Source organism: Flavisolibacter ginsengisoli DSM 18119, from assembly GCF_900129295.1.
GTDB lineage: Bacteria > Bacteroidota > Bacteroidia > Chitinophagales > Chitinophagaceae > Flavisolibacter > Flavisolibacter ginsengisoli.
This window is the reverse complement of record NZ_FQUU01000014.1, coordinates 1-115,343: the sequence shown is the minus strand read 5'-3', so window position 1 is coordinate 115,343 and position 115,343 is coordinate 1. Positions and strand designations below refer to the sequence as shown.

Sequence of the window (115,343 nt, the reverse complement as noted above, 5' to 3'; positions counted from 1 at the left end):
TAAGAACTAAAGGACTATAAAAGTTATACTATCAAAAAAGCTCCCATTTCCGGGGAGCTTTTTTTCATAGTATTAATGCCCGTAATGAAATTATTCACCAGGATGATAAGTTCTTACTGCATTTTTTAAGATATCTGGCTGGTAAAAATTAATCTCCTTAAACATTCCTTGTATAAATCCTTCTGCCTGGTCGGTAAAATGTTCTGATCCCGGAACAAATGATTCCCCTCCGGTCATGATGGTTCTTGCTTTTAACTTATTTCCAAATTCTATTGCAGCTATAAAACTATTACCTGATACACCATACCTTTTATTGGTATTAGAGAATTTCCTGCTGTTAAAAGAAGGCAGGGAACCCCAGGTTGCTGAAGCAAGACCCACTGGCAGACTCCATTTAGCATCATCAAAATTATTATTAGTACTGTTTTCGTTTCTCTGGAAACGGTTGATATCACCCCATGCCACATGCCAGTTCCCAAACCTGTTTTCCAGGTCTACCAATGTCTTTTTCAATAGTTCCAGTTTCTTATCCGCAGGAACTTCCCTGGCCAACCAGTTAAATATGGCGATAGCATTAGTGGCATCTGCATCTGTAGCAGGCGCAGGGACAAATGAACTTAAATTAGTAGCCCATTCTATTGCCAGTGTTGTTGCTACAGAACTGGCAGATGAATTTCTATCCCAATGTTTTAAGAGAGATATGGCTTCATTTAAACCCTGTTTAGTAGTATCCTGGTTGGGTAAATTATCATAGGCCGTAAGTAAAGAAGGTAATAATATATCAAAGGCAGTAAGATAATGGCTGTACCCAATATTTATGATCTTATCTAGAGTAATATTATTTGTTTCACTCAATAACCTGGCGGCATTTATAGCCCTGGCGTTTTGTCCATCCGGAGCCATATACGCGGGGTAATTTTGTTTCTTTGGACTACTTGTACCTGAAGAAGTAAAGGGTGTAGAATTGCAATTCTGTATCCATCCGCTTGATGGGTTTATTACATGCACAATTTCGTCTAGTTTATGTACCCCTTTCCATTCAGTAGCGGATGTGGTTCCATCAACAGGAAGTTGCCAGTCAAGTTTAGGGTCCCGGACAGGCACAAAGTTGCCATGCCAGTAAGCAATATTCTTTTGATCATCGGCATAGACAGTGTTATTAGAATTATTTGAACGCAGCTCCATGATCTTTTTGAAAGCACTAAAGCTATTAGCTTTCGTTCGCAACCACGACTGCTCCAGTGCTTCCAATGAGCGGTTTCTTTCCTTCAGGCTCAACCAGTTGTTATCGCGGCTTCCCAGTACAGGCCCATGATGGGTAAAGTAGGCTGTAAAGTGTTTCGCTTCAATGTTGTTTCCCTTTTTGTATTGTACAGTGATGGATTTTGATTGTACCGGTTTTAATTGCCCATTGTATTCATAAAAAAGCGCATTGTTCTTACGGACTATTTTTTCTTTATACAGGTCAGCGACGTCAGCATAGCTGGAGGTGTGCATCCAGCCACAATGCTCATTGAAACCCTGGTAAATAAAAAAGTTTCCCCAGGTAGCAGCCCCATATACATTAAGCCCTTCATCGCTGATCATGTGGGCTTCCGTTCTGAAATAAAAAGTTACATGAGGATTGATATAAAGTATAGAGTTTTTAGAAGCTGTTTTAGAAGGGGCAACAGCAAAACCATTCGAACCCGTGAGACGCAGTTGGGAAAAATCATTATAGACAGGAACATCACCTAATGACTTGTCGCCCGAAGAATCATAAAGGTTTCGTGTGTCGCGCATATTTATACCCCCCATTTGAGTAGCAGATATACTTCCATCAGTGTACATTAATGGAAACCAGGGTTGAAATCTTTGAAAGACAGCCGGCTTGGTTTCCGGGTGCAATGCCAGGTAATAGTTTACCCCGTCTGCAAAAGCCTGCAATAACTTTTTTAACCATTGAGGACTACGGGCATAATCTGTTTTGGCAGCTACCGTGTCATAGATCATTTGCATCTGCAAATCACCAAACAGTTGCTGTTCCCCATCCACTTCAGCCAATCTACCAAATACTTCAAGGTAGTTTCTTTCTACCCTGGCAAAGTTTTGTTCGCATTGTGTATACATAAGACCGAATACTGCATCTGCATCAGTATGTCCATGAATATGAGGGATTCCCCAATTGTCTATTGTAATGGTAACTTTTTGCGCCTGCTTTTTAAAATGGCTGATCTCGTCAGATGAAAATGTTTGTGAAGAGCCCGCGATCGGCAGAAGCAAAAACAGCAACAGGTATTTCATTAGCACAATTTAATGAATGGGTACCTATGAAAGAAGATTAAAAGCTCACAAATTTCTTAGCCGTATGGAAAGAAAAAGAGAATCCTTATTATTTAAGACAAAACTATTAGGTTCATAAGCAGGTGCGGCAGCAAAAGGCAATTTGTTGAGGGATGCCCCGTATCCTTCTTTTGGTATTCCCAACCAATTCTTATCCAGCTTATTGTTCTCGTTTACATCATGAAAAACAAATAAGGCATACTTGCCTTTTGGAATACCAGTGAACGTGAACAAAGCTTTTTGATTTACTATGGGAACAGTTAAACATTGAAGTGCGGCCATTTTTTGAAAATCGGAGGCATTGGCAAAAATGCAAGCCCTGCAAACGCCTTTATTACTGGCAAGCTGTGTAACACTGGCAATTACCTTACCCTGGGCATTGGTAGCAAGGGTGTAAGTAAGAAATGATATGATAAATAGAATTTGCTTCACCTGGTAATAGTGGTTCAAAGAAAGGCTTTATCAGGTAAAGTCAGTTAATAGTACAGGTACAAAAATGTTAAAGAAGATGGTGTTTCAGATAGTCTTCCATTGAAATACTACCACTACCCTTCTTTAATATATAAATGAGTAAACCAAGAACAATTAAAGAAAGTATCAGGTCGGAGCCCATATCATTTACTTCGTGAACTGGTAATATAAAGAATAAAGCGCCCAGCAAGACAGGGATTTGAAGGAGAGCAGCTATACGGGTGAATAACCCTATAATTATAAATACACCACCAAAAAGGTGGGCAAAAGTTACGTAGGCGGTTAAAATTCCAACCCAACCTGAAAAACGGCTAGCCAGGATCATATCTTTCAATTGCTGTGCATGGCTGATAAAAAAGATACCTTTTACTATTAAAATAATCCCAAGGATGATCCTTGCTATCAATAATAAGAAAGATGGATAAGAATGTCTCCACCTTGAAATTCTAGTGGTAATATTCATGATCCCGGATTTGTATTCAAAGTTATTAAATACCATTGAATCTATTGTCCCTGCTACAATGCATGAGATTGAAAGGAAGAGATTATAATCCCAGCTGTGTGCATATAATTATCTCAACAATAGGAAGTGTAGGTTTAAAATATAATTACCGTTACTGAGTATTGTCAGTGCTATTTATGATGGGCCTCATTCTGTATTATTCAATAATTAATCATATTAGTTAAAAGAATTCATATGATTCCTGCCTATAAGAGATCTTCGATTTTTTTGCTCATGTTCCTTGTTATGGCAGGCCATGCCATTTCACAGGAACGGGAAGAAGGCAGCTTTCATTTTCAAATGCCGGTAGGTATTCATATCATGAACTCCAGCTTTAGACCGTATACCGTTAATTATATGGCAGGTCTTTCCATGATGCACAAACTGAATGGAAGTAAACTATCATTTGACTGGGGATTCACTGCGGCTTTATGCCCTGCGAAAGATTATATGGAAGATGGCCAGGGAGGTAACCTTTATCAGCCACCTAATACAGGCTCGGAAATAGTAACGATATATGCCGGCCTGGGCCAAAAAAAGTTAATTGGAAGTAACAGGTATGAATATGCAGCAGGAGCCAGTTTTATATATACAGGATTTACTCCATGGTATACACCGGGGCCAATGATAAAAAGGAATACTGTTGGTGGCTACATTCGTTGTGGTTTTCAGCACAAATTCTCTGATTATTTTTCCTTGGGACCGTTCATGGCCTATTCGCTTTACCCTTCAGGAACACGTAGAAACATCAAGCTTGACCCTTCCAATTTCTCTATTGGTATTATTTTGGGACCATAGACTACAAGATAAAAAAACCGTCCCCAAACCTGGAGACGGCGCTTTGTAAGAGACTAGTTATTGCATAGCTATTTAACGTGTTCGTGAATCACTGTCAGATGATCTTCTTCCTTTTCCAGTGCTGGTATCCTTACGGTTTACCTGGGTAGACTTTCCTATTTGATCTTTCACTCGCTGCACTGGTTCTTTTTGTACCGGCGCTTCGTTGTGGTGAAGAAGATAGCCTGGTAACCTCTTTTTTTTGCGGCCCCTCTGTTCCCACTGATCTCTTCCTCGTGTTTGTCCCACTACTACTTTTGTTATTAGATACCATTTCCATTTCTGCTTCAGGCACTTTAGTGTTTTGTGCTGTTTCCTGTTTTTGCGTTCCGCCTACATGGCTTCTTTTTTGGGACCTGGGTTTACCTTCTGCTTCTCTATTAATACCCGTCACTGCCAGTTTTGTCAACAAGTCATCTGCTTCATACTCTTCATTTAAGGTTGTTTCAAGGAGCTGGCCTACTTCATTCAATCCAAGTTCCCTGGCATATGTACGTGCTGTACCATAGCCGCATATTTCATAGTGTTCAATTTTCTGTGCACTGGCAATAATGGCTGCATCCAAAACATCCTGATTCATATCTTCCTTCATCACCTTGTTGCCTTCTTCAATTATACCTTGCATGCCTTTACAAACCTGCCGGCTTTTAAAAAGACGGCTAAACAAGCCTTTCTTTTCATCATTTTCCTGCTCAATTCCCATCATATTCTGCACTTGTTCCAGCCTGGAAAATTGCTTTTGAGTTACCTTTAGATGGGTTTGTAATGCTTTTTTCAACTCCCAGTTGTTTGCTTTTTCTATCATTAAAGGCATAGCTGCAATGATCTGTTCTTCCACTGAATACAGATCTTGCACTTCGTGTTTTAACAGATCAAGGAGATCTTTCATTTTATCCATAAAAGGGGATTTATCTTAACAACTATAAATTCTATGCCGCAGCTAAGCAGGCAGACTTTTCGTAAGAAACATTTTCCACCACCGTGTTTTGAGAATGATGAACGAACTTTGATGCAAAAATAAAATTGAACTATACGATGCTAACAGTGAAAAATGTACTTGAGAGTAAAGCAAAGCCCTTTAATACCGTTACACCAGACACCCTTGTTATTGACGCCCTTAATCTTTTAAGTTCAGTGAATTTAAGCTACCTGGTGGTGATGCAAGACCAAAATTACCAGGGGGTTTTCAGCGAAAGAGATTACAGCCGGAATGTTATACTGAAAGGCAGGGCAAGTAATTCTACAAAAGTTAAAGAGGTTATGACAACCGATTTGCCTATTGTAGGATTTAATGATACCGTGGAATATTGCATGCAATTAATGAATAGCCATAAGATACGTTACCTGCTGGCTTATGACGAAAACAAAAGCTTTGCCGGTATCATTACCATTCACGATCTACTTCGCCAGGTGATAAACAACCGTGAGGGTATCTTTAATTCCTCCGTTGCCCAGGAATTGATCAATAATGATGAAAGTGGGAAGATCTATTAAAAACTACGCATCTTTCACTAACCCCGAACACTAATGGAAACCTTTGTTTTTATTAATGATGATTTTGTAACAGAAGATAAAGGCTTGATTCATTATCGTGACCTTTCCATTCAAAGAGGTTATGGCTTCTTTGATTTCTTCCGGGTAAAGGACAAAGTACCGCTTTTAGTAGAAGAGCACCTGGACCGCTTGTTTCGTTCGGCAGAAATAATGCACCTCTCCATTCCACTTTCCCGGGAAACAATCAAATCAGTTATCTACTCTCTGATCAGTAAAAATGGGATCTCCGATTCCGGCATAAGGATCACTGTTACCGGGGGATATTCCGGCAATGGATATTCTTTGACAAATCCCAATATTATTATTTCAGAAAACCAGTTCACCCTACCAAAAGAAGTACAGTATAAAGAAGGGATCAGGCTGGCACTGTATCCGTACCAGCGGCAACTTCCGGAAGCCAAAACCATTGATTATCTTATGGAGATATGGTTGCAACCGTATATTCATTTGCACGCTGCAGATGATATTTTGTATTTCAGGGATGGTGCGATAACAGAATGTCCTCGGTCAAACTTTTTCATTGTAACAACAGGCGGAGAGATCCATACAGCGGGGGAAAATATATTAAAGGGTGTTACCAGGAGCCGGATCATAAAGGCCGCAATGGGCCATTTTGAACTTAAAGAAAGAAACATATCACCGGATGAAGCCTTACAGGCAAGCGAAGCCTTTATTTGCAGCACCACAAAAGGGATTTTGCCCGTTACTATAATAAATGGAAAGCCTATAGGAAACGGGAAACCCGGACCTGTCACCGAGCTACTTGGCCGCCTGTTACATACAGCCCATATGACAGGTTCTGAAGTATAGTGAGGCATTACCCTCATTTGTAAATAATTAGGTGAAAAAACGGGTTTATTTATGGTGTTTTGCGCATTTCACGCAATGTTATGTTTTCTAACTTGCTGGCATGAGAAATAATACCCTGCTTTCAGAAATAGACCTTTGGGAAGCCTGGATCGAATTCGATCATGAAGGCACAGAAAGTTTCGGAACCCTTTATATTTTGGGTGAAGTACCTGTTTCTAAAACATCACAACATCCATTCTTTATAAAATGCATACAGGAGAACGATCCTCAAACGCTGGTGTTAAGCGTTGAATTAAGCGATTCAGTAAGTACCTCAGGCGAGGAAGAGGTGGTTTTCTCAGAAAAACTCCCGGGTTTGCATAAGTATGACACTATAAAAATATACCGCGGCAAAGACCTTATTAAAGAAATAAATGAGATCGAGGTCCTGATTTGACCCTAAACTACCTACTGCCTTAACCATACCAGATTTGAATGGCCAGTCTTAGACTGGCCATTGTCTTGTCACGGCATAAAATTTTCAAGTATCCTGTAAACTAAAGATATGGATAGCAAAGAAAATAATATACCCCGTGGTGAAAGGGAGCCCGGCAATAGCAGGATTGAAAGGCGCTCCTCAATTCCGGGAGATCTTCCGGATTCACAAAAAGACAGAGAGGAAATGAGAACACAGGAAGAATTTATTGACCTGCCTGATGTGAAAGATATACCTGGGCAGGAGTTTGTAAATGCACCTCCGGTGGGCGCACTTGGTGACACTACCATTGCCTCAGATGATGAAGAAGGCGTAGGTGTTTTTGACCTTGATGATAGTGAAGATTTTACACCCGGAACTGAAGGCGATGTGTCAAGGGGTGAAAAACAAGCACTTGAGCAAATAGATTACCTGCCCACACGTGATGAAAATAACCTCATAGAGGCAAGAATGGACAATACCGACTTCCAGAATGAACCATTAAATGAACGAAGCTTTGGGGAAGTGAGGACCGCAAGCGACCTTGATGTTCCCGGGTCGGAGAATGATGATGCAAATGAAAGAATTGGGGAAGAGGACGAAGAAAACAATGATTACAGCCTGGGCAGTGCAGATAATGATAATATTACAGAAGGTACTCCCTGATAAGGGACAAGTTTTCAGGAATTCTGCAAAAACTTCAGTTGTTGCTGGTAATGGCATTTAGGTTGATGGAAAGCTATTGTTGCTTTTAGCATGTATTAACCAATAAAACGGAGGTTATTATGTCAATAATTAAAAGAAACAATTCTTTCCAGGGAATGAACAGCATCTTTGATGATCTGTTTAACAGGGACCTTTTAAACTGGGGCCTTGTCAATAACTCAGCCACAAATACCACCTTACCATCGGTGAACATCAGGGAAACCAATGATAACTTTATAGTTGAGATGGCCGCTCCCGGTATGACAAAAGATGACTTCAAGATTGAGCTGGATGGTAACTTGTTGACTATTAGCAGTGAAAAAGAAGATCGCAATGAGATGAAGGATGGTGAAAAGTATACACGGCAGGAATTTAGTTACCAATCTTTCCAACGCAGTTTCCAGCTTCCTAAAGATGTGGTGGATTCTGATAAGATCCAGGCAAAGTATGAGAATGGTGTTTTAAATCTTGTGGTACCTAAAAAGGAGCATGCGAAACAGAAACCCCCAAGAATGATCGAAATAGCTTAATGACAGTCCGCTTCGGCGGACTTTTCTTTTATCATTTATCCTCTAATAGTACCAGGTACCCACTTGAGTGATATAAATTTGAAAACTGATATCATATAGCATGCCTTCAATAGACATATTGTTACTTCAGCTTTTAATGGTGATCGTGGTAGGCGGGTTGATTGGTGCCGAAAGAGAATACCATAGCAAGAGCGCTGGGTTTAGAACCATGATCCTGATCTGCCTGGGGTCTTTTCTATTCACCACATTTTCTATTCATATCTCAGGCTCCAGTTCTGACAGGATAGCTTCGAATATTGTAACAGGAATTGGCTTTTTAGGCGCGGGAGTCATTTTTAAGTCTGATAACAGGATCAATGGAATCACCACTGCGGCTACCATATGGGCTGTGGCAGCACTGGGAATGGGCATTGCCGATAATGCGTATGTATTAGTAGGCATCAGCACTGTGGTCATTATGTCGGCTTTGATGTTATTGACAAAACTTGAGCGTATTATAGACAGGATCAACCAATCGCACACTTATAAAATTGTCAGCATTTACCAGGAAGACCTGCTTAAACAATACGAGAACATGTTCAAAGAATGCCAGCTTCATTACAAACGATTGAAGCGCACAAAAAATGGAGAATACCTGGTAGGAACATGGATCGTGCATGGTTCGGAAAAAAATCATAACAGGTTCACCAAGATGATACTGCATGATCCAACAGTAAAGAAATTTGAATTTTGATCAATAGCGGGTGCTAACCACTGATAGTGGATCCGTTTATTGAGCTGATCTTCCCAGGCGGACATTTGCTTTCCTTATCAATTCATCAATATCCATCTTTTTCATGCATTTGAAATGCCCCTGCGGACAATGGTTCCTTCCCATTTTTGTACAGGGCCTGCACCAAAGCTTATGTACCTGTGCATCGTCATAAGGCCGCGCATGTGTAAGCAGGAAATTATCGCCATAATAAGGCACCATCCCAAACGATGGTGTAGTGCTACCCCAAACAGCAATGACAGGCTTTTTCAGTGCAGCGGCTATGTGCATCAGGCCTGTGTCGTGAGCAATCACCAGTTTTGATTTACGTACCAGGTCCGCACTTTCATTCAATGAAAACTTTCCACAAGCATTGTACACCTTTACCGGATCCACCTTTCTTATTTCCTCCCCTTCAGCAAATTCTTCTTTCGCCCCTAACAAGATAATAGGGTGATCCATCTTCTGACACAGTTCCTGCAACTTATATACAGGTAGCTTCTTGGTATAAAAAGAAGCACCAATAACGATGGCAACAAAGCCAAGCTGGTGCGATGCAGGAATATCATTTTGCTGAACTTCCTCTTCTTTTGGAATAAAATAATCCATGCCTGCCCCATCATTCCGCACGCCAAATGATTTCACGGTTTCCATATAGCGGTCAATGATATGCAGCTTAGGCATTACATTCCACTTAAGCTTAACGAAGATGAGCTTTTCAATATTGAGCTTATTGAAACTTACCGAAGGCACCTTCAGCGCTTTCTTAACTCTAAGGGTCCTTAAATTATGGTGCAGGTCAATAATGTGATCAAACTTTTCTTCATTTAAATCAGCGATCATTTGTTCCCAATCATCACTAAGTAAGTGCAGCTTATCCACGTAGGGATTGTGCGCCATAACAGTTTTGAACTGGGGCTTTATAAGGAAATGTATCTCCGCACCTGGCACCTGCTTTTTTAAACAGCGTACCACTGGTGTGGTAAGAACGATATCACCAATGGAAGAAAACCTGATTATCAAAAACTTCATAGTCTTTGGATTGGATTTTTATTTGGAATTGCAAAGTTGGAGATCCTTTATTATACCTATGTATTATTTGAGTTCATAAACATTTGATCCATTACTCTTCTACATACTTAAGATCCTTATGGTAGGTTTCTTCAGTAAAATAAGCCGATATAAGAGTAATGATCATTACTAATATGCCTGTAACAACAGCACTTTTCACAAGTGCCCAGCCCCAGCTATCCTGGAAAACATTTTTAAATAGCAGGTTTATCAGGGGCAACGATCCCCGCACCATATTGGGTATGGTGGTAGCAGCAGTTGCTCTTAAATTGGTTCCAAACTGCTCGGCGCCCATAGTTACAAAAATGGCCCAAAAGCCCGTGCTGAACCCCAAAGCCGTACATATAATGTACATACGTGTATCGTTGTTATTCCAGGGGCTGAAAAACAGGAAAGCTGAGATAATGCTTAAAGCATAAAAAAGATAGAGCGCCTTTTTCCTGCTTTTAAAATACTGGCTGATGAATCCAATCAATATATCACCAACAGCAATACCTATATATGCATACATAATGGCTTTGCCGCTATTCACTGCATTTTCGCCATACAGACTTAGGGCAAACCGGTTGCTAAGGTTTACCAATACGCCAATTACAAACCATGTGGGTAATCCAATCAAAATAGCCAGTACATATTTCCGGAACCGTACTGCATTATTGAAGAACATTAATATATTACCCCGTATCACATTTTGCTGTTTCACCTCGTGAAACATACCACTCTCCGCCACGCTAATTCTAAGCAGAAGCAATATAACTCCAAGTCCCCCTCCTATTTTATAACACAATCGCCAGTCCTGGGTGTATTCGTAGGTAAAAAATGCAAATACAGCCCCAAATAAACCAATACCTGCTACAAGGGAAGTACCTATACCACGTTTATCCTTTGGTAACAGCTCACTTACCAGTGTGATGCCTGCTCCCAATTCTCCTGCAAGCCCAATGCCTGCCACAAACCTGGCATAGGCATAGTGGTCAATGGTAGTAACATATCCCGTAATAAAATTGGCTATTGAATATAATAGTATGGATCCAAATAAAACACTGAGTCTTCCTCGCTTATCACCCATGATACCCCAAATGATGCCACCAATCAGCAGGCCAATCATTTGCCAGTTAATAATCCTTGTGCTTGCAGCCAATACCTGCTTTGTATTAGCCAGGTCTATGCCTACTCCCTGTAATGAGGGTTCCCTGACGATGGTAAAAAGCAGCAGGTCATAGATATCAACAAAATAACCCAGAGCTGCCACCACTACAGCCAGGCTAAAAACAGAAGAATGATTCTTTTGTTTCATTTATCATTTTGAATTATGATCGGTTGTAGTTGCAGGCTGCTTTTTGGTAAAGAATAATTTGTAAATGACAGGCAGGGTTGTCACCAATATTATGGCAATAGTGATCGCCTCTATATGATCCTTCAAACTGAAATTAAATTCACGCTCCACCCAGGACTGCAGGAAATATCCACCCAGCATCATACTGCATACCCAGGCAATACTTCCTAAAAGGTTATAGAAAATAAAAGTAGGTCTTTCCATTTTTACAACACCCGCAACAATAGGAGCAAAAGTCCGGATGATGGGAAGAAACTTTGCCAAAAAGATAGTAGCCTTTCCATATTGGTGATAAAATTCAGTTGCTCTCAGCAAATGTTTTTTTCTAAACAACCATGTCTCTTTGCGTTCATATAATAAGGGGCCCGTCTTTCTGCCGAACCAATAACCAGCTATATTGCCTAAAAAAGAGGCGATGATCACCAATATAATTACAACGTAGGGAAGACCGAAAAACTCCTTACCCAGGTTTTCAAGATAAATGCCTGCAGCAAATAATAATGAGTCCCCAGGTAAAAAGAAGCCAACGAATAACCCTGTTTCAGCAAAAACCACAAACAACAGGAAATATAGCCCCCCGTTTGTTATGATCCATTCTATAAACTGTTGAATAAATCCTCCCTGGAGCATTGTTATATGTAGTAAGCTAAACATCTGGTTGTTTCTGATTTAAAGGTTTGTACGCTGCTTTTTTACTGTACTTAAAATGATCGCTATTCAGTTAATTCTCCCTCCCATTTACTTACCACACTGGTTGCCAATGCATTTCCAACCACATTGGTTGCTGTTCTGAACATATCACAAAAATGATCAATTGGCAATATTAAAGCTACTCCTTCAGGTGGAATGTTAAACATGGAGCAGGTGGCTAAAACCACAACAAGCGACGCTCTTGGCACTCCAGCTATACCTTTACTAGTTAACATGAGCACTAACAGCATCATCAACTGGGTCTCAATTGGCATATGCATACCATAAGCCTGCGCTATGGCCAGGCTGGCAAAGGTCATATACATCATACTGCCATCCAGGTTGAATGAATAGCCAAGTGGTAAAACAAATGCCACGATCTTATCCCTGCAGCCAAAACGCTCCAGTTCCTCTGTAAGCTTTGGAAAAACAGCTTCGCTGCTGGTGGTGCTGAAGGCAATCAGCAAAGGACTTCCAATCCTGCGCAACAATTCCCTGATCCTTCCTTTTAAAATGATAGTACCTACTGTTAAAAGCAGTATCCAAAGAATGGCTATACCAATTAAAAAGAAAGAAAAGTATTTAAGGTAAAAAACAAATATTCCTAAGCCTTTTGAAGCCACAACTGCTGCTATGGCACCAAATACTCCTATAGGTGCAAAGTTCATTACATAGTTCACCATCTTTAATATGACATGTGAAGCCACATCCAGTGCTTTGATCAGTGGTTTTGTATAGTCTCCAATAGCGGCAGCAGCTACGCCAAAGAAAATAGAGAACACAACCAGTTGCAATATTTCATTATTGGCCATGGCCTCCACAAAACTTTTAGGGATAACATGTTCTACAAAGTTTTGAAGGGAAAAGCTTTTCTGTTTGGTAACAAGGTCTGTCAATCCTTCCACGTCTTTTTGGGATAGATCGATGTATTGGCCAGGTTTAAAGTAATTAACCAATGCCAGCCCAATGAGCAGGGAAGCCAATGATGCTGTTATAAACCAAAGTATGGCCTTACCACCCACTCGTCCCACTGTTTTCAGGTCTCCCAGTTTGGCAATACCCACAACCAGCGTAGTAAAAACCAAAGGGGCAATGATCATCTGCACCAACCTGATAAAAATGGTGCTTAGTATTTTAATATTGTTTGAAAAGCTTTTTTGAAAGCCAGGACCGGTACTGGTAAAAATAAAATATCCAACAAGGATACCCAGTATCATGGACAGAATGATATATAGAGTAAGACGGTTCCCTTTATTCATACGGTGCGCTTGTTAACAGCGCGCCGAAAATCGGAAAAAAAAGGGATATCAAAGATTTTCAATTCTTTTTGAGCAGCCATATATCATAAAAGAAAAGTAGTGTTAATGAATTATTATTTATTTTACGAGCTTAAACGAACCATAATCAACAATTTCACATGAGTTTATTTGTTAAGAAACCTCTTGCAGGACTTTTAGCTGAGGCCCAGGACAGTAGTGGGCATACCCTAAAGAAAACCCTTGGTGCTGGCGGATTGATAGCCCTTGGTATTGGGGCAATTATTGGTGCGGGATTATTTTCCATTACAGGTGGTGCCGCCGCTAACCAGGCAGGGCCAGCCATCACCATTTCATTTGTTGTTGCAGCTCTCGGTTGTTTATTTGCCGGTTTATGCTATGCAGAATTTGCCTCTATGATCCCCGTTGCAGGTAGTGCATATACCTACAGCTATGCTACCATGGGAGAATTCATTGCCTGGATCATAGGTTGGGACCTTGTACTGGAATATGCTGTTGGTGCCGCTACAGTAAGTATTAGCTGGAGCCGTTACCTGGTCAAGTTCCTGGAAGGATTTGATGTGCACCTCCCCGTCTGGATGGCCACAGGGCCTTTTGATGGAGGTATGATCAATGTTCCAGCAGTATTCATTGTTGTCTTAATGAGCCTGTTGCTTATTAAGGGCACACAGGAAAGTGCATTTGTCAATTCAATTATCGTTGCCTTAAAAGTTGCAGTGGTATTGGTGTTCATTTTCCTTGGATGGAAGTATATCAACAATGACAACTACAACCCATATATCCCTACGAATACAGGTACTTTCGGCGAATATGGTTTCAGTGGAATCATCAGGGCAGCCGCTATTGTGTTCTTTGCCTATATAGGCTTTGATGCCGTGAGTACCGCTGCACAGGAAGCTAAAAATCCTAAAAGGGATATGCCCTGGGGTATCCTGGGATCCCTTGCCATCTGTACTGTTCTCTATATACTTTTTGCCCACGTAATGACCGGTGTTACCAGTTATACTTCCTTCAAAGGACAGGATGGTATCGCACCAGTTGCTGTGGCTATTGAACATATGGGTAAGGCTGATGCTGCTGGTGTCATTCACCCGGATTATCCATGGTTGAACAGGGCTATTATCGTAGCCATCCTTGCCGGTTATTCATCTGTGATATTAGTGATGCTGATGGGGCAAAGCCGTGTATTCTATAGTATGAGCCGTGATGGATTATTGCCTAAGGTATTTTCTGACGTACATCCCAAATTCAGAACACCTTCAAAAAGCAACTTCCTATTCATGCTTTTTGTAAGCCTTTTTGCAGCCTTTGTACCTGCAAGAGTGGTGGGAGAAATGACAAGTATAGGTACCCTGTTTGCTTTCATCCTTGTATGTATTGGTGTAATGGTATTAAGGAAAAACGAACCGGATGCACCAAGAGCTTTTAAAACTCCATGGGTTCCGCTTGTTCCTGTCCTGGGTATCGCCACCTGCTTATTTATGATGGTCTTCCTACCACTTGACACCTGGATCCGTTTGATAGTATGGATGATGATAGGATTTGATGTGTACATATGGTATGGCATGAAAAACAGCCATTTATCAAGTGGTGATACACAATCAACAGGTAGAAGCAACCGTATTATCGGATGGACCGGCCTTTCCCTTGTTGTGCTTTTGGCAATTGTAGCCTTTATACATCATGGGGTAATGGACGTTGAAAATCCAGATACAGGATTGTTTTATTTCGCCCTGGTCTTTGCAGCCATTCATGCAGTATTATATGGCAATAGGCTAAGAAGAAAATAAATAGTAATTTTATTAAATAAGGCAGCTATGGTTATACATAGCTGCTTTTTTTATTTGTAAATAGTACTTTTGCGGCGCTTCCCAATTCATATATATTATTACGTATTGATGGAATGAGAAGTTCGTAAAACCTGAAATAATAAATATCAAACTTTTATGGGTCGCATATTTGAAGTTAGAAAGTCCACCATGTTTGCCCGTTGGGACCGTATGGCTAAGCAATTTACCCGGGTAGGGAAGGAAATTGCCATTGCTGTAAAAGCCGGAGGCCCTGATCCTGCCACCAATCCAGCTTTACGCCGCTGCATGCAAAATGCTAAGGCAGTGAATATGCCCAAGGACAGGGTTGAAGCAGCTATCAAAAGAGCACAGGGCAAGGAGATGGAGAATTATGAGGAGATCCTGTATGAAGGATATGCCCCTCATGGTGTGGCAGTGTTGGTTGAAACAGCCACTGATAACCACATACGCACAGTGGCCAATGTAAAATCTATTTTCAATAAAGGCAATGGTGCCTTAGGTAACAGTGGCAGTGTAAGCTTCCAGTTTAAAAAGGTCGGCACTTTCAAATTAGCTCCCCAGGGTCTGAACATGGATGACCTGGAACTGGAACTGATTGACCATGGCCTTGAAGAACTGGGTGAAGGAACCGGTGAAAATGGAGAGGATGTAATAGTGCTGCGCTGTGCCTTCAGTGATTTCGGAAACCTTCAAAAGGCTCTTGAAGAAAAAGGTATAACGCCCTTAAGTGCCGAACTAGAATGGATCCCTACCACCACTGTTGAATTATCAGAAGAGCAGGCACAGGATGTGCTGAAACTGGTAGATAAGCTCGAACAGGATGAAGATGTTCAAAAAGTCTTTCATAACCTCCAATAACTTATTAAAAAAGGCTGTCTAATAAAAAGACAGCCTTTTTAAATTCCCCATTACCTGGTAAGGAACCTAACATTGGCCAACTGCCAAAATCACAGTATTACTGGCTGTGAGCTTCCTTTTATTTACTACAACTACATTTTGATCACTACTAATCCCTGTAAACTCATTTGAAGCCCTGTAAAACCCACGAATGAGGGGTTTTCTGTTTACTTACCACTTAGCTCCTCCCTATCTGAGGTATAGCTACGGTATAGCAACGGTATAGATACTCCGTGCCGGCACGGAGTATCTATATCGTAGATAGGGAGTAGATAGGGCTAAGCCCGGAAGAAGCTATAGGGTTACTGCCCTTATGTTTTATCCTATCTGCCATTTCAGCAGGGCTAAACCGTTAATAAAGTTTGTATATAAAGAAGCACTTCATTTGAGCCTGGGCCTTCTATAATCATAATGAAGCTAATTTTGATAAGCTATGGATAACCCGGTGATATTATTTGATGGGGTCTGCAATCTTTGTAATGGTGCCATCAACTTTGTATTGCGCCATGATAAAAAAGGCATATTCAGGTTTGCTTCCATACAATCTGAAGCAGGTCAGCGATTATTGGCAGCCCATGACCTGGATGCAAGGGAGTTGAATTCTTTTTTCCTGGTTGATAAGGGAAAGGTCTATCAGAAATCAGCAGCTGCTTTAAGAGTGGCAAATTATTTTGCCTGGTATTGGAAGGAATTGCAAATACTAAGGATAGTGCCCTATTTCCTGCGTGATGCGATATATGATTTCATCGCCACTAACCGCTATAAATGGTTTGGCAAACGAGACGAATGCATGGTACCAACACCGGATGTGCAAAAAAGGTTTCTGCAATAATGCAATACTATATATCAATTTCTCCCTGGAGGAACAGCACACATTTTCCTGATAATAAAACCCTGTCTCCTGACAGTTCACATTCAAGGGTACCACCTCTTTTTGATAATTGCTTACATTGAAGTTTGGTCTTTCCTAGCTTTTCGGACCAGTAGGGTACAATGTTGCAATGCGCTGAACCTGTGACAGGATCTTCATTGATGCCTGCACTTGGGTAAAAACAGCGAGACACCACATCTGCAGATTGCCCTTTAGCGGTAACGATCACCCCAAAGCTGTCCAACTGCTGCATTAATATGAAGTCAGGTTCTATATTTTTTACAGCTTCTTCATCAGGCAGTACAACAAAGTAATCTCTTGATTTCAATATTTCAACGGCGATAGCAGTGCCAAGGCTTTTCAACAAGCCTGCAGGGGCAGTACATGGGTCAGGAATACGGGCCGGAAAATCAAGTGTATACACTCCCTCTTTGGCAGAAGCCTTTAACATGCCGGCTCTTTGCGTTCTGAATTGGATCTCTGCTATATGAGGTTCTATAAAATTCTTGATAACATAAGCAGAAGCCAGTGTGGCGTGTCCACACAGATCTACCTCATTCTCCGGGGTAAACCACCGTATTTGGTAAACCTCGTCTTCTTTTACAATGAATGCCGTTTCACTCAAGTTATTCTCCATCGCTATCTTTTGCATAATGTCTTCATCTATCCAATGTTCTAATGGAATGACGGCTGCGGGATTACCAGAAAATACATTTTCCGCAAAAGCATCAACCTGGTAAATAGAAAACTTCATCTTATTATTTTAATTGAATTTGAGGTAATGAAAGATTATAACGAACCGCGATAAAACGTATCACAAATATCATGAGTATACAAATCACTTTTGCTACATCATCATTCAAATGTGTTTGCTTGAGCAGGTAATAGGCAATGCCACCAATGATACAGGCAAGTGCATATATCTCTTTCCGAAATATCAATGGTACTTTATTTAATAACACATCCCTGATCACACCCCCAAAACAGGCGGAAATAGTACCCAATGCAATACATATTCCGGCGCTGAATCCCTGTTTCAAACCAACTTCAATGCCTATGATTGTAAATAATCCCAGGCCAAGGGCATCAAAAATAAAGAGCGCCGTATTTAAATGTTTCAGGTAACTACCAAAGATCATTGTAAGGATTGCAGATACAAAAATGATCAATATTGTATTGCCATTATGCAGCCAGTTGACAGGAAAATTTCCTACCAGAACATCACGTACGGTGCCTCCACCAATAGCCGTAACAAAAGCAATGATAAGTACTCCAAAAGGATCAAGCTTTCTTTCCATAGCGGAGAATCCTCCAGCTACCGCAAAAGCAAATGTTCCTAATATATCAATCAGGTTTAAGAAGCTTGAGTACATTATTCTAAAGATAAGTGCAACAGGATTGATCAAAAAAAGAATCCCGGTTTTGTTACCGGGATCTTACATAATATTTAGAGTGTTTATTCAGCCATCATAGCACGCAGAACAGTTTCAATCTCTTCTGCATTTGGCTTACTGAAATAATCACCGTCGCTGCCATACGAAGGCCTGTGGGCTTTGGCTGTAATAGTTCGGGGTGCCACATCAAGCCAGCGGTATCCTTTCTGCTCTTCCATTACTTTATTGAACATATAGGCTGAAGCTCCACCTGGAACATCTTCATCAACAAAAACGATCCTGTTGGTTTTTTGTAATGATGTTAGAATCATGTGGCCGGTATCAAATGGCAAAAGGGTTTGCACATCTATTACTTCACAACTGATACCTTGCTTTTGCAGGCGTTGCGCTACTTCCATAATGATGCGCAATGTGGAACCATAAGACACAATGGTGATATCAGTTCCTTCTTTTAATATTTCCGGCACACCCAGTGGCACAGCATACTCCAAAAGATTGGAAGGAAGTTTTTCTTTAAGACGATAGCCGTTCAAACATTCAATTACGATGGCAGGATCATTACCCTGCAATAATGTATTATAGAAACCTGCGGCCTGGGTCATGTTCCTTGGCACACATACATACATGCCACGAAGCGCATTAATAACAACACCCAATGGAGAGCCGCTATGCCAGATGCCTTCCAGGCGATGTCCCCTGGTACGCACTATGATAGGGCAACTTTGTTGACCCTTTGTTCTGAAATGCAGGGTTGATACATCATCACTCAAAGGCTGTAATCCGTACAGTAAATAATCAAGGTATTGAATTTCAGCTATCGGTCTTAATCCCCTCATCGCTAATCCAATACCCTGGCCCATAATGGTAAGCTCGCGTATACCCGTATCAAAAATGCGCTGATCACCATACTTTGCCTGCAAACCGGAAAACCCCTGGTTCACATCGCCTATATAACCAAGATCTTCACCAAAAGCTACAACTTTTGGATTGCTGGCGAATAGCTGGTCAAAATAATGATTCAGGATCTCGAAGCCATTTACAGTTGGGGCATCGGCGTTGTACTTTACAGGAGATGCTTTGATGTTTAGCGTACTTTTTGGCCCCTGGTTGTATAAATGAGAGTTGTATAATGCATCACTTTCCTTTTGCAACTCCTTATAGTAATCCTTTAACCAATAAGCTTCATCACGTTCCCCAATGAGGTTTAGGGAAGCATAAATGTTTTTCATCACATCCCGTCTCAATGGTTCCTTTATAGATGAAAGCTCCCTGGCAATAACTTCCAGTTCGTGTTGGTGTTCATTGATCTTTGAAGCAACATCCTGTATTAATTCAACAGCGCGGGCCACTTGTTTTTTAATGGGTTGCAGGTAGGCTTCCCAGGCATGGGCTTTACTTGAGCGCACATGATCTTTAGCTTCTTTTTCAATATCATCAAGCTCCTCTTCAGAAGCAAGGAGATTCGCCAGGATCCATTCACGCATTTTTTTCATAGCATCCCAATCCCGCTCCCATTGCAATCTTTCGTTTGATTTATACCTTTCATGGCTCCCGGAAGTCGAATGCCCCTGGGGTTGTGTTAACTCCTCTACATGGAATAAGGCTGGTGTATGTGTTTCCCTTGCCAGGCGGATACCTTCTTCAAAAGCTTCACACATACCTGCATAATCCCAGCCTTTAACTTTATATATATTGAATCCATTAGAATATTCCTCTTTCTGCATACCACTCAAAGCCTCTGAAATGGATCCCTTTGTTGTTTGATATTTTTTGGGAACAGATATGCCATAACCATCATCCCATACAAACACTGCAAGGGGAACCTGCATAACACCTGCGGCATTGATGGTTTCCCAAAATTGACCTTCGGAAGTTGAGGCATCACCTATAGTACAGAAACAAACTTCATTACCTTTTTCGGATAGATGGGAAAACTGTTGTAATTCGGGCACATTCCTGAAAGTTTTGGAAGCAAAGGCCAATCCGAGGCCCCTGACCATCTGGCCGGCTGTAGGAGCAATATCAGCAGAAACGTTCTTTTGTTCTATAAGATTCAGCCACTCGCCATTACTATCAACAAAAGGAGTAGCAAAATGGGAAACCATTTGCCTGCCGGCACTAAAAGGATCATTGTTGACATCAGGATCGGCATACAACTGGGCAAAGAACTGCTCTACAGTAGCGATCTCACTGGCAAAGGCAAATGTTTGATCACGGTAATAACCAGATCTGAAATCACCGGGTTGGAAAAACTTGGCCATGGCCACCTGGGCTACTTCCTTGCCATCGCCAAAGATGCCAAACTTTGCCTTACCTGTCAGCACCTCTTTACGGCCTATCAGGCTAGCTTCCCGGCTTATGCAAACCCATTGATAATCCTGGAGAACCTCTGCTTTAAAACTATCAAAGGAAAGTTTTTCAAGGGATTGTTCCTGGGTTTCAAATGTATTTTCCATCTGACAAAAATAGGGGAAACCCTACATCGTTAAAAAATCACAAATTGTTGGTTTTACTATACTTTCACCTTAGATTATATTATTTTTGGGTTCAATAGCTTTCTTATGAAGAAAATGTTGGTATTATTCTTAACCATGGTGGGTTTCACGGCCCTGAAAGCCCAGACACCAGCAGATGCCATAAATCTGAAAGAAACAGAATATGACTTTGGCAAAATACCCCAGGGCAAGCCTGTTTATCATTTTTTTGATGTAACTAATAAAACCGAATCTCCCTTAAAACTGGAGAATGTAACTGCCAGTTGTGGCTGTACCACGCCTGAATGGAATAAAGAACCAATTGCTGCCGGGGCTACAGATAAGATAAAAGTGGGATATAATGCTGCAGCTGAAGGACATTTTGAAAAATTTATTACGGTTACATACAACGGAAATCAAACAAAACAAATCAAGATAAAGGGAACTGTCTGGAAAGCACCGGCAGGATCTGCTCCATCTAATGCATCGGTAAACTTTTTAAAACAACAAATACAATAAGAACATGAAAAGAATTCTTCTACTTGCTGCCGTATTCGCCACAGGATTTACTGCTATGGCACAACAAAAAGCTGAGGAAGTAATGAAAGTGAATGTTGACAAATATGATTTTGGAAAAATCAAGCAAGGTCAGCCTGTTACTACTTACTTTACTATTACCAACACCAGCGACAAGCCTATTACCATTGAAAATGCATGGGCAGGCTGTGGCTGTACTACCCCGGAATTTTCTAAGGAGCCCATTGCGCCTAATGCAACTTCTAAATTGAAAGTTGGTTACAATGCAGCAGCTATGGGACATTTTGAAAAAGATGTAAACGTAAAGATCGCAGGCTACCAACAACAAAAGATCGTAAAGATCACAGGTGAAGTAGTTGATGCTAATGCTTATGATGCGCTGTCAAAAGCAGGTGCTCTTAAAGCTGATGATGTAAAGAAAGTAAAAGTAGAAGAGAAGAATGGTAAAGTTGAAACTAAAGTAAAGAAGGGATAATTACTTATAAGTATCCATAAATATTGAAACATCCCCTGCCTGCCAGGGGATGTTTCTTTTTAATACCTGTTCTAACTTTCCTGTTAAACATGAATTACCTGCGATAACTCTATTTACCAGTTGGTTACAAATTTTATCTTTGCCGGATGTTAGAAATCTCAGAAAGGGGAAAGCAGATGCCCCCCTCCCCCATAAGAAAATTAGTTCCGTATGCTGAAACAGCTAAGAAAAAGGGAATTAAAGTTTACCATCTTAATATAGGGCAACCTGATATTGAAACTCCGCCTGCCATATTAGATGCAGTGAGAGATGCTGATATCCGTGTATTGGAATATAGTCATAGTGCGGGAAATGAGAGCTATAGAAAAAAGCTGGTTCAATACTATAAAACGGTTGGTATAGATATTACCAAGGACCAGATATTGATCACAACAGGTGGATCTGAAGCTATTCTTTTTGGTTTTTTAACCTGTCTCAATCCTAGAGATGAAGTGATCATCCCTGAACCGTTCTATGCGAATTATAATGGATTTGCAGTAGCCGCCGGAGTTAAAGTGGTGCCCATTACTTCAAATATTGAAAATGGTTTTGCCCTTCCTCCTATTTCAGATTTTGAAACAGTGATCACTGCAAACACAAAGGCTATCGTTGTTTGTAATCCCAACAATCCTACCGGCTATTTATATAGCCGCCAGGAGATGGAAGCACTTAAAACCATTTGTTTGAAACATAACCTGTACCTGTTTTCTGATGAGGCATACAGGGAGTTTGCCTACTCTGGTGAATATGTAAGTGCGCTTCATTTAACGGGCATGGATGACAATGTGGTGCTTATGGATACGGTAAGTAAGAGGTACAGTGCCTGTGGCGCTCGTTTAGGCGCTTTCGTTACCCGCAACAAAGCAGTTTATGATGCGGCTATGAAATTTGCCCAGGCAAGGCTTAGTCCTCCAGGCCTTGCACAGATCATGGGTGAAGCTGCGGTAGATCTGCCTGCCTCTTACTTTGATGCTCCCAAAGCTGAATATATTGCCAGGAGAAATTTGCTGGTGAAAAGGTTGAATAATATGCCCGGGGTATTTTGTCCCAACCCTGGAGGTGCATTTTATGCCATGGCTCAATTGCCTATTGACGATTCGGATAAGTTTTGCCAATGGCTGCTTGAAGAATTTTCAGTAAATAACCGTACAGTAATGCTCGCACCTGCCACAGGATTTTATGGTACGCCGGGCCTGGGAAAAAAAGAAGTGCGCCTGGCGTATGTACTTAATTTAAAAGACCTTGACGACGCAATGGATTGTTTAGAGAAAGCATTACAGGTGTACCCTGGCCGTACTGAAGTGAAGAGCGTGAAAAATGAGGAAGCTATTCTATAGGTTTCAGAATGACTACTGAATAGGCTATCTATAAGATAGACTAGCCATTATCTTCGCTACCAGCTGATGGGTAAAATGCTACTCAGTAAATGATATATTAAGATTTAGCCTCAACAAAGTTGGGGCTTTTTTTATGCGCAGAAATTGACATCCGGAGGCATAATAATTGCAAAATATTGGGAGAACGATCAATTTCAACTATTTCATAAAAAATACAGTTTATGGCAAATGAACAATATGGAAGCTGGCATGCCGATAATGAGTTTCAACCTCAGGCAGGAAGCGGAGTAATTAATGTAGGACAAGGAGAACGGATAGCAAGCGCAGCTGTAGGAGCATGGTTATTGTCCTCCGGTCTGAATAGCTTGATCAAACACCCTATGAATAGCCTGGTGAAACTGGCTGTTGGTGGTGTATTGCTTTACAGGGGTGCATCAGGTCACTGTCCTGTATATGCGAGCATGGGAAAAACAAAAGGTGTTTCCAACACTGATGCCGTAAACATCCGTACGAGCATGATAGTGAATAAATCAAAAGAAGAAGTGTATGCTTTCTGGAGAAAACTGGAAAATCTTCCTTTATTCATGAAGCACCTGGCTTCTGTTACGGAAATAGATTCCAAGCATTCTCATTGGGAAGCCGTGATCCCTGGAAACATAGGAAGAATAAAATGGAATGCTGAAATAGTAAAAGAAGAGCCTAATTATATGATAGGCTGGCAGTCTATTCCTAATTCAACTATCAATAATGCCGGCAAGGTTACCTTTCAGGATGCAGCTGGCGGACAGGGTACAGAGTTAGAAGTGGTGATAAGTTACCATCCACCTGCAGGAGAAATAGGTTCAGGACTGGCGAAAGCTTTGAACCCGGTATTTGAAAAACTGATACGCCAGGATGTGATGAATTTCAAAGAGTATATAGAAACAAAACATAAAGGTTCTACTGAAAACACAAATGACAATCCAAACATTTTACGCAGCGAAGCTGAAAGTGTGCAGGACGGTTCTGGTACCAACCAGTATGTAAATCAGTAAACCAGCTTCTTTGAGATGCGATCCGCTGCAGTGATGAAAATTTCATTAAACTGGATTGGGTCCATCTCACCAAATGCAATGGGTGGTGAAGGCTTGCGATCATAATGATTGACAGAAAGTTTCCACCACCCTACATTTTTCCATTCTCCCAATTTATAGCCGATATTATCATATGTAGCAAAATGTGTGAACCCACATTTTTCGTGAAGCTTTATACTAGGTTCATTAGGTAGAGTTATTCCCGCATAAATATTCCTGTATCCCTGCATTTTAAGGATTTGAAACAGCACCTTGTATAATTCCCGCCCAATACCCATTCCCTGGAAATCTTTTTTTGTATATACAGAAGATTCACAACACCATTGGTAGGCTGCCCTTTCCCGGTGCCCTGAAGCATAAACATAGCAAATGACAGATCCATCAAGTGTACAAACCAGCCAGGGTCTTGCATGCAGGTATTTTTGCATTCTTTCTTTGAACTCAGCTTCTGAAGGAACTTCTGTTTCAAAAGTAAAAGCAGTGCCCAATATATAGGGAGTATATATTTCCAGTATTTGCCGGGCATCTGAGGCATTGGCCACCCGCACCTGTACCATTTCTTGGAGTTTTGCAGAAAGGTAATTATTACACCTTGTTAAAGAAGAAAAAATGATTTTCCATTAAAGGACTGAATACTTATTTTTGCACCCCCTTAACCAGGGGAACTTCATAATTATCTTTACAGGCATAAATGAAGTGGGATATAAGGCGAGGTAGCTCAGCTGGTTAGAGCATCGGATTCATAACCCGAAGGTCGGCAGTTCAAGTCTGCTCCTCGCTACTAAATAGCCTCCTTTTCTGGAGGCTTTCTTATTTCTATAATAAAATAGAGCATCGAATTCATATCCGCCTGAGGCGGACGCCAGTTTAGGTCTGCTCCTCGATACAGAGAAGATCCCATCCGAAGCTTTTGTTGTTTTATTTTCAAGGTCGGCAGTTTAAGGTCTTATACTTCCTGCAGAGAATCTATTATCTTCAGTATCGCCTTATGTGTTATACTGTTTATATACTTTATTCTTCCAAATACAATAAGACCTATGTAGGATTTACTTCAAATTTGATAGAAATGTTCAAAAGCCATAATGAATTAGGTCATAAAGGGTGGACATTGAACTACAGACCGTGGAAAGTAATTTATTGTGAGTATTTCCCAGATAAATCATCTGCCATGTTTCGCGAAAAACAATTAAAGGGTGGAAAAGGGAGAGAATGGATAAGGCGAAAAATATTTTCAGATTACGAAGCATTCGGATTCATATCCGCCTGAGGCGGACGGCAGTTCAAGTCTGCTCCTCGCTACTAAATAGCCTCCTTTTCAGGAGGCTTTCTTATTTCTAAAATAGAGCATCGGATTCATATCCGCCTGAGGCGGACGGCAGTTCAAGTCTGCTCCTCTGTACACTTTAGCCTCCTTTACTGGAGCTTTTTTATTACCCTTTAATACCTCTTGAAGGGTTATTATCAAAGTTTATTTGTAATGAGAAAATTACTATTTTAAATGGCTTTATGCCTTATACAGTTTACATACTCTATTCTACAAAGAACGAGAAAATATATATAGGCTTTACTTCTAACCTTATTGAGCGCTTTAAAAGCCACAACTATCTTTCCCGGGAAAGTTGGACTGTAAGATACAGACCATGGGAAGTAATTTATTGTGAGTATTTTATAGATAAGGCAGATGCTATGAAAAGAGAAAGAGCATTAAAAAGCGGGCAAGGAAGAAATTGGATACATCAAAAGATCATTATGGAATATCACTGCATCGAATTCATATCCGCCTGAGGCGGACGGCAGTTCAAGTCTGCTCCTCTGTACACTTTAGCCTCTTTTCTTAGGAGGCTTTTTTTATTTCTATGTATTAAAAAAGCTTTCCGTTTCCGAAAAGCTTAAGCATTGTTAGAATTCAAATCGAACTCTTCCCCGAATGCCCCATGTGGCTATATCGGGATGATTTAGATAAGTAAACCGCTTCACTACATCTACACGAAGCAATTTGAAAATGTTACTGATACCTACACTGCCTTCTATATATGGTTCTTTGTCCATTGCAAATGTGGTAGGGACACCATTATAATTAGGAAACTTATACAGATCTGGATTCTTTTCAGGGTCATTCTCACTTCGAACCCCACCATATAATACTTTGGCAGTAACAACTTCCCTGAGGTCAAGCTTTTTAATAAGTGGAAGCCTATTGAATATAAATCCATTAAAATGGTGATCTATATTCAGGCTAACATACCGGTCGCTTACAAACTCAAGAAAGTTCATTAGATTATATGAAGCAAGTTGGTAAGCATATGTTTGGTTGGCACGATGAACCGTAAGTAATGGATAAGGAACCTTACCAAATATATATCCCCCTTCAAGTATCATGTCACTATTGCCAAATTGAGACATATATACCCTTTTAGAAATAGAAAGATTCAGGTTATCATAATTATATTGACCATTGAAAGGGCCCTTAATACCCCTAATGTACCTGAATCGAAATATGGGATGTTTATTAATAATGGGAGTTCTAAATACAGTACCCTGGTAAAATTGCTCACCCGGGGCCCATCTTAACTCCAATGAAAGATCTGTTGTAGTAACAGAGGAGTCTTTCACGAATACACTATTATGCTCTTTTATGTATTCAATTGCTCCTGCAGGTTCCTGTCTCCAGTTCTTTATTCCAAGATCGTAGGAAAAATGGTTGGCTAACTCATGAACATAGTTCAAACGGTAAATAGTATTATACAACCATTTATCGTTCTTACCCCTTTTAAAGGACAAGAGGAAATTATCTTCCTGCACAAATTGCAGCTCTTGCCCTGGAATTCTTGTTTCTCTCTGGGCACTTGCCTTAATATAGTTTAAGGGAAAGGAATAAATAGACTTATTATTTAATGAATAGGTCAATGCCAGGAAGCCTTTCCATTTTTCATCTTTAAAGCCGTACGCACCATAAGTTTCAAGGTATACCCGCTTGCTTAATTTAGGAGTAGTCCTTCCACCAAAACGCAACCTAAAACCTTCTATAGGGTTGAAACTATAAAAAGCATTGGCAGGCCCAATCTCGAACTTTCCAAAATTCTTATATCCCGCCAGCAATATATTAGCTACATCCATGAACCTTCGATAAGGCTTCAGGGTTTTCAGGCTATCGATGTTTGTATATACCTTGGCTTCAGCAACTGTCAAGGTATCGTGCCTTCGCACTGCCCAAAAACTATCCCTGTTTTGTATAGGATTTTTAAGGGTAACTAATGAAGGGCCATCATAGAACTGAGGATCCCTGGGTTTATTGATTGTGTAATTTTTATAGGATACTGTACGTTCACCAAAAATTCCATTACCTCTTCTTTTGGTTAAACTGGCTTCTGCAAGGACATTACTTTTTATAACATGGTATTTACCATCGGCGGGGTATTGTTCAAATTCCTGGGTTATATACATTTCACGAACCAGGTTCAGGTTGATATTCGGGCTAACTGTCATGTTCAATTTTTGAACAGCATAGTTAGAATCAAGCGTAATGAACATGGTACCCCTGAACAGGAAGTCATTGGTATTTCGGGGAGTAAAGTACATTTTTACAAGTTTCTTACCTGCAGCATCAGTTACAGTATCCCGGATGAAGAACATGTAAAACGTAGGTGCCATGTCTGCAATCGGGCTAAGAAACTCGCGTGTGAAAAGAGATATATTGTTGTCGTAAATATTGACATCTTCATAAAGCCTGTTCAGGTAAGAACTTACGCCATTGCTGTCAACGAATTCCCCAAAATTTACTTTGCGGTCCGCTTCTACTATGGATTTCTTTTTCTCAGGGCTTTTCCTGAAATAATTGTCGGTAATCTTTTCTTCCAGGTATATAGGAATAAGCGTCTTACCTGGAATCTTGGTAGTATCCTTATTTTCAAAAAGGAATTGAAAAGGTTTTAATAGCTTATTATTAGCCACCTTTTCAGAAACCTTACTTAATGAAAGCTGTAACTTTTCATATTGCTCATATTCAACATAGTCATAAAACTCCGGCTTGTTTTTGTCCCTGTTGGCAATAACGCGGCGTATAAGTTCAACAGCTGGGTTATCCTTATTGTGATAATTGATTTTCTTTTTACTCTTGATGACCACTTTGCCCAGGTCCTTGGTATTATCAAGCCATAATTCAACATTCACTGTTTGTTCCACTCCATTCTTTATGGAAATCGTCCTGGTTTTATAGCCTATATATGAAACAACCAACTGGTTAACGACCCTGTTGGTTCTCATTTCAAAATGGCCTGTGGAATCTGCCGTCACTCCTTTCCCTTCCCTAAAATACACAGAAGCAAAAGGAATAGGGTCTTTTGTGCCTGCGTCCATCACAATTCCACTAACTACAGTTGTTTGAGAATAAGATGCATTCGCTACCAGAAGCAAAAAGACCATGGAGATCCATTTGACTAATTGGGAGTGATATGTGGAATGGTGCATTAGTTTTATTTATATCAGCTTTTTGGTGAATACTGGGTTACTAATAGAATTTACAAGTCTAGACAAATGCATTGATCTGTAAACCTCCAGGTTGAGCCAGATCTATTCGCTTAAAGAGCATCCAATGGTCTATCCAAAATCTATATAATTCTCTATAACCACATGTTTTCAGACTTCAGCCTGCAAATGTACAGGTTAGATCAATGTTGCGCTATTGATCAATCAACCGTTTAAATAATTTTACAATTCTAAAACGTAAGCTATAGGCACACAAGGTATTCATAGTTTATTGGGTTACAAATTTTAATGGGTGTAGTCCTATTGCTGAACAGCTAATTGGAAATAGATAATATATTATCAGCCAATATAAGAGCTATTTATTGGTAGAACTTGTAAAAAGTGATGTAGAAATAGTTCTACAAAGCGAAGCCAGGGTATTAAAAGAGCTAAGGATTATTTTTAATTTGTGAGGATGGGAGCGTTCTATAACAAGGCCTATTATTTGCGAACATGACTGAGCCTGATTACCTCACTAATGGAAGAAGAAAGCAAACAAATAAACTACCCTGCGAAGATTGCCAGGATCATTTTAAAGATCATCCTGTTCCTTTTCTTATTTATCATTGTAATTTTTTTACTGGTACTTACTCCTCCTGTTCAACGCTTTATGACCAGTAAGGCAGAAAATTACCTGCAGAACAAGTTAAAAACCAAGGTTAATATCGGTAGTATATCTTTTGGCCTTTCAGGGAAAGTTAATCTGCAGGACGTATACATAGAGGATAAAACAAAAGATACCCTCATATCTGGCGGTTCTATAAAATCACATATTAATTTCCTGAAGCTGTTCTCCAATGAGGTCCAGATAAAGGATATAGAATTGCAGAACATTACGGCGAAAATTAAAAGGATAGCTCCTGATACGCTATTTAACTACCAGTTTATTGTAGATGCTTTCGTAAGTGAAAAAACAAAAGTCCCTGACACTGCACAATCAGCCCCTCTTAAATTAAGTATAAGTGATGTTGCCCTGGATAATATCAGGCTAAAGTTTAGAGATGATATTACAGGAAATGACATGTTTGCCCATATCGGCAATCTATCAGCAACGATAGATACTTTAGATCCATATACCTACCATTTTGACATACCCTCAATTATTGCAAGGAATGTGCAGGCAACAGTTAAACAGTATAAGCCACTTGTTAAATCAGAACCCCTTTCAAAAGATCTTGCTGATGCCTCTCAACCTGTACCTTATAAATTGACATTAGGTACTATTGATCTTTCCAAGATCAATGTGCAATTTGATAATGACATATCAGCATTTTACAGTACAGTTTCAATAGGTCAATTAAAGGCGGACACACGTCTAGTTGATTTGCAGAACAACAAGATCTACCTGGATGAACTTAGCCTTAAAAATACAAAGTCTGTTGTACGGCTGGGTAAACAAGAAACTGCTAATGTGATAACAAAGGAGGTTTCACAGGAAGTGGTTGCCCAGAAAACACAGGGATGGGATTTCAAAATTGATAAACTTTCTATAGACAATAATACTGTTCGTTTTGATAATGATGCCCAGCAACCTATTTCGCATGGGATGGATTATGCACACATCCTCGCTAATGACATTACCCTACATGCCGAAAACCTTGTATTAAATCCAGATTCTGTAAGAGCTACCATTACAGCGGGTACTATGAAGGAAAAAAGCGGGTTTGACTTGCAGGAATTTAAAGGAGATCTTTTGTATGCTAATAATCAAACCTACTTCAAGGATCTTTATATAAAAACTCCTGGCACAGATATCCAAAAAAGCCTGGTACTTGAATATGCTTCCCTGGATGCCTTAAAGAAAAAACCAGCGGAAACAGTTTTCAACATTGAATTATTAAACAGCCATGTGCAGGTAAAAGATATTTTGGTATTTGCACCTCAATTACGGTCTAATCCAGCATTATCCAACCCAAATGAAATCTGGAATTTAAATGTGATTGGTAGTGGTACTTTAAACAGGTTGTATTTTGAAACACTGCAATTTTCTGGTTTAGGAAATACACAAATAGATGCAAAAGGTACGCTTGTGGGAGTAATGAACCCCGCGCAGGCAGGAGGCAATTTTATTATAAACAGATTTCACACTACCCAATCAGACATAGCCCTGTTTACAGGCCAAAGGCTTTCAAATGCGCAGGTAAATCTTCCTGAAGCATTTGATATAACAGGAACGATCAATGGCAATTCCGGCAAGTTAAATACCAATCTAAATGTTAACTCCACCGCAGGTTCTCTTGCCATTGTTGGCAGTTTTGCTAATCTTATGTCACCTTCATCCATAAGTTATAATGCGAATGTTCGTACAAATGGTTTAAGAATAGGTTCTATCCTGAGGCAACAAGCCACCATTGGAACGGTTTCCGGAGTTTTTAGTGTGAATGGAAAGGGTATAACTCCCAAAACCATGGATACTAAATTTAAAGCTGATCTAAACAGTCTTGGATATAATAATTATCAATACCATAATATTAATGTCTCGGGAACGCTTAAAGGCACAAGCTTCACGGCCGTTGCTGATATAAATGATCCTAATGCTGATATGAATCTTACCACCAGCGGCAACTTTGGCAGCACTACTTCATTTAAAGTTAATGGGATGGTGGATAGCATAAAATTACTTCCCTTGCATTTTGCTACGCAGCCAGTAATATTCCGTGGACAGATAGACGGAACTGTTGCCAACCTGAATCCAGATTACCTGGATGCCAATATATTGATCACAAGAGCATTATTGGTATCTGGCAACAGCAGGTTGCCCTTAGATAGTGTACAATTAATATCGGGCCGAAGTGATTCTGCAAACTACATGCGCTTTTCCAGTGGTATTGCCAATGCACAATTGAATGGTCAATACCGGTTTTCTGATCTCGGCAATATCATACAAAGCACCATACAACCCTATTTTTCCGTAGAAGCTCCAGCCCAGGTGGCAACAGTAAAGCCGTATGATTTTACATTCTCTATCAATGTAAACTATGACCCTATACTGAGCACCTTTGTTCCAGGTTTAACGGCTATGGACACCATTTATGCAGAAGGGAGCTTTTCTAATGTAAGGGGAATGCAAGCTAAAATGACAACGAACCAAATCACTTATAATGGCAATCAAATGAGTGATCTCGTTGTTCAGGCGAATACTTCTGTCACTGGTTTAAGAATTACTGCAAACGTAGCACATTTAAAAAGCGGCAATGCTTTCGATGTGTACAACACGAGCATTGATGCCACTGCTCTTCATAATGTTATTGATTTTAAGCTGGGGATTAATGATATTTCTAACAAAAACAAATACTACCTAAGTGGTATATTCAATCAACCCGCGCCTGGAACTTATTCGCTCAAGCTCCGGCCTGATAGCCTATTATTGAATTATGATAAGTGGACAGTGCCACAAGACAACCTATTAACGTTCAGCACTACCAATATTTCAGCAACAAATTTTGTATTGCAAAAAGGCACTCAGCAATTGAGCATTGCCAGTTTGTCTGGGAACAGCCCATCCCCATTGCAGGTAAGTTTCAAAGATTTTCGATTAGCTACCATTACCGGCTTTATAAAATCAGATTCCCTGGTAGCAGATGGTGTAATAAATGGAAATGTTACTTTTAAAAACCTTCTTGAAGCTCCTGTTTTTACCAGTGACCTTACTATCAATGACCTTAGTATGAATAAGGATACGATAGGCAATGCACATTTTCTTGTCAATACAAGCGATGGCATAAGATATAATGCCAATGCAACTATAACAGGAAGAGGTAATGATATCAACCTGGTGGGAAGCATGACACAAAAAGGCAAAGAAGTGGTCCTTGATATGAATCTTGCCGTCAGGCAATTGCAGCTAAATACCATACAAGGTGCTATGGCCACTGTGTTTACCAACGCATCCGGGAGTGTAAATGGTGATATCAGGGTGATAGGTAACTTAAGTAATCCAGATATAAAAGGTGACCTTAATTTCAATAAGGCAAGCTTTGCACTTACCATGTTGGGCAGCCAGTTCAATATTGACAACGAAAAGCTTTCAGTAAGTGAAGACGGGTTTACCTTCCAAAGTTTCTCCATAAAAGATTCTGCAAATAATGCACTTACGTTGAATGGTTCTATTAACACGAATAATTTTATCAATTACCGTTTCAACCTTTATGTTAATGCAGATAACTTTTTATTGCTTAATAGTAAGAAACTTCCCAACAGTATTTATTACGGTCGGCTGAATATCAGTTCAGACCTTCACCTTTCAGGTACTGAACAAAGGCCTGTTTTAGATGGTGCCTTAAGTGTGAATGATGGAACAACGCTAAGCCTTGTGATTCCGCAGGCGGAGCCAGGCGTTGTGCAAAGAGAAGGTGTTGTAGAATTTGTGGATATGAAGGCACCTGAAAACGATTCACTTTTCAAACGTTATGACTCTTTGAATTACTCACGCTTACTGGGAATGGATATAGCAGTAAACCTTGAGATTAAAAAGGAGGCTGTTTTTAATATCATTGTTGATGAAGCCAATGGAGACTTTTTAAATGTAAGAGGTGAGGCATTACTATCTTCTGGAATAGATCCCAGTGGCAAAATAACCCTGGTAGGTACTTACACCCTTGAAGAAGGTGCGTATGAATTATCCTTCAACTTCCTGAAAAGGCGCTTTGATATTGAAAAAGGAAGTAAGATCATTTGGACTGGTGCCCCCACTACAGCAGAATTGGATGTAAGAGCAATTTATATTGCCAATACTTCACCTCTGGATCTTGTACAGGACCAGATAGCGGCTGCAACACCAGCTATAAGAAACACATACCTGCAAAAACTGCCTTTCGAGGTACACCTGACACTAACAGGGGAACTAATGTTACCTAAAGTAGCATTTGACATCGTCTTACCAGAGAATAAGAACTATGGTGTTTCCAATGATATAGTTACGCAGGTACAGTCAAGGTTGACCCAGATAAGAACAGACCAGGGCGAGGTCAATAAGCAAGTGTTCTCATTACTATTATTAGGTCGGTTTGTAGGAGAAGATCCTTTTCAGTCAAGCGGAGGTGGGTTTAGTGCAGGCACATATGCGCGTCAAAGTGTAAGTAAATTATTGACAGAACAGTTAAACAGCCTGGCAGGTGGACTCATTCAGGGGGTTGACCTCAACTTTGATGTTGCTTCTACTGAAGATTATACTACAGGAGAACGCCGAAACCGTACTGACCTCAATATAGGATTAAGTAAAAGACTTTTAAATGACCGCCTGCAGGTAACAGTAGGCAGCAACTTCGAGCTGGAAGGACCACAAAACAGCAATCAAAAAAATAACAATATAGCGGGCAATGTTGCAGTCAATTACCAGCTAAGCAAGGATGGCCGCTATATGATACGTTTCTATAGGAAAAATGAATATGTTGGCGTAGTAGATGGTTATATAATTGAAACCGGGCTAGGCTTTATATTCAATATGGATTATAATAAATTCTCGGAACTGTTACATAGGAAAAAAATAAAGGTTACAGAAGGGACACAACAAAACGCAGCTAATCAATGAAATCTCACTACCATCTTTTCCTGTTTATTTTTATAGGGTTTGTACTGGCAGCATGCAGTACTACAAGTCATATACCTGCCAATGATAAATTATATACCGGAGCAAGTGTCAGTGTTACCGGGCCTAAACTTACTTTGCGTGAAAAGAAGACTCTAAGAAGCGACCTGTCTGGATTAACACGCCCCAGGCCTAATTCAAAACTACTAGGTATAATACCCTTCAAGCTTTCCTTTTACAATCTTTTTTATAATAAGAAACCTAACTCCTTCTTTGGTAAACTTAGGGATAAGTGGGGAGAGCCACCTGTACTCTTAAGCCAGCTTGACTTAAATAAAAATGTCACTATACTTCAGAACCACCTGGAGAATAAAGGCTACTTCCATGCAAAGGTTACAGGCGATACTTCTATCAGGAGAAAAAAAGCCAGCGCATCATATAAAGCCGAAACAGGTGTCCAGTATTTAATTGCCTCAGTTCATTTCCCTTCAGATAGCAGCGACCTTTCTCAAACTATTCAGCAAAGCATTTCTAAAACATTACTCAAAACGGGTACTCCCTTTGATCTGGATGTTATTAAAGGAGAACGAATAAGGATAGATGCCTTCCTGAAAGAAAGAGGATTTTATTATTTCAGCCCTGAATTTCTATTGATCAAAGCTGACAGCACGATTGGCAACAATAAGGTGGATCTTTATGTAACTGCTAAACCTGAAATGCCTAAGGTAGCCGGACAGATCTATACCATTAATGATGTATTTATTTATAGCAATTATAGCCTTAATACTGCAAAAGAGGATACGGTACGCAGCGATGCGGAATTATTTAAAGGATATTACCTGGTCGATAAGAGTAAGCGGTTCCACCCGGGACTTTTCCAGGAATCAATGCAATTTTATCCGGGAGATGTATACAACCGGACGGACCATAACCTTACCCTTAACCGCCTTATCAATCTTGACCTATTCAAATTTGTCAAAAATCGTTTTCAGCCTCTTGCTGATACACCTAAGCTAGACGTCTTTTATTATCTCACCCCCTATCCTTCCAAATCATTAAGAGCTGAGGTCACCGTAACTTCCCGGTCAAATAATCTAAATGGTTCTGAGATAAGACTAAGCTGGCGCAACCGTAACTTTTTTAAAGGAGGTGAACACCTCAGTTTTAGTGCTTATGTAGGATCCGATTACCAGTTCAGTGGAGCCTTAAGCGGTTACAATACCTATCGAACAGGCGCCGAAGTTGCACTTGCCATTCCACATATTATAATTCCATTTAGAACGCTGAGGTATAAAGGTGGGTTTGCTCCCAGGACAACTATACGTTTGGGTTATGACATCCTAAACCGTAAATCGCTGTTTACACTTAATTCCTATAGGCTGGAATACGGATATGTGGCCAAGAGAAGCCTTAAGAAAACCCATGAGTTCAACCCTGTTGCAATTAGCTATGTCCAGGCTTTGAATGTCAGCAAGAAATTTGACTCGCTGGTTAAAACTGACCCTATTTTAAAGAAAACAATACAGAGTCAATTCATCTTAGGAACCAATTACCAGTATAACTACAATGAGGTGGTAAATGGACTTCAGAAGCTTAATTCCTACTACTTCAATGGCAGGGTTGATTTTTCAGGTAATATAGCTGGTTTGATCACTGGTGCCAATTACAAAGCAGGTAAAGAAAAACTAATTTACGGTGCTCCATTCGCTCAATATATGATGTTTGAAGCAGATGGACGTTATTATCGAAAGGTAGGCTTGGGATCTTCATGGGCCAACAGGGTGATACTGGGATTTGGGTATCCCTATGGCAACTCAGTGGAAGTGCCCTATGTAAAGCAATTTTTTGTAGGTGGTAACAATAGTCTCCGTGGATTCCGAAGCCGTGCAGTTGGTCCCGGCGTTTACAGGTCTCCAAACTCTGCCACTTTCATACCTGACCAGACAGGAGATATCAAAATGGAATTCAATACAGAATTCCGGCCAAAGATATCAGGTCCATTATATGGTGCTGTATTTTTCGATGCAGGAAATATATGGCTTGTAAATGACAGCAGTTTTACTAAAAGGCCCGGTGGCCAGTTTACATCCAAATTCTTAAGCCAACTGGCAATGGATGCGGGTGTAGGTCTCAGGCTTGACATCACACTATTTGTCATTCGACTGGACCTCGGTTTCCCCCTACGTAAACCATGGGAGAAAACTCCATGGGTAGCCAACCAGATCAGCCCGGGTGATAGATCATGGAGAAAGGATAACCTGATCTACAATTTAGCTATTGGATATCCTTTCTAGAATGTACACTTAATTAGGAACGCAACATTTTTGCTACCAGGGCAATAAGTTTTTCAGCATTAGGCAACATCGCAGCCTCAAGACCAATGTTCAAAGGTACTGCAGGTATATTCAAAGCACCCATTACTTCAACAGGCGCATCAAGGTAATGAAAGCAGGTTTTTGAGATCCGTCCAGCCAGTGCTTCAGCAAATGAATTGTTTTGTTGTTCTTCTGTAAGTACAAGGCATTTGCCATGTAGCCTGACCCGGGAGAATACCAATTCTTCATCTAAGGGAAACAATGTCCGGAGGTCAATTACTTCAATAGCTCCATTAAAGCTTTTGGCAGCCGCCTTAGCCCAATATACTCCCATCCCATAGGTTATAATACATACAGATTCTCCATTTTCCAAACGCTCCCTGGTAGCTTCCAACACAATAGCGCCTTTTCCAAAAGGGAGGATATAATCTCTGGAAGGTTCAATGGTCTTAGCATCCTCTGTTCCTGGCACTTTACTCCAGTATAATCCTTTATGTTCAAGCATTACCACAGGATTAGGATCATAGTAGGCAGCCTTCATAAGCCCCTTCATATCTGCAGCATTGGATGGATAAGCTATTTTAATTCCTTTGATACTTAAAAGAGTGGACTCCACGCATCCACTATGGTATGGTCCACCACCTCCATAGGCACCAACAGGCACCCGTATAATTGTTGATATTGGAAACTTACCCATGGAAAGATAACATGACTTGGAAATCTCTGTAACCAACTGGTTAAAACCAGGATAGATATAATCACCGAATTGCACTTCTACTATTGGTTTTAAACCAACTGCACTCATCCCTACAGTGGAACCAATAATATAGGCTTCCTGTATAGCTGTATTGAATACCCGGTTATCTCCAAATTGCTCACCAAGTGTAGCAGCTTCTCTAAAAACCCCACCCAGGCGCTTACCAACATCCTGGCCATATAGAACACAACGGGGATCATCCTCCATCAATTCTCTTATGGCAAATAATGCAGCATCCACCATGATCACTTTATTATTGCCGAAAGGTGCCCGTTCCCCGGTTTCTTCAATTATTGGTGTAGGAACAAATACATATTCCTCTATAGCTTTTGGATCTGGGTCCGCTGAAGCCACAGCCTTTTCAAACTGCCGGGCAATATCAGCTTCAACTTGTCTCTCCATGGCTTCAATATATTCCCTTCCAAAATCATTGACGATTGGTTGCCTGAATTTTGGTAAGGGATCGGATAAAGCATGTTTAGCCAGGTCTTCATCGCTCCTGTAAAACTCTTTTCTCACACCGCTTGTATGATGGTTCAACAGGCAAACCTTGGCATGCACCAGCCAGGGTCTCTGGTTTTGTCTTACATCCTCTATCACCCTTTGCATTACCTCATAACTTTCAAAGAAATCAGTTCCGTCTACCCTTATCCTGTTAAGTCCTTTAAAACCTGCTGCATATTCATAGGCATCCATGGCTCTCCCTTCCTCAGCGGTAACACTAATACCCCAATCATTATCCTGCACCAGGTATATTATTGGCAATTGCTTTAGCACAGCAAACTGGAGGGCTTCACTAACTTCACCCTCCGTTACCGATGCATCCCCAAGCGAACAAATAACAATGGAGCCATGCACATAGTTTTTATGTTTTGAACTAGCACCATTATCAGCATTACCAGTTGTCCCTTCTGAAACATATTCGCTGGCTGGCGAAGACATTACTCCCGTGTGCACCTTTTCAGAATCCGTTACCAGGGATAAGTATTTCAATCCCTGGGCTACCCCCGTGGTGGGTATTACCTGCATACCTGTAGCACTGCTTTGATGTATGATCCCGGGCTTATCTTTATCTTTTGAATTTGGATGCGAATAGTAACTTCTGCCACCTGTAAAAGGATCATCGCCTTTTGTCAATAATTGAAGCATTAATTCATAAGGTGTCCATCCCATTCCCAATAACATGCTCTCATCCCGGTAATAAGGACTTACCCAATCGGAAGGATTTAATTGAAAAGCTGTTGCCAGCTGGATAGCTTCATGTCCCCTGGATGTTGAATGCACATAACGTGTAATCTGCCTGTTTGCTTCATAAGTATCAGACATTACTTTAACGCTGTACATCAACCTGTATGCTCTCAATAATAAATTTCGGTCTATCATATAGCTTCAATCGAGCAAATTTAAGCTACAACCTCCATCATATAGACTTAATTAGAACCATTACCCTTATGATGCTTCTTTAATAAAAACACCCATGTTGCCATGGGTGCCAAAATTTATTATCAAATGATTGTTTGTACTAAGATTCTTTATTTCACATCAAGTGTCAGTAAGTTTTCCTGTTCAATAAAAGCTTCCACTTCATCCCCTACGACAATCTCCCCTACTCCTTTTGGTGTTCCTGTATACACAAGGTCACCTATGTTTACAGAGAAGAAATTTGAAATGTAGGAAACTATATAATCAAAGTCAAAGATCATCTCACTGGAATTGCCTTTCTGCACCAGTTCTTTGTTTTTATACAGACCAAAATTGATGTCCTTCTTATTCTTGATATTTGCAAGAGGTATCCATTTGCCAACGACAGCAGAATTATCCCATGCTTTTGCTTTTTCCCATGGCAGACCTTTAGCCTTTAGTTCGTTTTGAATGTCCCGGGCTGTAAAGTCAATGCCAACAGAAATGGCATCATAATATTTGCTGGCAAACTTTTCCTGTATATATTTTCCATTCTTAGAAATACGCAATACCAACTCACATTCATAATTCAATTCATTGGTAAACTCAGGATAGTAAAATGGAGTGTGAGGCTGTAATAAAGCGCTTTTGGGCTTCATGAAAATTACCGGCTCATCCGGTACCTCATTGTTCAATTCCTTAGCATGCTCAGAATAATTGCGACCTACACAAAATATCTTCATAAAAGAAGTTGTTTTTGGTTAAATACAAGGGGATACCCAATCATTGTGACCGTCATCCGATATATTTTATGGCTTTTACAAAGAAATAAGGATCTTAAAGAGAAAGTTATTCGTGGCGCTAAAATAATTAATTACTCTTAGTATTTACAATTGAATTTCCACATTATTGAATTTATTCATTGCATTTGTTAAACCAATTGTAGCAAAGGCTTCAATAACTTCCACACATTTTAAAATCTTCATTTGAACTACAGGTTCTTCAATTTTATCCCACTTGCCCAACACAAATTCAGACTGCATTCCTTTAGGAAATGAATTACCTATTCCAAAACGCAGTTTTGGATAATCCGTAGTCCCAAGGCTTTCCTGAATACTCTTCAATCCATTATGTCCAGCATCACTTCCTCCGGGCCGGATTCTTATTTTGCTTAACGGAAGAGCCAGGTCATCAACAACAACCAGCACATTTTCAATGGCTAACTTTTCCTTATCCATCCAATATTTTACTGCTTTACCGCTAAGGTTCATGTAGGTGGTTGGACAGATACAAACAAAAATTCTTCCTTTCCATTTCACCTCGGCCATATAGGCCAGCCGTTCCTGCTTTAACTGTGCGCCATGTTTTGTAAGAAATGCCATTACAACATCAAACCCAATATTGTGGCGCGTATGTGCATATTCATTACCTATATTGCCTAAACCAACGATCAAAAACTTCATATCAAATGCAAATATCGCTTTCGCTCTAAATAAAAATCCCTCCATTATGGGGAGGGATCTTTTCAAAAAGAAAGTACATTTATTTTTTAGCCGGAGCTGCCTTGGCAGGAGTAGCTGCTGCTGCACCTTTTGCAGGGGCAGTTGCTTCTTCCTGGCGAAGGGCCCGGGTAGTTACCACTGATACAATTGGTATACGTGGAGAGTTAAGGATCTCGAAATTCTCTTCCTTTACATCCTGAACACGCAGGTTACCACCGATCTCAAGGCTTTCAATATTTACCTCTATCTGCTCTTTCAGGTAACGTGGATAGGTTTTCACCTTCAATGATTTCATTTTTGCAACCATTCTTCCACCTGCTTTCACACCCTCAGAAACACCAACATATTTCAATGGAATAGTAGCGATAACTTTCTTATCTTCTACCAGTTCCAAAAGATCTACGTGGATCAATTCGTCTGATACCTTATCAAATTGCAAGTCTTTTAAAATGCAACGGTAAGTTTTGCCATCTACTGTTACATCTGCATACTGGAAACTTGGTGTATATACTAAAGGCTTAAATGCCTTTGCAGGAGCAGAAAAATTAATCTCCTGCGCACCCCCGTAAATTACACCAGGCACTAGATCCTGAGAGCGAAGCTGGCGGGTGGCTGACTTGCCATGTTCGGTCCTCAGTTGTCCTTCGATTGTAATTGTCTTCATTTTATGAATGTTTGTTTTTAACTAATTTGCTTGTAACCCCTATGGTTTACAATCATTTGTCCCTTCTCTGCGAATGAAAGAACAGGTTATTAATGCTCTTATTTTCAAAGGCATTTCGTATTGCCACTGCAAATAATTCAGCCACAGTAATAGCTTTGATCTTGGAAGTTTCCTTTCTTAATGGAATTGTATCGCATACCACCAACTCTTCCAAAGCACTGTTTTCAATATTTGCATAGGCGTTACCGCTTAATACAGGGTGCGTTATTAATGCCCTTACACTTCTGGCACCTTTTTCTTTTAAAAGAGCTGCACTTTTTGCCAGTGTGCCTCCTGTATCGCAGATATCGTCTATAATAACAATATCCCTCTCCGTCACATCTCCTATCACCACCATGCTGGCAATCTCATTGGCACGCTTACGGTGCTTATCACAGATTACCATTTCAGCCTCAAAATAGGAAGCAATTTCCCTTATACGGTTCGTTGCTCCCACATCGGGGGCGGCAAAGGTAAGGTTTTCGAGTTTGAGTTGTGTTATATAAGGTATAAAAACCGCTGAAGAATCAAGGTGGTCAACAGGTATATCAAAATATCCCTGGATCTGGGGCGCATGCAGATCCATGGTAATGATCCTGTCGGCGCCTGCTGCAACCAGCATATTGGCAACAAGCTTGGCGCCAATAGCGACCCTTGGCCGGTCCTTACGGTCCTGCCTGGCATATCCATAATAGGGCATTACCACTATGATCTTGCCTGCAGAAGCCCTGCGCGCAGCATCTATCATTAGCAAAAGCTCCATTATGTTTTCGGCCGGGGCATGTGTACTTTGTACCAGGAATACATAATCTCCCCTGATGCTTTCCAGGAAAATGGGCTGTATTTCCCCGTCGCTGAACTTTTGAATATTGATCTTGCCCAATTTGCATCCATAACTTTTACATATGGCTTCTGCAAGGGACTGAGAACCTGTGCCGGCAAAAATTTTAGCTGAAGAATTCATAGCTGAAAATGTGCGGCGAAGATAGGAAGGTCAAAGAAAACAGATAAAAAGAGTTTCCCCAATTTATTCCATCCTTAAAAATGTACAATAAGGCTTATATTTCTATACCCTGTATTTCTACCTTAAGGCAGTAGCATTGGGAGAAGTAATGAATTTAGCCTTTTGAGCGGAAGTCTCCTTTACAGGTACGTCATTCAGACTATAATACACTGTCCGGCAAACGAATATGGCCAGGAATAGTGAAATGCCATATACAAGCATAAAAAATAAAACAGGGTGAAAGGCACCAATTGTTGAAGTAGAATTACGTCTCATAGGAAGGATTTTAGGTTTTCTTTAAGGATATTGACAATCATAAAATTATTTTCTAATCTTGGCGCATGCAAGAGCAGAAATACTCAATTAAGCAATGGGCAATTGACGATAGACCACGCGAAAAACTACTTACAAAAGGTCCTTCCATTTTAAGTAACTCAGAGCTAATCGCCATATTGATCAATAATGGAAATAAGCAGAAAACCGCGGTTGAACTGGCGCAGGAAGTATTACGTCTGGGAAAAGATAACCTGAATGAGCTAGGAAAATTGAGTGTAAAGGAATTAATGAAGATCAAGGGTATTGGGGAGGCTAAGGCCATCAGTATTGCGGCCGCTATGGAACTGGGTCGCCGCCGGCAGGCAATGGCCTCAAGGGAAAAGCCAGTCATTACAAGCAGCGCGGATGTGGCTGGGTACTTACAAACTATTTTAAGAGATTATAAACACGAGGTTTTTGCTGTGCTCTTCTTAAATCGTTCCAATAAGATCAATCATTTCCAGATTATCAGTGAAGGTGGCATCACCGGCACAGTAGCGGATCCCCGTATCATTTTAAAAAGGGCACTTGAAGAAGATGCAGTAAGCCTTGTGCTATGTCACAACCATCCTTCAGGAAGCCTGAAACCCAGCCGCGCAGATGAGGATCTTACTTTTAAAATAAAAGAAGCCGCTAAATACTTTGATATCAAAATCCTCGACCACCTCATCGTCAGCGATGATGGGTATTATAGCTTTGCAGATGAGGGACTGCTTTGATGAGTCAAAAGGTAAGAGTTGATATGTTGAATGGTTGACAAGTTAACAAGGAAGAGAAGGCCTAAATTAATAACTATCTCCTATTACAATATTCCAACAATCCTCAATCCAATAAACCCTGGGTTCTTTCCCTCAATTGAAAATTGAAAATTGAGCGTTGCTCATTGAGCATTTCTTTTCAACCTAAGAACAGGTCGATATTGTAGTATACCCCCACTTAAACTACTTCATCATTCGAAATTCCTTGTTCTATTGTTCGATATTCCCTAGGCCTGCGCCGTAGGTCCACCAAACATCATAGGCACCTGCACCTCTTCAAGGTCTTTAATATTCCCATTAGATGCTTCGTACCTGTTCACGTTTTCAATTAAGGCTTTCATAAATCGCTTGGCATGTTGCGGTGTAAATATGATCCTTGACTTTACTTTGCTTTTAGGGGTACCGGGCATTACATTGACAAAATCAATGACAAACTCAGCGTGTGAATGGGTAATGATCGCCAGGTTGGCATAAGAACCTTCGGCCACTTCTTCAGAGATCTCTATATTGATCTGGTTTTGAGACTGATCTTGCATTTTCTCTAATATTTAAACAAATCTATAATCAAAAGTCAGAAGTAAAAAACTCAATACAGGAGATTTACTGCTAAGTTTTTACCTCTGACTTTGCATACCTTGGCCGCGACTTGAGTAATTCTTTAATTGATTTCTTTATTACAGTAAGCAACCAGCTTCACCAGGTCAGGCTCATAGTTGAAATTAATATTTTCCGAAGCAATATACTTTTCTATCGCATTCCTGGCCTTAGAGGTGAAAGAACTAACGAATTGCCTTTTAGGCGTTACTTTATAAAGCTTGTCATTCTTTTTAAACCAGTAATGTCTTAATATCTCCACAGAGTAATTCCCTTTATACAATTTGGTAGCATAAACTTCTGTAACGGTATTACTAACCTGGCTCATAGATTGTTTTGAACTACCATTATGATCTGTTGTGGTCATTAAAGGATGATTACGATTAGTATAAGACACCAACAAAGTAACAGGACCGTTCTCACCCACCAACTGGTACATTTTATTGTTTACAGGAATGAACTTTTTTTGCTGCAGGTAAATGGTATCAACCTTATCCAGATCATCCAGTACTAAATATTTAGCATCCTGGATAAAAACAATGTTCTGGTTATCTGTATTATAGTTTAAAGGGGCTGATTCAACACTACCAGATTTCATAAGTACGGTTCCATTTAAAAAAGACTCAAAAAGGAGAGGCTTTGTGTTTACATTTTCCAAAATTGATTGAGCCCAACTGGTTAGGATTGAAGCGGCAAATAAACTTGTGAATACAATTCTTCTCACGGTAGTAGGTTTTGATTAGTGTTTAAACTTAATAAACATTTCTATAATTTAAATGTGTTCCACTCATAATTTTAATAAAAAAGGTCACCAGTAACTGGTGACCTTGTTATGATTTTACAATGCATTTATCTTGGACCTATATATTCAAGGTTATCGAAAAAGGCACGTAATGGATTATTGTTGTAATTCCAGTCAACAGTAATGTTATGGGTAGCAGGATCAAATAAGCTTACCCGGCTACCTGCACCTGTAAACATCGTGATTGGAGTGGCTCCACCAGAATTATACACATTTACTACTTTGTCAGTTGCAGGGTCAAAAACTACTACTGGAGCAATTCCACCCCCATACCAGCTAACATCGTTCACTGGGTCAGGACCTACACCAATTGGGTGACCATAAGTCTGTACATCAGGCCAGTAGAATATAACTGAGTTAGGTCCAACAGTTACCATATGCATAGTTACTTCATATGGATAGTTATAAGGAACACGGTTATGGTGACCTGTTAGTTTATAAATACCATCATATTTGTTCCTTACCCCGAAAGAATAAACCACCTTGCCAAAATTCTGGCTGATAGTACCAGTCGTTGCAGAAGCTATTTTCAATGGTAAGCCATAAGCCTTATCAAAATCAAAGTCACTAGCTAAAGTAACTGTTGCAGGTACTGTTGCTGATCTTTGACCTTGTTTGATCACTACAGTCGAAGGGAAAGATACCACATCGCTTGGAGGTATTTCTAATGATGTTCCATTATCCTCGTTGTACTTATCCAATGCTGCCTGGTCCAATTCCAGCTTCACAGTTATATCCTGTGGAGCAACATCAGCACCAGAATAACTCACATTAATATTAAAGGTTTTGGATTGACCTGCTGAAAGCACTCCAAGGTCAGAATAAAAACCAGGGAATTTGGAACTTACCTTAGCCATATTGCTTCCGGTATTATCAAATTCTACCACATTTTTTGGGCCCTGGTCCAGGTCTATATTCATCCTGTCCTTTTTTAAACAGGAAGTCACACTTACGGCTGCCGCCAATAAGAAGAAAAATATTTTTGATTGTCTCATAATGAATACTATTTAAGAATTATAAAGCCCAGAAAATTTTCGAAGTGAACGGAGATATTCCTTTAGGAACGTTCTTCGTATTGTAAGATCCTTCAGATGTAGGATACAATATCCTTGTTGGCAACCTGTCGGGAGCTGTGGATTCTGAAACTGAAGAGGCAAATGTTTGCGTTCCTGTTGCAGATACACTGTTTGAAATAGTTGGATAATGCGTTCTCCTGTACTCGTTCCAGGCTTCTTCGCTGTTCACCATATTCAAGGCAATATACTTTTGAGTGATAATAGCTTCAATCTTTTGCTCATCAGATGCAGCTAAAGAGAAATTTACAAGATAGCTACCATCATTAGCAGCCATATAGGCAGCAGCATCACCTTCCGGATCCCATCCATCTGCTATTTGTCCATTTGGAAGTTCATATAAATAATGGAAGGAAGCTCTAATACCATCTTCAAATAGTTGTTTGGCATCTCCTGTAATGATTCCCCTTACTACTGCTTCTGCTTGTAAAAAATAGCTTTCTGCTGCAGTAATTACAGGATAACCAGCTTCAGGTCCTTTTAAAACTCCGGTTGTATTACCAGCGCTCTTTCCATCCCTATCATTCTCAGGATACCAAAAGCTACCTGATGGGCTGGAAGAAATGTTATTACCTTCATTACCTAAGCGATTAGTGGGAGTATTAGGGAATTTGTAATAGATAGCGCTGCCTCTTCCCGCATCATCAAGCTTGTTTTTGTTATAAAATGTCATAACAAAAGTGTTTGGCATCCAGGCTTTATTGGCATCAGAACCTGTTGCATCAAAAGCCCAGGTATTCCATTTTGGATTTTGCCTGCCGTTATCTCTCTTAAATCCAGGGTTGATCAAAGCATCATCATCCAGGAATCCATCATCAGTGAATGAAGTATTCGTAAAGGTAACCTTACCATTAGCATGTAGGATAATGCGCAACTTCAATGTGTTGGCAAATTGTTTCCATTTTGTCAAACTTCCGCCAAACATAACATCAGAGGAACCCAACGGTGTCACACCTGGAGTATTCAAACCTGTATTGATCTCGTTAATGGCAGTATCTAACTGGTTTGCCAGGTCCTTATAGATCACCTTAGCATCAGTATATGCAGGTCCTAAATTATTTGCACCTTTCAGGGCATCAAAGTAAGGAACGTCATTATAGGTATCAACCAGTAATTGGAAGCTATGGGCTTTCATTATACGTGCAACTGCATCAAAATAACTCCATTTTGCATCACCTGCTGTCTGGTTCAAAATGGCCTGGTAGTCTTCCAGGTTATCATAGGTGGTTGTCCACCTGCCTGAAAAATCATTGGCAGAAAAGTTATAAGTTATAGCAGTACCAAAACCACCATAACCACCGGCATTAGCCATATAACCTACCAGTTGTGCACCATAGGAATTAAATCCATTCAGGCTGATAGCCGTAGTAGTCAATGCCTGGGGCAGGATCAATGGTGGAGTGGCCGAAGTAGCCGAGTTCGGATTCTCGTTAATATCGAGATATTTTTTACAGGAGGTCCCTAAAACCATAACCCCCATAAAAAGATAAACAAGTGTTTTTTTCATAATAATTTATTTTTCAACAACGGCTTCCCGGATTCAATTAAGCCGGAAACCAGAAATTGTTCTTTGTTTTACGTTATTCCTGAATTAGAACTTAACTGATAAAGTAGCACCATAATAACGGGAAGGAGGTGTCTGGCCAATACCAGTCAAACCAATACCGTTGCTGTCATTACCTGCATCACTGTATTCAGGGTCAGTATAATAGTTGTCTTTAGCCATCCACATGAACAGGTTACGACCCTGAACACTGATCCTTGCACCTTTGATCACCTTAGTCTTACCTAAAACTGACATTGGGAAATCATAAGCTAAAGAAAGCTCTCTTAACTTCCAGAAATCACCTGAAGTAACATAGTTAGACGTGATGTCACGGTTGATACCATCAGTCCAGAAGCCAGAGTTACCACCACCATTTTTTACAGTGATATCAGTATTGGGTACGTATTTACCGGTTCCATCATCGTAAACAGAATTAGGGAATACAAAACGCTGACGGTTGTAAACAGCAGTTCTCCATCCTTGTCCTGACCAATCCATTTCAGGGCCCATGGCATTATATACCTGGTAACCTCCACGATAATCAAACAGGAATGATAAAGAAAGGTTTTTATATTTCACTAACCCATCCAGACCAAGCCTGTGCTTTGGTGTAGCATTACCCAGGATAGAAATAGTATCAGATTTTGTAGGCAGACCAGAAATGGCATCTACAATAACATGTCCCTCCGGATCGCGTTTGTAATCAAATCCCATGATTACAGGGAAAACTCTTCCTGCAACAGCATAAGAACCCGGACCGTCTGTTCCGTAAGTTGCTAAAGCTAAACGAGGAAGGTCAGCACTGATAGAATTAACCTTGTTATCCAGGTAAGAATAGTTACCACCTATAGTAACATTCCAGTCCCTGTTTTTAATTGGGGTAACGTGCGCTGCAACTTCAAGACCACTGCTCTGTGTTTGACCAGTGTTGGTTCTTAAAGAAGTAAAACCAGTTGTGCTTGAAATACGTGTAGTTACAGTCTGGTCATCAGTTTTAGTGCTGAAGTAAGTCACATTAGATGTAAAGCGGTCTTTGAACAAATTCAGATCAAAACCTGCTTCGTATCCTTTTGTGATCTCAGGTCTCAGGTCATTTGATACCAGTGTATTGTCAACAGTATATCCTGGCAAGCTTCCATAAGGGAACCCGCTTGCAGTACTGCTGAACGTTGGCAATAACTGGTAGGCACCAAATGTACCACCCAGGTTCACCTGTCCTACTTTAGACCAGCCAGCTCTTAATTTTAAATAGCTGATCGTGTTGCTTTCTTTTAAAGAAGCAATAGCGTCAGATACGATCAATGCCGCATCTACTGAAGGATAGAAGAAAGAACGGTTTTTTTCTGATAAGATAGAAACCCAGTCATTACGACCAGTACCGTGAAGGAATAAGAAACCTTTATAGCCTATACGCAAGTCAGCATAAGCACCGATCTGGCGTGCCTGGAAATTGCTTTCAGAAGCTCCGGGCGTACCAACACCATTTCCAACATTGAAAAGATTTGGAACCACCAGGCCATTAGCACTAACGTTTACGTTCTTGGCAGTATTTTGTGTCCATTGTCCACCTGCTATCAGGTCAACTTTGAAATCGCTGATTTTCTTGGTCACCTGTGCAAACAAGTCTGTAAGCATTTGTGTTCTGTAGGCACTACCATCAGAAACAGAACCTGCTATATCAGCTTTTGAGCTACCATCTGTATGTTTGGAGTAATCAGAGTATTTGAATTCACCAACAGTGTTTTTATTAGACAGGTTACGTGTGGTTATACCCTGGCGGCCAACGAGATCAAATCCTTTGAAAGGGCTAAACCTGATCTCGAGGTTACCAATTAAATAATCATTACGCTGCTTCGACCTGTAGTTATCAGCAGTAAAGTAAGGATTCTGATACCAAGGGTTGTAAAATCCAATAGGATTAGCAAATGGATCAGTTCTCCAGTTTTTGTAACGGGTGATATCTACGTTAGATGGCATATTCAGCATGTTACCATACATAGCGCCAGTTTGTGTAGTGATATCGTACCGGTTTTGTGTATAACCAGCTGTATAGGTAATATTTACTAACTGGCCTACTTTACGTGTACCATTCAGTCTGAGGTTAGCACGATTGTATTTATCACCAGGAGTAGTTCCTTTGGTGTCTACATACTGACCTGACATATAGAAGGTAGAATTCTCATCACCTGAAGTAAAATTGATATCAGACTGGTTAGTAAGGCCCTTCTCCCAGAATTTCAAATGACCTTCATTATACTGGTATAAAGCAGAATCTTGTGTTCCATCTTCTAATGGTGGTCCTAATGGTCTTTTTACACCATCAAATGCAGGTCCATAGGCCTGATTTTCCAGGTAAGAGAAAAAATTAGGATTACCATTTGCATCATAACCATAACCGGTTCCACCTGATCCGAATGTTTTTTGCATTTTAGGATAAAAAGCAACACTTTCAACGGTAGTAGTTTGAGATAAACCAATACTGTTCACACCCCTTTTTCCCTTTTTTGTAGTAACAATGATAGCTCCGTTGGATGCCTGAGAACCATAAAGCGCAGCAGCACCAGCACCATTCAGTACAGATACTTCCTCGACGTCATCAGGATTCAGGTTACCAAGCACCTCGTTAGGAACGATAACGTTATCCAAAACCAATAATGCCTGGTTGTTACCAGTTAAAGAACGCTGACCTCTCAGTATCACACGGAAGTTAGGGTTTACACCACCACCTGTACCGTTGATCTGTAAGCCGGCAACTTTACCCTGCAAACCTCCAGCTATATTTACAGCCTTACCTGCAGTTAAAGTTTCTGCTTTAACAACTGATGTAGCAGTACCAATTTCTTTTCTTTTTGTCCTTACACCACCCGCAGTTACAATCACCTCGTCAATAACATTGGCAGCAGCAGCTAACTGAACATTAACTGAGTTTCTGCCTTGAATGCTGACTTCTCTGGTGTCAAAACCTGTAGAAGAGATAACCAGGGTGTTTGAATTTTTTACTTCCAGGCTAAAATTTCCATTAGCGTCTGCGGAAGTACCATTCTTTGTTCCCTTTTCAGTAACAGTGGCAAAAGGAATGGGAACTCCTTTTTCGTCTAAGACCTTGCCTGACACAGTCCTGTTTTGTGCGAATGCAAATGCACTAAAGAGCATCAGCACCGCAAGCAGTGATACAATTTTTCTCATGTGAACGTTTTAAGTTAATAGATAAAAGCAAAAAAATAAACCAGTCCAGCTATAGATAAGGCTGAGTATCTAAAAAGACAGCCCATCCATTAAAAATGCTGCGCCAATTTAGTGGTTTTTTAATAAAAGGTTAAATATGTTTTAAGAAAAATTTTCCTGATGAAAGGAAATTTAGATATATAAACGAAAAAGGCTGCCCTTAGGCAGCCTTTTTTAAATATGCTGGTAAGTGTTAATACTTATCCCACCACAATTTGGTTTCTACTTTGTCACCACCAATCTTGGCAGCTGCTGAAGTATAATTTGTACCATTTAATTGTTGTTCATTACCCGGATAGGTAAACCTGTTTGGAAATCCAGATTTAGCTGCAACCGGTAAAGTCAATACAGGGTAATCAAGTCTCCTCAATTCCAGCCATCCTTCAAATGGACGGTTGTACAAGGCAATCCACTCCTGAGTACCGATTTTTTGCTTCCAGTTGCCCGCAGCAGTAGAATAGGCAACTGCTGGCTGAGCCAGGTAAGCGGCAGCATCAGCTGCTGTTCCACCCCAGGCTATAATCGATGCCGTGATAGCATTATTATAATGCTGTTCAGCAGTGCCGGCTACATTATAACCACGCTCTTTCGCCTCAGCTCTCAAAAACTCTGTTTGCACATAATCCATTAATACAAGCGGAGCATCAGGAGCTGATACTTTATCACTAGGCTTGGACATATCGGCAAATGTATTCACCTTACCTACTACACCACCCTGGTAGGCACCGGCATTGTTTGTTCCGAAATACAATGATTTGCGGGGATCGTTCAGGCTTACCAATACATTCATCAGGTCTTCTGCAGCAACATAGTCAGAACGGCCACCCAATACGATATCAGTGTATAAAGGATTGGTGTTTGGACTGGCTGTCATGTATTTCACTTTAGCATCATCAGCTGAAGAACTCATGGCACCGGCATCCGAAGCTTCTACTGCAGCCTTCGCAGCAGCATCGTCAACATCAGCGATCACCATACCCATTCTCATTCTTAATGAATTGGCAAACTTCAGCCATTTTGCCACATTACCACCGTATACCAGGTCTTCAGAAGAAGAGAATCCACCATTAGCAGCGTCAAGCTTACCAATGTCTTCGCTCAGTCTTTTTAGGAGATCAGTATAGATCGTTTTGGCATCATCATATTTAGGAAACAGGTTATTGGGATCCAAAGCTTCGCTGTAAGGAACATCTCCAAATGTATTCACTAACACGTAGTATGTATATACCTCCATGATGTCAATAGTGGCCTGCTGATTGGCTTTTACAGCGGGTGCCATTAAAGCATTGGCTGCAACAATCTTATTTGATTCGTTCAGGTCAACTAATACATCACGGTACATAGAAGCCCACCATGCCTGTGGAATAGCGCGGGTTGTAAAATCAAATTGCGCTTCATCCTGGTACACAGCCATCGCCCAATGCTTCACCGTAAAACGGAATATATTGGTATTGACGCTACCGGAAGCCAATACATCTGCCAGGCTTTTCACTGCATTGGAAAACAGGGGTCCTGCAGGCACGGTTGCCGGCCTTTTTGTTTCCTCGTTGAATCGGGAAATATCCTTGGTACATGCCGATAACAGCAGTACAGGAAGTAATATATATGCTAATTTTTTCATGATGTTTTATTAGAATTTCAATTTAAGGTTAACACCCATTGATCTTGTGGTTGGGTACGCACCACTCTGGTAACCCTGGATATTTCCGGAAGATAAATTCTCTTCAGGATCGGAATAAGGCAGGTTCTTATGAATGATCCATAAATTTCTACCGATCAGGGATAGTTCTGCACCTTTAATAGCTTTCACACTATTGAATACAGATTGTGGAATAGTATAGGAGATATTTGCTTCTCTTAATTTCACATAGCTGGCATCATAAACAAACGCTGCTGCAGGATTATAAGCATATCCAAACGTTCCGAAAACATTTTCCACACGCTTGGTGTTAGGCTTACCATCTGCAGTCACACCTGGCATGATCACACCACCACCATTGGCAATGGTATTACGGGAAGGATTGCCAAGGTCATTAAGCTCAGCAGATTCTTTCAACACTCCTGTTGCACCACCATAGTACATATCAAGGGAGAATACATCACCGCCCTGGCGCATATCTATTAAGAAACCAAGTGTAAGATTCTTATAACGGAAGCTGTTAGAAATACCACCATACCAGTCAGGATTCACATTTCCAATAACATTTGATGTGGTAGATGTCATACCATATCGTCCATTAGATTTTACAACTTTTTCACCTCTACCATCCCATGCGATCAGGTTTGCTGGATTGGCAGGATCGACCATCTGCCATGTTTTACCCTGGATCGTTCCATAAGGCTGACCTAAGGTTGCGTTGATACTAACACCACCCTGGAAAGAACCTAATTGCAGGTTCTTACTGTCATTGTAAAGAGAAATAACCTTGTTCCTGTTACGTGTCCAGTTCACATTGATATTCCAGGAGAAATCCTGAGTCTTAACAGGTGTACCATATAAAGACAATTCAATACCCCTGTTTTCAATATTACCTGCGTTTACATATTTGCTGCTGTAACCAGTAGCTGTTGTAGTGGCTACGTTGAAGATCTGGTCAACAGTGTTGGCAATATAATAGGTAGCGTCCACTCCTAACCTGTTATGGAAGAAACCAAGTTCAAGACCAGCTTCTTTACTGGTTGTTTGCTCTGGCTTCAACTCGTTGTTGTTTTTAACACCCGGAAGTGAGAATAGGATAGTGCTTCCAAATGGATTCGGTTGGTCATAAACATCCTTGATACTTCCCCATGGCGCATCATTACCCACGGTAGCATAGTTCAAACGAAGTTTACCGGTAGATAACCATGGAACAGTAGAAAGATGGTGAGAGAATAACCAGCTACCTGAGATAGCGTAATAGTTATAGGCATTCTTATCAACAGGTAATGTTGAAGAACGGTCTCTTCTAAATGCACCATCCAACGTCAGGTAATCCTGGTAGCTTAATGTTAAGTTGGCAAAATAACCATCTACAGCTTTTGGCTGGTAAGCCTCAACTGGCGCAGGAACAGTACCTTTAGAATTAGCTATAGAATATAAACCTGGTACGATCAATCCACCTGAAGTAGATCCAAACATTGAACGGATCTCGTTTCTTCTCATGTTGGTTCCCAGTAAAAATTTCATATTCAGATCCTGGGTCAGGCCTTTATCAATTGTTCCCATCAGGTCATAGTTTCTTTCAGTATAGTTCCTGTCAAAACGGGAATAAAAAGGAACTGCCTGGCTACCTACAGCTATACGCTCTTCCTGCAATTCTGTATAGTTATCAACAGAAACGCGGGCTAAAAAGCTTAACCAATCAGTGGCTTTATAATCTAAGGCTACGTTACCAAATACCCTTGAACGTGTATCATTCTCGTAGTTCTGGTAAACAGTCCAATAGTAGTTATCTGTATAAATTGGCTTGATGCCTGAAGGCTTGGAAGGATCGGACCAGTTCCATGTGATATTCTGGTAGTTCCTGAAATAAGCTTCCTTTTGTTCTTTCAGGTCCACGTTAGCCTGGTACCACTGGCGGAAATTCTGGTTTACGTTACGACCACTATAACCAGTTCCATAACGTCCTCTTCCATCAACTTTGGAATAGTTAACTGAAGCAGAAGCATTCAATTGCTCTGTGATCTTATAATTAGCACCAAAGTTTACAATGTTTTTGATAACCTGGCTGTTAGGCAATACACCTTTTTCGTTATTCCTGGTATAACCTATTTTGATACCACCTTTCTCTGAAGCTCCATCCAGCATGATGCTGTTGTTATTGGTAATAGAAGTCTCATAAAAAGTAGATGGGTTGTTCTGTGCAGCTACCCAAGGTCTTTTTGTATGGTAATAAGGAGAAGCGGGGTCAAAAGCATCCCAATGGTAAACCAACAGGTTTGGATCGAACTTCACACCATAGGAAGCGTCCTCAGATGTTGGAACAACGTAATCCTTAACACCATCACCATCCACATCAAAATACAGGAAACCATCCTTTTGGTAAGGATCAGAATAACCTGCACCATACTGAGTCTGGTAGGTAGGATAAGTAGATTTATCGATCTTACCTACGATAAGACCAGAGTTAACTGTAATACCAAGTCCTCTTTTAGCTTTTTTGGTAGTGATCATCACCACACCATTTGCAGCCCTTGATCCGTACAAAGCACTCGCGGCAGCACCTTTCAGTACGTTAATAGACTCAATATCATCGGGGTTAATATCTGCAGCGGCATTACCATAGTCATAACCGCCCCTACCAGTTCTTTGATTGGCAGAGTTATTATTAGTGTTGTCAACAGGAACTCCATCCACAACGAACAAAGCCTGGTTATTTCCAGTTAAAGATTTCACACCACGGATAACCACGTTGGTGGAACCACCAATACCATTACCCTGTTGAATTTGTAAGCCCGATACTTTACCGGAAAGTGCTGCACCTACGTTGGCACCCCTGGTTTTGCTTACTTCTTCACCAGTTACCTGCTGAGCAGCATAAGGCAATGTGTTTTTAGATCTTCTCACACCCAATGCAGTTACCACCACTTCGCTCATGTTAGACTGGCTGGTAACAGTAGCTGTAATGGAAGTTTCATTCCCGATTTTCACTTCGGAAGTTTCAAATCCGGCAGCACTAAATACAAGTGTTGAGTTTGGGGCTGCTTCAATGGTAAAGTTTCCATTTTCATCAGCAGCTACCCCTGTTTTTGTTCCTTTTACCGTAACAGAAGCAAAAGGAACCGCTTTTCCTTGCGCATCTGTTACTTTCCCCGTAACAGGTCGGGTTTGTCCAAAGGCTAATGCACTAAAAAGCATTAGCACTGTAAGCAGTGTTACAATTCTTCTCATGTGTTCATTTAAGTGTTTAGTTATAAAATTGTCCAGGTAATCGTAGAGTTTGGATAAGGAGTGAGCAAGTTAAGGGATTGTGAACAAAAGAAAACAGCTTTACAGGCGGTTTTTTTTAAGGATGACTGGATCAAAGTATATTTAAATCAATTATTGTTAACTATTAGCTATGTTAATTATTCCAAATCAACCTGTTAAATAAAGCTAAATAAATAACTATGATTTTATTGCTTCCAATCAATTTCTTTACTGTCAACAGGTATTTTTAACTCTAAAACCAAACACCCGCAGGTACACATACCCAGGCTATATCCAAAGAAAGTTCCCTCATGGCTTTATGGTTATCCCAGCTCTTAAAAGGAATGCTGATAAGTTAACACCCAGAATTTTCCGTTTACAAGCCTCCAACTTCCGGCAATTATGCAACGTCTTTGTGCCGCCTATGTACCGCCTTTGTAACGGCTCTGCAACGGCTCTTTAAAGAGGCGGTAGATAGGTGGCACATAGAGAGCCTAATATTGATATAATTATGGTATATTCTAAAAGGAGTCCCCGACAGCATAAGGTGGCTAATGGTCACAGGTATAGGTAAATCACCTTTTACTCCTTTGTTGAAGGGAAAAAGAATGGCCATTAAAAAAAGAAAACCGCCTGTTACAGGCGGTTTTCGGGTATATTAAAAAGTACGGTATTAAAACTTGTCCCACCATAGTTTGGTAGCAACATCGTCTCCGCCTATAGCTTCAGCTGCAGCTTCGAAATTCACACGGTTAACATTTTGCTCATTTACCGGGTAAGGGAAACGTACAGGCATATCAGATAAAGCATCATGAGCTGGCTCCAGTTGCGGATAATCCAGTCTTCTCCACTCTATCCAGGCATCCCATCCACGATTGTATAAGGCGATCCATTTTTGAACGCCAATACTTTTTTTCCAGTTTGCCGGGTTATAAGCAACTCCTGGTTGTGCCAGGTAGGCTGCTGCTTCTGCAGCAGTGCCACCCCAGTATTCGATGGAAGCAGTTACCCCTGCATTGTAATGAGAAACGGCTGTACCCCCTACATTAAATCCTCTTTGGGCAGCTTCTGCGAGGAACAACTCCGTTTCAGCATAATCGAGCAACAAGCCAGGAAACTCTGGTTTAGTAATATTTGGGTTTACATGCGAGTTTGGCTCATAGGCTGACTGAACACCTGGTTCAGCTCCTGAGTAACCACCTGTAGGATCTGCAGTGAAGAAGTTGTCAATGCGGGGATCATTATGTGCCAACAAGCTGTCAATAAAGGTGCTTGCTGCAACAAAATCATCTCTTCCACTATTTACCAGGTCCACCCAGATAGGATTGGTATTAGGCTGAACATTCTGGTAAACCAGAGTAGCATTATCTGCATTGGAAGTAAATACACCACTGGCTACTGCTGCTTCCACTAATGTTTTTGCTTTGGCAGCATCATCATCAGCAATGGTCATTGCCATCTTTACCTTGAAAGAGTTGGCGAACTTCTTCCATTTGGTCATGTCTCCATTATAGATAAGATCCGCGCTGCCAAATCCACCAGCACCCGTTTTAATGTTGCCAATAGCTGCATCCAGCCTAGTCAGCAGGTCGTTATAAATGGTCTTGGCATCATCATACTTTGGGAAAGGCTTTTCAATATCCAGCGCTTCGCTGTATGGTATGTTGCCATAAGTGGTAACCAAGTAATACCATGTATATACCTCCATTACTTCTGTAACCGCCAGCCTGTTCTTTTGAACATCAGCATCCTTTACATCGCCTGGGATGAGGGCTTTGGCTTCTCTCAGGTCCCGGATCACATCACGGTACAGCGCATTCCAGGTATTATCATTGATCTCTCTTGTTGCCAGGTCATACTGGCTTTCTTCAGGGTATTGTGTTTCCTGCCAATGCTGAACGATCAACCTGAAAATATTAAGGTTGACGTTGGAAGAGGTCAGGGTATTGCTTAAGGAACGTTGCGCATTGGTGAAAAATGCCGATGAAGGCAAGATAGCGGGATTCTTCGGGTCTACGTTCAGGCTCGAAAGATCCTTGGTACAAGCCATCGTGATGAACATGATAGCTGTTAAGGAATATATGATTTTTTTCATGGTCATTTAGTTAGAATCTGAATTTAGCGTTAAAGGTGAATGTCCTGGTAGTTGGGTAAGCTCCGCTCTGGTAGCCTTGTAAATTACCTGAACTGATAGTTTCTTCAGGATCTGCATAAGGAATGTGCTTGTCTATGATCCAAAGGTTTCTTCCGATCAGGGAAAGGTCTATTCCTTTAAAAGGATTCAGCTTAGAAACCAGTGATTTAGGCAGGGAATAGCTAATGATAGCTTCTCTCAGCTTAATATAACTGGCATCATACACAAATCCGGCTGTAGGTTGACGATAACCCAGGGTACCTTCAGAATTTGACCTGCGCTTGGCATTTGGCTTTCCATCTGCATCCACACCTGGAAGGATGATACCACCACCTTCAGCAATAGTATTGCGGGAAGGATTGCCAAGATCATTTAATGCAACTGTTTCAGGATACAATCCTGTACCCATACCATAATACATATCCAGTGAGAAAATGTCTCCACCTTGTTTGGTATCTACCAGGAAGCTAAGAGACAGATTTTTATAACGGAAGCTGTTGTTGATACCTCCTACCCAGTCAGGATTGGCATTGCCAATCACTTCGTTGGAAGTTGGTGAAAGAACATAACGGCCACTTGTCTGGCTTACTACTTTCTCTCCATTCTTATACACGTAGTTAGAGCCGCGGATAGTTCCATATGGCTGACCCAGAGAAGCATTTAATGTAACACCTGCCTGGAAATCCGCCAGAACGAGGTTTTCAGCACCTTCAAACAGTTCTAATACCTTATTCCTGTTCTTTGACCAGTTTACATTAATGTTCCAGGAGAAGTCGCTTGTTTTAACGGGAGTACCATTTACAGAAACTTCAATACCCTTGTTCTCTATAGAACCAGCATTCAGAAATTTAGAGTTGTATCCTGTAGCAGTTGATAAGATCACAGGCGTGATCAGGTCATCTGTTTTAGAGCGGTAGTAACTCATGTCAAAACCAATACGGTTTTTCAGGAATGCCATTTCAACGCCTGCCTCAAAGCTTCCGGTTAACTCCGGCATAAGGTTAGGGTTGTTTTTAGTACCAGCCACTGAACCCTGTGGATTACCACCGAAAGGAGCAATACCTACATAAGAATCATACACACTGTATACAGGCGCATCATTACCTACGCGGGCATAGTTAGCTCTTAACTTACCATAGCTTAACCAGGTAGCTGAAGGCAGTAATTTAGAAAAAGTAAAACCTGCAGATACTGAAGGATAATAATAAGTGTTGTTATCCTTAGGCAAGGTAGAAGACTGGTCCCTGCGGATGGTTCCGTCCAAAGTGATCATTTCTCTCCAGGTGAAGGTGGCACCGGCATAAAGGCTGTGCACTTCTCTTCTGCCATCAAATTCAACAGGCGCATTTGGCGTGTTCAAAGAATTGGAAAGCGCATATACCCTTGGAACGATGAGTCCACCATTGGTTACTGCACGTATGCTTTCATTATGCCTTTTGTTCAGGGTACCTCCTAAAAGGGCCTTGAAATTGATATCTGTGGTGATATTCTTATCCATATTGGCGATCAGGTCGAAATTGGTTTCGCTGAACGCATTATTGAAGCGCGAATAAGAAGATGTAGTAACACTACCTACCGCTTGCCTTTCTTCCTGTAATTCATTATATCCATCGTGGGAAGCTCTTCCCATGATGTTCAACCATTCAACTGGTTTGAAGTTGAGGTTAGCTACCCCGAAATAACGGTTACGGGAATCAGATTCGTAGTTCTCATACCTGGAGAAATACGGATTGTCCCAGAAGTTGGCTATCAACCTGTTGGCACTTTTCCAGTTCCAGGTTGTATTGTCCCTGTTCCTGAAATAGGCATCTTTTTGTTCCTGTACATCGACATTCACTTCCCACCATTGGCGGAAGTTGGTCATCAGGTTCTTGTCATCATAACCAGTACCATAGCGCCCAAGGCCATTGATATTGGTGAAATTGATCGTAGCCCCTGCAGTCAGCTTTGGTGTAATATTATAAGTTCCACCAAAATTCAACAGGTTCTTGCTGATCTTACTATTAGGTAAAATACCCTTGTCATCATTACGGGTATAACCCAACTTAAAAGAGCCTCTGTCAGAACCACCATCAATAAAGACGCTCTGGTTGGAAGAGACCGGGGTTTGAAAAAATGTAGTAGGATCATTTGCCGCAGCTACCCATGGCCTGGCTTTGCCAAAATAAGGAGAGGTCGGGTCAAAAGCATCCCACTGGTACACCATCAGGTTTGGATCGAATTTAGCACCGTATGAAGCATCTTCATGAAAGGGAGCCACCAGGTCAACCACACCATCTCCATTAACATCCGCTTCATTGAACCACTTATCTTCATCCGGACCATAAAACTTGCCATAGCCGGCACCATATTGTTTTTGGTAAGTAGCAAAAGTTGATTTGTCCACCTTACCTACCGTTACACCAGAGTTAACAGTGATGCCCAAACCGCGGGCATTTTTCTTGGTAGTGATCAAAATAACTCCATTGGAACCTTGTGAACCATAAAGGGCACTGGCAGCAGCACCTTTCAATACGGTTACAGATTCAATATCATCAGGGTTGATATCTGCTGCAGCATTACCATAATCATAACCACCCCTACCCGTTCTTTGGTTAGCAGTATTGGTGTTGCTGTTGCTGTAAGGCACTCCATCAACAACGAACAGGGCCTGGTTGTTACCTGTAATAGATTTTGTCCCGCGGATGATCACGTTGGTAGATCCTCCCATGGTATTGGTCTGCCTGATATCCAGGCCGGCCACTTTACCAGAAAGGTTCTGTACAAAGTTGGCATTACGTGTCTTGCTAACCTCTTCACCTGTTACCTGTTGTGCGGCATAAGGTGTTTGGTTGCGTGTTCTGCGGATACCCAGGGCTGTTACCACCACCTCGTTGAGGCTGGATTGAGCACTTAAGCTGGCTGAAACAGTAGATTGGTTCTTAATGTTCACCTCCGCAGCCTGGTAACCAGCGGCACTGAATACCAGTGTGGAGTTAGGAGCGGCTTCGATGGTGAAGTTTCCGTTTTCGTCTGCAGCCACCCCAACGGAAGTGCCTTTAACGGTTACGGATGCGAAAGGAACCGCTTTTCCCTGTGCGTCAGTGACGCGACCGGAAACGGCTCTTGTTTGCCCAAATGCCAATGCACAGAATAGCATCAGCACTGTAAGCAGTGATAGCGTTTTCTTCATGTGAAATTTTAGATTTAAATGGTTAAGCACAAAAACAGTCATACGATCTAATGATCAGCTGATTTACAGGTACGCAGACAGCTTATCAATAGAAAGTGCTGCGCAAGTTAGGCGGTTTTGACATATAAATGTTTAAACATTGTCATTTATTCCAATTTTACTGCTGATATAAAGCTCAATCAATGAACTACTTATACAAAAGGCGAAAGCTGCCCCCGGGGCAGCTTTCGCCTTTCAACCATTTAATTGACCGTTTATTGGCAGAATTAACCTTTAGTATTCATCTTCAATAAACCGGGTACGGGCAGTACCGTTCATATCGTAGATCGTTCCAGGAACAGGATCATCGGAGAATTGTATCTTCATGTGAATACTGTCTACTATATTACCTGATTTGGAATGACCCGCATTCAGTAAAATTTTCCCTTCAGTAACTGTAACTGTCATGGGATATATTTCATTTGGAGAATCTGTAGTTGAAAAGGTCAAATCATTGAAATTAGCTTTTGCTTTAAATTTTACATCCCATATATTATGTGCATCATCTATCCAGATGGAGTCGTTATTTGCTGAGGTGTTATAGGTAAGAATTTTCAAGTGAGGAGTTAATGGAGTACCCCCCTGGTCTAAAGTTACCCACCATTCATTAGCTAATTTTTGTGCTGCTGTGCCACCAATAGTAGGCAAATCCTTTTTGCAGGATGCAAGGAGGGAAACAACTATTATAGACAAAAAAGTAATTTTTTTCATTGTCAGGAGTTTATTGTTTTACAAAAGTTCTTAATGCAGTTCCATAACCGGGATTGACAATTTTCCATGAATATTTCGCCGGAGATCCCGGTGTATAGGTTTCATTGGAAGAACTGGTTATGCTTCCATCACTTGATACCTGTTCGGGAATAAAAATGGTATATCCAGTAGGGTTAAAAACAATAACAGTGAGGTTTGTGCCAGGAGCGCCGCCTGGGTTAAATACAGAATAAACCCCAGGTGCCAGTTTTGTCCATTCAGCTACTGAGCCATTTGTAGTACGTGCATAATTTCCTGAAAGATCATGAGATCCAGCCGTGTCATCAGTTTCATAGACGACAACCGTACGGGTGGTTGAGGCTGAGAATCCATCTTTATTTACCGCCGAGTAAGTAAGCGTATAGACACCAGGCGTATTAGTATCAACCTGTCCGGAAACGGTTGGGGTCAGGTCATTAGTACCTTCCTTAGCCGTGGCACCAGGGTCTGTAAAGGTTGCACCTTTCTCCAAAACCATTACTTTATCACCCTGCAATGTGAGCACAGGGAAGTTGGTGATCTTTGACCTGCCTACCGTCCCTTCAGGATAATTAAAATCCGGTTCCTTATTACATGCGATTGTAAAGCATAAGGCTACAAAGGCAATGAAATATTTATTAATTCTCATGTTGAATCATTATTAGGTTAAGAGTTATAATGCCCACCAAACCGGTGTTGTTATAGGTACCAATGCAGGTGCATTCGGATTTGCCTGTGTTTCCAGCAATGGGAACACCAATCGCTTAGGTAGTTGTCCTGGCCCCAGTACAGAATTTTTAGAGGTAACAAATTCGCCGGGAACATAGGCAGGGTTAACCGTATTGTTATCCAGTTCAGAATATACAGCACTTGTTTTTGGATACCCTGTCCTGTTCTTTTCAAAGAAACCTTCCAGGTAGTGTACCCCGTAGGCACAGGCCACCCATTTTTGCGTGCTGATAGCCATGATCTTTTCTTCTAAAGAACCAGAAGGATATTCATAGGCACCCCCCGGGGCAATAAAAGCTGATCCATCATTGCCTGTTTCGGCAAAAGCAGCCAATACTCCCTGGTCGTATAAAGCCTTGGCACCATCTCCACCAAAATAACGTTCCCGGGATTCTGCCTGCATGAAATAAGATTCAGCAGCAGACATAAATACTACAGGATCATCCGGCCGCTGCACCAAAACAGTTGCAGTCTTATAGCTTGAATTGGTGCCTGTGTAATCTCCCTGGTGGATAGCTGTAGGGGCAGGGGTTCCAAAGAAATACTTGGCTCGTGGATCATTATTAGCAATTAAAAAGGAAGTGAACGTATAGCTGGCCCGAAGGTTATCTGGTGTATTCAGTGAGCGTATATTTTGCTCATACATAGGGTTGTCTTTATCCTTTACATTGGTAAACCCCGTCAGGGCTGCATCTGTGTTTAAAAATTTGGCACCGTCAGCATATAATTTTTCAATGCCAGCCTGTGCTTCCTGGGGTTTTGCATTGATCATGCGCAGAAACAATTTCATTTTCATGCTATTGGCAAATCTTGTCCAATTATCCAGGTTGCCTTTAAATACCAGGTCTGCACTTTTATCTGCTGGGGTTAGAATTCCAGGATTCAATGGTTTAGCTAATGCTGTATCCAGTAATTTTAAAAGATCCTGGTATATTGAATAGCCATCATCAAATTTGGGGGTGAGATTGGCAGTACCCTGTAAGGCTTCAGTATAAGGTATCTGGTCATACAGATCAACCAACACCTGTGTTGTATAAGCCTTCATGGTGGCTGCCATAAGGTAAAAGTTCCAGTTCTGTGTTTCTTTTGACTTATCCAAAACAAACTGGTAATTCTTTAGACCATTGGCAAACATATTCCTGTAACCCCTGTTATAATCCGCTGTACCTAACTGGTAGGCATCTATTGTTTTATATTGATTGGAAAACGCAGACTGGGTAACATACTGTCCCCAGATGGCTCCAATTATTCCAAATTCACCTCCTACGCCTGCAGCAGTGCCAAAGACAGCTGCTGGAAATACAACTGAAGGTGTTCCGTTTGCAACAGCCGGCACATTGGGATTCTGGTTGATATCCAGTTGTTTTTTACAACTGGTAGTGAACAGAAGTGCCAGGATCCCAGCGATGAATAATACTTTATATGATCTTGTCTTCATGATTAGTTGTTTTAAAATGATGCTCTTAATGCCACTCCAAACTGGTACGATGTAGGCGCAGTTCTGAACTCACCCAATTCGCTGGCCAGGTCATTTCCTAAATTGGAGGCTTCAGGATCAAGGTAAAAGTTGGACTGTGGTGTCCACAGCAGGAAGTTGCGGCCATACACACTAACTGATAAAGTAGTGGCCCGGATGCGTGATGCCCAGGATGATGGCAGGGTGTAACCCAGGGAGATATCCCTGAGCTTGAAAAAGGACTTTTCAATGATCCTGTCATAATAAGAACCTGCTTTATTTTGTGTTGGATACCAATAGTCGGTATAAGCACCTTCATCTATTACGATGGTATTCTCTTCATAAGTAGGTTTACCATTAGCATCTGTACCTGTTTGCACCACTGAGTTGGGAATAATAAATGGTCTGCGGTCATTGTATGTTGTGTTGTAGGCATTACCGGTAAAGTTGAGCAGGTCGGCTGTACCGCTATACATATGCCCGCCTTTCCTGTAATCCAATGAAAACGATAATTGCAAACCTTTATAGCTGAAAGTGTTCAGCATTCCCATCATGTAATCATATTCTGCATTTCCGTAGAACCCTTTATCTGCTGCTTCGATTGGCATACCTGTGGTTGAACTGACAATGATCTTACCATCTGAAGTATACTGAGGAACAGGTGCATAAATACCAGTCAGTGATTTACCAGGGTATCCTATAAGTGATGCATCGTAAGCAGTATTCAGGATCACATTATCCAACCCTGTAGTCAGGCTTTTCAACTTGTTCCAGTTCTTGGAGAAAGTGTAAGTCAATGACCAGGTAAAATCCTTCATATCCAAAGGCTTTGCATCCAGGGCCAATTCAATACCGCGGTTTTGCACAAGGCCAAGGTTATTGACGAGCCCTGTATAACCTGTTGAAGGAGCAATTGGAACTGTGATGATCTGTCCTTTGGTCTTTTTATCATACAAGGCAACGTCAAGGCCTAAACGATTTCTGAAAAAGCGGACCTCTGCACCCACTTCTGCCTCAGTTGTAATTACAGGTTGCAGACTCAGGTTACCTATAGTATTGCTGATACCAAAAGAAGTGACACCACCAAATGGGAAGGTGAGGTTTCCAAAACCTAAACCAACATTACCAATGGCAAGGGTGGGATATACCAAATAAGGATCTGCATCTGATCCGGTCTTACCATAACTACCCCTGAGCTTTAACAGGGAAATGGTAGAATTATTCAGGCCTAAAGTCTGTGAAACCACCCATGATAAACTGGCACCAGGGTAAAAGATGCTATTGTTATCAATGGGCAATGTGGATGACCAGTCATTGCGTGCATTCAGTGTTAAGAAGACCTGGTTGGAATAACCCAATATGGCCTGCGCATAACCCCCTACTCTTTTCCTGTGTTGAGCAAAGTCGGTAGCTGTAGGAGGATTTAAAGAGTTACTTAAATTGTAAACACCAGGAATAAATAGGTCAGTAATAGAAGCTGCAGAGGACTTTTGATCCTGCTGGTAGTAGTTAGCTCCCGCAAGTGCTTCAAGGCTTATATCATCTGTGATACCTGTGTTATATTTTACAATAAAGTCTCCGTTGATGGCCCCAACATATTGTGCCAGTTCAGAAACAGAACCCACATCCGCTGCTCTTGAGGCGCCTTCTGTGTTACCACCTTTGTTCCAGCTGCCAATGGAAGGTGCATTTACGGCTTTGTAACCAAATGTCCTGGCATTTGTAATATCACCACCTAAACGTAATTGCGCAGAGAGTTTACTGGTGAAGGCGTAATTCATATCCACATCACCAAAGAACCTGTCGGAGTTTTGCTGGTTCTTGTTTTCATACAAAGGATAATAAGGGTTCTCGGCATAAGGGGTGAAGTAATTATCGACGTTGAAGAACTTATTCTTGTAGTCCCTGAAATCTGTAATAGGAATGTCTACAGGGATCTGAAGGATCTCTTCAAAAATGGATCCTCCATCACTTCCACCCTGGCCGGTAAATGGAGCGTTTTGCTTTTTATTGCTGTAATTAAATGAGCTGTTGAGTGCAAAATCTTTGAACTTACTATTGGTGCGCAAGGCAAAGGTATTGCGCTGGTAGTAATCTGTTTTGGTAGGAATGACGCCATCACTGACTACATTACCATAAGAAAAATAGAATTGTGAAGTTTCATTTCCACCGGATAGTCCAATAGTATTATTTGTTTCAACACCTGTATTATAGAAATCTCGGATGTTGTTATCAATAAAACTAAAAGGCTTGATCAGTTGGGAGTTGTCAACAATAGAGCCCCATGCTCTTGTCTTTCCATCCATTTTAGGCCCCCAGCTTCCATTTTCAGGAAGCACAAAGATGCCACCCCATCCCTGTCCAAAAATACTTTGCATTTCAGGCAATTTGCCCACCTTGCTAAAGTTCACAGATCCATTGTACTCTACTTTCAGCTTTCCGCTCCGGCCTCTTTTTGTAGTGATCATGATTGCCCCGTTCTTGGCATTTGACCCGTACAATGAAGAGGCTGCTGTACCTTTCAATACTGATATACTCTCTATATCAGCTGGATTGATATCATTTAACCCGTTACCGAAATCCACATTATCACTTGAGCCAAATCTTGAATCATTGAGTGGTATCCCATCAACAACATACAATGGTTGGTTGTTGCCTATGACACCATATCCTCTTAGCACCACCTTGGTAGAGGAACCTGGCCCCCCGGTTTTTGAAATATTAGCGCCGGCTATTTTCCCTGATAAGGCATCCAGCGCATTGGCAGGAGCAGCTCTTGTGATAGCCTCACTATTAAATGTGGATGTAGCATAACCCACTTTTGTTTTGCTCCTGGTTTGTCCAAGGGCTGTAACTACCACTTCCGTTAAAGCACTTTGTGCATTTAATGTTGAGTTTACCGTTGTCCTGTCTCCTATATTCACTTCATTTCCCTGGAAACCGGCGGCACTAATAACGAGTACACTATTAGGAGGAGCCTGGATAGTGAAATTCCCATTCTCATCAGCAGATACCCCTGTAGAAGATCCTTTGATAACTACGGAAGCATAAGGCACTGCCTTTCCCTGGGCATCCGTTACACGCCCGGTGACAGTACGATTCTGACTCCATGCTATAATAAATAGCATGAGTGCAAAGCACATCATTAGAACTTTTCTCATGAATAAACTATTAAATGGTTAATATTTTGTACCCTAACAGCAAAGCATAAGTGTAAAAGAAAGGTTAAGGCCTGAACTAGAATAGACAATAAGGAGAAAGTAATGCTGCACACAGGTAGATGAGATTGGGAATGAAGTTATGCACCTGGTTTATAAGCTCAACTGTAATTGAGCCCGTATTTCTGATTGTGCATTTCCATTGATTTGGTCCAGTCCGGTTTTAATGGTTTGAGTGTTATGGAAAATCGTTTTGGCCCAGCGTGCGGAAAAAGTCAATTGCTTGCTTAGTTTACAATGAATATTACAGTAGTAACGAAACCCTGTATCAAAAAAAGCCGGAATACTAAAGCTGAACGGTACATCATTTTCGTAAGCATAGATCCTGCTGTTGTATCCATCAGATTCAAAATATTGAAGTCTTGTACCTATACTCCACTTTCCAACTTTCTTTGAGCCTTCAATAAAACCAAGGAAGCCTTGTTCGGCATCAGGTTTATTATAATTATACCAACAAGCTTCCAGCCTGGCTTTGAAGTTTAAGCCATTCCGTAATTGAGTTGCCACATGGACCCTGAAATTTTGTTTGATCTTATCTACGGGAAACTTCATGCCTCCAACCGTATCATTCAAAGGTTTGTTCTTATTGCGATAGAGCAGGTAGATACTTGTTTCTTTAGAAGGCTGGTGTTCCAGTTGCAGCATATACTCTCTTCCCTGGCTTGGGCCATCTACCCTGTATTTTATCCATGGAAAAGAAAACATGTCAGCATAGGCATTCAACTGCCAGCCGGTATATGGCCTAAGAACAATACCTGTATATAAACCTTTCTCATTTACAGGCAATGAATTTTCAGTGAAAGCATTTCCAAAAATGTTTTGATATGCTTTTGATAACGATCTATAAACAAGTGATATGTCCAGTTTTGGGTCAAGGCTGATCAATGAACCATTGACCAGTGCGAGGTTCAGATCTTTATCTATAGCGCTTTCGCCAAAAAAGTGCATATTCCGGATGGTAAAAGAATAATCTATGCTACCATTATATAGTGTGCTGCCAGCGAAAGCATAGAGATTGTATAATTCCTTCCTTTTTTGAAAAGGAATGGAAAACTGGTGAATAACAGAGTTGACACCAATTTTAAGCCCAGGGGAATGATAACTTATATTACCTCCTGCCGAAAGATCAACCACGGAGTTTTTATCATTGATCTCCGAATTAGTTCTGTTGAGTCCAGAATACAGTATACTTGAAAATGCCTGGATAGAATCAACCAGGTTAGCATTCATCTTTTTATACGAAAAAAACACTGTGGTCTCCCATTTTTTAATACCTATGGTCATACCCATACCCCTATTGAAATTAAATTCCCCGGCCGAGCGGTAAGGTAATAAAATAGGCGACTGCCTTTTCACACCCATAACATCTGTTCCCTTTCCCAGTCCAAATGATTGCCATTGAATAAGCCCCTGCCCCAGGCTGACGGTATAATCTCCAAAGGCTAATGCTTTGATCTTTCCAATGTTCTTTATAAAAAGATGAAAGGAATAAAAATCAAAGCCTTTAGACTGTGCACCTTTAAAAAATTGCTCCCCGGCATCTTTCTCTCCCAGAATGCCATATTGCAACAAATTTTTGTACTGATAGCGGTACCTGAATAATATATGGTTAGGATCTCCCAGGTAATGATTGGGTAAAGAGGCGTCATATCCTTTGGATCTTTCTAATATCCTGGATGCACTTGACAATATGGTATAGTTACCATTTTTAAATCTACCTGCCAGGTCCTGCAATACTGGAACTGCACTGCTGAGGGTTATATAAGGAAGAATTCTGTTAATAGTAAACACATCCCACCCAGGTATTGCCTGTAGTTCATATTTATTGATCAGCTTTCCTGCAAATTGCCGGTAATGGAGAAGATTGGAAATTTGTAATCCATTCAATAACCTTAATCCTTGCAGTTCCTCTTCAGAAGCAGCGTTCAGGTCAAGTGGATTCCTTAAAAAATATTCCAGTTGCAATAAATAGCTATCATCCTGCTCATCCTCTTCTTCTCGTGCTTCCGCAATATTTTCCAACTGTTCCTGCGTTTTTACGGGTACATCCTGGGCCACAACAACTGATGCCCATAATAGCACACCAAAAAGAAAGAAAAACCTATTCATTATTATTTGACTGTGCTTTTGGGGGAGGACTAAATGTTAATAGTAATCCCGGGCTAATGCCTAACTGGGGATGCATGGATGCTATGATATCAAGGCGAAGGTTTTTCACCAGTACTCCAAAACCAATGAAATAGCTGGAATTTGCAGAATTAATTCCTCCGCAAGCTGACAACTTATCTTCGAAATAATAATGAACGCCAGCATTCAGATTCAAGGGCTGACCCTCCATCTTTTCTATGGAAGCCCCTATAAAAACTTTTTGAGTAAGATCATATCCAAAACCAGCGGAATATACAGATGGCAAACTTTCAGTAACCTCTTTACCTATTTTACTGCCACCAGGGTTATAGATATGAAATCCTGCTTTGAAAATTTCACTAAGGTGGAATAGTATGCCGCCTTCCACATTGATGGATGAAGCTGAACCATATCCTTGTGTCTGAAAATTGTAATAATTAAACTGCACCCCAATATCAATCATTTCACTTAATTGCCGGCCATAGGCTAAGCCAACCCCTGTTTCATTGTACGGCAGGTCGCCAAAATGATCAACACTTACACCAAAATTGCCCGAGGATGTAGGAAAACTGATTATGCCTGTGTACTGGCTTAATTCCTTCAATGCAAAACGTTTTTCTCCATATACTGCCCCGGAAAAGTTATCAAACCTGGCCAGTACTGCCTGGTTAGCAACCATATTAAAGGGCGAATGATGTACAGAACTATAGGTCAACAACTGGGCTATAGGAGCAGCCATGCTGCTTCGAATGGATTGACCATGAACAATAGTATTGGCAATAAGATGAAAGAAGAAATAAATAAATAGTCTTCTCACGCAGTAAGTTTGGTTGTTAAGATATATGATAAAATTTGTTTTGCCAATGGCTCCTTTCTTACTTTTGCGCCATGCAAATTTTAAATGGGAAAGAAGCCTCCCAGGCAATAAAAGATTCTATCAAATTGGAGATGGCCCAATTGGCTTCAAGGGGCAGGCAAGTGCCTCACCTGGTGGCTGTTTTAGTTGGAAATAATGGTGCCAGTGAGACCTATGTAGCATCAAAAGTAAAAGCCTGCGAGGAAGTTGGATTTAAATCGACCCTGATAAGACTTGAGGATACTATCTCTTCTTTTAAACTCCTTGATATTATCCAGGATCTCAATACGGATCCTGATGTGCATGGTATTTTGGTTCAGCTTCCTTTACCAGATCATATTTCCCCGGAAGAGGTCATTAATTCCATTGACCCCTTAAAAGATGTAGATGGATTTCATCCCAATAACGTGGGGCGTATGGTACTGGGACAGCCGAGTTTTATACCAGCTACCCCTTATGGCATCATGCTAATGCTGGAACATTATAAAGTTGAAACCAAAGGGAAGCACGCTGTTGTGGTTGGAAGAAGTAATATAGTTGGCAGACCAATGAGTATTTTATTGAGTGGTAATAGTTATCCTGGAAATTGCACGGTCACTATCTGTCATTCTCATACCAAAAATGTGAAGGAGATCTGCCTGGATGCTGACATTATTATTGCGGCTTTGGGACGCCCGGGTTTTATAACTGCAGACATGGTAAAGGAAGGGGCCGTAATTATAGATGTTGGCATTACCCGAGTACCAGATCCATCTAGAAAATCAGGCTACCGGCTAAGCGGAGATGTCGATTTTGAAAACGTAGCTCCAAAATGCTCTTACATAACCCCCGTCCCTGGCGGTGTGGGCCCAATGACCATTGCAGCCCTAATGAAAAATACTTTTAGGGCATGTGCTTTGAAGCATTATGAGGAAGAAGAAGTAAAATAAATGTCAACGATTTTAGACAATTTAAGCTCCAATTATAAGTGAACGGCCTGTCAACCATGTCATCAACCATTGAAATAGTACCCATTACCGCACTTCCTGTAATGGAGCATTTTTATACACTTCAGGGAGAAGGCGTTCACCAGGGGAAAGCTGCTTATTTTATCAGGTTGGCGGGTTGCGATGTGGGTTGTGTATGGTGTGATGTAAAAGACAGTTGGGATAGTACCAGGCACCCTTTGCTGGAAATTGAATTTTTAGTTGAAAAGGTTAAACAGGCCGGGTCGCCTATTGCAGTGATCACGGGTGGCGAACCCTTATTGCATGACCTTCAGGAATTGACCCGCCAACTGCAGGATGCCGGGTTGAAAACACATATGGAAACTTCAGGCAGTTCCTCTCTGTCAGGAAGTTGGGACTGGATCACTCTTTCTCCAAAAAAGTTTAAACCCCCGCTTACGGAAGTGGTAATTAAGGCTAACGAACTTAAAGTAGTTGTATTTAATAAATCTGATTTTGAATGGGCTGAAAAATGGGCGGACCAGGTATCCCCTGGATGCAAACTTTACCTGCAACCGGAATGGGATAAAGCAGCACTGGTCACACCAATGATTATAGATTATATAAAGGCGCACCCCCAATGGCAGCTTTCACTTCAGATCCACAAGTATATTAATGTGCCCTGATCAAGTGCATTTATTAGATCAATTCTAACCATTTCGATTATTGTTAAATCTGCAGTCGGCATTTCATTTCATGGGAATAGTTTTTAACTTCATCAGATGAAGAACCGCCCCCTGTTACAACTCACTTATACCCTATTATTATTTTTTATACCTGGTTTTTACCTACATGCTTTTGGACAGTACGATGCTGCTGGCATTAACAAAAAAGCAATTGTTGTGTATGAAAAAGGGATAGAGAAGGCGCAGGCAGGGAATTACATGGAAGCCATTCAATTGTTGCAGGATGCTATACAAAAGGATGGTCGATATATAGATGCTTACTTATCATTGGGAGGCGTTTACGGGCAATTAAAGGAATACAAACAAAGTACCGGGTATTACGAAAAAGCTTTTGCACTAGACTCGAACTACACTGCTGATTACCAGCTGCCCTATGCTATCAATCTTGCCGGGATGGGAGAATTTGAGAAAGCTGCCAATAGTTTGCAATCCCTGTTGTCAAGACCAGGTGTAGGCAGCAATACCCGGAAAGCCTCAGAATATAGGCTGAAGGCCTTCAATTTTGCGATAGAATATGCTAAAGCCCACCCAGCCAGGAATTATGTATTCGCACCTTATAACCTGGGTGATAGCATCAATACAAATGAATCTGAATACTTTCCATCCATGCCTGTTGATGGAAAAACCCTGATATTCACCAGGAGGCTGAATAATTATAATGAAGACTTTTTTGCCAGCCATAAAAGAGACACCACCTGGGGAAAAGCATTCCGGCTGAATGGCAGCATCAACACTCCTCAAAATGAAGGCGCACAAAGCATTTCACAGGATGGCAACTGGTTAGTGTTCACCGGTTGCAACCGCCCTGATGGTTTTGGAAGTTGTGATCTATATATATCTTACCAGACCAATGAAGGGTGGAGCGAAGCCATTAACCTTGGTGGAAAGATCAATAGCGACCAGTGGGACTCCCAGCCTTGTCTCTCCCCCGACAAAAGAGACCTGTATTTTTCCAGCAGGCGTTTTGGTGGCTATGGTGGCAGTGACCTGTATGTATCACACTTAGGCCCGACAGGTAAATGGAGCGAACCCGAAAACCTTGGCCCACAGATCAATACTGCGGGGGATGAAACCTCTCCGTTTATTCATGCCGACAACCAGACACTGTATTTTGCTTCCACAGGGCTGCAGGGATATGGCGAGGAAGATCTTTTTTTAGTTAGAAAAGGAAATGATGGGAAATGGGGCCAACCGAAGAACCTGGGTTATCCTATCAATACGATTAGCCATGAAGGAACACTTTTTATTGCCTCTGATGGCAAAACTGCCTATTACGCCAGTGACCGCAGTGATACGAAGGGCGGCCTTGATATTTACCAGTTTGAGTTAAGAGAAGACATTCGCCCTGCAAGAACTTTATGGGTTAAAGGTAAAGTGTATGACAAGAACACTTCCACAGGGTTGCCGTCTACAGTAGAATTGATTGATCTGGCATCCAGGCAAACTATTTCACGGGTACAAACAGACGAAACCGGGAACTATATGATTACCCTTCCTGTTGGAAAAGACTATGCCTTTAATGTGGCAAGACGAGGGTATTTGTTCTATTCTGATAATTATTCTTTAAAGGACAGGTCACCGGATTCCACCTATAATAAAGACATACCCTTGCAACCAATAGCTATAAATGCAACAATTGTACTTCGGAATATCTTTTTTGATTTCAACAAATATGAATTAAAGCCTGAATCACAGGTAGAACTGGATAAGGTGGTGCAATTGTTACAGGAAAATCCAACGGTAAAGATTCAAATTGAAGGCTACACTGATAATGTTGGAAAGGCCGCAGACAATCAAAAACTTTCAGAGAACAGGGCAAAAGCGGTAGTAAGTTATTTAAACAGTAAAGGTATTTCCCTGGCCCGTTTAATAGCTAAAGGTTTTGGTGCTACACAACCTGTTGCTGCTAACTCAACTGAACAAGGCAGGGCTCAAAACAGGCGCACTGAATTGAAAATTGTAGCTAAGTAAGTGCAATTCTTTGTATGATTCAGCTTAATTAAATAACAATCAGGCAGCACTTATAATATTATTTATAGAAATTATTTGTGACAGGACAAAAATCCCGAAATTGTAACTCTATAGGTTATGAGTTCGGAATTATTCTATCAACTGGCATTAACACTGGTACCCAATATAGGAGATGTACATGCAAAAGTATTATTGCAGCAATTTGGAAATGCTTCTACCATTTTTAAAGCGCCACATAAAGAACTTGAAAGACTGGAAGGCATTGGAATGGTAAGGGCCAACAGCATAAGGACATTTAATGACTTTTACCTGGTTGAAGCAGAACTTAGGTTCATTGAAAAATATAAAATAAAGACCTTATTTCTTACAGACCCTGAATATCCACAACGATTGCTCAATTGCTATGACTCCCCAACCTTGCTATTTTATAAAGGCACCGCAGACCTCAACGCTTCTAAAGTGGTGGCTGTAGTTGGTACCAGGAGCAATACCGAATATGGCAAACAATACACTGAAGACCTGATTGCTGCATTATCATCCCAACAGGTTTTAATCATAAGTGGACTGGCCATTGGTATTGACGCCTATGCACACAAGGCGGCATTGAAGAATGATCTGCCAACGGTAGGCGTTGTTGGTCATGGACTGGATAAGATCTACCCATCTGTCAACAAGGGTCTGGCCCGTGATATGGCATTGCAGAATGGGGGCATATTAAGCGAATTTTTCAGTGGCACCTTACCTGACAAACATAATTTTCCTTTACGAAATCGCATTGTTGCCGGAATGTCTGATGCTACCATTGTGGTGGAAACCCTTGTTTCAGGGGGCAGCATGATCACGGCAAAACTGGCGGATGCTTATAACCGGGATGTATTTGCAGTGCCGGGAAGAACTACTGATACAAAAAGCAAGGGTTGCAATTATTTGATAAAGAATAATAAAGCTATTCTACTTACAGATGCAGCTCAATTACTTGATATAATGGGGTGGCAGGAGAAGAAAAAGAAAGTAAAAAAACAAAAAGAACTGTTTATTGAACTTACACCGGAAGAAAAGCAGGTAATAGATATATTAAAACAAAAAGAATCAGTTCATATTGATGAAATCAATATCAGCAGTGGATTAAGCAGCAGTGCTGTTGCTGCTGCTATTTTAAATCTTGAACTGCAGTCTGTAATTGGTTCGATGCCAGGTAAGATGTATAAATTATTGTAAGCTTATTCGCTGCATATAATTTGCTATTTAGGTGTGAATTTAATTTTCACATTTCCATATTTCTGAATTTTGAAGGCAGCCACCTATCTTTGCACATGGCAACAAACTCCACTACCAAAAACTTCATTGAAGGTTTAACGTTTGACGATGTATTGCTGGTTCCGGCGCATTCTGAGATACTCCCCCGTGATGTAGAAATAAAAACAAAGCTTACAAGGGATATTACTTTAAATATTCCCATGTTATCAGCGGCAATGGACACTGTAACAGAAGCATCCCTGGCAATAGCACTTGCAAGAGAAGGCGGCATCGGTATGCTTCATAAGAATATGAGTATTGAAAGGCAGGCTGAACACGTCAGGAAAGTGAAGCGTAGTGAAAGTGGAATGATCATTGACCCCATTACGCTAACAGTGGATGCTACAATAGGTGACGCCTTGCATTTGATGAGAGAAAACAAGATAGGTGGTATCCCCATCGTGGATGGGGGTGGAAAATTGGCAGGTATTCTTACCAATCGTGATCTTCGCTTTGAGGTGGATATGCACCGGAAGGTAAGTGAAGTGATGACCAAAGAAAACCTTATAACAGCTCCGGAAGGTACTGACCTTAAAAAAGCCGAAGCCATCTTACATAAGACAAAGATTGAAAAGCTTCCTGTTGTCAATAAGGAAGGGAAGCTGATTGGTTTGATTACTTACAGGGATATCCTACAGGTTACCTCCTACCCTAATGCCGTTAAGGACTCCTTAGGAAGACTGCTGGTGGGTGCTGCTGTGGGTGTTTCTAAAGACCTGATGGACCGGGTTGCAGCACTTCAACATGTAGGTGCCGATGTTATTTGCCTTGACAGCGCACATGGCCATAGTAAGGGAATTATAGATGCGCTGAAAGACATCAAAAAGAATTTCAAACATATTAATGTCATAGCAGGGAATATTGCCACTACTGCAGGTGCAGATGCCCTGGCTGACGCGGGTGCTGATGCTGTTAAAGTAGGTATTGGCCCTGGCTCTATTTGCACAACAAGAATAGTGGCAGGAGCAGGTGTTCCACAACTGACTGCCATTATGCAGGCCAATGCAGCATTGTCTAAAAGAGGTATTCCACTGATTGCAGACGGGGGCATCAGGTACACCGGAGATATGGTAAAAGCGCTGGCATCCGGTGCTGATTGTGTTATGATGGGAAGCATATTTGCAGGAACTGAAGAAAGCCCTGGTGATACCATTATTTATGAAGGCAGGAAATTCAAGGAATACCGGGGCATGGGCTCCTTAGGTGCCATGTCGGTTGGAAGCAGTGATCGCTACTTCCAGGACCCAGAAGCCGATGTAAAAAAATACGTCCCTGAAGGCATTGAAGGACGCGTAGCCTATAAAGGATTATTAAAAGAAATCGTTTACCAGTTTGTAGGTGGCCTTAGAGCCGGTATGGGATATTGCGGAGCTAAAAACATTGCCGAACTAAAAGAAGCAAGTTTTGTGAAGATCACCAATGCCGGTATGCGGGAAAGCCACGCACACGATGTAGAGATCACCCGGGAAGCACCGAATTATAGCAGGAAGTAATAGCACATACTTAGTTTTCCGCTTCCTCATTGAACATGCGGTGCCTGTATTTTTGATAGAGGTATGATACCACCAGCAACAATATGCCCAGCACCAGGTAGGAAATTACTTTTTGAACAGTAGTGAAAGTGAGGCTATCAAATAGTACCAGTTTGAAAAGAGTTATTCCCAACAGAACAATGGCACCCATGCGCAGGATTTTCAGTTTGCGCATCACTCCTGCTGCAAAAAGGAGTAAAGCCACTAACAACCACAAAAACGTAACTGTTAATCCTGTCCATTGGAATGCGATAAAAAGAATGAATAAGAAGAAGGCGAAAGCTCCTATTATTAATGAGGATTGTTTTTCCTTCCATACCGAATACAATACAACGGCCAGAATTGCTGCAACCACGGCATTAATAAAAGTCACCAGGGCCAGGGAGTGAACATTCATTGAAGGAGTGGAGATAAATAAGGAGCCAATATAAAGAGCAAGGTTATTCAATAATAACTGGTAAAAGTTTTCCTTTTGCAATTTTACTTTCCCGGATATTTTGCCAGACAAAGCGTTGAAGACAAACAGCAAATAAAAAACTACCATAAACAAGTATCCTACCCATTGATCTTTCACATTGTACCTGCTAGCTGCCCATGCTAAGAACAATACCCATGTTACTGCCTGCGCAATTCTACCCACATTTTTCCATGGCCTTTTTATACCCAGGTAAATAGTGCCAATATTAATTACTGTAATATATAAAAATAAAAGCTCAGGCTTGTCGCTGTTCTTGCTAATCAGGAACGGAATGGCATATGCTCCTACCAGGCCAAGTAATGCTATCTCTTCATGATTATATACCAAAGCCTGATAAACCACAAAAACAGTAAGCAGGATCATTATGATGAAAGCAATGGAAAAAGGCATCATGGAATAGTAAACAAATGCCCCGTAAGTAGTAAAGTAAATAGATGCCATGCCGCCACTAAAAAGAATGGCACTAAAAAGGAGATATTTGCTTTTTAACCTCGCGGAAAGTAAACATAGAATTAATCCTGCTCCGTAAGCAAGCCCGATGCGCATTCCTTCTGAGATGAGATCCTTATCAATAGCATATTTAACACCAATCGATAAGCCTATCACCAATACAATAATGCCTATGATATGAATCAATTTCAACCCAATAAAGTTTTCCAGGGAAAATTGTACTTTCTTTTGAACTACATGGGTTTTACCACCCAATTGTCCCAGTTTATTATAAAGTAAAATGATCTGTTCCTGCTGTTGCTTTATTGTCCGATGCAGTTCCTGCAATTCCTGTTGCATTTTTTCTATTTCTTCCCTGGAATTCACTTTTCTAAAATAGTCAAAAGATGCCAGTGTTCTTTTAACTTTAAAACAAGAAGCTGTTTACTTATCTTGCCCAGACAAAACGATCTATTGAAAAGGCTTTTACTTGCGCTTTACTTATTAGTCTGGCTTTGCTTCCCTTCCTTTTCCCGGCAAGCTCCTGATTCCTTAAAAAATTGCAGTTTAAGGATAACCTTACTCACCTGTGCTCCGGGTGAAGAACTGTATTCAACGTTTGGCCATACCGCAATAAGGGTGCAGGATAGCCTGGCGGGTGTAGATGCAGTATACAATTATGGAACATTTGAATTTGCTCCGGATTTTTATAGCAAATTCATTCGTGGAAAATTGTTGTATTCTTTGTCAGTGGAAGCCTTCCCCGATTTCCTTTATACTTACCACGTGGAAAGCCGAAGCGTAGTGGAACAGGAACTTCAATTATCGTGTGCTGAAAAAATAAAGTTATACAGTGCTTTACAAATTAATGCCTTAGAGGAAAACAGGCATTACAAATATGATTTCCTTTTTGACAACTGCACTACAAGAGCAAGGGATATTGTTGCAAACAATACCGCATCACCTGTAATTTTTAATAATATTCTACCTGCCAATGTCCCCAGCTTCAGGAACCTGATACACAGTTACCTGGACAAGGGTCATGAACCCTGGAGCAAGTTAGGCATTGATATTTTATTAGGTGCAAAACTGGACCGCAAGGTTACCAACCTGCAGTCTATGTTTCTACCCGATTATTTGCTTAAGGGATTTGACAGTGCCCGCGTAAATGGCAAGTATTTGGTTTCAGCTCCAGCCCCGGTTTTAACCATGCCTTCTCCACTAGCCAGTTCTGGAATATTTACGCCAATGGTTTGTTTTACCTTACTCTTCCTTGTTGTTCTGTTCCTTTCGCTGAAAAAAGGAAAAAGAACTTCCAGGGCCTTGCTCATATTTGATTTCCTTTTCTTTTTCATTTTGGGGCTTGCAGGATTGCTTTTGCTTTTTATGTGGTTTGGTACAGATCATACTGTTACCAGCAATAATTATAATCTTGCCTGGGCATTGCCAACTCATGTAATTCTGGCTTTTTTCATAGGCAAAAGAAGCTTATGGGTATCCAGTTATTTCAAGTCTGTTTTCTGGCTCAGTATTATTTTAATCATTACATGGTTCTTTCTTCCGCAGCAATTGAACCTTTCCCTGCTTCCAATTGCTTTACTGATAGCCTGGAGAAGTTGGAACTTAGCTAAAAATCCATCATATGGAACAGAAAGAGATCACAATAAAGGGTAAAAAGCTTGCTTATCGTTGCAAAGGGGAAGGAGCTGTTGTAGTACTACTCCATGGTTTTGGGGAAGACGGAAATGTATGGCAAAATCAGTATGATGCTTTCCCTGCATTAAAATTGATCATACCAGACCTACCCGGAAGCGGTGCCTCTGAAATCATTGATGATATGAGTATGGAGGGTTTAGCAGAATCAATAAAAGCATTGATTGAACATGAAACCGCCTCACTTTTTTTTAAAGAGGGTGAGCCTCATTCGGTTATTATGATAGGTCATAGCATGGGTGGGTATATTACCCTTGCATTTGCGGAAAAGTACCACCATATGCTCAGGGGTTTTGGCTTATTTCATTCAACTGCCTTTGCAGATAGTGAAGAAAAGAAACAAATACGGCAAAAAGGTATCAAATTCATTCAAAGCCATGGACCCTTCGAGTTTTTAAAGACCAGCATACCCAATTTATTCAGCCCTGTTACAAAGGAAAAAAGTGCGCACCTTATTGAAGATCAAATTAGTGCTTCACACAACTTTTCTGCTGCAGCACTCGTTTCTTATTATGTGTCAATGATCAATCGGCCAGAAAGGACAGAAATATTAAAACAGACCCATTTGCCGGTTTTATTTGTTTTTGGAAAATATGATACCGCAGTTCCCTTAAGGGAGGGGTTAGAGCAATCTTACCTTCCTGAACTTTCGTATATTCATATACTTAACGAATCCGGCCATATGGGAATGATTGAAGAAAGAGTGGAAGCCGACAGTTTATTAAGAAACTATATCGCCAGCGTTACAAAGACCACTCAGCCAGAATGAAAAAACTTTTCCTGCTTATTATAATTTGCGTCGGAGCTATTGCAGCCAATGCCAATCATATCACTGGTGGGGAAATGTATTATACCCTTGTTTCACAGTCAGGGAACAATTATACCTATCATGTAGTTTTAAAGCTTTACAGGGATTGTAATGCGCCCCCTGGATCAGCACAATTAGATCCGTCTGCCAGCATTGCCATATTCAATAATTCAAATAACAGCTTGGTATGGCAGAAGGACATTGAAAAAAACCCAACTGTTACCCTGGATCTCAGCGCGCCAAGTCCATGTATTCAAAATCCTCCGGATGTTTGCTACCAGGTGGGCTATTACGAATTTGATGTTACACTTCCAGGTGTTGCTAATGGCTATACTGTAGCTTACCAGAGATGCTGCAGGATAGCAGGGATCAACAACCTTATAGGTTCTAACCAGGTTGGTGCCACTTATATAGCCGAGATACCCGGCACTTCCATCCTTGCAAATGGACCAGCTAACAATAGCGCAAGGTTCACCGGGAGAGATACGGTAATAATATGCGCTAATAATTATTTTTGTTATGACTTTAGCGCTTCAGACCCCGATAGCAATGATCCTTCTTTAAGAGATTCTTTGGCTTACAGTTTTTGTGGCGCATACCTTGGAGGTTCACCCAATGATCCCGCCCCGGACCCATCAAGTCCTCCCTATATTTCTGTACCTTATTCCAGGCCTTATTTTGGAGAATCTCCATTAGGACCTAATGTAACCCTTGATACCAAGACTGGTATGATCTGCGGTATTGCACCCTCTGTGGGTATCTACGTGGTGACAGTTTGCGTTACGGAATACCGCAATGGAAAACCCATTGCAACCCAAAGAAAAGACCTCCAGATAAAAGTTGGGGATTGTAATGTAGCTGATGCAGCACTTAAACAGGAATACCTTTCCTGTGACGGATTTACTTATACATTTGGAAATGAAGCCCCAGCTTCAGTTCTGATCAAATCATACTTCTGGGATTTTGGTGATGGTTTTACCTCAACCCTACAAAATCCTACTCATACCTATGCCGATACGGGCACCTATGTTTTTAAACTTGCTATCAATCGTGGTGAAGAATGCAGCGACAGTGCAATCTCCAGGATCAAAGTTTACCCAGGATTCTTTCCTGGTTTTACATCTTCAGGTATTTGCGTTAATAAACCAACCCAGTTCTTTGATACTACCAAGACAAGGTATGGGTTGATAGATTCATGGAGTTGGGACTTTGGCGATCCTGATGTTCAAAACGATCTTTCCGATTTACAAAACCCAATTTATACTTATAGCAAAACAGGCACAAAGAATGTACGGTTTATTGTCACCAACAGTAAAGGTTGCCGTGATACTGTTTATAAAGCAGTTGACATTATTGATAAACCAGTTCTAACACTTCCTTTTCAAGATACGCTCATATGTAACGGTGATACATTACAACTTCATGCCAGTGGTATTGGATCTTTCAGCTGGTCGCCGGCTGTGAACATCATCAACCCATCAAGTGCTGACCCTTTTGTACACCCAACTACTACTACCAGGTATACGGTTCAACTGGACGACAATGGCTGCATTAATAATGATACAGTGCAGGTAAGGGTAGTAAATTTTGTTACATTAAAAGCAAGGGGCGACACGGTTATCTGCCTTACAGATTCGGTGCAGTTAAGCGCTACCGGCGATGGACTGCGATATGTATGGTCACCCGCAGCTACCATACAAAATCCTAATACTGCCGTTACTAATGCCCTGCCAGCAGGCAGCACAACATACCAGGTAACAGCAACAATTGGAAGATGTAAAGCAACAGATGATGTGATTGTAACTACAGTACCTTACCCAGCATCCAATGCCGGCGCCGACACTGCTGTTTGCTTTAAAACCTCTGCACAATTACATGCAAGCATACAAGGGAGTTCTTTTACCTGGTCGCCAACAAGTTCACTTAATGATCCAAACTCTTTAAACCCTGTAGCTTCCCCGGCAAATACCACTTCCTACGTATTGACAGTTTTAGATAACATAGGCTGTCCAAAACCAGGCAGAGATACTATCCTTGTAACTGTTTATCCAAAGGTTAAGGCCTTTGCAGGGAATGATACTTCTGTAGTGGTCAATCAACCTTTATTATTCAATGCAAGCGGAGGCGAAAGTTATACATGGTCACCAAAGACATCCCTGAGCAGTGATGATATACATAATCCTATAGGGATATATAATGGCAGCTTCGATAGTATTACCTACAGGGTGATCGTTGTTGACGAAAACAATTGCACTGATTCGGACTTTGTAACCGTTAAAATTTTTAAAACCAACCCACAGGTCTTTGTTCCTTCAGCATTTACTCCCAACAACGATGGAAAAAATGATGTATTCCGGCCAATTGCTGTAGGTATTTTGAACATCGAATATTTCCGTGTTTTCAATCGCTGGGGAGAACTGGTATTCAGCACTACAACTAATGGCAAGGGCTGGGATGGAAAGATCGGCGGTAAAGAACAGGCAAGTGGCACTTTTGTATGGGTGGTAAAAGGGGTTGATTATACCGGGAAGTCTGTTTTTGCCAAGGGAACAGTTACCCTGATCAGGTAATCCCGAATAGCTTCATACCCAACATTAACCTGTTATAGGCATACCCGGATCTAAATAAAAAGTTGATTGGATTATCTTCGCTGCCATGAATAAGATAGTTTTCATTACGGGCACTACTTCGGGTTTTGGTGAAGCTTGTGCATTGCAGTTTGCTAAGAATGGTTACAACCTCATTTTGAATGGACGCAGGGAAGACCGGTTACAGAACCAAAAGCATTACCTGGAAGACAAATATGGTGTAAAATGTTTTGCTGCACCATTTGATGTGCGTGACCAGAAGGCCGTTTTTGAAACCATAAACAATTTACCTGAAGATTGGAAACATGTGGACATCCTGGTGAACAATGCCGGGCTTGCCCTTGGAAGGGATCAATTTGACAAGGCCAGCCTGGATGATTGGGATACTATGATAGATACGAACGTAAAGGGATTATTGTATGTTTCAAAAGCAATCATTCCTTTTATGATCAAAAGAAAAAAAGGCCATATAATCAATATAGGTTCTACTGCGGCGAAAGAAGCTTATGAAGGCGGCAATGTGTATTGTGCATCAAAATCAGCAGTTGATGCCATTAGCAAGGCTATGCGTATAGACCTGTTACAACACTTTATCAAAGTCACAGCCATCCATCCTGGGGCAGCTGAAACCGAATTCTCTCTTGTCCGTTTTAAAGGTGCAGAAGATACTGCCAAAAAAGTATATGAAGGTTTTGTGCCATTGTCTGCGGCAGATGTGGCAGATGTGATATATTATACTGCTTCCCTACCCGCCCACGTATGTATCAATGACCTTGTAGTTACATGCACCCAACAAGCCAACTCATTTGTTATTAACAGATCAGGAACAATCGAATAAGCTATTCTTAACGCCGGTAATAGCTTTAAATTAGCTTTATATTCAACGTATTTTACTATGAAAAACCTCCTTCTTCCCTTTTTACTGATAACCATTTCTTGTACCTGTGCCTTTTCACAGGAAGTTTTAAAACTTCAACCGTGCAATGACTCATTAATACATGTTCAGGCAGATAGTATCACAAAGGCTGTAGCATTGGAAGGCTTTACGCTCCTGAAAGAAAATTCAGTGACTATGGAAAGCCAGTATGAACTGCCGGTGATCGTACCATTGCAGGAAAAATCATTATATCATTTTGTATTTATCGGGGATCACAATTCCAGCCAGGTAGAAGTGCGTTTGATCGATGCCGATGGAAATATGGTGATCTATGAAAAACGAAGCCGCAGCGAAAGCAATTTTATCTCCTTCTCCTACGTGCCTAAGGTTACACTTTACCATCAATTCAGGATTTTACAAGTCAATAAAAAGAAAAAGAAAGGGCTGTGTGGTTATGTAATGCTGTTTAAAAAGACAAGGGTTTAAAATAATAAGCCTCAATTGCTTGAGGCTTATTATTTATAATTCATTTGCACGTTTAATTATTGCAATAAAGAAACACGGATCTGAACACCCGCTCTTGTAGTTGTTATGGGTGCAGTAGTTGCTATTTTAGGAATTGACCTGTTCTGTTCAAAATACAATTTGATATTGACCCTGTTGTTCATAACATAATCAATGGAAGGCGCCAACCTGATCACTTTCTGACCTGCTGTACCAAATGCTGTATTCTGATCAAGTTTGGTATTGGCTGTGGCATCATCCCTTAAACTGAAATCAAAACGCATGGTAACATCATTATCCAGTCCTTTACCACTTTTCCCTATCTTGATATTCCTTAAAAATGGCACTCCTCTTTTACGCCAGTCAATGCCTATCGAGTATTCAGTAGAACGGTTTTCTGCCAGTTGGTAATCCACCAAACTTAAGCTTAACTGCCTTGACTTTTTATATTCAAACCTGGTAGACAACTGATTGGTAAAAGACATGTCGACACCTACCAATGGGCTGAACTGCTCACTGATAGTAATATTTGGCACCAGGAAGTAAGGGACATAGTTACCAGTCTGTGTGTCCCTGAAGTAAGGGTAACCTACTCTCAGGGGATCCATAAACAACAGTGCAGTATTAAAACTATTCATGCTCAAAGTACTATTATACCCATGTCGCACTGTGAAGCTGGTAAATATCTTTTCCATTCCCTTCATCCTTGTCAATCCATTATAGGTAATATTCCAGTTAGGCTTAGGTATCAAACTTGAAAATGGATTAGCCCTAAGATTAGGATTGGAGTTTTTGATCAACTGGATACTAAACGGATCTTTTTTGGTATAGGCCGCCAGGAAGGCAGGGATCAATACATCCTGTGCATAACGACCATAGCCCTGAACATAACCATCAGGGGTGGTTAAATTGGGATCGGCATAAATATTCTTACCACCCAACCTTTGCGATAATAATAACCTGTTGGCCTCAAACTGCCTGAAGGTTTCTGATATCTCGTTAGGGTCAAACTTAGTAAACAATGTCTGGTATGAAATATAGCTCATGCTGAAACTTCCGGTAGCATAAGGGTTAAAACGTTGCAGTTTTGAATCCACTCCACCTGTGTCCTTATATAACTCCGAATAATTCTTATCGTAGGTCCTGTCAAGATTCAGGTCTATGTTCAGATCACGAATAGGACTGATTTGAGCAGTGATACTAATGTGCTGATTATAACGCTGCTGTATCAGTGCATTAAACAATGAATCGCGTGTCAACAATCCTTTTCTTCCAAATTCATTGATATCACTAGTGTCTGGCTGGTAGCCCATTACATATTTCCACCCTGGATTGCCTGTGCCTAAATTCATTCCCAACACTTTTGTACTATCCAGGTAGCCTGGCAACAGCGTTCCCAGGTCTTCAGTATATTGAACACCAATTCTTTTTACAGACGTAACCAGCCGGGCGAAGAATTTTGGCACACCTGAAACTGTAGGCATCTGGTTAGGATCCTTTTCTTTCCTTTTTGTAGAAGTGTCCTTCACTGTTGGTGCTGGCTTTGGAGCTACGGGAGCATCGCTATAGACAGCCCTTAAAAATCTCCATTTAGTGTACAGGCGGTCGAAGTCAAAATCAGCCGTCAGGTTTCTTGTTTGCCCATTCACCAAAGTATTACCTAATTCCCTCGCCAGCAATGAAGCTGCCACCCAATCATATTTCGCTGCATAAGTAGCTCTTACTGTTGTCCAGTCCAGCAATGGCAGTTTGGAAGTAGGCAGGTTGTACGTTAATGATGCTTCCTGGTGATAATGTGTATTACGTCCACCAGACCAGAAATTACGTTTTACAGTATCCCTCTTATCCTTTGTATCAATATGCCCGAAAGGCTCATCAACGCGTGCATTGTTTACGGCATTAAAATCAAGGGTCAGCGACCTGGTTAGATCCCAACGCAAGGAATAGTAACGATCGAAATAGAAGAATTTATTAAATGTCTCAGGCAATTTAAATGAGGTACCGACATTCCTGTTACGTAATACCCCAAACTGCCTGAACACATCAGCCTTTATTGATATCAGCGAGGGTTTATAATTGAAGTTGAAATCCCTTATCAATGCCAGCCATGGTGAGCTGGATTTGAACACTTTTTTCAAGGGCTCAATAAATTTAGGCTGCGGTGCATAATTGTAACCAATGGCAGCCCTGGTTCTTTTCACATCCTCCAGCTCAATAATTGGATTGGTTCTTTGCTGGTGAATGAAAGAATAATTCAAATCTATATTAGAGATATCCCATGGCTGCGGTGGTTTGCCATTGGTTTTGTTCTTCTTAACACTTGTAAAATTCAGTGTCTTGATAGTGGTTTCATCAATAGCATCTCTCCTGATAGAATCAGCTACAGTCTTGGAAGAAGCGGCGTTTATCTTTTGGCTTAACTTAAGATCCAGGTCATAAGGATCGTATTCTGGAGTAGTAGTTGTTTTACTATACCCTGCATACATTGGTATTTGTATACCTGATGTGCGTGGCAATAACCTTCCCAGGTCAAGGTTGGTGCTGATATCGTATTGTGAGAAAGTCTCGCGGCTTCTTTCATTTACTTTTTGCTCCAATGTTCCAAAGCCAATGCTCCTCATGCTTCCGCTGAAATTAAGGTTACCCAGGTCAGCCAACCTGATATCGACACGGCCCAATGCAGCATACCCGCCTTTCTCGTCCAGCTTAGACAAGCGCAATTCATTGAACCAGGCCTCCGTATTGACGGTTTCCTGGCCAACATTCTCAATACCCAGGAACATGCCCCTCACTTCACCCAGGTTGGGGTTACCCATTACTGCAAAGGTTTTCCCACCTGCTCCTTTTTCCTGGTAATATATAGATGGGGATGCACCTGAACTATTCCTGCGGGTTTTCAGCTGGGTCAAAATGCTCAGGTCAAAGTCAAGATTATTTTCTGCCGGCCAGATGCCAAGTGAATCTCTTGTACCCCATGGAGTCACCCGCAACGGGATCTTCACTTCGTAATAATTGCTTACAAAATCATTTCCTAAACGCACCACTGCATTCAGGTCACCATTATTAATATGGGTTCCCGGATTCAGCATGTCCTCGACGTGAACAAACATCTTCAGGCTACCATACTGGCGAAGGTCCAGGCTCATGGTTTTGAAAACACCACGGGCCTTTGACTGCAAAAGATTATTCAACCGCAAGCTTAATGATTGCTCATTTAATAATAACTGGACATTATTATTGCTGATCTGCTGCTGGCGTTCTATACCAGGAGATTGACGGTAAGGGATTGGTGTTCTCTGGTCATTTTCTTCGAGGTTCACTGCCAACACATTTACTTTAGTTGGATCATTGGCAGGCAAGGGAACATAGTTACCCGTGGTATCTACTTCATAGGTGAAGTTTCTCCATTGATTTCTTACCAGTTCCAGTTTTGCAAAACGCAATACGGTTGTATCCTCAAAATCGGTAAGGAACATCCTCATGAACCGAATGGATTTTAGGTCAGGAATATTACCCACTTTAGCCTGGACATCTTTTACAGGTATCCGGAACAGGAACCATTTTTCTGTACGAGAGGATCCATCAGCCAGCCGCACATTAGCCTCTCTTATATCTGTTATATACTTATTATTCAGCTGGTCCATACCAGGCTTTAGTTCTACCCTGTATTGAAAATATTCCTCTACCTCGTTCAGGGTGTTATCACGGTTCAGTTCTTCCTGGTCGGGGTACAGTGTAAATGCGTTGGTAAATTGATCGGTGCTGCTGGCAACCGGCGAATTACCATGTGGGTTATTAATATCCTTATACCGTTGTAAAATTCCCGCCACTGGTTGTGCATCATAAGCCGGGTCACGGTAACCTTTAAAGTTATCTGCTGAAGGATCGGCCTGTGCTTTTTTATAAACAGGAGAATTAGATCCCACTACAGTGGCGAGTTGCTGTAAATAAGGTTGAAACTTACGTTGCTCGGCCGTATCTGTTAATCCATCAAATCCTACATCCTGGAAAGGCCTGTCATTTGGATCGTTGCTAAAGGCATTCGTTACCTGGATGGGATTTCTTGGCACTTTACCCCAAACGGTTTCATCTACAGGAAGATTTGGTTGTGAGGGAGTGGGTAAACCATTTTCGTACAAACGCTGTCCGTCATGTAAAACATCTTCTGAAATATTTCCAAGATCAAAATAGAGTTCCCCACCTTGAGGGTTCCGGTTATTGATAAAAGGATCCTGCACCCAAAACTCAATAAATTCAATATTACTGGTTTCAAAATCTGTCTGGTCTATGCTTCGCATAATACCACCCCATGATTTCCTGGGTGTCATCAATGCACCATTTGAAGGATTAAGGTCAGAAGTTCTAAAATTATATGGTCCTCTTTCCTGAGGATAATAGGCAAGGTCAAAGGTGGTCAACAGGTTTTGTCCCAGGTCATTGGTGCGCTGGGGGAATATCTCGGTAGATAATACCTGCCTGGTTTCCGGCTTGGACAATTCTGCAGGATCATTGCGCAAAGGATTATTAGAATTCTTTCTTTCCTGCAGCACAGGCTCGATATTGTACCAGGCTAACTTGGCCCTGTTATACCCACTTGCAAGGTTATTATTCAAGGTTGCTTCCGGAAACAGGATATTATTATCCTTGTCAGGTGAATTCTGCGGAGTAGATGCCAGGGTCCAGCTGATTAAAGGGAATCTTAAATCAACCGTACTGCGGGTTCCTTCAAAATCATCTATATATATAACGCCTTCTCCACCTTGTCCTATTTGTGGCGCATGTCCAGGCTTTAACATGGCTGCCTCACCATAGGCAGTGATGCTTGACATGGCCTTGGTTGAATAAAATGGCAGCTTGTTCAACCATTTAGTCATCCTTGGGAAATCATTACGGTAATCGAAATCAGTACCATACATGGTATTACGGATAGGATCTTCACCATAACCCTGCTTTGTAAAGAAAGGTCGTTCGCTTAACCTGACCATAGTACCACCAACGGTCAAATGCCTGTTGACCAGGTAATCAAGTCTTAATCCCAGGTAATTTCTTTGCTGTAAACCAAAGGTGGCGTTGTTCTCAAACTGCACCTGAACCGGCAATCCAGATTGGATGATAGCGGGGTTGGTTATGCGAAGTGTTCCAAGGTCATAGTTGATCTCGTAATCAATATTCTCTTGCAATATCCTTCCGCCAGCTGTAACACTCACCGACCCTCTGGGAATGTTGAACCCTAACTGGTACTCTGAATTCACTGCAGACTTAGACCTTCCTACCAGTTTAAAGCGGTCAAGATTGGTATAGTTCTGCGCAATAGCTTTTATAGTGTCATATAGAGGATAGAAGAGATATTTCTCAGCCTCCGCCTGCGATGGATAAACATAATCAAGATCATGCCCAAAAGGTTCCAGTACAGGGAATATGATCCTGCTCTGAGAGGAAATCACAGTAAATCCTTCAATATAATCAAAGAGCCCATCCGGCTGCGGATCATTCTGGTTATTCAACCGGTCAAGGTTATCCAGCTGAATAATAGGAATTCCTTTATACTGTGGCAAAACATTCGTTGGTGGCAAATATCTTTTATCCCCTGCACTTGGCTCTTCATAGGTAACATCCAGCCTGAAGTCATTTCGTTCCAACTGGCCAAATCCCACACTGTACACATTCTTCATCATGAGGTCCCAGATGGGAAGATTGGTACGCTGTGAAGTGGCCTTAAGTAATTTCAGAAACAATACTTTTTGTGTGTTGCCACTGCTATCAGGCGGTATATCCTGCGAGAACTCCCCCACCTGGTAGATCCGTCCATTAGAAGTATACTGGTAAGCAACTCCCACCACTTCGTCTGGCTGTAAGGGTTGATTCAGAGATATAAATCCTATCTGGGGATTAAAATAATATTCGCTGGGCTGCAGCTTCCTGGCAAAGGTCTTTTCGAAATCCTGTACCGGCTGAAATCCCAGGCCTGTCAAAGTTTGTTGCACCAGGCTTGAGTTGCGTGTATTAGGATTGGTAGAAAGCACATTAAAAAGATCATTGGCATTGTTCCTTGGCATGGAATCTCCCGAACCGGTAAGTAGGATCTTATTATAAGGATCCCTTTCTCCCATATCCATAAAGGCTACCACATCGCGGTAACCAGTTGCGTTTTGGAAATCCGGAACAATACCCAGGCGGTTGGTTACCCAAACCTCCACACGTAATATTTGAACCGGGCTCCGTACAATGGGGAGGTCCCTCATGGCCTTATTGTAATTCTTACGGAAGTACTGGGCCATCAGGAAGTGACGGTTCTCTTCATATTCATCTGCCCTTATACTAAAAGATTGGGTTGCCGAACTACCCTGCATGCCAAGGGATTGACGTTGCGAACGCTGGTTAGCAAGGACTGTAGAAAGATATAATTTACCAAACTGTAATTGTGTCTTTATACCAAACAATGATTGAGCACCCGGGATCAGGGTACCCTTGGAAGCAAAGCTCACATTACCCATCTGGAACTGTTTTAGTATCTCATCTTCTTTTCCCTGGTAATCCAGCTTGAGCTGGTTCTCAAAATCAAAATTTGCAAGGGTATTATAGTTAATAGGCAGGTTGATCTTGTCGCCTATCTTGGCATCTACCTGCAACTGTGCATTCTCATTAAAATCAAAACCACCTGTCTTCCTGGCTCTTTCAGGAAGAGTAGGGTTTTTAATGTTCTGTCCCTGGTACCCCGCTGAAAGATCCACATAACCTGAAGGACGAATCTCTACTTTACCATTACCGGTGATCCTGTTCACCCAGTCTTTGGAAAACCCAAACTTAGGTTTAAAGTTGCGCCTGTTTAAATTGGACAGCAGGTTGGCCCTTTGCCTGAAATAGGCCTGTTCATCCTTTTGCCCCTGCAACTTCAGGAACTCGTCCATGGAGAAAGTGGCCGGGCTTCGATAATATTGGTTGCCAATCTTTTCTACAATGTAATACTGTTTAGTTTTTGGGTCGTATTCAATGGTCCGCTTCACAAAGCCTGTATCCTTGAGATCAAAGGGATTACGGTTAGGGAAATTATATGGATCACCCCTACGATCCTGCAAAGGATACCGGGAGGTGTCCTGCGGGCTTTGCTGCGAATAGAGATTTTGAGCCTGGAAAAAGGCAAAGGTGGATATAAGGAGGGTAACCACCATCTTAGGGAACTTATAGGTAGAATGGGAAGCCAAGTCTTTTCTCTACAATTAGTTAGTCAATAAGGGTATATCAAAGGATTTGTAACGCTTTTTTAATCAATAGCTCTACCCCAAGTCCGGGGTCTTGCGCTAACACCTTTTGAACGGCCTGGTCAGCAGCCTGGCGATTGATGCCTAAAGCAATTAGTGCATTTAACGCATCTGCCTGTAAAGTATTGCCCTTCCAGGTAGAAATATTTATATCAGTATCAATGGGTTGTTTAGACAATTTGTCCCTCAGCTCTACTACAATTCTTTCAGCGGTTTTCTTACCGATTCCTTTGATAGACTCCAGTGCTTTTACATTACCCTGAACAATGGCCCGGCTCAATTCATCAGGTCTCATATATGACAGCATTACCCGTGCTGTATTAGAACCAATACCGCTTATTGCTATCAGTTGCAGGAACATTTCTTTTTCTGCCAGGTCGAAAAAGCCAAATAATATGTGTGCATCTTCCCTCACAATAAGATGCGTTTGCACCGTGCCTTTTTCCATATCCTGGATATGGGTGTATGTATTCAGGCTGATTTGCACTTCATAGCCTACTCCTCCGACGTCTATAAAAATATAAGAGGGCGTCTTCTTTACGAAATTTCCGGTCAAAAAAGCAATCATAGGGCTGCAAAGTAAGCAATGGGATGATAATTTAAAACCCGCAGTAAAGAATATGTAACTAGTACGGGATGAATACGTGTTTTTAGATGGCAGGATCTTTGGTCTTTAAGCAGTTTTAAAACCATCCGTATCTTCGTTCCCTTTTAAAATTTACATAATGGTTCAAAAGATCACTGCAGCAATTACGGCCGTTGGAGGATATGTTCCTGAAACCAAACTCACCAATTTTGACCTTGAAAAGATGGTAGATACCAATGATGAATGGATCAGGACAAGAACAGGCGTGGAAGAAAGACGCATTTTAAAAGAACCGGGTAAGGCCTCTTCCGACCTGGCAGTCCCCGCCGTTTTACAGATCTGCGAAAAGCGTGGAATCAGCCCTGAAGAAATTGATTGTATTATTTGTGCTACTGTTACCCCTGATATGGTTTTCCCGGCAACAGCCAATATCATCAGCGATAAAGTAGGGGCAAAAAATGCCTGGGGATTTGACCTGGGAGCTGCTTGTTCAGGATTTTTATATGCATTGACCACGGGGGCAGCACTTATCGAATGCCGCCGTTATAAGAAAGTGGTAGTGGTGGGTGTAGATAAAATGAGCTCCATTATTGATTATAGCGACCGCCAGACCTGTATCATTTTTGGCGACGGTGCCGGTGCTGTTTTGCTGGAACCTAATCACCAGGGTTATGGTGTATTGGACAGCATCCTGAAAAGTGATGGTAGCGGACGCCAGTTCCTGCACATGAAAGCCGGCGGATCTTTAAAGCCAGCCACTGCAGAAACGGTTGCCAATAAAGAACATTTCGTTTACCAGGAAGGACAGTCGGTTTTCAAATTTGCGGTAAAAGGCATGGCCGATGTGAGTGCTGAATTGCTTGAAAGAAATAATCTTACAGGAGATGATATTGCATGGCTGGTACCCCACCAGGCCAATAAGCGCATTATAGATGCCACAGCAGACAGGATAGGAATCGATCATAAGAAGGTGATGCTGAATATTCAAAAGTATGGCAACACAACGGCAGCCACCATCCCCCTATGCCTTTGGGAGTGGCGTCATGAATTAAATAAGGGCGATAATATTGTCCTGGCAGCATTTGGAGGTGGCTTCACCTGGGGCGCGACACTGGTAAAATGGGAATACTAATGAAACTACCGGAGTAGTTGTGCCCGGAAAGCAATTACCAACAACTATTCATTAGCATACTTTAAAATAGATTCAATAAACAGGGACATGGTATTTCCTTACTTTTGCCCCCAACTTACAAAATAGAATATGAGTATCCTTGTCAATAAGAATTCAAAAGTGCTGGTACAGGGCTTTACCGGTACTGAAGGCACTTTCCATGCTTCACAGATGATCGAATACGGAACACAGTTGGTTGGTGGTGTTACACCCGGTAAAGGTGGCACCAGTCACCTTGATAGAAGAGTATTCAATACAGTTGCCGATTGTGTTAAAGAAACAGGTGCCGATGTATCTATCATTTTCGTACCACCGGCATTTGCAGCTGACGCCATCATGGAAGCAGCTGATGCAGGCGTTGGATTGATCGTTTGTATCACGGAAGGAATTCCTGTGCAGGATATGGTGAAAGTGAAAAACTTTATAGAAGGAAAAAATACAAGACTGATAGGGCCTAACTGTCCCGGCGTTATTACAGCCGACGAATGCAAGGTTGGTATCATGCCAGGCTTTGTATTCAAAAAAGGAAGAATAGGTATTGTTTCAAAATCAGGTACGCTTACTTACGAAGCAGCGGACCAGGTAGCAAAAGCAGGCTTAGGTATTTCAACTGCTGTGGGCATAGGTGGCGACCCTATCATTGGCACGCCAACAAAAGAAGCAGTAGAACTATTTATGAATGATCTGGAAACAGATGCCATTGTTATGATCGGTGAAATAGGTGGTGGCATGGAAGCAGAAGCTGCCCATTGGATCAGGGACAACGGAAATCAAAAACCTGTGGTAGGATTCATTGCGGGCCAGACAGCTCCTCCCGGACGCCGTATGGGTCATGCAGGTGCCATTGTAGGTGGTGCAGAAGATACGGCTGCTGCCAAAATGAAGATCATGGAAGAATGTGGTATACATGTGGTTCAAAGCCCTGCTGATATTGGCATTACCATGGCGCAGCTATTGAAAAAATAATATTGTAGAATTTACTTTGTTTTATAAAAGAGACTGCTCCTATAAGGACAGTCTTTTTTTATGCATGCTGCGGACCATACCCTCAGGTAAAATTCTGATAAAAACAGATACATAGGCCGGAAAAGGAACAGGGAACATGTAATATGGATTATAGCTACGGTTATTTAACACCGTTAATTCATAGTCGAAAAACAATATTTTCCAGTTACAGCTTTAGCTTTTTTTTAATACCACATTTAAACATGCTGCAGAAAGGATAGATTATACTTACACTTTAATCAACCATAATCAAATGCCTGCATATGAAAAAAAGACTTCTACCCTTTTTCCTTCTGATTATTATCCACAGTACTTATGCACAGGACAGCAGCTTTCAATTAAAAGATTATAAATACCGTACTCCAGGTATTACTGTACTGGAGTTTAACCTGGGTTTTTCAGGGGCGGTGAGTGATGTTAATGCCCCGGAGCCTTATAGCAGAAAATATTCCACTTGGAACCTGTATCCCTCCAACCTGGATTACTATCATACTCTGAGCACTGATAAAAGAATGCATACTAGCGTGATCAGATTTTCTCCTGCAGGGTATTACAATACATATGGCCAAAATGATACCAGCACTAAATCACACTCACTCCAGTACAATGTGTACTGGAGTTACACGGACCGTTATTATAGAAAAAATAACTGGTTCTGGGAATGGGGCAACATTCTGAATCATACACTGGCCACAAATAAATCGAAATACACAGTCTGGAATACTACGAATACCAACCTGCTTGCTGAAAATATGTTCATGCTGGGTTTTGGTAAGGGAAGAATAGAAAATGTTACTGATGCGCAAACTGCGCTGTATATATTGAATGACCTGGAACAGCAAGGCCTGTTGAACAGCAGCCCAACTTCCGAAAACACCAGGCAATTCGCCCAGCTCATCACAACTGTTAACAACAAAAGAGTATTTGACAACCGGAGAAGAAGGATCTATGAATTCACCCAGATCGATTCCTTTTTGAAAGCATCAGGGTTGATCAGTGTAAACGATATCAGGTATTTTACTACTATCAATGACAATTGGGTAATGGCTTATAATCCTTACCGTTCATCAGGGTCCAATTGGTATATACAACTGGTACCTGGAGGTGGCATTCAAAAAAACAGCCGTTATTTTAAGGCTGATCGCGTGAATAATTCAGATAAGCAGACATCAACCTATACTAGTCTGATGCCATTATTAGGTTATGAAAATTACAAACCATTGAACCTGAAGTGGCAACGTAATTTTTCCACCATACTAAGCTTCCAGAAAAAATGGAACAGCGATGAGACCAGGAATATGTATTCGGGCTCTGAATCAGTATCAAAAATTGATACATGGAAATGGCTTACCAGGCTATATAGCCGGTATAGCTGGGGATACTTCCCTAATAACAGGACTGCCATCAATGCTTATATACAAATGGATGCTTCCTTTGGCAAATCTTCAAGGGAGGTGGTATACAAGGAAATGCGAATTATCAGCCCGGAAATTGATTTCAGTGCTGATTATTTTCTGAGCTACAGGACAAGATTCACTGCGCACTGGAATTTGAATTATAAATCAATCCGCGCCGTTTCCTTTGCCAATGAGTCCTTAAAAAGTAATGAATTTAATACGGGTATCTCATTCGGACTAACACATTCTATCTTATAGACCAATATTGACAAGAAAAGGCCTGCATTGAACGCAGGCCCTTTTTATTATGGTGCATGTTTCGTTTAGTAACGTTGTCCCCGAATAAAAGCATTCAAATCATCCCTGCTGCTTTGATAGGAGAAGAGGTTGTATAGGCTGGTATAATTAGCTGGATCAACAGTTTTACTGTAAGCCAGTTTAGCTAATTCCAGTTTATCATTATCTGAGCTAAACAATTGCATGAGCTGACCTACCTGAGAAGTACTAAAGTAGTAATTGCTGATGCCCTGTTTTGCAGTATTCAATTTTCCACTGGTAAACCATTCAGACTTGACACTGGCAACCAATTGCTGAAATTCACCTGTGCTCACAGCCTGGTTGTAACCATTGCCATATCCTCCTTTACCATACCCTCCATTATCCTGGCTATAACCGCCATTATTGTTTCTGTCATTACCATAACCGCCCTTGTTGTAATTACCATTACGGTCATCCCTGTCATCATCATCATCGCCATGCCTACCATAGCGGTTATTCCTGTTATTGTCATAACGATTATCAGCATGGTCCCTGTTATTCCGTCTACCCTGGGTGTTACCATTATTCCACCGGTCATAACCATTTCCTGAATTATAAGCACCAGCCCTTTCATCCATACTAACCCTGCCCTTTTTATCTATGGTAATAAAAAGGTCGTATTGAGGGCGCACTGTAAAATCACTCGCATAAACTACCTTATTTTCTCGTTGCCGGTTACCATTTGCCTTGTACACCTGTATGTAGTGCTGGCCCGAACGAAGGTTATTCAAATAAATAGTGCTGTTGTCATAACCATTGTCATTTATAGAGCGACCATCAATTAAAACCTGGTAAGTTTTATTACCTGTAAATGTCACGGTAATGTCGCTGGCAAAGGCCGAAACACTCATCAACCCCGCCATAATTAAAGTAAAGAAGTTTTTCATTTTAAGTTTCCTCCGGTATATCAGATTGCTGCGCTTTCAAATTGTTTATATCTTCTTAGGTAAACAAAAGTTAAAGCACAGCAAAAGGGCTATTAATAACCTGAAATCCATGTTGTTTATGTAATTCTGTATGTTAGCGCATCCTACTTATGATTTTCAAAATGAATTATAGCAATATGAAACCAGTTACGTACTACCTTTTATTTTCAATATTTACTTTTTTCACCTCCTTAAATTCATTTGCCCAAATGAAAAATTATGATGTCGCATGGACAAAAGTGGATGAACTGGTGCAAAAGAAAAACTTACCCCAATCCGCATTAACAGAGGTTAAAAAGATATATACACAGGCCAAAAAAGATAAGCAGGAAGCACAGGTGATCAAATCCCTGGTATATATGATCCGGCTGCAACAGCAAAACAGGGAAAACAACCTGTTGCTATCCATCAGGGATATAGAAAAAGAAATCAGGGTACAACAAGAGCCTGCTGTATCGCTGCTGAACAGTTTACTGGCCGGACTTTACTGGCAATATTTTCAAAATCAGCGCTGGCAATTATATGGCCGCACCAACACGGTTGATTTTAAAAAAGACGACATTGCCACATGGACAATTGATGATCTGCATCATAAGATCTCTGAACTCTATTTAGCTTCCATAAAAAAAGAGGGGCTACTGAAAAAAACCAGGCTGGAACCTTATAACGCCATCATCATAAAAGGGAATAGCCGCGCATTACGCCCAACCCTTTATGACCTGCTTGCACACAGGGCACTGGAGTATTTCACAAATAACGAAAGAGATATTAAAAAACCTGCCTACGCATTTGAGATCAGCCAGGTTGAGGCCTTTGCTCCGGCAGCAGCATTTGTACAATACCAGTTTCCCACCAGGGACTCCATGTCACTGGAACATAAAGCCCTTCTTATATACCAGGATCTGATTGCCTTTCATTTAAAAGATAAGGATCCCAGTGCCTTAATGGATGTAGATATTGAACGCATTGGTTTCGTACATGAGCACTCTGTTCACGAAGCAAAGGACTCATTGTATATCGCAGCACTTGAAACCCTGGTAAACAAAGCAGGTAAAAAGAATATTGCCTCACAGGCAAGCTATCTATTGGCATCTTATTACCACGACCAGGCTACTCAATATGATCCTTTAAAAGATAGCACTCATAGGTATGACCTGGTGAAAGCCAAGGAGATATTGGAACGGGTGGTGAATGATAGTTCCATAAAGAACGAAGGATGGACCAACAGTTATAACCTACTGCAGGAGATCCAGCAGCCTTCATTTTCTTTTAAAGTGGAAAAGGTAAACCTACCTTCTCAACCATTTCGTTCACTGGTAGAGTATAAAAATATCACTGGCCTGCATTTCCGCATTATAAGATCAACTGAAAACCTCAGGAAACTTCTTGAACAGAGAGGTGATCAAAATGTTTATTGGAATGCCATACTGAATGCAGCAACCATCCGTTCATGGACGCAGGATCTGCCAGCGACACATGACTTGCAAAAGCATTATGTGGAAGTAAAAATTGATGGCTTGCCAGTGGGAGAATATATTTTACTTGCATCGCCTGATGAACAGTTCAACAAGAAAAACAACCTTTTGGGTTCTCTTCTATTCAATGTTTCCAATATCAGCTATATCAACCACGACAATCAGTATTATGTGCTGCACAGGGAAACTGGAAAGCCTCTACCAAAAGCCAGGGTCCAGGTCTTCAGGCAGGAATATGATTATAAGACCAGCTCTTATTCCAAAACAATTATTGGTAATTATGAAACTGGAAAGAATGGTGACTTCGAGATCCCCAGGCCTAAAGACAGGAAAAACGAATCCTACTTCCTGGATATCTCTTACCAGGAAGATCATTTGGCCCTCAATGACCAGGTGTATAATTATTACAGTTATAATGATGAAACAGAAGATAGGGATGATGAAGAAATAAAGGTGTTTTTCTTTACTGACCGTTCCATATACCGTCCGGGACAAACAGTATATTTCAAGGGTATCACAGTTACAAAAAACAAAGCAGGCAACAGTGTAGCACAGAAATACAAAACCAATATTTTCCTGGAAGATGCCAACAGCGATAATATAGATTCCCTTGAAGTAAGCACCAATGAATATGGGTCTTTCTCAGGCAAGTTCCAGTTACCCATCAATTCATTAAATGGCCAGTTCAGGATCTATGAAGATGAAAATGATAATGAATATTACTTTTCTGTAGAAGAGTATAAAAGGCCGCGCTTTTATGTGGATTTTGAAAAGATAAAAAGCACGTACAAGGTTGGAGATACCATAAATCTAACAGGATTTGCCAAAGCATATGCCGGCAATACCATAGATGGAGCCAAAGTAAATTACAGGGTTGTACGCCAGGCCCGTTTTCTCTATCCCTGGATGTCCTACAAGATATGGTTCCCTCCCACTCCTCCCATGGAAATTGCACATGGTGAAACCACAACCGATAAGGATGGCAATTTCAAGATTTCATTTACCGCCATCCCTGACAGGAAGATGGACCCGAAAGCAGAACCTGTATTTGATTATAAGGTATATGCTGATGTTGCTGATATCAATGGAGAAACAAGAACTGGTGAAGAGCATGTCAGTGCAGGCTACAAATCTCTATTGATCAAATTGGATATGCAGCCCACCATAGAGGTTGATTCATTTAAGAAGATAAGTATCAGAACAGAAAATATGAATGGAGAATTTCAATCCACTCCAATCACTATCAGTATCTCTAAACTGGTTCCTGAAAAGCGTTTGATACGGAACCGCTTTTGGCGCGAACCAGACCAGTTTGTTATGAGCAGGGAAAACTACATCCAAAATTTCCCCCATGATGAATACAGGAATGAAACAAACTATAAAACATGGGCAAAAGAAAGCCTGGTATTTAGCATAACAGACAGTACCCGTAAAAACGGCGAATTGCCGCTGTACCATCCTTTTACGCCTGGCTATTATGAACTCAGTTTTACGGCAAAAGACAAAAATGGCGAAGAGATCAAAGTAGTGCAATACGTTGAACTCTTTGATTCAAAGAGCAAGGAATTCAATAAACCGGTTTATTTATGGGCAAAGGGCAGCGATCATCCGGTTGAGCCGGGTGAATCTACCACTGTGCAGGTGGGCTCTGCTGCCAGTGATGTATTTGTTATCAATGAAGTGCGAAAGCCCGGACGTGATGATAAAAAACAGGATGTTTCTATAGATTATAGTTCATTGAACCAGGAGAAAAAGACCTGGAAGTATAATGTTTCTGAATCGGACAGGGGTGGCTATGGGGTGTCCTACTTCTTTGTAAAGGATAACAGGTTTTACCAGTTTAATGACATCATCAACGTTCCATGGTCGAATAAAGCATTGCAGGTGGAGTATGCCACCTTCCGGGATAAGACACTCCCCGGAAGTGAAGAAAAATGGAAAGTAAAGATCACAGGCTATAAAAAAGAAACGGTGGCTGCAGAAATGCTCGCCAGTATGTATGACGCATCCCTTGATCAGTTCAAACCACATCAGTGGAGCCTACCTGGCATTTGGCCTGTTTATGCTAATTTATATGCATGGAATGGCAGCCCGAATTTTAAAGACATTGAATCGGAAGAAAGATGGCAGGAGAGCCGCGAATACAGGTCATTCAATAAAACCTATGACCGGCTTGACTTTGACCTTTATGGTAATGTTCATGTCTTCATAAGAGGGGCAAGTTCCCTTCCAATGGCAGCAAGAGAAAAAGTATCTGGTGCACTCGAAGGCAAAGTTGCCGGGCTTGAGGTTCAGCAGAATGTTATGATGGATTCCGCTCACCTTGATGAAGTAGTGGTGACAGGCATAGGGTTAAAACCTCCAACCGTTACAGCAGTTGACAATACCATCCAGCCCCGGCGCAATTTTAATGAAACAGCTTTCTTTTTTCCTGACCTGAGAACAGATAAGGATGGCGCTATTGAATTTTCCTTTACCATGCCTGAAGCTGTCACCCGGTGGAAGCTTCAAACGCTGGCGCATACAAAAGAACTGGCATTTGGATTATCACAGAAAGAACTGGTAACGCAAAAAGAGCTAATGGTACAACCTAACGCGCCCCGTTTCCTGCGCCAGGGAGACCACATGGAGTTCTCAACCAAGCTCGTGAATCTATCTGATAAAGAATTGACAGGCCAGGTGCAACTGGAATTGATAGATGCTACTACCAATCAATCAGTAGATGGATGGTTCATGAATACCTTTCCCAACCAATTCTTTACGGTAGCCGCCGGACAAAGTGAAGCAGTTAGCTTTCCTATCCAGGTGCCGTTTCAATTCAGCAATGCATTGGTGTGGAGGATAACAGCACGTGCGGGCAATTTATCTGACGGGGAAGAAAATATATTGCCAGTGCTTTCGAATAAAGTGCTTGTAACAGAAACGCTTCCACTGGCCATGCGTGGCACCGGTACCAAAAACTTCCAGTTCAACAAGCTATTACATTCAGGTGAAAGCGAAACATTACAGCAACATTCTCTAACAGTAGAATATACTTCCAATCCTACCTGGTATGCAGTGCAGGCCCTTCCCTACCTGGAAGATTATCCCTATGAATGTGCTGAACAAACCTGGAACAGGTATTTTGCCAATGCCCTTGCTCAAAAGATCGTGACAACAACGCCGCGCCTTAAAGAAATATTCCAAAGATGGAAAACAGCTGATACAGCTGCATTGCTTTCTAACCTGGAGAAGAACCAGGAACTGAAATCTGCCTTGCTCGAAGAAACACCATGGGTGCTTCAGGCACGTTCAGAATCGCAGCAAAAGAAAAACATTGCCCTGCTTTTTGACATGGTGCAAATGCAACAGCAACTCAGGAAGCACCTGGACAAGCTCAGGCAAATGCAGAGTCCCAATGGTGGATTTGTATGGTTTACCGGCGGGCCGGATGACAGGTACATTACCCAGTATATCATTTCAGGGATAGGACATTTATTGAAACTGGGAGGAGAAACTGGTGAATTACAACCTATCATCGCTACTGCTATACCCTATTTGGATAAGCAAATCACAGATCAATATAATAAGTTGGTGAAGAGCAAAGCAGACCTTAACAAACAGCAGGTTGGTTACTACGAGATACAGTACCTGTATATGCGCAGCTTCTTTACAAACAAACTTATAGACCAGGCCACCGAGGCTGCTTATTCCTATTATCAAAAACAGGCGAAACAATTCTGGATACAACAACCCCTGTACCTGCAGGGAATGATCGCATTGGCGCTGCATAGAATGGGAGATAAACAAACGCCCGCGGCCATCTTAAAATCAATAAAAGAGCGGGCGATAATAAATGAAGAACAGGGAATGTACTGGAAGGATAATCATTTTGGCTATAGCTGGTTCTGGTGGTATGCACCTATTGAAACCCAATCATTATTGATAGAGGCCTTCCAGGAGATAAGTACGGATAAAGAGAATGTAGATGATATGAAGACCTGGCTATTAAAAAATAAACAAACCAATAACTGGGGCACTACAAAGGCTACAGCCGAAGCTTGTTATGCGCTATTACTACAGGGGAATGACTGGCTGAAAGATCAACCTTCAGTAGAATTCAAAATGGGTGCTACCAGTATTTCCAACAAGAATGAAAAAGCAGAAGCAGGTACCGGGTATTTTAAAAAGACCATTGATCCGGCAAACATACAACCAGCCATGGGCAATATAACCCTGGCAGTTCAAAATGCTTCCCCATCAAACAACCAGCCTGGCAAAGCCCCTTCATGGGGCGCTGTATACTGGCAGTATTTTGAAGATATGGACAAGGTAACAGCAGCTGCTACACCACTACAGTTGACTAAGAAATTATTCATTGAAAAGAATAGTGACCGAGGACCCGTACTGACACCGGTCCAGGAAGGAACTGATTTAATAGTAGGTGATAAAATCAAGGTCCGCATCGAATTAAGAGTGGACAGGGATATGGAGTACGTTCATATGAAGGATATGCGTGCTTCTGCACTTGAACCGGTGAATGTTTTAAGCGGGTATCAATGGCAGGGAGGACTTGGTTATTATCAATCTACCAAAGATGCCAGTACTAACTTCTTCTTTAATTACCTGCGCAAGGGAACATATGTATTTGAATATCCTTTATTCGTGACGCATGCGGGCAGTTTCAGCAATGGGATTACTACCATCCAATGTATGTACGCCCCCGAATTTAGTGCACATAGCGAAGGTGTCAAGATCACAGTTTCCAATGCGGTGAATACAGGAAAATAATAAACAACTGGAAAACTAAAAGAAAGCCCTTAACAAATGTTGGGGGCTTCTTTTTTTAAGTATCCTTTGTCCTTGCTGCACATAAACAGTGATCAATGTTTACGCAGCACTAACTTTGACCTATGCATGTGGATTGCCTTATCATAGGACAGGGAATTTCTGGCACCCTGTTATCCTGGTTTCTTCATAAGGAAGGAAAAACATTCCTGGTTATTGATAATAACAAAGTTGATTCATCTTCCAAAGTAGCTGCCGGCATCATTAACCCCATAACTGGCAGACGTTATGTGACCACCTGGATGATTGATGAAGTGATGCCTTTTGCCATTGATACCTATCGCTCCCTGGAATCTTATTTACAAGCCAGCTTCGTTTATGAAAAGAGTATTATTGACTTCTTCCCTTCCCCTCAAATGCTGAATGCCTTTGTTGACCGCATTGCTGAAAATGATACTTACCTGCATTCCTATCCAAATCAGAACCAGTTCAATCAATACTTTAATTATGATTTTGGCTGTGGTGAGATCAGGCCATCCTATAGCATCCATTTGCCTTTATTACTGGAATTATGGAAACAGAAATTAAATGAGTGGAATGCGATAAAGGAAGAAGAATTTTTACTTGACGATCTTCAAATTAGTGATGATCATGCCAGTTATCATGATATTACTGCGGGGAAGGTGATATTCTGTGACGGGGTGGATGCTGCTACCAATTCCTGGTTCCGTTTATTGCCATTTGCACCCAACAAAGGAGAAGCCATGATCATTGAAGCAGAAGAGTTATACAATGGGCATATATTTAAAAGAGGGGTTATGCTTGTTCCCTTACCAACTCCAGGTCTTTTTTGGGTAGGATCTAACTACCAGTGGGAGTTTGCTGATGATAAACCTTCAGAACATTTCTACAAACAAACCAGCAACCTGTTGCAAAACTGGATAAAGGTGCCTTTTAAAATTGTTGACCATAAGGCTGCCATCCGTCCTGCCACAGTAGAGCGCCGCCCATTTGTAGGCTTTCACCCGCACTTCCCGGTTATTGGCATATTAAATGGCATGGGCACCAAAGGGACATCGCTTGCTCCATTCTTTGCCCACCAGTTGATACAACATTTGGTATATGATCTACCCATTGCAGATGAGGCCAATGTGCACCGGTTCACCCGGATATTGTCAAGAGAAACCGGTAAAGGCAGCAGTTAAAAATAGATGTATGCAGTAAGGCTCCCAGGCAATAAATTTGACCACATTTTATTGATACTATGAATGAGTCGCATGAGTCTATGTATGTGATACCGGCACGCTTTCGCAAGATGGAAAATATGCATATCATATTCTGGCTTTTAAAAGATGTGAGCTGGTGCATGATATGGAAACCATTAGGCATTGCCATGATCATTCCTACCCTGCTGATAGCAATTATCATTGCCTGGCGCACAAGAGACATACGATCTGAACTGGCCCATAACCTGGCCATTGTTTTCTGGATCACAGCCAATGCTTACTGGATGATCTCTGAATTCCTCCATTTTGATACAATGAGGGTCTGGGGACAGTTTGAAGGAAAGCACCTGGCATTGATACCATTTGTTATTGGCATTGGCATCTTAGCGAATTATTACCTGCTTCAAAAGCCAGCAGAAGAAAGGGAAGCGCAGGTTGCAACTTTATAGTGTATTTATCCACCAGTAGCACTCTCATTTTCTGTCTTATCTTCATCTTTATGCAAGAGCAATCGCCGGGTACAACATATAAAAAGTTAATCTATAAACACCAGGCACATCTCAAAGAATTATTACAAAAGCGTAACCGGCTGGGCTGGGGCAGGTTGTTTGTTTTCTTATTAACTGCTTTCATTGCATATAAATTATTTGTTTCAGCTGGCCTTATCGGTCTTATTCCCATTGTAATTGGTTTTGGTCTCCTGCTATACCTGATTTCATTAGACACAACCAATAATAACCAGATCATTAACTGCAAAACATTAATTAAGATCAATGAAGAGGAGCTGCAGGTACTGGAAGATAATTATATGCAAAGGGAAAATGGAAACAGCTTCGCTCCCGAACAGCATGATTATGCCAATGACCTTGATTTGTTTGGACATGCTTCTTTATTCCAATGGCTGAACCGCTGTCATACAGAGCAAGGCCGTATGCTATTGGCTGAAAACCTGCTACATCCCTTACCAGTTTCCATTATCATGCAACGGCAGGAAGCTATCAAAGAAGTAACACACGAAATAGAATGGAGGCAGCAATTGCAATCTTATGCTGTTCAAACTGCTGTAACCATTAAAACACAGGAAAAGGCAGCCGCCTGGTTAAAGGAAGGCGATATCCACTATAAAAGTTCTGCCTGGAAACCTTTTTATATCATTTATTCTTTCATCACACTTGGATCACTGGTTGCCACTATTTTTGGTTACATACCTGTACCTTTTTTTACTTCTCTTTACCTTTTATACTTTACTATTTCCATCATTCTAAGCCGTAACACAGCCGAACCCTATATACAGCTTTCCGGGATAGTAGAGGAAATTGCAACACTTCACTTACTGGTAAAATGGATTGAGGATAAACCATTCCAATCTTCACTGGTAAACCAGTATAAACAACAGGCGGGAACTGGTGAAGCAAAAGCTGCAGGTAATATTAAAGAGCTTAAAAAGATACTGGATCGTTTCGACCTGCGGGTAAGTATTGTAGGAAGATTGTTCTTCAATGCTTTCCTGTTGTGGGATGTCCGGCAAATGATAGCACTCAATGAATGGCGCAGCAGGAACAGGCAGCATTTAAATCATTGGTTTAACATGGTAGCCGCCATGGAAGTATTACATACTTTGGCTACACTACACTTTAACCATAAAGATTGGGCATTCCCTTCGTTTACTAATCAACACCTGGTATTTGATGGAAAAAAGATTGGACACCCCCTTATCCCGGCCAGGTCCAGGGTTACTAATGATTTCGACATAAAGGGCACCGGGGTTATCGGTTTGATTACCGGCTCCAATATGGCAGGCAAGAGCACCTTCCTGCGAAGTATAGGAGTGAATGTGGTCTTAGCCCAGGCAGGGGCACCGGTTTGCGCCGACAGCCTCACGCTTTCTCCTGTTTGCCTGATGAGTAGCATGCGTATTGCGGATAACCTGGCAGAAAACACCTCTACTTTTTATGCCGAACTGAAAAAATTAAAAACAATCATTGAGGCTGTGAACAGGCATGAACCGGTTTTTATACTATTAGACGAAATATTACGGGGTACCAACTCCATGGACCGCCATAAAGGATCCCAGGCCCTAATTGCCCAACTGGTGAAGCAAAACGCAGTGGCTGTGATAGCTACACATGACCTGGAACTGGCCAAAATGGAAAAGCAGTTCGGGACTTCAATTGAAAATTATCATTTTGATGTACAGGTGGAAGGCGAAGAACTGTATTTTGATTATAAGCTAAAAGAAGGCGTTTGCACCAGCCTCAATGCTTCTATCCTGATGAAAAAGATAGGTATAGAACTTCAATAATTAGCCTTATCCTATTCTATACATGTATCTTATACGGCCAGGCCATTGGCATATCCGGGTTCAATTCACCCCTGCAAAAAACGTTTACGGCTTATCTTTGCCACTTTTAATCAAAGAATTAATAGGGGTTATATATGTTTCGTTCACATACTTGCGGAGAATTAAGATTACAGAATGTCAACAGCCAGGTTACGCTTGCCGGCTGGGTGCAGACAGTTCGCAAATTCGGTTCCATCACTTTTGTTGACCTCAGGGACCGTTATGGCATCACTCAATTGCTTTTTGGAGAAGAGTTAAATGCCATGCTTGACGAAAATCCCCTGGGTCGTGAATTTGTGCTGCAGGTTACAGGCATTGTCAGTGAGCGGTCTAACAAGAACAAGAACATACCTACAGGAGATATTGAGATCAATGTAGAATCCTTTAAAATATTAAATAAGTCAGCCGTGCCCCCCTTCACCATACAGGATGATACTGATGGTGGTGATGACCTCAGAATGAAATACCGCTTTCTTGACCTCCGCAGGAATGCAGTAAAAAAGAATTTGGAACTACGCTATGCTGTGAACAGGGCAACAAGAGATTACCTGCACCAACAGGGCTTTATGGATATTGAAACGCCCTTCCTGATCAAAAGCACACCTGAAGGAGCCAGGGATTTTGTAGTACCCTCCAGGATGAACCCCGGGCAGTTCTATGCCTTACCCCAATCTCCTCAAACCTTTAAACAACTTTTAATGGTAAGCGGTTATGACCGTTATTACCAGATAGTAAAATGCTTCAGGGATGAGGACCTGCGTGCTGACAGGCAGCCTGAATTCACACAGATAGATTGTGAAATGGCATTTGTGGAACAGGAGGATATCCTCAATATGTTTGAAGGCCTTATTAAGTACATTTTCAAGGCAGTAAAAAATATTGACTATACAGAGGCAGTAGAACGCATGACATGGGAAGATGCCATGTGGAATTATGGTAATGATAAGCCGGATATCCGGTTTGACATGAAGGTGGCTAACCTTAAATCAGCATTCAATAAAGCTGGTTCCATAGTAGCTACAGGGGAATTAATCAACGGAGCAGGATTTGGTGTATTTGATAATGCTGAAACGGTACTGGCCATTGCTGTTCCGGGAGCATCGGAATACACACGCAAGCAGATAGATGAACTCACTGATTGGGTAAAACGCCCCCAGGTCGGAATGCAAGGCATGGTCAATATCAAATGCAATGCAGATGGCACATTTAAAAGCAGCGTTGATAAGTTTTTCTCTGAAGACAAATTAAAAGCCATTGCAGCATTTGCCAATGCAAAACCTGGCGACCTTATATTAATACTGGCCGGGCCCGAAGAAAGGACCCGTAAAGCCATCAGTGACCTGAGACTGGAATTGGGAGAACGGCTTGGCCTGAGAAAGAAGAACGAATACAGGCTATTATGGGTATTAGACTTTCCATTGTTTGAATATGCTGAAGAGGATAACCGATGGGTAGCCCGTCATCATCCATTTACTTCTCCTAAACCATCGCATATTGAGGTAATGATCAATAATGACCCTGTCATTGAGAATGCAGCTGAATACCTGAAGCATCCTTATTCCAATATCAAAGCCAATGCCTACGATATGGTATTAAATGGAAATGAGATTGGTGGTGGTTCTATTAGGATCTTTCAAAGAGAACTCCAGGAAAAAATGTTCTCGGCGCTCGGTATGTCAAAAGAAGAAGCCCTGCACAAGTTTGGATTTTTATTAGGAGCTTTTGAATATGGAGCACCTCCTCATGGTGGTATCGCCTTTGGATTTGACCGGCTCTGTGCTATTTTGGGTGGCAGTGAAAGCATACGTGACTTTATTGCTTTTCCAAAAAACAACAGCGGCAGGGATGTTATGCTGGATGCTCCCGCCACCATTGATGATAAGCAACTACAGGAATTACAGATCCAGCTTGATCTTGAAAAGAAAGCCTAAACAGGTTCGTTGATTAAATAATGATCTTCTTCAGGAGCAACCTTTTTAAAAAGGTTGCTCCATTTAAAATGATTTCTTTTATAACCGACCCTGGGAAATAATAAAATATAACCTTCATCCAGGTAGCACTTCATCACCTGGTGAGTCTCTCCGAAATACCTGTATATAAAATCTATGGTCCTGTTCTCACCAGGCAATGCATCTGCAGGCACATTACCATTTACAAAAGGCCCATCTTCATAGATCCTCAGATCATCTAAAATAAGCACATCCTTATAATTTGAACGAAGCCTGCTGATGACTTCCAACTCTTTCTCAAGTGGCAACCTCAGATCTTCATCTGCACCGGCATTATACGCTGCCAGGCCAGCATCTGCACCGGGGAAATGTGCATCGAGCCAGAATAAACAATTCCCTTTTACATACGGCAATTCCTGTCCAAGTACGGAAACGCTGTCACCCTCCAGTATACAAACCTCTTTATTATCAATAAAACGGCTTGCTGCCTTACTGGCAATCTCTGGTACCAGTTCAACAGAAAATAATCTTTTGAAAGGTGACTGTAAGGCATAGGCCACACCATCCCCCCAAAAAGTACCGGTTTCAAAGAAATAAGGGATCTTATATTCCTTAATGATCCGGCAAAGATCAAATCTGTTTAATGCTCCCATTAATTATCATTCATTAGTTTTCCTGGTAAGAAACAAGTCTACATGGTCCTTTAAATTTAATAAGTACGCTTTGTCCGATTCAGTAAAAGTTAACACTGTTGAATCACCTTTGATCTCTCCTACCTGGAACCTTTGGAAAAGAAAATCAGTGAAAGCAGTTGCATCCTTATACATAAACGGACTGTATTCCATTACCATCTTTAGTGATGGATTTTGATTTAATATTTTTTCCATTCCCTTAAAGATCAATGGCTCTACCCCTTCACAATCCATTTTAATAAAATCCACCTGCCGCAAATGAAACTGGTCAACTAAAGAATCCATTGTTATCATCTCAACCTGCTCTGTTATAACTTCGTCATCCACCTTTTCAGATCTAATAGTGCCGCCACCCCAATAAAGTGCCGGTATGGATAATGTTACTTTACCAGGTGTATCAGCCAGCGCCCTGGCCACTATCTCAAAATGATATTCATTTACTTTATTGGTATGCGACATAAGACGGCATAAATAAGAATTGGGTTCCACTGCTATGCATTTTCCTTCTTTACCAGCCAGTTCTGCCAATACCAGGGAATAATAACCAAAATTGGCTCCGGCATCTATACAGATCATGCCTGGCTTCACCTGCTGTGCAATAAACTTAGTGATCCATGATTCCCAATAACCATCCATCAGCATATTGGGAGCAATACCAATATCTCTGGTATCAAGGTAGATTTTATACCTGGACAGTATCTTACATAATTGCAGATGATCACCCAGGTAATAGCTCCTCACCGCTTTTGTGCAAATAGCTTCCATCTCCTGCCTTGTAAGCTGAGCCAATTCACCAATTCTTGTCAAAGTTTTATCAGTCATACTTCAAATTATAATAGGGAATGATAAACATCCCTGTATTGTTTTGCTTTTTCCTTCCAATTGAAATGTGTACTTCTCTCTCTTATCTTTTGTGCCAATCCATTTCTTTGAAAATATTGAAGCCCATCGTACAATATTTCAGTCATATGCTCCGGATCGAAACTCTTAAAATAAAAAGCAACGTCACCTCCTATTTCTGGTAAAGAAGTCAAATGAGATAAAAACAAAGGCTTACCAAAAGACATGGCTTCAACCACGGGTGCGCCAAATCCTTCAGCGAGAGAAGGATGAACATAAGCTGTACAATTTTGAAGGTACCAGGCTTTCTCACCTTCCTTCACGGGCCCCAGGATATGTATCCTGTCTTTTATACCTAACACCTCCGCCTCTGTTTCTATTTGCTGTATATAGTCTCCTTCTGCAAGCCGCCCTGCAATGATGAGTTCAAAATGATTGGCCGCCATCATTGGAAGGAGGGTATGAAAATTCTTTTTCCGGTTTACATCACCCATGGCAAATAGAAATGGCCGTGAAGGTTTATAGGAAGCAGTTCCCAATGATGGAAGTCCCACGGCATGGGTTCCATTATGGATAACATATATTGGCTTATTACTAACATTGCAATACTTCAATACATCTGTTTTACAAAAATCAGATATACATACAATCGCATCACTTTGATTGATTAACTTTTGTGTATGTGCCACACTCCTTTCCTGCTCTGCTTTAGGCAGATCTTCATGCATGGCATTCAGATCGTGAATGGTAAGTAAAACTTTTACTGATGGGTTATTGAACGGAAAAATTCTCCCGGATTGAAATGGCGCATGCCATAGTTTACAACCTAACATAAATGGACGTATAAATCTATGGCGTTTAAATTCCTTTATTACCAACTGTCTATTTGAAAAACAATGTGCCTGTTCAGGTGGAACATAAAATCGCATCAGTTCTTCTCCTTCTGCTGAGAACAGTTCATTTACATAATTACCAAGGTTCAGACAATAATGAAACAGGCCCGTATTCGGAAACTTCATCAAGTCACAATCCAGGATAATTTTATTCATCCACATGAAGAAGGTTAATGTATAATAAAATTAATTAACAACCGTTGATGAAAAAATAATTACTAACGATAATATTTAACCGTAACCTCAGCAATAATTACAGGTATAAATTTTGTTCTTGAAGCATTCCAAGTGTCCCTGATTCCAAAACTTCTACATCATGATGCAAATTGTATTTGATTGTGAAAGGATGAAATACACCAACACCGGATTGTTCAGCTATTGCCTGCACCTTGGATTGAAATTAAAGGAACACAGTAATCCTTACCAGGAACAAATCAGTTTCTTTACCCCATCCCAACTTCTTGGAATATTTGGTGTTGATGCAAAATATATAGCTCAGCATTCGCTGCAAAAATTCCTAATGCCATCTCTTAATGGTTACAGCATCTGGCATAGTACCTACCAGGGAAGCCACTACCTTCCAATACGTAATAAAAATATCAGGGTTGTGCTAACCATTCATGATCTAAACTTCATTTACGAAGAGGATAAAACTGAGCAGAAAAAAAAATCTTATTTGCAATCGCTGCAGCAGAACATTAACCGTAGTGCAGCCATTGTATGCATATCAGAGTATTGCAGGAATGATGTAGTGAACTATTGTGAGCTGAACAACAAGCCCGTATTTGTTATACACAATGGAACCAATACCCTGGAATCACCCCTGTTACTAAGAACATCTTATCAGCCCCGTAAAAAATTCCTGTTCGCTATAGGTACTGTCAACCGCAAGAAGAACTTCCATGTGTTGCTTCCCTTACTGGTGCGCAATAATGATATGGAATTATTAATAGCCGGTAAACCCGATGACCCGGACTATGTTAATTATATTAATTTCTCAGCCCGCAAAATGGGTATTGAAGAAAATGTAAGGGTACTGGGTCCAATATCAGAACCCGAAAAATCCTGGTACTTTCAGAACTGTTACGCCTTCACGTTTCCTTCTTTAGCGGAAGGATTTGGATTGCCTGTAGCTGAGGCCATGTCTGTAGGCAAACCCGTATTTCTCTCCAATAGAACAGCTTTACCCGAAATCGGAAGAGATGTTGCTTTTTATTTTCCGGATTTTGATGGTGATGGCATGCAAAAAATTTTCCATGATGGCATGCAGCAATATACAAGCCTGTGCATGTCAGAAAGAATAAAAAGACGTAGTGGAGACTTTTGCTGGAATAAGGCCGCCAGGGAGTACATTAATATTTATCACTCTGTTTAAAATCCCTGCCCCATGAAGGTCTATCGCCGTTTACTCGCTTATGCCAAGCCTTACAGGAAGTTCATTTTCCCATTCTTTATATTTACGCTTATAGCCGTGTTCTTTAGCATCTTCCAGTTTGCCCTGATCATTCCCTTGCTTAATTTTTTATTTGATAATGAAACTTCAGGCAATGCACAGAAGTTTGCACATGCACCTTCATTTTCACTGAGTGGTGAGTTCTTTAAGAACTTTTTTTATTTCCAGGTATACCGGCTTAAAACCATCAACCCACGTTATGCCTTATACCTTATTGCATCATTGATAGTGGCGGCAGTTATTCTTACCAATATCTTTCGCTACCTGGCACAACGGTGCCTGGTCAATACAAGGACCTTATTGGTGAAGAGAATTCGAGAAGCTATATTTCATAAGGTCAACCACCTTCATATGGGGTATTTTACCAAAGAACATAAAGGCGACCTCCTCTCCCGTATGAATTCTGATGTGTTTGAAATTGAGGCTGTAGCATGCAACTCAATAGAAGTAATGTTCAAAGAGCCCTATGTAATGATCGGGTATTTTATCGCATTGTTTACCATCTCTTTTAAGCTGACACTTTTTACGCTTATTATCATTCCCATCTCTGCCATAGCCATAGCTTCTGTCACCCGGAGACTGAGGAAGGAAGCAACAGATGCCCAGGCATCCATTGGAAGATTGCTGACCATTATAGATGAGACTTTAATGGGCATGCGCATCATACGTGCTTTTAATGCTACAAATTTTGTTGTAGACAGGTTTAGCAAGGAGAATGATTTTTACAGAAGGGCAAGCCTGCAGGGATTCAATAAAAGGGAGCTGGCACCTGCCTTTTCTGAAGCATCCGGTGTGTTTGTAGTGGCCTGCATCCTGGTGTTTGGCGGCAGCCTGGTATTAAAGAACCAGGCTACAGGAACAGGATTGCAAGCCAGTGCCTTTATTGCTTTTATTGCCATCTTTTCCCAGGTCATCAGGCCTGCCAAATCCATGGTGGTGGCACTGGCCAATATCCAAAGAGGAGAAGCTGCCGGAAGACGCATCATTGAAGTATTAGACACTCCCATTGAGGTGGATGACCTCCCTGGTGCAGTAACATTAGACACCTTCCAGGAGTCAATTGAATTTGATGAAGTAAATTTTTCCTACAACGAGCAACCCGTGCTGCAAAACATCAGCTTCTCTATTCAGAAAGGAAAGACAGTAGCCCTGGTAGGACCTTCAGGAGTTGGCAAATCAACAATTGCCGACCTCATTCCCAGGTTTTACGATGTAAAGGCTGGGCAGGTACTTATAGATGGTAAAGATGTGCGGCAGTATACTATGGAATCACTGCGCAGCCATATGAGTTTTGTTACACAGGAGATCATTCTTTTCAATGACACTGTTTTTAACAATATTGCACTTGGTAAACCAGATGCCAGCATGGAAGAAGTGATCAGGGCAGCTACCATTGCCAATGCCCATGAATTCATCATGCATACGGAAGATGGTTACCAGACAATTATCGGGGACAGAGGAATACGCTTGTCTGGGGGTCAGCGCCAGCGTTTAAGCATCGCCAGGGCAGTATTCAAAGACCCTTCCATTCTTATATTGGATGAAGCTACATCTGCACTGGATACAGAATCTGAAAAACAGGTACAGGACGCTTTAAATAAATTGATGGCCGGAAGAACCACCCTTGTTATTGCACACAGGCTAAGCACTATTAAGGAAGCTGATGAGATTATTGTACTACATGATGGAAAGATCGTGGAAAGGGGTAATCATTACGATTTGATACAAATAGAAGAAAGCACTTACAGGAGATTAACATCATTACAAAAGATAGCTTAAGCCGTTAATTGTTGTAAATTATATAGAACATCTAAACCGTAAAATGGCACCAGAAGGAAACATGCATTTTTATCCACGCAAATGGCCCGCATTTACGCCGTTGTTAATGGCCATTATACTATTCCTGTTTTATAGTCCCCAGAACAGGGATGCCACTGTAGCTATCTTTTGTATCGTATTGATTATATCGTCTGTTTATATTCTATTGCTTCGTTCGCGTAAAGAACTGATCATAAATGATGAAGGTATAACCTGGAGGAGCTGGTTCCATAAGGAACAGTTGAACTGGAAAGACCTGACAAAAACCTATATACGTTACTGGCAACATGGAAACTCAATAAGATCATTCTGGTACTTTGAAGCTGCTAACGGAAATAAGTTAAGGTTTCCTCTTCATCAATACCCACGCAACCAATTACAGGTGATTGCGAATACAGTGCTGGGTAAGCGAAAAAATGCCATTGCAGATGACTGGGTTATTGCTATGGCAAAGGGCCATTTTCCGTGGTATACTTTTTAGTTAAACCCTTACCTGTACCCTCAATATTTTATAAGTTAAGAATTGATGTTTACTGCAATCCTAACACTTGCTTTACAAATGCTGTCAATGATTTTCATATTTTCATAGAACTGTGCATAGAATTAAGAATACCATTGTCATTGCCATATTCACTTTGCTTGTTTCCTGTAAAAAGGAAATAGAAAGTAGTGCCCCGAGCCTCTCTGCTGAAACCCTAACCAACCAGGCATATGGTGCGGATGCCGCACAAAAGATGGATATTTATTTGCCGGCAGGCCGGAGCCCTGACAGCACCAAACTGATTGTGATGATACATGGAGGTGCCTGGGTTACCGGGGATAAAACCGATTTTGCCAGCTTTATACCCATCCTGCAGCAAAGGCTTCCTTCATACGCCATTGCCAACATTAATTACAAACTGGCCACTAATACCTCTAATCATTTCCCTTCGCAGGAAAATGACATGAAGACTGCGATCAAATACCTTTTGGAACATTCAGCTGGTTATGCTATATCCCAGAAATTAGTGCTACTGGGTGCCAGTTCAGGTGCACACCTTGCCACCTTGCAGGCTTATAAGTATGCAACGCCAAAGGTCAGTGCAGTAGTTGACTTTTTTGGGCCAGTAGATATGGTTGACCTGTACAACTCCACTACCATTCCCTTTAACCGGTCTCTGATAGAAGCATTAATGAGTGGTACCCCTACCACTAATCCTTTGTTATACCAGCAGTCAAGCCCTTTGAACTTTGTAACGGCCCAGTCACCGCCTACTATTATTTTCCATGGTGACAAGGACGAAATTGTACCTGTCGCCCAATCAATAGCGCTGAGAGATAAATTACAAAGCTTGGGTGTCACCAATCAATTGTTCATTTACCCAAACCTTGGACATGATATCTGGCCAGACCCAATTATGACCGATGCCTTTAATAAAACCGAAGCGTTCATCAGGAGCAATGTGAAGTGAAGGAAAATTGACTGGTAGCTGGAATGAAAAGGTTGACAAGGAGGAGTAGCAAGTCAAAATTAAAAAGTAAAAAATAAAATTCCTTTGATCGCTTATACTATACTGTTATTATAAGCAATGGGCTGCCGTATCAAATTTTTGAATAATAATCCTGTAGGCAATCTGTCGTCCATTGCCCTGCCTGTCCCGACGAATGGCGGGATCATTCTGAGGAACGAAGAATCTGTGTTAACCACATAGGCGACCAATGTACTATTGGAGCCTCTTCAACCTAAATCAATAAAGTAACGAATTCTA

General features: G+C 41.2%; 83 protein-coding genes and 1 tRNA gene (1 of these 84 running past the window's edge). 43 read left to right on the top strand and 41 right to left on the bottom strand.

All coding sequences use genetic code 11. From position 1 onward, the window contains the following. Positions 1-10: the end of a DUF1579 domain-containing protein gene (locus tag BUA53_RS15530; protein WP_072836310.1), read on the top strand. 632 nt of this gene lie to the left of the window's left edge; the window shows 10 of its 642 coding nt (coding positions 633-642); its start codon lies beyond the left edge, outside the window; it ends in the stop codon at positions 8-10. 80 nt (positions 11-90) lie between these two features. Here BUA53_RS15530 and BUA53_RS15525 read toward each other — a convergent pair whose 3' ends face one another. The 3 genes from BUA53_RS15525 to BUA53_RS15515 are packed head-to-tail and all read right to left on the bottom strand — an operon-like array spanning position 91 to position 3,256. Next, positions 91-2,283, bottom strand: a complete 2,193-nt coding sequence (locus BUA53_RS15525) for a penicillin acylase family protein (protein ID WP_072836309.1) — start codon at positions 2,281-2,283, stop codon at positions 91-93. A gap of 45 nt (positions 2,284-2,328) precedes the next feature. Continuing rightward, positions 2,329-2,772, bottom strand: coding sequence for a DUF2141 domain-containing protein (locus BUA53_RS15520; RefSeq protein ID WP_072836308.1), 444 nt, complete (start codon positions 2,770-2,772; stop codon positions 2,329-2,331). A 49-nt stretch (positions 2,773-2,821) separates the two neighbouring features. Further along, on the bottom strand, positions 2,822-3,256 hold the full coding sequence (locus BUA53_RS15515) for a DoxX family protein (RefSeq protein ID WP_072836328.1): 435 nt from the start codon (positions 3,254-3,256) through the stop codon (positions 2,822-2,824). A 273-nt stretch (positions 3,257-3,529) separates the two neighbouring features. Here BUA53_RS15515 and BUA53_RS15510 point away from each other — a divergent pair, with 273 nt between their 5' ends. Beyond that, positions 3,530-4,093 (top strand): hypothetical protein, encoded by a 564-nt coding sequence (locus BUA53_RS15510; protein ID WP_175546092.1) that lies wholly within the window; start codon positions 3,530-3,532, stop codon positions 4,091-4,093. Between the two features lie 130 nt (positions 4,094-4,223). Here BUA53_RS15510 and BUA53_RS15505 read toward each other — a convergent pair whose 3' ends face one another. Continuing rightward, the gene (locus BUA53_RS15505; RefSeq protein WP_072836306.1) at positions 4,224-5,030 is read right to left on the bottom strand and encodes a DUF892 family protein; all 807 of its coding nucleotides are present in this window, start codon (positions 5,028-5,030) and stop codon (positions 4,224-4,226) included. 137 nt (positions 5,031-5,167) lie between these two features. On the opposite strand from BUA53_RS15505, the gene BUA53_RS15500 reads away from it, so the two are divergent. From BUA53_RS15500 to BUA53_RS15475, 6 genes are all read left to right on the top strand, one after another. Beyond that, positions 5,168-5,626 (top strand): CBS domain-containing protein, encoded by a 459-nt coding sequence (locus BUA53_RS15500; protein ID WP_072836305.1) that lies wholly within the window; start codon positions 5,168-5,170, stop codon positions 5,624-5,626. Positions 5,627-5,659: 33 nt separating this feature from the next. Next, positions 5,660-6,496: an aminotransferase class IV gene (locus BUA53_RS15495; RefSeq protein WP_072836304.1), complete on the top strand. Its 837-nt coding sequence runs from the start codon at positions 5,660-5,662 to the stop codon at positions 6,494-6,496. A 100-nt stretch (positions 6,497-6,596) separates the two neighbouring features. Then, the gene (locus BUA53_RS15490) at positions 6,597-6,932 is read left to right on the top strand and encodes a hypothetical protein (protein WP_072836303.1); all 336 of its coding nucleotides are present in this window, start codon (positions 6,597-6,599) and stop codon (positions 6,930-6,932) included. Positions 6,933-7,040: 108 nt separating this feature from the next. Continuing rightward, positions 7,041-7,616 carry a hypothetical protein gene (locus BUA53_RS20950; RefSeq protein WP_084080155.1) on the top strand — a complete coding sequence of 192 codons (576 nt, stop codon included), beginning with the start codon at positions 7,041-7,043 and terminating at the stop codon, positions 7,614-7,616. Between the two features lie 119 nt (positions 7,617-7,735). Continuing rightward, complete coding sequence (locus tag BUA53_RS15480) at positions 7,736-8,185, top strand: Hsp20/alpha crystallin family protein (RefSeq protein ID WP_072836302.1); 450 nt, start codon at positions 7,736-7,738, stop codon at positions 8,183-8,185. Between the two features lie 100 nt (positions 8,186-8,285). Further along, positions 8,286-8,918, top strand: coding sequence for an MgtC/SapB family protein (locus BUA53_RS15475; protein WP_072836301.1), 633 nt, complete (start codon positions 8,286-8,288; stop codon positions 8,916-8,918). Between the two features lie 36 nt (positions 8,919-8,954). Here BUA53_RS15475 and BUA53_RS15470 read toward each other — a convergent pair whose 3' ends face one another. From BUA53_RS15470 to BUA53_RS15455, 4 genes are all read right to left on the bottom strand, one after another. Next, entirely contained in the window at positions 8,955-9,968 is a 1,014-nt protein-coding gene (locus BUA53_RS15470) for a glycosyltransferase family 9 protein (RefSeq protein WP_072836300.1), read from the bottom strand. 91 nt (positions 9,969-10,059) lie between these two features. Further along, the gene (locus tag BUA53_RS15465; RefSeq protein ID WP_072836299.1) at positions 10,060-11,304 is read right to left on the bottom strand and encodes an MFS transporter; all 1,245 of its coding nucleotides are present in this window, start codon (positions 11,302-11,304) and stop codon (positions 10,060-10,062) included. Positions 11,305-11,307: 3 nt separating this feature from the next. Continuing rightward, positions 11,308-11,997 carry a DedA family protein gene (locus tag BUA53_RS15460; RefSeq protein WP_245793172.1) on the bottom strand — a complete coding sequence of 230 codons (690 nt, stop codon included), beginning with the start codon at positions 11,995-11,997 and terminating at the stop codon, positions 11,308-11,310. Positions 11,998-12,056: 59 nt separating this feature from the next. Then, positions 12,057-13,292 (bottom strand): dicarboxylate/amino acid:cation symporter, encoded by a 1,236-nt coding sequence (locus tag BUA53_RS15455; RefSeq protein ID WP_072836297.1) that lies wholly within the window; start codon positions 13,290-13,292, stop codon positions 12,057-12,059. Between the two features lie 158 nt (positions 13,293-13,450). On the opposite strand from BUA53_RS15455, the gene BUA53_RS15450 reads away from it, so the two are divergent. The 3 genes from BUA53_RS15450 to BUA53_RS15440 all read left to right on the top strand — a co-directional run bounded on the left by BUA53_RS15450 (position 13,451) and on the right by BUA53_RS15440 (position 16,850). Further along, positions 13,451-15,100: an amino acid permease gene (locus tag BUA53_RS15450; RefSeq protein WP_072836296.1), complete on the top strand. Its 1,650-nt coding sequence runs from the start codon at positions 13,451-13,453 to the stop codon at positions 15,098-15,100. Positions 15,101-15,256: 156 nt separating this feature from the next. Beyond that, the gene (locus tag BUA53_RS15445) at positions 15,257-15,979 is read left to right on the top strand and encodes a YebC/PmpR family DNA-binding transcriptional regulator (RefSeq protein ID WP_072836295.1); all 723 of its coding nucleotides are present in this window, start codon (positions 15,257-15,259) and stop codon (positions 15,977-15,979) included. 472 nt (positions 15,980-16,451) lie between these two features. After that, entirely contained in the window at positions 16,452-16,850 is a 399-nt protein-coding gene (locus tag BUA53_RS15440; RefSeq protein WP_072836294.1) for a thiol-disulfide oxidoreductase DCC family protein, read from the top strand. A 7-nt stretch (positions 16,851-16,857) separates the two neighbouring features. Here the strand turns inward: BUA53_RS15440 and BUA53_RS15435 are convergent, their stop codons facing one another. From BUA53_RS15435 to BUA53_RS15425, 3 genes are all read right to left on the bottom strand, one after another. Then, the gene (locus BUA53_RS15435) at positions 16,858-17,643 is read right to left on the bottom strand and encodes a PhzF family phenazine biosynthesis protein (protein ID WP_072836293.1); all 786 of its coding nucleotides are present in this window, start codon (positions 17,641-17,643) and stop codon (positions 16,858-16,860) included. Positions 17,644-17,647: 4 nt separating this feature from the next. Then, entirely contained in the window at positions 17,648-18,262 is a 615-nt protein-coding gene (locus tag BUA53_RS15430) for a trimeric intracellular cation channel family protein (protein WP_072836292.1), read from the bottom strand. A gap of 83 nt (positions 18,263-18,345) precedes the next feature. Further along, the gene (locus tag BUA53_RS15425; protein ID WP_072836291.1) at positions 18,346-20,739 is read right to left on the bottom strand and encodes an alpha-ketoacid dehydrogenase subunit alpha/beta; all 2,394 of its coding nucleotides are present in this window, start codon (positions 20,737-20,739) and stop codon (positions 18,346-18,348) included. A gap of 105 nt (positions 20,740-20,844) precedes the next feature. On the opposite strand from BUA53_RS15425, the gene BUA53_RS15420 reads away from it, so the two are divergent. From BUA53_RS15420 to BUA53_RS15405, 4 genes are all read left to right on the top strand, one after another. Then, entirely contained in the window at positions 20,845-21,276 is a 432-nt protein-coding gene (locus BUA53_RS15420; protein ID WP_072836290.1) for a DUF1573 domain-containing protein, read from the top strand. Positions 21,277-21,280: 4 nt separating this feature from the next. Further along, the gene (locus BUA53_RS15415; protein WP_072836289.1) at positions 21,281-21,769 is read left to right on the top strand and encodes a DUF1573 domain-containing protein; all 489 of its coding nucleotides are present in this window, start codon (positions 21,281-21,283) and stop codon (positions 21,767-21,769) included. Between the two features lie 146 nt (positions 21,770-21,915). Then, positions 21,916-23,145 carry a pyridoxal phosphate-dependent aminotransferase gene (locus tag BUA53_RS15410; protein ID WP_072836288.1) on the top strand — a complete coding sequence of 410 codons (1,230 nt, stop codon included), beginning with the start codon at positions 21,916-21,918 and terminating at the stop codon, positions 23,143-23,145. A 221-nt stretch (positions 23,146-23,366) separates the two neighbouring features. Beyond that, complete coding sequence (locus BUA53_RS15405; protein ID WP_072836287.1) at positions 23,367-24,179, top strand: SRPBCC family protein; 813 nt, start codon at positions 23,367-23,369, stop codon at positions 24,177-24,179. Here the strand turns inward: BUA53_RS15405 and BUA53_RS15400 are convergent. Further along, on the bottom strand, positions 24,173-24,775 hold the full coding sequence (locus BUA53_RS15400; RefSeq protein ID WP_072836286.1) for a GNAT family N-acetyltransferase: 603 nt from the start codon (positions 24,773-24,775) through the stop codon (positions 24,173-24,175). The genes BUA53_RS15405 and BUA53_RS15400 overlap by 7 nt on opposite strands. A gap of 150 nt (positions 24,776-24,925) precedes the next feature. Between BUA53_RS15400 and BUA53_RS15395 the strand changes: the two genes are divergently transcribed. From BUA53_RS15395 to BUA53_RS15385, 3 genes are all read left to right on the top strand, one after another. Further along, positions 24,926-24,999 (top strand) — tRNA-Met (locus BUA53_RS15395). 207 nt (positions 25,000-25,206) lie between these two features. After that, on the top strand, positions 25,207-25,485 hold the full coding sequence (locus BUA53_RS15390) for a GIY-YIG nuclease family protein (RefSeq protein ID WP_072836285.1): 279 nt from the start codon (positions 25,207-25,209) through the stop codon (positions 25,483-25,485). A gap of 239 nt (positions 25,486-25,724) precedes the next feature. Then, positions 25,725-26,003: a GIY-YIG nuclease family protein gene (locus tag BUA53_RS15385; protein WP_072836284.1), complete on the top strand. Its 279-nt coding sequence runs from the start codon at positions 25,725-25,727 to the stop codon at positions 26,001-26,003. Positions 26,004-26,117: 114 nt separating this feature from the next. On the opposite strand, the gene BUA53_RS15380 is transcribed toward BUA53_RS15385, so the two are convergent. Further along, a complete protein-coding gene (locus tag BUA53_RS15380; protein ID WP_245793170.1) occupies positions 26,118-28,640 on the bottom strand; it encodes a DUF5686 and carboxypeptidase-like regulatory domain-containing protein in 2,523 nt (840 codons plus the stop codon). A 580-nt stretch (positions 28,641-29,220) separates the two neighbouring features. Between BUA53_RS15380 and BUA53_RS15375 the strand changes: the two genes are divergently transcribed. After that, a complete protein-coding gene (locus tag BUA53_RS15375; protein WP_072836282.1) occupies positions 29,221-34,272 on the top strand; it encodes a translocation/assembly module TamB domain-containing protein in 5,052 nt (1,683 codons plus the stop codon). Next, positions 34,269-36,563, top strand: a complete 2,295-nt coding sequence (gene tamL, locus BUA53_RS15370) for a translocation and assembly module lipoprotein TamL (RefSeq protein WP_072836281.1) — start codon at positions 34,269-34,271, stop codon at positions 36,561-36,563. The genes BUA53_RS15375 and tamL overlap by 4 nt, the downstream gene beginning before the upstream one ends. Before the next feature lie 13 nt (positions 36,564-36,576). Here tamL and BUA53_RS15365 read toward each other — a convergent pair whose 3' ends face one another. The 6 genes from BUA53_RS15365 to BUA53_RS15340 all read right to left on the bottom strand — a co-directional run bounded on the left by BUA53_RS15365 (position 36,577) and on the right by BUA53_RS15340 (position 42,226). Continuing rightward, a complete protein-coding gene (locus BUA53_RS15365) occupies positions 36,577-38,724 on the bottom strand; it encodes an alpha-ketoacid dehydrogenase subunit alpha/beta (RefSeq protein WP_072836280.1) in 2,148 nt (715 codons plus the stop codon). 149 nt (positions 38,725-38,873) lie between these two features. Next, a complete protein-coding gene (locus BUA53_RS15360; RefSeq protein ID WP_072836279.1) occupies positions 38,874-39,485 on the bottom strand; it encodes a fumarylacetoacetate hydrolase family protein in 612 nt (203 codons plus the stop codon). A 144-nt stretch (positions 39,486-39,629) separates the two neighbouring features. Further along, entirely contained in the window at positions 39,630-40,205 is a 576-nt protein-coding gene (gene pth, locus BUA53_RS15355; RefSeq protein ID WP_072836326.1) for an aminoacyl-tRNA hydrolase, read from the bottom strand. Positions 40,206-40,284: 79 nt separating this feature from the next. Next, on the bottom strand, positions 40,285-40,908 hold the full coding sequence (locus BUA53_RS15350) for a 50S ribosomal protein L25 (RefSeq protein WP_072836278.1): 624 nt from the start codon (positions 40,906-40,908) through the stop codon (positions 40,285-40,287). Between the two features lie 52 nt (positions 40,909-40,960). After that, positions 40,961-41,911, bottom strand: coding sequence for a ribose-phosphate pyrophosphokinase (locus BUA53_RS15345; protein WP_072836277.1), 951 nt, complete (start codon positions 41,909-41,911; stop codon positions 40,961-40,963). Between the two features lie 117 nt (positions 41,912-42,028). Next, positions 42,029-42,226 carry a hypothetical protein gene (locus tag BUA53_RS15340; RefSeq protein WP_072836276.1) on the bottom strand — a complete coding sequence of 66 codons (198 nt, stop codon included), beginning with the start codon at positions 42,224-42,226 and terminating at the stop codon, positions 42,029-42,031. Between the two features lie 65 nt (positions 42,227-42,291). Between BUA53_RS15340 and radC the strand changes: the two genes are divergently transcribed. Further along, entirely contained in the window at positions 42,292-42,984 is a 693-nt protein-coding gene (gene radC, locus BUA53_RS15335) for a RadC family protein (protein WP_072836275.1), read from the top strand. A 266-nt stretch (positions 42,985-43,250) separates the two neighbouring features. Here radC and BUA53_RS15330 read toward each other — a convergent pair whose 3' ends face one another. The 15 genes from BUA53_RS15330 to BUA53_RS15260 all read right to left on the bottom strand — a co-directional run bounded on the left by BUA53_RS15330 (position 43,251) and on the right by BUA53_RS15260 (position 69,572). Beyond that, complete coding sequence (locus tag BUA53_RS15330) at positions 43,251-43,559, bottom strand: DUF3467 domain-containing protein (RefSeq protein WP_072836274.1); 309 nt, start codon at positions 43,557-43,559, stop codon at positions 43,251-43,253. Positions 43,560-43,681: 122 nt separating this feature from the next. Further along, the gene (locus tag BUA53_RS15325) at positions 43,682-44,341 is read right to left on the bottom strand and encodes a hypothetical protein (RefSeq protein WP_072836273.1); all 660 of its coding nucleotides are present in this window, start codon (positions 44,339-44,341) and stop codon (positions 43,682-43,684) included. Between the two features lie 125 nt (positions 44,342-44,466). After that, complete coding sequence (locus BUA53_RS15320; RefSeq protein WP_072836272.1) at positions 44,467-45,414, bottom strand: DUF1735 domain-containing protein; 948 nt, start codon at positions 45,412-45,414, stop codon at positions 44,467-44,469. A 19-nt stretch (positions 45,415-45,433) separates the two neighbouring features. After that, positions 45,434-46,999: a SusD/RagB family nutrient-binding outer membrane lipoprotein gene (locus BUA53_RS15315; protein WP_072836271.1), complete on the bottom strand. Its 1,566-nt coding sequence runs from the start codon at positions 46,997-46,999 to the stop codon at positions 45,434-45,436. Positions 47,000-47,083: 84 nt separating this feature from the next. Continuing rightward, on the bottom strand, positions 47,084-50,224 hold the full coding sequence (locus BUA53_RS15310; RefSeq protein WP_072836270.1) for a SusC/RagA family TonB-linked outer membrane protein: 3,141 nt from the start codon (positions 50,222-50,224) through the stop codon (positions 47,084-47,086). A 232-nt stretch (positions 50,225-50,456) separates the two neighbouring features. Next, positions 50,457-51,884, bottom strand: a complete 1,428-nt coding sequence (locus BUA53_RS15305; protein ID WP_072836269.1) for a SusD/RagB family nutrient-binding outer membrane lipoprotein — start codon at positions 51,882-51,884, stop codon at positions 50,457-50,459. A gap of 9 nt (positions 51,885-51,893) precedes the next feature. After that, the gene (locus BUA53_RS15300) at positions 51,894-55,133 is read right to left on the bottom strand and encodes a SusC/RagA family TonB-linked outer membrane protein (RefSeq protein ID WP_072836268.1); all 3,240 of its coding nucleotides are present in this window, start codon (positions 55,131-55,133) and stop codon (positions 51,894-51,896) included. A 691-nt stretch (positions 55,134-55,824) separates the two neighbouring features. After that, complete coding sequence (locus BUA53_RS15295) at positions 55,825-57,246, bottom strand: SusD/RagB family nutrient-binding outer membrane lipoprotein (RefSeq protein ID WP_072836267.1); 1,422 nt, start codon at positions 57,244-57,246, stop codon at positions 55,825-55,827. Positions 57,247-57,256: 10 nt separating this feature from the next. Then, positions 57,257-60,457 (bottom strand): SusC/RagA family TonB-linked outer membrane protein, encoded by a 3,201-nt coding sequence (locus BUA53_RS15290; protein ID WP_072836266.1) that lies wholly within the window; start codon positions 60,455-60,457, stop codon positions 57,257-57,259. A gap of 273 nt (positions 60,458-60,730) precedes the next feature. Further along, positions 60,731-61,207 carry a lipid-binding protein gene (locus BUA53_RS15285; RefSeq protein ID WP_072836265.1) on the bottom strand — a complete coding sequence of 159 codons (477 nt, stop codon included), beginning with the start codon at positions 61,205-61,207 and terminating at the stop codon, positions 60,731-60,733. Between the two features lie 10 nt (positions 61,208-61,217). Next, positions 61,218-61,874 (bottom strand): DUF5011 domain-containing protein, encoded by a 657-nt coding sequence (locus tag BUA53_RS15280; RefSeq protein ID WP_084080153.1) that lies wholly within the window; start codon positions 61,872-61,874, stop codon positions 61,218-61,220. 24 nt (positions 61,875-61,898) lie between these two features. Beyond that, positions 61,899-63,392 carry a SusD/RagB family nutrient-binding outer membrane lipoprotein gene (locus BUA53_RS15275; RefSeq protein ID WP_084080151.1) on the bottom strand — a complete coding sequence of 498 codons (1,494 nt, stop codon included), beginning with the start codon at positions 63,390-63,392 and terminating at the stop codon, positions 61,899-61,901. A gap of 11 nt (positions 63,393-63,403) precedes the next feature. After that, the gene (locus BUA53_RS15270) at positions 63,404-66,571 is read right to left on the bottom strand and encodes a SusC/RagA family TonB-linked outer membrane protein (protein WP_072836264.1); all 3,168 of its coding nucleotides are present in this window, start codon (positions 66,569-66,571) and stop codon (positions 63,404-63,406) included. 150 nt (positions 66,572-66,721) lie between these two features. Continuing rightward, entirely contained in the window at positions 66,722-68,737 is a 2,016-nt protein-coding gene (locus tag BUA53_RS15265) for a ComEA family DNA-binding protein (RefSeq protein ID WP_072836263.1), read from the bottom strand. Beyond that, on the bottom strand, positions 68,730-69,572 hold the full coding sequence (locus BUA53_RS15260; protein ID WP_139256464.1) for a PorV/PorQ family protein: 843 nt from the start codon (positions 69,570-69,572) through the stop codon (positions 68,730-68,732). Before BUA53_RS15260 ends, BUA53_RS15265 begins: the two co-directional genes overlap by 8 nt. Positions 69,573-69,643: 71 nt before the next feature. Here BUA53_RS15260 and BUA53_RS15255 point away from each other — a divergent pair, with 71 nt between their 5' ends. From BUA53_RS15255 to guaB, 5 genes are all read left to right on the top strand, one after another. Then, positions 69,644-70,540 carry a bifunctional 5,10-methylenetetrahydrofolate dehydrogenase/5,10-methenyltetrahydrofolate cyclohydrolase gene (locus BUA53_RS15255; protein ID WP_072836261.1) on the top strand — a complete coding sequence of 299 codons (897 nt, stop codon included), beginning with the start codon at positions 69,644-69,646 and terminating at the stop codon, positions 70,538-70,540. Between the two features lie 56 nt (positions 70,541-70,596). Beyond that, on the top strand, positions 70,597-71,223 hold the full coding sequence (locus tag BUA53_RS15250) for a 7-carboxy-7-deazaguanine synthase QueE (protein WP_072836260.1): 627 nt from the start codon (positions 70,597-70,599) through the stop codon (positions 71,221-71,223). A 96-nt stretch (positions 71,224-71,319) separates the two neighbouring features. Next, entirely contained in the window at positions 71,320-73,254 is a 1,935-nt protein-coding gene (locus tag BUA53_RS15245) for an OmpA family protein (protein WP_072836259.1), read from the top strand. Positions 73,255-73,371: 117 nt separating this feature from the next. After that, complete coding sequence (dprA, locus tag BUA53_RS15240; protein WP_072836258.1) at positions 73,372-74,472, top strand: DNA-processing protein DprA; 1,101 nt, start codon at positions 73,372-73,374, stop codon at positions 74,470-74,472. A gap of 95 nt (positions 74,473-74,567) precedes the next feature. Continuing rightward, complete coding sequence (gene guaB / locus BUA53_RS15235) at positions 74,568-76,043, top strand: IMP dehydrogenase (protein WP_072836257.1); 1,476 nt, start codon at positions 74,568-74,570, stop codon at positions 76,041-76,043. Positions 76,044-76,053: 10 nt separating this feature from the next. Here guaB and BUA53_RS15230 read toward each other — a convergent pair whose 3' ends face one another. Next, positions 76,054-77,376 carry a DUF2339 domain-containing protein gene (locus BUA53_RS15230; RefSeq protein ID WP_072836256.1) on the bottom strand — a complete coding sequence of 441 codons (1,323 nt, stop codon included), beginning with the start codon at positions 77,374-77,376 and terminating at the stop codon, positions 76,054-76,056. An 87-nt stretch (positions 77,377-77,463) separates the two neighbouring features. Here BUA53_RS15230 and BUA53_RS15225 point away from each other — a divergent pair, with 87 nt between their 5' ends. The 5 genes from BUA53_RS15225 to BUA53_RS15205 all read left to right on the top strand — a co-directional run bounded on the left by BUA53_RS15225 (position 77,464) and on the right by BUA53_RS15205 (position 83,461). Then, positions 77,464-78,663, top strand: a complete 1,200-nt coding sequence (locus tag BUA53_RS15225; RefSeq protein WP_072836255.1) for a lipoprotein N-acyltransferase Lnb domain-containing protein — start codon at positions 77,464-77,466, stop codon at positions 78,661-78,663. Next, a complete protein-coding gene (locus tag BUA53_RS15220) occupies positions 78,632-79,471 on the top strand; it encodes an alpha/beta fold hydrolase (protein ID WP_072836254.1) in 840 nt (279 codons plus the stop codon). Before BUA53_RS15225 ends, BUA53_RS15220 begins: the two co-directional genes overlap by 32 nt. After that, on the top strand, positions 79,468-82,080 hold the full coding sequence (locus BUA53_RS15215) for a PKD domain-containing protein (RefSeq protein ID WP_072836253.1): 2,613 nt from the start codon (positions 79,468-79,470) through the stop codon (positions 82,078-82,080). The genes BUA53_RS15220 and BUA53_RS15215 overlap by 4 nt, the downstream gene beginning before the upstream one ends. Positions 82,081-82,165: 85 nt before the next feature. Beyond that, the gene (locus tag BUA53_RS15210; protein ID WP_072836252.1) at positions 82,166-82,936 is read left to right on the top strand and encodes an SDR family NAD(P)-dependent oxidoreductase; all 771 of its coding nucleotides are present in this window, start codon (positions 82,166-82,168) and stop codon (positions 82,934-82,936) included. 57 nt (positions 82,937-82,993) lie between these two features. Next, the gene (locus tag BUA53_RS15205; protein WP_072836251.1) at positions 82,994-83,461 is read left to right on the top strand and encodes a hypothetical protein; all 468 of its coding nucleotides are present in this window, start codon (positions 82,994-82,996) and stop codon (positions 83,459-83,461) included. A gap of 56 nt (positions 83,462-83,517) precedes the next feature. Here BUA53_RS15205 and sov read toward each other — a convergent pair whose 3' ends face one another. Continuing rightward, entirely contained in the window at positions 83,518-90,648 is a 7,131-nt protein-coding gene (gene sov / locus BUA53_RS15200) for a T9SS outer membrane translocon Sov/SprA (protein WP_072836250.1), read from the bottom strand. A gap of 70 nt (positions 90,649-90,718) precedes the next feature. Beyond that, a complete protein-coding gene (ruvA, locus tag BUA53_RS15195; protein ID WP_072836249.1) occupies positions 90,719-91,306 on the bottom strand; it encodes a Holliday junction branch migration protein RuvA in 588 nt (195 codons plus the stop codon). Positions 91,307-91,463: 157 nt separating this feature from the next. Between ruvA and BUA53_RS15190 the strand changes: the two genes are divergently transcribed. The 3 genes from BUA53_RS15190 to BUA53_RS15180 all read left to right on the top strand — a co-directional run bounded on the left by BUA53_RS15190 (position 91,464) and on the right by BUA53_RS15180 (position 95,155). Then, complete coding sequence (locus tag BUA53_RS15190; protein ID WP_072836248.1) at positions 91,464-92,456, top strand: beta-ketoacyl-ACP synthase III; 993 nt, start codon at positions 91,464-91,466, stop codon at positions 92,454-92,456. A gap of 129 nt (positions 92,457-92,585) precedes the next feature. Beyond that, entirely contained in the window at positions 92,586-93,461 is an 876-nt protein-coding gene (sucD, locus tag BUA53_RS15185) for a succinate--CoA ligase subunit alpha (protein WP_072836247.1), read from the top strand. 302 nt (positions 93,462-93,763) lie between these two features. Next, on the top strand, positions 93,764-95,155 hold the full coding sequence (locus tag BUA53_RS15180) for a hypothetical protein (protein WP_072836246.1): 1,392 nt from the start codon (positions 93,764-93,766) through the stop codon (positions 95,153-95,155). Between the two features lie 65 nt (positions 95,156-95,220). Here BUA53_RS15180 and BUA53_RS15175 read toward each other — a convergent pair whose 3' ends face one another. Continuing rightward, a complete protein-coding gene (locus BUA53_RS15175; protein WP_084080126.1) occupies positions 95,221-96,102 on the bottom strand; it encodes a proline and serine-rich protein 1 family protein in 882 nt (293 codons plus the stop codon). Positions 96,103-96,350: 248 nt separating this feature from the next. On the opposite strand from BUA53_RS15175, the gene BUA53_RS15165 reads away from it, so the two are divergent. The 5 genes from BUA53_RS15165 to aspS all read left to right on the top strand — a co-directional run bounded on the left by BUA53_RS15165 (position 96,351) and on the right by aspS (position 107,881). Next, positions 96,351-102,386 (top strand): alpha-2-macroglobulin family protein, encoded by a 6,036-nt coding sequence (locus BUA53_RS15165; protein WP_245793168.1) that lies wholly within the window; start codon positions 96,351-96,353, stop codon positions 102,384-102,386. 122 nt (positions 102,387-102,508) lie between these two features. After that, positions 102,509-103,588, top strand: coding sequence for an NAD(P)/FAD-dependent oxidoreductase (locus tag BUA53_RS15160; RefSeq protein ID WP_072836243.1), 1,080 nt, complete (start codon positions 102,509-102,511; stop codon positions 103,586-103,588). A gap of 59 nt (positions 103,589-103,647) precedes the next feature. Next, positions 103,648-104,058, top strand: a complete 411-nt coding sequence (locus BUA53_RS15155) for a hypothetical protein (protein ID WP_245793167.1) — start codon at positions 103,648-103,650, stop codon at positions 104,056-104,058. Between the two features lie 50 nt (positions 104,059-104,108). Beyond that, positions 104,109-105,911: a MutS family DNA mismatch repair protein gene (locus BUA53_RS15150; protein ID WP_072836242.1), complete on the top strand. Its 1,803-nt coding sequence runs from the start codon at positions 104,109-104,111 to the stop codon at positions 105,909-105,911. A gap of 134 nt (positions 105,912-106,045) precedes the next feature. Beyond that, on the top strand, positions 106,046-107,881 hold the full coding sequence (gene aspS, locus BUA53_RS15145) for an aspartate--tRNA ligase (protein ID WP_072836241.1): 1,836 nt from the start codon (positions 106,046-106,048) through the stop codon (positions 107,879-107,881). Here the strand turns inward: aspS and BUA53_RS15140 are convergent. Genes BUA53_RS15140 through BUA53_RS15130 form a run of 3 tightly spaced genes read right to left on the bottom strand, consistent with a single transcriptional unit; the run spans position 107,878 to position 110,486 of the window. Next, positions 107,878-108,552 carry a hypothetical protein gene (locus BUA53_RS15140; RefSeq protein ID WP_072836240.1) on the bottom strand — a complete coding sequence of 225 codons (675 nt, stop codon included), beginning with the start codon at positions 108,550-108,552 and terminating at the stop codon, positions 107,878-107,880. The genes aspS and BUA53_RS15140 overlap by 4 nt on opposite strands. A gap of 6 nt (positions 108,553-108,558) precedes the next feature. Further along, entirely contained in the window at positions 108,559-109,413 is an 855-nt protein-coding gene (locus tag BUA53_RS15135) for an FkbM family methyltransferase (RefSeq protein ID WP_072836239.1), read from the bottom strand. 8 nt (positions 109,414-109,421) lie between these two features. Beyond that, complete coding sequence (locus BUA53_RS15130; protein WP_072836238.1) at positions 109,422-110,486, bottom strand: glycosyltransferase family 4 protein; 1,065 nt, start codon at positions 110,484-110,486, stop codon at positions 109,422-109,424. Between the two features lie 154 nt (positions 110,487-110,640). Here BUA53_RS15130 and BUA53_RS15125 point away from each other — a divergent pair, with 154 nt between their 5' ends. From BUA53_RS15125 to BUA53_RS15110, 4 genes are all read left to right on the top strand, one after another. Continuing rightward, complete coding sequence (locus BUA53_RS15125) at positions 110,641-111,699, top strand: glycosyltransferase family 4 protein (RefSeq protein WP_072836237.1); 1,059 nt, start codon at positions 110,641-110,643, stop codon at positions 111,697-111,699. 12 nt (positions 111,700-111,711) lie between these two features. Beyond that, positions 111,712-113,556, top strand: a complete 1,845-nt coding sequence (locus BUA53_RS15120) for an ABC transporter ATP-binding protein (RefSeq protein ID WP_072836236.1) — start codon at positions 111,712-111,714, stop codon at positions 113,554-113,556. A gap of 43 nt (positions 113,557-113,599) precedes the next feature. Continuing rightward, a complete protein-coding gene (locus BUA53_RS15115) occupies positions 113,600-114,076 on the top strand; it encodes a DUF6585 family protein (protein WP_072836235.1) in 477 nt (158 codons plus the stop codon). Between the two features lie 112 nt (positions 114,077-114,188). Then, positions 114,189-115,046: an alpha/beta hydrolase gene (locus BUA53_RS15110; protein ID WP_072836234.1), complete on the top strand. Its 858-nt coding sequence runs from the start codon at positions 114,189-114,191 to the stop codon at positions 115,044-115,046. Positions 115,047-115,343 lie beyond the last annotated feature (297 nt).

What these genes read in the sequence shown, in the direction of transcription:
- BUA53_RS15525 (WP_072836309.1), bottom strand. Translation starts at nt 2,283, where the DNA reads ATGAAATACCTGTTGCTGTTTTTGCTTCTGCCGATCGCGGGCTCTTCA.
- BUA53_RS15515 (WP_072836328.1), bottom strand. Translation starts at nt 3,256, where the DNA reads ATGAATATTACCACTAGAATTTCAAGGTGGAGACATTCTTATCCATCT.
- BUA53_RS15510 (WP_175546092.1), top strand. Translation starts at nt 3,530, where the DNA reads ATGTTCCTTGTTATGGCAGGCCATGCCATTTCACAGGAACGGGAAGAA.
- BUA53_RS15505 (WP_072836306.1), bottom strand. Translation starts at nt 5,030, where the DNA reads ATGGATAAAATGAAAGATCTCCTTGATCTGTTAAAACACGAAGTGCAA.
- BUA53_RS15500 (WP_072836305.1), top strand. Translation starts at nt 5,168, where the DNA reads ATGCTAACAGTGAAAAATGTACTTGAGAGTAAAGCAAAGCCCTTTAAT.
- BUA53_RS15495 (WP_072836304.1), top strand. Translation starts at nt 5,660, where the DNA reads ATGGAAACCTTTGTTTTTATTAATGATGATTTTGTAACAGAAGATAAA.
- BUA53_RS15490 (WP_072836303.1), top strand. Translation starts at nt 6,597, where the DNA reads ATGAGAAATAATACCCTGCTTTCAGAAATAGACCTTTGGGAAGCCTGG.
- BUA53_RS20950 (WP_084080155.1), top strand. Translation starts at nt 7,041, where the DNA reads ATGGATAGCAAAGAAAATAATATACCCCGTGGTGAAAGGGAGCCCGGC.
- BUA53_RS15480 (WP_072836302.1), top strand. Translation starts at nt 7,736, where the DNA reads ATGTCAATAATTAAAAGAAACAATTCTTTCCAGGGAATGAACAGCATC.
- BUA53_RS15475 (WP_072836301.1), top strand. Translation starts at nt 8,286, where the DNA reads ATGCCTTCAATAGACATATTGTTACTTCAGCTTTTAATGGTGATCGTG.
- BUA53_RS15470 (WP_072836300.1), bottom strand. Translation starts at nt 9,968, where the DNA reads ATGAAGTTTTTGATAATCAGGTTTTCTTCCATTGGTGATATCGTTCTT.
- BUA53_RS15465 (WP_072836299.1), bottom strand. Translation starts at nt 11,304, where the DNA reads ATGAAACAAAAGAATCATTCTTCTGTTTTTAGCCTGGCTGTAGTGGTG.
- BUA53_RS15460 (WP_245793172.1), bottom strand. Translation starts at nt 11,997, where the DNA reads ATGTTTAGCTTACTACATATAACAATGCTCCAGGGAGGATTTATTCAA.
- BUA53_RS15455 (WP_072836297.1), bottom strand. Translation starts at nt 13,292, where the DNA reads ATGAATAAAGGGAACCGTCTTACTCTATATATCATTCTGTCCATGATA.
- BUA53_RS15450 (WP_072836296.1), top strand. Translation starts at nt 13,451, where the DNA reads ATGAGTTTATTTGTTAAGAAACCTCTTGCAGGACTTTTAGCTGAGGCC.
- BUA53_RS15445 (WP_072836295.1), top strand. Translation starts at nt 15,257, where the DNA reads ATGGGTCGCATATTTGAAGTTAGAAAGTCCACCATGTTTGCCCGTTGG.
- BUA53_RS15440 (WP_072836294.1), top strand. Translation starts at nt 16,452, where the DNA reads ATGGATAACCCGGTGATATTATTTGATGGGGTCTGCAATCTTTGTAAT.
- BUA53_RS15435 (WP_072836293.1), bottom strand. Translation starts at nt 17,643, where the DNA reads ATGAAGTTTTCTATTTACCAGGTTGATGCTTTTGCGGAAAATGTATTT.
- BUA53_RS15430 (WP_072836292.1), bottom strand. Translation starts at nt 18,262, where the DNA reads ATGTACTCAAGCTTCTTAAACCTGATTGATATATTAGGAACATTTGCT.
- BUA53_RS15425 (WP_072836291.1), bottom strand. Translation starts at nt 20,739, where the DNA reads ATGGAAAATACATTTGAAACCCAGGAACAATCCCTTGAAAAACTTTCC.
- BUA53_RS15420 (WP_072836290.1), top strand. Translation starts at nt 20,845, where the DNA reads ATGAAGAAAATGTTGGTATTATTCTTAACCATGGTGGGTTTCACGGCC.
- BUA53_RS15415 (WP_072836289.1), top strand. Translation starts at nt 21,281, where the DNA reads ATGAAAAGAATTCTTCTACTTGCTGCCGTATTCGCCACAGGATTTACT.
- BUA53_RS15410 (WP_072836288.1), top strand. Translation starts at nt 21,916, where the DNA reads ATGTTAGAAATCTCAGAAAGGGGAAAGCAGATGCCCCCCTCCCCCATA.
- BUA53_RS15405 (WP_072836287.1), top strand. Translation starts at nt 23,367, where the DNA reads ATGGCAAATGAACAATATGGAAGCTGGCATGCCGATAATGAGTTTCAA.
- BUA53_RS15400 (WP_072836286.1), bottom strand. Translation starts at nt 24,775, where the DNA reads ATGGTACAGGTGCGGGTGGCCAATGCCTCAGATGCCCGGCAAATACTG.
- BUA53_RS15390 (WP_072836285.1), top strand. Translation starts at nt 25,207, where the DNA reads ATGTGTTATACTGTTTATATACTTTATTCTTCCAAATACAATAAGACC.
- BUA53_RS15385 (WP_072836284.1), top strand. Translation starts at nt 25,725, where the DNA reads ATGCCTTATACAGTTTACATACTCTATTCTACAAAGAACGAGAAAATA.
- BUA53_RS15380 (WP_245793170.1), bottom strand. Translation starts at nt 28,640, where the DNA reads ATGGTCTTTTTGCTTCTGGTAGCGAATGCATCTTATTCTCAAACAACT.
- BUA53_RS15375 (WP_072836282.1), top strand. Translation starts at nt 29,221, where the DNA reads ATGGAAGAAGAAAGCAAACAAATAAACTACCCTGCGAAGATTGCCAGG.
- tamL (WP_072836281.1), top strand. Translation starts at nt 34,269, where the DNA reads ATGAAATCTCACTACCATCTTTTCCTGTTTATTTTTATAGGGTTTGTA.
- BUA53_RS15365 (WP_072836280.1), bottom strand. Translation starts at nt 38,724, where the DNA reads ATGATAGACCGAAATTTATTATTGAGAGCATACAGGTTGATGTACAGC.
- BUA53_RS15360 (WP_072836279.1), bottom strand. Translation starts at nt 39,485, where the DNA reads ATGAAGATATTTTGTGTAGGTCGCAATTATTCTGAGCATGCTAAGGAA.
- pth (WP_072836326.1), bottom strand. Translation starts at nt 40,205, where the DNA reads ATGAAGTTTTTGATCGTTGGTTTAGGCAATATAGGTAATGAATATGCA.
- BUA53_RS15350 (WP_072836278.1), bottom strand. Translation starts at nt 40,908, where the DNA reads ATGAAGACAATTACAATCGAAGGACAACTGAGGACCGAACATGGCAAG.
- BUA53_RS15345 (WP_072836277.1), bottom strand. Translation starts at nt 41,911, where the DNA reads ATGAATTCTTCAGCTAAAATTTTTGCCGGCACAGGTTCTCAGTCCCTT.
- BUA53_RS15340 (WP_072836276.1), bottom strand. Translation starts at nt 42,226, where the DNA reads ATGAGACGTAATTCTACTTCAACAATTGGTGCCTTTCACCCTGTTTTA.
- radC (WP_072836275.1), top strand. Translation starts at nt 42,292, where the DNA reads ATGCAAGAGCAGAAATACTCAATTAAGCAATGGGCAATTGACGATAGA.
- BUA53_RS15330 (WP_072836274.1), bottom strand. Translation starts at nt 43,559, where the DNA reads ATGCAAGATCAGTCTCAAAACCAGATCAATATAGAGATCTCTGAAGAA.
- BUA53_RS15320 (WP_072836272.1), bottom strand. Translation starts at nt 45,414, where the DNA reads ATGAGACAATCAAAAATATTTTTCTTCTTATTGGCGGCAGCCGTAAGT.
- BUA53_RS15315 (WP_072836271.1), bottom strand. Translation starts at nt 46,999, where the DNA reads ATGAAAAAAACACTTGTTTATCTTTTTATGGGGGTTATGGTTTTAGGG.
- BUA53_RS15310 (WP_072836270.1), bottom strand. Translation starts at nt 50,224, where the DNA reads ATGAGAAAAATTGTATCACTGCTTGCGGTGCTGATGCTCTTTAGTGCA.
- BUA53_RS15305 (WP_072836269.1), bottom strand. Translation starts at nt 51,884, where the DNA reads ATGAAAAAATTAGCATATATATTACTTCCTGTACTGCTGTTATCGGCA.
- BUA53_RS15300 (WP_072836268.1), bottom strand. Translation starts at nt 55,133, where the DNA reads ATGAGAAGAATTGTAACACTGCTTACAGTGCTAATGCTTTTTAGTGCA.
- BUA53_RS15295 (WP_072836267.1), bottom strand. Translation starts at nt 57,246, where the DNA reads ATGAAAAAAATCATATATTCCTTAACAGCTATCATGTTCATCACGATG.
- BUA53_RS15290 (WP_072836266.1), bottom strand. Translation starts at nt 60,457, where the DNA reads ATGAAGAAAACGCTATCACTGCTTACAGTGCTGATGCTATTCTGTGCA.
- BUA53_RS15285 (WP_072836265.1), bottom strand. Translation starts at nt 61,207, where the DNA reads ATGAAAAAAATTACTTTTTTGTCTATAATAGTTGTTTCCCTCCTTGCA.
- BUA53_RS15280 (WP_084080153.1), bottom strand. Translation starts at nt 61,874, where the DNA reads ATGAGAATTAATAAATATTTCATTGCCTTTGTAGCCTTATGCTTTACA.
- BUA53_RS15275 (WP_084080151.1), bottom strand. Translation starts at nt 63,392, where the DNA reads ATGAAGACAAGATCATATAAAGTATTATTCATCGCTGGGATCCTGGCA.
- BUA53_RS15270 (WP_072836264.1), bottom strand. Translation starts at nt 66,571, where the DNA reads ATGAGAAAAGTTCTAATGATGTGCTTTGCACTCATGCTATTTATTATA.
- BUA53_RS15265 (WP_072836263.1), bottom strand. Translation starts at nt 68,737, where the DNA reads ATGAATAGGTTTTTCTTTCTTTTTGGTGTGCTATTATGGGCATCAGTT.
- BUA53_RS15255 (WP_072836261.1), top strand. Translation starts at nt 69,644, where the DNA reads ATGCAAATTTTAAATGGGAAAGAAGCCTCCCAGGCAATAAAAGATTCT.
- BUA53_RS15250 (WP_072836260.1), top strand. Translation starts at nt 70,597, where the DNA reads ATGTCATCAACCATTGAAATAGTACCCATTACCGCACTTCCTGTAATG.
- BUA53_RS15245 (WP_072836259.1), top strand. Translation starts at nt 71,320, where the DNA reads ATGAAGAACCGCCCCCTGTTACAACTCACTTATACCCTATTATTATTT.
- dprA (WP_072836258.1), top strand. Translation starts at nt 73,372, where the DNA reads ATGAGTTCGGAATTATTCTATCAACTGGCATTAACACTGGTACCCAAT.
- guaB (WP_072836257.1), top strand. Translation starts at nt 74,568, where the DNA reads ATGGCAACAAACTCCACTACCAAAAACTTCATTGAAGGTTTAACGTTT.
- BUA53_RS15220 (WP_072836254.1), top strand. Translation starts at nt 78,632, where the DNA reads ATGGAACAGAAAGAGATCACAATAAAGGGTAAAAAGCTTGCTTATCGT.
- BUA53_RS15215 (WP_072836253.1), top strand. Translation starts at nt 79,468, where the DNA reads ATGAAAAAACTTTTCCTGCTTATTATAATTTGCGTCGGAGCTATTGCA.
- BUA53_RS15210 (WP_072836252.1), top strand. Translation starts at nt 82,166, where the DNA reads ATGAATAAGATAGTTTTCATTACGGGCACTACTTCGGGTTTTGGTGAA.
- BUA53_RS15205 (WP_072836251.1), top strand. Translation starts at nt 82,994, where the DNA reads ATGAAAAACCTCCTTCTTCCCTTTTTACTGATAACCATTTCTTGTACC.
- sov (WP_072836250.1), bottom strand. Translation starts at nt 90,648, where the DNA reads ATGGTGGTTACCCTCCTTATATCCACCTTTGCCTTTTTCCAGGCTCAA.
- ruvA (WP_072836249.1), bottom strand. Translation starts at nt 91,306, where the DNA reads ATGATTGCTTTTTTGACCGGAAATTTCGTAAAGAAGACGCCCTCTTAT.
- BUA53_RS15190 (WP_072836248.1), top strand. Translation starts at nt 91,464, where the DNA reads ATGGTTCAAAAGATCACTGCAGCAATTACGGCCGTTGGAGGATATGTT.
- sucD (WP_072836247.1), top strand. Translation starts at nt 92,586, where the DNA reads ATGAGTATCCTTGTCAATAAGAATTCAAAAGTGCTGGTACAGGGCTTT.
- BUA53_RS15180 (WP_072836246.1), top strand. Translation starts at nt 93,764, where the DNA reads ATGAAAAAAAGACTTCTACCCTTTTTCCTTCTGATTATTATCCACAGT.
- BUA53_RS15175 (WP_084080126.1), bottom strand. Translation starts at nt 96,102, where the DNA reads ATGAAAAACTTCTTTACTTTAATTATGGCGGGGTTGATGAGTGTTTCG.
- BUA53_RS15165 (WP_245793168.1), top strand. Translation starts at nt 96,351, where the DNA reads ATGAAAAATTATGATGTCGCATGGACAAAAGTGGATGAACTGGTGCAA.
- BUA53_RS15160 (WP_072836243.1), top strand. Translation starts at nt 102,509, where the DNA reads ATGCATGTGGATTGCCTTATCATAGGACAGGGAATTTCTGGCACCCTG.
- BUA53_RS15155 (WP_245793167.1), top strand. Translation starts at nt 103,648, where the DNA reads ATGAATGAGTCGCATGAGTCTATGTATGTGATACCGGCACGCTTTCGC.
- BUA53_RS15150 (WP_072836242.1), top strand. Translation starts at nt 104,109, where the DNA reads ATGCAAGAGCAATCGCCGGGTACAACATATAAAAAGTTAATCTATAAA.
- aspS (WP_072836241.1), top strand. Translation starts at nt 106,046, where the DNA reads ATGTTTCGTTCACATACTTGCGGAGAATTAAGATTACAGAATGTCAAC.
- BUA53_RS15140 (WP_072836240.1), bottom strand. Translation starts at nt 108,552, where the DNA reads ATGGGAGCATTAAACAGATTTGATCTTTGCCGGATCATTAAGGAATAT.
- BUA53_RS15135 (WP_072836239.1), bottom strand. Translation starts at nt 109,413, where the DNA reads ATGACTGATAAAACTTTGACAAGAATTGGTGAATTGGCTCAGCTTACA.
- BUA53_RS15130 (WP_072836238.1), bottom strand. Translation starts at nt 110,486, where the DNA reads ATGTGGATGAATAAAATTATCCTGGATTGTGACTTGATGAAGTTTCCG.
- BUA53_RS15125 (WP_072836237.1), top strand. Translation starts at nt 110,641, where the DNA reads ATGATGCAAATTGTATTTGATTGTGAAAGGATGAAATACACCAACACC.
- BUA53_RS15120 (WP_072836236.1), top strand. Translation starts at nt 111,712, where the DNA reads ATGAAGGTCTATCGCCGTTTACTCGCTTATGCCAAGCCTTACAGGAAG.
- BUA53_RS15115 (WP_072836235.1), top strand. Translation starts at nt 113,600, where the DNA reads ATGGCACCAGAAGGAAACATGCATTTTTATCCACGCAAATGGCCCGCA.